The sequence below is a fragment of the Streptacidiphilus sp. EB103A genome, assembly GCF_041261405.1.
Classification (GTDB): Bacteria; Actinomycetota; Actinomycetes; order Streptomycetales; family Streptomycetaceae; genus Streptacidiphilus.
The window spans coordinates 1-113842 of record NZ_JBGCAQ010000019.1; the positions used below are offsets into that span (position 1 = coordinate 1).

Sequence of the window (113842 nt, forward strand, 5' to 3'; positions counted from 1 at the left end):
TGATCTTCGGATAGCGCAGACAGACGATCATGTAGCGGCCACAGCCCACAGCGTAGACCTCGCCCGGGCCCCGGATCTCCCTAGTTCGGAGAAGGCCACTTCATCGTCGACATCGCCACCGTGCTCTCCTCCGTCCACCGCATCGCGAGGAACGAACCCGGTGCCTACGAGGACTTCTCCCACGCCTACCTTGCCGGCTACACCCGAGTCCGCCCGCTGCCAGCCGACTTCGAGCATCTCCTGGAGCCGTACCTGCTGCTGCGAGACACCTTCGTGCTCAACTTCGTTACCGGCGCCACCCCCGTCAACGATGCAGTCGCCGCCTGGGGTCCCGGCCGGATCAGCGGCATCCTGACGAACATGCACGCGTACCTGAATGGTCAGCGCTATCCCGGTATGCTCACAGCCATGTGAGCGCTCTACCACTGATCCCACGGCGACCACGAATGGCCGGGTCGACGCGGGGAAGCGCCGACACGTGGGGGAAAGGGCCAAGCAGCGCCAGCAGCCTCCGGTTCCGAACCGGTTCGCTGCCGCTCGCGGAGGGACTCGACTGGGTGCTTGGATTCCGTGATTGGCCGTGGCCTGCACCTGTCGCGTGGCATGCTCGGGCCATGCCGGAGACCGTAGATCCGCTGGAGTGCGTCGAGCAGTGCCACCTGAGCACCGTCCAGGCCCGCAGGCGTGCCGAGTTCAACGCCGCCCTGGACCATAACCAGGCCGCGCTGGCCGCACTGCCTGCGGACGGCACCCTGACTGGCGCCGAACACAACGAATGGCTGCAGCGGCTTGTCGCGGAGCGAGCCCTCATTCTTGATACCGCCGCCCAGCGGCGCAGATCGGTTGAGCGCGAGCGGGTCGAGGCTACGCGGGAGAACGCCTGGGCTGCGCGATACCGCTGGTCCTCCCGGCGCGTGCCGCGTGCCTACCGCCATGCCAGAGGGCTCCTGATCTGTACGACCGTGGTGTGCTGTCTGGCGGTCGCCGTGGCCGAGTTCGCCGTCCGCGCGGCGCTGTCGTGACCGAAGAACAGATAACCTGCACCAGTGGGCAGTTGGGCCACCATCCTCTTCCCGCCGGTTCCGTTCGAGGTAGTCCCATCTGTTTCGGGCTCAGCTGTCCGTCGCACGGCACCGGACCACGACAGCCGCCTACCCGCTTCAGCTGGCCCGAGTGACCACTCGGGTACAGTCCTGGGCATGGCAAACAGGGGCCGTTGGCGGCGGCTGGACGGCAAAGTCCTGTATTCAGGGGGCCCGCACGGCCGTATCCACCTCGCCGTCGATCGGGCGATTCGGCCCGATGGAGTGACCGTCGCCTACCCCCACGTCACCGCACCGGACTCAGTGCGCGTCGTGGCCGTGCATCGCGGCCTGGTCCCGATGGTGACCCAGCACCACTATCTCCACGACACGGAGATCACGGACCTGCCGGGCGGCCTCGTTGACGAGGGCGAGAGCCCCGTTGCTGCGGCCCGCCGCGAGCTGGCCGAAGAGACTGGGCTGCGTGCCGCGCGGCTGTACCCGCTGGGAACTGTCGCCTCCGCCCGAGCCACCTCCACTGAGACCGCGCACCTGTTCCTCGCCCACGATTGCACAGTCGGCCAGGCGGACCTCGATGACGGCGAGGCTGTCGAAACCCGGTGGTCCACCTGGAATGCCCTCGCCGACACCGACCTGATGGAGCAGCGGCACGTGCTGGTGCCACCGCTGGCGGACGGACCGTCCCAGGCGGCCGTTCAGCAGGTCGGCGCGACCATGCGAGCGGTCGGCGGACCCCTTCCCGCTCCGGGCGCGGGCCTGCTCACCGCCGCGTGGGCCGCGTTCACCGTCGCGGCCCTGCGCGACCCCATCGCGGACGAGGGGTTGATCCTCGTGTGGTTGGACCTGGCTATCGGCCGGTTCACGGAGGGGGCCGAGATCCTCAATGACCTGCTAGCCGCACGCCAGCAACCGCAGGGCGAACAGGCATGGGCGGTCGCCGCGGAGCGGTTGCAGGCACTGGCCGCGCGCCCAGACTAGGGAACCGCACCGGGTCGCCGGGTGTCGACGGGCGGCTCTGGGGTGAGTACCCGGAGCAACTCCTCGCACGCTCTGGCTGGGGATGCCGAGATCTTCGGGGAATGCGCCGAAACCCCGTCAACGTACTGTCGATGCGCCTCCCGCCGACGTGGACTTGCCCTTCCGCGCGCCACCTGCCCCGCCGGCCCGGAGCCCCTAGCCGGTGATGGCAGCACGCAAGGCCTGTTGGATCTGCGCTGTGGTCTCGTCGTGCCGCGCTCGGTCGCGGGGGGCGAGGAGCTGGACGTCGTCGCCGATGGCGGTTGCGATCTCCTGGGCGTCGGCGAACTGGCCGCGCAGGAAGGCCAGGCGGGCCCGGGCCGTGCCGTGCTCGGCGGCGTGCACCCGGATGCCGAGCAGTTCAATTGCCGGTTCGGCGCGGAGCAGGTGTTCGGCGGCCTGGTCGAGCAGTGGTGGGGCGACGGCCAGGCAGAGCCTGACGGCGGCCAGGCGAAGGCGTGTCCACATCAGCAGGTCCTCGGCGCTGGTGATGCTGCCGAGGGCCAGCTCCAGAGTGGTGAGCGCCAGATCGTCGTGCCCCTGGTAAAGCTGCGCTGCTGCGACCGTCCACAGTGTCTGGGCCCGGGGGCCCGCCGGGAGTTGGTCGGCGAGGTGGAGCAGGCGGTGGATCTGCTCGTCGCCGCCGGGTTGATTCTCCAGGAGCTTTCCGGCCTCGGCGTTCACTGAGAGTGTTGCCATCAGCGCTTCGCTCTCCACCTGGGGCTGCACCGGGAAATTGTGTGCGATCTCCAGCGAGGCGTCCGCCAATATCATCGCTTCCGCCATGGCGTCGGTGCCGGCGGTTTCGCGTAGCAGCCGGGCCAGTTGCGCCCGGGAGCGGATCCGCAGGTCGACCTCGCCAGCCTGGTCCGCAAGCTTTATCAGTGCGCGCAGGGTCTCGGCCTGCTCCGGTCGGCTGCCAGCCACCTTGTACAGGCCGGCGAGCAGCCACAGGGCCTGGCAGGCGAGGATGGTGTCGCCGGCGCTGTCCGCGTCGAGGGCCGCTTTGAGATAGGCGGCACGCTCGTCCGGCGGCAAGTGGTCTGCGGCTGCGACGATGCCGAGCGCGTGGTGCAGGGCGGGCTGGGACTCCATCAGTAGTTCCTCCATCGTCACGCCGAGGCGGCCTGCCAGGTAGCGGACAGCCGGCTCTGTTGGGTTGCGGGTACCGTTCTCGAGCCGAGAGAGCTGACTGACGCTCAACCCGGGTCCTGCGAGCCGGTGCAGCGTCCAGCCGCGCTCTTGGCGCAGTCGGCGCAGCCTGTGCCCGAAGCGGGTGCGCCCGATCAGTAGCTCCATGGCGGTGATCGTAGGCAGCGCTACTCACAGGCTTCAATACGATCCGGGCTGGAGAAAATTGCCAACTCCGCAGGTCAAAGCCGCCACTGCCTGCGGACGTGCCCGAGCTGTTCGACCGGGACGCAAGCCCTGCTGCCGGACCTGGTCGCACCCGATCGAGCAGGACGGGGAGAACACCACGCAGCTGCCGCGCCCCGGCCAGGGGACCAAGGCCGCGGTTGGCAGGGAAGAGCCTCCGTGTCATGGCCTCGGCCATTAGCATCGGGCGTATGGCTGCGGAACAGCACCACTTCGAGGTCTCCGGCACCACGATTCGCCTCACCCCCTTGCACCTGGACGGTCATCCCGATCACCGCCAGGCCTTGGCCGCGCACGGCGTCCGCACGACTGCCCGGGTCGGTGATCGGGTCGAGGTGGGGAACTATCCGACACCGGAGTACCCGGTGCCGCAGTTCCATTGCGAGCTGTACTTCTCGATTCCGCTGCCCGAGGATCCCGGTGAGATCCCCAACGGAGAACCGAGCCGTTTCCTCGCCTCGACCATCCGGCACATGGGTGGCGACGGCGGCCTCGCGGTCGAGCTGTGGCAACCGATCTCCACGGGCATCGACTGTCAGCAGACGCCGAGCTGGCTCTATGGGCTCCTGCCGCGCCTCAGCTTCGGTTGGTACGGCCGGGACGCCTCCTACCAGCGCGACTGGGTCAGATTCGGCGGCGGCCTGTGGCCCGGCGACCAGTGGAGCCGCGGGATGCACCGCGTCTACGCGACGGGCGGCGGAGCACCGGAGTTGATCCAGCCGATGCCGCCCCAGTTGCCCGTACTGCTGCTGGTCACCGAAGTGCCACCGCCGAAGGGCGTGGATTGGCCAGCATCGCTCACCTTGCCGGCGACGGAACCCCTCCTGAGCGGCAGCCCCTCGGCAACCCTCGAACCCAAGGACTGACGGGAGGCACCTATGGGCATCAACCTGATCGTGGACCAGATGCGCTCCGCAGTGTTCCCCGACCGGTGGACCGAGAGCCGAACCTGGGCGGCTGGCCTGATGGCCTGGCACACCTGCGCTCACCTGGAGATCTGGAGCCCGACGCAGGGCCACGAGGACGAATTCGCCGAATGGATCCAGGCGCTGATCGCCTGCGCGCTTCACCAAGCCGCCGAGAACTCCGAACCGGTCCTTGAGGCGGATCTGGCCCGCGCCGCCGACTCGCTGACCGGCGCTGCGACCGCGGTCAACACCATCGACACCCTGCCCGAGGCGCCGCCCGGCCCCGTGGCCTCGCTCCTGCACTCCGTAGTGGTGCAGCTGGAGCGGGGCAACCTGGAGATCAAGAAGCAGGTACTGCACATCATCGGCTTGGCACATCAGGTCCTGGCCGACCACGCCACTCAGGGCGGGACGGTGGATGAGCGCCTCCCCGCACTCGCCCGCGCCTCGCTCGTCCTGGAATCACTCCAGGACGCAACGGTCACCCATCCGCAATACCCCGGGGCTCCGTCGCTGCCCGAGCACCTTGAGATCGCACAGCGGCTGGAGGAAGCCCGCGCACTCGCAGACCTCAGCGGCCAACCGGAAGCAGCCTCGGCGCGCCGTGAACGACTGCTTCAACGGGCCGCGCTCGCGGACCGCTGGCTTCTTGTCTGGGGCCAGCAGGACCAGCCGGCGGAACGTCTCGACCAGGCCCAGGACCTGGCCCTCGCCCTGTTCCGACAGGATCGCGGGAACGCGTCAGCAACTGACGATGGCGACCCTGGTCAGGGCCCCCGCTCGTATGTCCGCGAGCAGTACGAGCTCCATGTCCTGGACAGCGGCACTCGGAAGGAGTCAGCACGGTGAGCACGACTGAGATCCCCCGCGAAGACCTGTACGCGCGGGCCCGTTCAGCATCCGAAGCGGGGCGTTTCGAGGACGCCGTGCGGTACGGGGAACAACTAGCCGAGCACGACCTGCGCAGTCCGGGCCTGGATTGCTCCTCCGTCACGCACATCACGCTCATCAACCTCGCTCTGGCCAATCTCGCCCTGGGCCGGGCCGCGCACAGCGAGGAACTGCTCGACCGGGTGCTGAAGAGCGAAATGAGGATGTTCAGCTCCGACGACGGATATCCGTGGATGACCCGGGTCCTCCTGGCGGAGTCCGTGGGGGAGCAGGGGCGCTACGAAGAGGCCGAGGCCCACCTGCAGCAGGTACTCCAGCGAGCCGAGGCACGCGGCTGGCCGCGGCACGACGCCGCGATTCGCGCCCGGCTGGCCCAGGCACGGATCTTCGCGCAGCAGCAGCAATGGAACCAGGCCCTGCCGCTGGCCCGGCAGGCCGCCACTGAGGCCAGCCAAGCCCTCCCCGTCCCGACCGCCCTGTCAGCCCGACAACTACTCGGGAACTGCCTCCGCCACACCGGGGAGCTGGAGGAGGCCGAGCACGTCGCCCGCAGGGTCCTGGAGGACCGTCAGAAGTACAACGGCGCCGCCCACCCCTACACCCTGGAGGCAGCGAGCGATCTGGTCTTGACCCTCCAGGCAGCGGGCAAGCCCGAGCAGGCCGTCGAGGTCGCCGAGCAATGAAGGGGGCTGACCGCCGAGACCCTAGGGCACAACCACGCCGCCAGCGCGGTCCTGAACGCCGCCCTCGGTTCATGACCATCTCCACGCTGATGCTGCAGAGGACAAGATTGTGATTGTGACGCAGAACGCGGTGGGGGCCTCGTGACCATGCAGACCGACAACATCGAAACCGCCAACCCTTGGACGTATGCATGACCCTGCTGGAGCCCCAGGCCCAGATGCGCGCCGATGACCTGCACGCACGGCACCTGCGAGTGCACCCGGGCCGCACCGTGGACTACACAGCCACGGACGAACCCGGCACCGATCCTGCAACCGTGTGGTGCACCTGCCGGATTCCGGCACCGGTCAAGCGCGAGCTGGCCGCGGTGCACGAAGCCGGGCACGCCGTGATCGGGGTCGCGCTCGGACTGACCCTGGCGAACCTGAGCATCGCGGGCCGCATTGACCTAGACGGCGGCTGGTCGGAGGGCGGCGGAGCAGGCTTCGAGCCCAAGGGCGAGGTGCAGTCCTTCGGAGCGGCTCTGATGGCCGGCCACCTGGCGGAGATCCAGCAGGCTCACCACCGCGGATACACCAGCCCCGAGCTGGACGAGTGCCGCACCCACTACGGTGCAGCCCTCGATTGGGCCGGGATCGAGCACATCCGCGACCACGGCCTGCTCATCGACACCGAACACGCGGCGGCCGACGTCCAGCGGCTGCTCGCTGATCCGAGCATCGCCGCCGCGATCCGTGCGGTGGCCATGCTGCTGGAGTCGGCCGGGCAGGGAACCCACGACCAGGTTGTGCAGGTGCTGGCCGAGCAGGGTGTCACCACCGCCCAGATCTGGCAGCCCACCCACGCGGAACTGTTCGCCTACCACCGCGACTGGGCAGCGAGCCAGGAGACCGGCACCGGCGACGACAGGAGGAAAGTGTGAAGGGCTTCCTTCGGCGGACCCGAGAGGCCCGCCGCCAGCGCCGCTGGGACAAGGAGCGCCAAGATGCGGAGCGAGCGCGGATGTCCGCCGGCGCCGTCGAGCTGCTGGTCGAGCTGCGGGCGATGGCCGACTACGACCCTGTCCTTCCCTTGGCCCTAGCCGCCCACATGCGCAAGGACCTGTGGCACGACCCCTCGTGGCTACTCGCGGCCATCTCGATGACGGACCAGGCCCAGAAGCTGCGGATCCTCGGTCACCGGGTGCGGGTCGGGGCGGGATGGGACACGGATGAGGCCACCATCGACAGCACCCAGGCACACTCGGTGCGCGTTGTGCACGCCGCCCGTCAACTGTGGGTCTCCGCCGAATGGCTGAGTGCCGTTGACGGGCACCACTGGTGGGGACACCTGTCGGCCGGACGCTTCCGGCCCGACGGCACTTACGGCCCGACCGAGACAGACCGCCACGGACTGGCACCGGTCGACGCTGAAGGTCTGGCCCGCTCCGTCCCCGAACTGCTGGCCCAACTCGGCCAGCGCCCGGACCCGCTGGCCAAGCCCGCAGGCGCGGCCGAGTAGGCGTCCCGGCCAAAGTCGTGGCGTCCGCCAACACCACGTCCCCGTAGCCGCCGGGCTCATGACCGGCACTGGTAGCCGCGCGTGCGATAGGGGACAGGTTCGTGAGCCAGAGCACGGTGCACGGGATGAGCGCTCGGATGAAGCCCAGGTCGAGTCGATAGCCAACTGGCTGGGCCCCGGGGGCAGCCCTTGGGCCTGCGCCGGCGCTACGGATCAGGGCTTGCGGTGCCGCCCGGTGCCGGCCCTCGCCGGTGCGTAGCCAGGGACCTGCACCTGGTCGGCCGGGCGGGAAGGAGACAGCAGATGTGATGCTGCCCGGTAGTTCTCACACACGCCGACCGGCTCCCAGGAGTAGCCGTTCCATTCCAAGGCCAGGCGCGGGGCCATCGGGTTGACGTGCGCGGCGTGACTCCCTGGAGCGAGGGTGATCGCCTTACGCGCCCCGACGGGGCGCAACCGTGCGGCACGCCGCGCGGCCCATCGGTCCAGGGGTTCCTCAGCAGGCACAGTAACCTCCAAGCGAGCGTTCAGAGCCATCTGCCGCAGCGCGCGGGCGTGCTGGTCGGCGTCTGTTGCGCCTGGGTGCTCGTGCGCAACGTAGGTCGTTAGCGATTGTGTATCACCCTGGTGTTGTTCGAGAGGTAAGTTCACTACTCTGCCATGTCAGGGTGGCCGGGTACCCAGGGTCGGCGAAGTTTCACTCCATCCGGCGAACCTGGAGCAGTCCCTTCACGCTGCCCGTGCGCTGGAATGGGTAGCCCTGCCCGGCGCCGTCTGTCCGGACCTGTCCGGAGGGCCCGGCACCCGGACCTGTCCGGACCGGGCGCCACCGCACCAACGTTTTGGAGTCCTTGCGTGTCGATGGCCCGCTTGACCTGGCAGGAGCTGCCACCCGCCGCCCGCGCTGCCGTCCGCGTGCGCACCGGTGCCTTCCTCACGGCTGCCGACATTGCCACCGGCGCCAACTCCGGCGTCGCTGTGCAAGTCCTCGCTGCCACGGGAGCTGTCTTCATCAAGGGCATCCCGGTCAACCACGGCCAGGTCAAAACGCAGCTGCGCGAAGCCGCCGTCAACCCCCACCTGCCCAAGTCTTCCCCCCGATTGCAGTGGCACCTTCAGGCCGGAGGCTGGGACCTGCTCGGCTTCGAGGTGATCGACGGGCCCGCCGCGAGCTTCACGCCCGACAGCCCCGACCTGTGGCTCGTAGTTGACGCGCTCCGTGAACTCGCCGATACCCCGTGCCCGAATATCGAACTATTGAGGCTCAAGGAGCGCTACACCGCCTACAGCGGCACTCCTGAGCTGTTCGACGGCGACCACCTGCTGCACACCGACATGGCGCCGGACAATGTTCTGATCGACGGGTCCGCCCATTTGATCGACTGGGCCTGGCCCACCCGCGGCGCAGTCTGGGCCGACGCGGCGACCTGGTGCGTGCGCCTGATCGACGCCGGCCACACCCCTGCCCAGGCCGAACAGTGGGCTCGCCGGCTGCCCGCCTTCGAGAGCGCCGACCCCGCCGCCCTGGACGCCTTCGCCGAGGCGCACGCCCGCTACTGGCGCGAGGTCCACCGCGGCGACCCGGCCCGCGCCTGGACGCGGCGGATGGCTGCAGCAGCAGCCGTCTGGCGTGACCACCGGCAGATGCGAGGGCGACCGGCGCGCCGCTGGAGGTAAGGTCCATGTCCGGCGTCGGACACGCGACTTACCCGCGCGACAACTGCCGCCAGGGTCGGTGGCCAAGACGTAGAGCAGCAGACGAGAGGCAGGGGGCGCGTGGAGTTGACACCGCCAGGAGAGCCGGGCAGCGACTTGGTCCGCATCGACGCCCGGGTCACGGGCGGCACCGGACCGGGATCGGTGTTGATCGTCCACCTGAGCCGGCACGATCCAGGGCCGGAGCCCGAACCCGACGACACGCTGTTCACCAGGTTCCTGACAGCCGTAGAGCCCGACGGTCCCTACTCGTCCGTGTACGCCCGCGGATCGCAGACATCGGCGGCGGTCGCAGCCTGGGTGGGCGAGGACGAGCCGCCCGACCTCGTCGTGGACAGGCTCATGTCGACACTTTTCGTGGCGACGGCCGCCGGAGCGCTGATTGACGACCGGACCTGTCGTGTGGGGTTGAAGTCGATGGCCGGGACCCTGGACAGCCGGGACGGCATGCTGCTGACCATGACCAGCGAGACGGCCGGTGCGCCGGTGGAGCTGTTCCCCGCGCTCCTGTACTGCTGGCGTTCGTGGTGGCTGCGGCAGGTCGACGCACTGCGCGACGGGCCGCGGATGCCCGCACCGCCGCTGCGCGGCAACCCGGACACCTACGCTGCCGAAGTTGCCGCATACATCGAGCAGGCAATGGACTTCCGTCGTAGGCATCCTCCAGTACCTGTCAGGGTGCCGCGGCCGCCTGAGCGGCTGGATCTGATCGAGAACGGGCGGCGCTCTATCGTTCGGCTCGGCGATGTCGAGCCCACCACCTGGCCCGATGCGCCCTCCCAGGACCGCGGCGGCCTCTTGGACGAGGGACTGGACGGCCTGGACATGTGAGGGCGTGACCTACAGCCGTTACGTGTGTGAACGCGTGGCGGCCCCAGGGCTGTTGAAGCGGGAGCGCTCGCAATGGAGAATACGTTGCGTCACGGGTTCGTCCCGTGTCGTGTCCAGACGGTGGGTTGAGGGCGGGGATGGCATCAGGCGAGTTGTGGCCGCATCAGGCCGAAGCAGTGGAAGCGATCAACCAGGCCATCGGCCGCGGCGGTCGCACGACACTGATCGCAGCCTGCGGGACGGGCAAGACCCGGATCGGCCGTGCCGCCACGGCCCGCCTGGACGCGGTCCGGCGGGTGCTGGTCGTGCTGCCCACGATTGAGCTGCTGGTCCAGACCCTGCGCGCCTACCGAGACGCCGGCGGCGGCCCGCTGGGCACGGTTGTCGCAGTCTGCTCGGATCCCAGCGTCGCGGAACTGCAACTGCTGCACGGCGAACCCGACATCCGAGTCACGACCACCCCCGAGGTCCTGGCGGACTGCGTCCGCGACGAGGAATACGTCACCGTGCTGTCGACCTACGCCTCCCTGCCAGTGATCGCGGAGGCGCACCACCGCCACGACCTCCCCGTGTGGGACCAGGTCGTCATCGACGAGGCCCATCGGACCACCGGCCGGGCTGATGGCCCGTGGAAGGCCGTACACCGCGACGACCTGGTGCCGGCCCGGCGGCGCCTGTACATGACGGCCACCCCACGCATCTCGGAACACGGCGGCGAGTCCGTGTCCATGCAGGACACCAGCATCTTCGGGCAGGTGTCCTACCGACTGCCGTTCTCCAAAGCGATCGCGATGGGTCTGCTGGCCGACTACCGGGTCGTCGTCCCCGTTGTCACCGACGAGGACGTGCACCGGCTGGCCGCCGACGAGACGCTCGCGGTCACCCTGGGCGGGTCCAAGCTCTCCCCGGGCATGCTCGCCGCGCAGATCGCGGTCCTGCGCGCCATGCGGGAGTTCGGGGCGCGACGGGCGATCTCCTACCACCACCGGGTCGCCGAGGCGAAGAGATGGGCACAGACCCTGCCGGCGGCGGCGACACTGCTGCCCGGCGGCATCGACCTGTGGGCCGGGCACGTCTCCGGGATGCAGGCCCCGCACCTGCGCCGCCGCATCATCGAACGGCTCACCGACCCGGACGGAGACATGGTCATCGTCTCCAACGCCAAGGTCCTCGGCGAGGGCGTGGACGTCCCAGCCGTCGACGCCGTCGTCTTCACCCGGCCGCGCGACTCCGCCGTGGACACAGTCCAGGCCGTCGGACGGGCGCTGCGCACCGGCGGACGCAGCGACAAGGTGGCCACCATCGTGGTTCCGTTGCTCCTGTCGGCCGGGGAGAGCCCCGAAGCGGCGCTGGAAGGCAGCGCCTGGGAGCCGGTGTGGCAGGTGATCCGGGCACTGCGCGACCACGATGACCGGCTGGAGGAGTACCTGCGCGTCAAGCGCGCCGAACTTGGCGAGGGCAGCCTGTTCGAGGGCGGACAGCGGGAGGCGACACTGCCGCCGTGGCTGCACGTCCTGGGCGTGGACGTGCCGGCGGACTTCGCCCAGGCCATCACCATCCGCGCGCTGCGCGCCAGCTCGCCGAGCTGGGACGAGTACTTCGGTGCCGCGCGGGCCTACACCTATCTGCACGGACACGCCAACACTCCCGGCAAGTGGGTCAGCCCCGGCGGGCTGAGGGTCGGCCAGTGGATCCTCGACCAGCGCAAGGCGCGGCGGGAGGGCCGGCTGAGCCGCGAGCACGAAGCCGCCCTGGAGACTCTCCGCATCGTGTGGAACGTCCTCGACGAGGCCTGGGCCACCGCGCTGGGGTACGCGAAGACATTCCATGAGCAGCACGGCCACCTCGATGTGCGCCAGGACGAGCGTGCCGAGGACGGCTACCGGCTGGGGCAGTGGATCGGCTGGCAGCGCATGGCCTACCGGCAGGGCAAACTGACTGCCGAGCGGATCGCCGTCCTGGACCAGCTGGGCATGGTCTGGAACAGGGCCCTGACCGCGTGGCAGCGCAACTACACCGAGGCCCAGAGGTACTTCGAGGAGCACGGCGACCTCCTCGCCCCGAGCTCGTACACCACGGCGTCCGGATCGGCCCTGGGGACCTGGGTCGGTCGCCAGCGCGACTACTACGAGGCGGGCAAGCTGTCCGCTGAGCAGATCGTGATGCTGGACGAGATCGGCATGGCATGGCGCCCCTTGGACGAAGCCTGGCAGCAGGCGTACCAGCACGCCTGCGCGTACCGCGAGCGCCACGGCAACCTCGACGTCCCGAGCGTGTACGTCGGCCCCGATGACTTCCGGCTGGGCACCTGGATCGGCAACCAGCGAAGGGGCCGCCGAGAGGACCGGCTGACCGCGGACAAGATCCGCGCGCTCGATGACCTGGGCATCGTCTGGGACCCGCTGGAGGCGAAGTGGGAGCAGGGCCTGGCCGAGGCCCGCACCTACAAGGACCGGTACATGGACCTGCGCGTCCACGCCAGGTACGAGTCCCCGTCCGGGTACAAACTCGGCGGCTGGATCGCTGATCAACGAAAGGCAAGAGCGCAGGGCCGGCTGCCGCAGAACCGTGTCGAGAAGTTGGATGCCATCGGGATGGCCTGGGCTGTACCCGATGACACCTGGAGGGTTGCCTACCGCGACCTGGGTGCCTACAGGGAGGAGAACGGGCACCTGGACCTGCCTCAGGACTTCATCTCGCCCGCAGGCATCAACCTCTACAAGTGGGCGGGAACCCAGCGGACCATGCGGGCCACCGGAAAGCTCTCCGAGGAGCGCCAACGCCTTCTCGACCAGGCAGGCTTCCCATGGGACGTGGAACGCGACCGGTGGATGCGCCGCTACCACGAGGTATCCGCCCAGATGGGTGAAGCCAAGAGCCCGCGCAGTCTTCCCATCGGCTCGCCCGAGCGAATCTGGCTCGACAACCAGGCAGTGGCCTACCGCAAGAACCGGCTAGACCCCGAGCGCCGGACGATGCTCGAAGCCCTGGGAGTGACGTCCGACCAACTGTCGACGATGTGGCGCAACTCCTACGACGAACTCGACGCCTTCCGACGAGAGGAAGGTCACTTCCAGGTACCCGAGGACTACCGCACCATCGACGGAACCTCTCTGGCTGCATGGAAGAACCATCAGCGTTCTCAGCGCAACAAGGGACGCCTGCCGGAGGAGAGGATCAAACTCCTCGACAAGATCAGCTTCCCTTGGGACCCCTACGCGGAGCACTGGGATGACCGCCACCGCGAGGCCGTCGCCTTCAAGGAACGCAAAGGCCACCTCCGCCCCCCGCACGGGACCAAACTCCACACCTGGCTGGCCCGGCAACTGCGCAACAAGGACCACGGAATCCTCAACCGGACCCACCTCGGCCTGCTGAACGGACTGGACTCCCAGTGGGACGAGACGGTCAGCGACTGCTGCCGGGAGGCATGAGGCGCCGCGAGGGCCGGTAGCGGGAAGCGGTCTACGGGCTCGGGTACTGGAACCGGAACATCCCGAGGACTGAGCAGAGCTGAGTGGTCAGGCCGACGAGGAGTGGCAGTCTCAGTCTCGATCCGGAGGGGCGAGGGTGTGAGGAGCATCAGGCCTCGGCCGCGATCGGCGACCGAGCGCTGGTAGGCGTTTCCGTTCGCATCGTCAGAAGCCTTCGCACGCCCCCGACCGCCACCGGAACTGGCCCGGACGGGGGCACAAGAGTTTTGGGGATCTCGAGGTCCCTGGGGCAGGCTCGTACGTATGGCTGATGATGCAGGCACCATCCTTGGACCAGGGGCCCTTGACGTCCTGACCAGGCGAGCCCTCGGGGGCGAGATCGTTGTCGACCAGCGTCGGCTGTCCGGCGGCTTCAGCAGCGACAACGTGCTGCTGCGCACGGATCGCGGCAGGTCCTTCGTGTTGCGGCGCTATCCGCGCCGGAACACCGCAGCGGTCGAGGCGGCCCTTCTCGACCTGGTCCAGGACCGCGTTCCGGTGCCGAAGGTCGTCTACGTCGATGAGAGCGGGGAGTTGCTGAACGAGCCGTTCATGCTGACCCGCTTTGTCTCCGGGGTGGCTCTGACCGCAGTCTTCAGTGGTGCGGCCGATCAGGACGGACCGCAACTGGCAGATGCCGTAGCCGAGGCATTGGCGTCGATTCACGCGGTGAGGTTCGGTCAACCAGGCTTCTTCGCCGACGGAGCCCTTCGGCCCGATGCGCCTCCCCCGGAGCACCACGACGATCTTCCGGCCTTCGTTGAGGCCTGCCTGACCCGCGCTCACGCAGACGGCGCGTTGTCGGTGGACGCGCGCCGTGCACTGGTGCAGATCGCAGCACGGTCGGCCTCACTCGTGGCAGCTACTGCTGGCGCTGATCAGCTGGTTCATTCGGACTTCAATGCCAAGAACCTGCTCATGCGGCCGGGCGATAACGGGGCCTGGCGTGTCTCCGCAGTACTGGACTGGGAGTACGCCTTCTCCGGATCCGGTCTCTTCGACCTGGGCAACATCCTTCGATTCCCGAAGGAGCTGTGCCCCGGATTCGCGGACCGCTTCCCCAGGGCGTACACAGGGGCCGGCGGCGAGTTGCCGGCCCACTGGCGGGAGATCAGCAAGGCACTCGACTTGTTTGCGCTCGCGGAACTGCTCACTCGCTCACCGGATCACCCGCTGTTTGCCAAGGCCGTGGCAGTCGTCTGGGAACTGGTCGCCCAGCACCGCGACTGGTGAGAGCCCGGGCGCTGCGGCTGGGGTACGGAGGTTCGATCGACGCCACCTCCGCGGCGCTGCGGGCCATTGACACCGTGAGGGCTTGACGCGGAGGCGGCGTCGGTCTGGTCAGCTGCTCGCTGCCAAGGCGTAGCGGGTTCGGCTGTCTTCGCCCGTGTACGTGGCGACGATGCCCTGCGTCACCATGTTCTTCAGGACCATGCGGAAGTTGGTCGCATCCGAGGGCTTCCACTCGGCGCCCATCACCGCGTGGGACACCTCGCTCGCTGACTGGGGTTCGGCAGAGGCAAGCAGCGCAGCGATGATCTTTGGCCGGTCCGCGCGGACCGGCTTGTCCCCGGAAGAGGGGGCTGCTTTCTTGGCCGTGGACCTCTTCGGGGTCTTCTTCGCCGTGGGCCTCCGGGCTGCGGTTTCGAGGGGGCGTTCCGAGGCTGCCGCAGCTGTATCGGCGGTGGCCGCTGCTGTGGTTGTGTCGTTGTCAGCGCCCTTGCTCGTGGCGGAACGCGGGGACCGGGCCCTTGTGGACTTCGCTGCCGCCTTGTTCGATGCAGTTGCCTTGCGGGTGGCGCTGGGTGCCTTCCGCGGCGTTGCTGGTTCGCTGCTGGGTGCCTCATGGGGTGCTGGGGTTTCGCCGTCGGGTGCGTACGCGGCGTCCTCGGAGGGCGCAGAGGCCGCAGAGTAGAACGCGGTGCCTGCCTGCACGGACTTCGCCACGTGGCCCGCCTCGACGAGCACGCCCAGAGCGCGGCGGATGGTCTGGATGGCCGCGTTGCCGGCATCCGGGCCGTTCACGCCCAGAGCGATCTCACTGACCTTGTGCACACCGGGGGTACCCGACAGGAACTCCAGGACGGCGCGCTGGCTCGCATTCGGCCTTCTCACCGGGCGAGGTCCGGGCTCGGCAGTGGCGGCGGGTGCGTCCGTGGGCGGGCTCACCGCGGTGTCGCCTTCGGCGGCCGCGTCCGGCGTTGGGGCTTCCGCCTCGCTGGCCTGCTCGTGCCCGTCCGAGGCGGGATCCGACCATGCCTCGTTGAGTTCAGCCAACTTGCTGACCAGAAGGTCGCGGCCGGCCATGAGCATCGCCACCGAGGACTGGCGGGAGGTGAGTTGTTCGGTCAACTCCGCGACCGAGAGGCGGGCCGCTTCGAGCTCGCCGTCCAACTCGCTCAACTGCTCTCTGAGGTAGCCGCGAATACCCGCGATCACCGTGTCCAGTCTGGAGACTGATGCTTCTGCCATGAACGCCTCACCCATCATCGAATCCAGTGTGTTCACGAGATAGTAGGCACATCGAGGGAGTGTCGGGTCCTGCCCGTCAAAACGTCACCCCGCCCGGCACGCCAACCCCGAGGGACGACGTCCGGGACGCCGGGACAGTGGCGGTGGGGTGCCGGCACGCCGCCCCGCTCCCCGAAGCGGGGGGAGTACGGCGGCGAACCGGGGCTAGTCGCGCCGCAGGTGGAGGTGGTGTCTGCGCTCGAACGAGTACGTATTGCGGTCGGGCTCCTGCCGTTCCCAGACCAGCCATACACTGGAGACAGTGGCCGAGGTGCGGATGCCGGGTCGAATGCCTTTGCCGATCTCCGAGGCGAACTGGTCGGACCGGGCGGCCAGCTCAGGAGTGTCACTGTCGTGGCTCCCGTAGCCGCACGACATGTGGCACCAGAAGTGCTCCTCGGCCGGTGGGAGGTCCATCCCGGCCGCGAGAAGGCCTGCTCGAACACGGCGGTTGAGGTCCGCCAGCCCGGCCTCGGGCCAGATCTCCACGATCCCCGCCGAACCGGAAGCACGGGCGGGGCCGATCTGGATCTCGAAGGGGTCGACGTCGTCGAGTTGCGCCTGGATCTGGACTGCTGCGGCTGCGAGCTGCTCCTCGTCGACCCGGCGACCGGAAGTGCCGCGTTGCCGGACGGACTGGATCGTCATGTGGAGGTCCTCGTCCGCGATCGGGGCGATCACGTCCGGGTACCGGGCGACGATCTCGCGCAGACGGCCGAAGTAGGCCAGGACCTGCGGATCGTCCTGCGGCAGCCACAGCACATGCGGCTTGACCCAGTCCTCGTCCGGTCCGCCTTCACTACCCCACAGCCTCTTGGAACCCATGAATTTCCGCATGTCACCGCTCCTTCGTGATGCTGTTTGGGTCAACGTCGACATAGACCGGGAGGTGGTCCGAGGCTGCCTCGGCGGCAGTGCTCCTGTGGGCCTGGTAGCCGCTGAGAGCCGGCGCGACCGAGCGGCTGGCCAGGATCAGATCGATCCGACGGGCGCCCCACGGGTCGGGGTCACCCTGCCCGTCCTGCCAGTGCCCGACGGTCGGCTGCCAGGGTGCCCCCAAGTGCGCCGCTGCATCGACCATGTAGCCGTTGCGCAGCAGGGCCTGGGTGGGCCGCCGGTCCGCCAGTTGGATTCCGCCGACTGCGCTGGGCTGGACTTGGAACTCCAGGTCGTCGTGCTGCATGTCCAGGTACGGCTCGGCGTCGTAGTACTGGCGTCCGCCCTGGCCGTCCTCGACCTCGGCGGCCGAGATGGAGTTGAAATCGCCGAGGCACAAGCCGGGCTTGACGCCGCCGGTCTGCCGGAAGATTCCCTTCAGTCGCAGTGCCTCTCCGGCGCGGGCATCTGGACGAAACGGGTCGCCGTGGTAGCTGGCCACCAGGACCGGCTCGCGGGCCCCGATATCGAACCTGGCCGTGGTGCAGCCGTGCCAGAAGTCCGGGGCCCCGTAGGGGCGGTAGGAGCCATCGACCAACTGCACCGTGTCCGGGTTCCACAGGACCGCCGTCCACCAGGCACGGTGTGCGTTTGCCGCCATGGCCGTTCCGTGCGGGTAGCCGACCGTCGTCCCAACCGTGGCGGTCAGACCGCACAAGTCGGCGAGATCCCGGATGAGCTCGGCGGCCTGCTGCTCCCACTGCTCCGGTTCGGTTCCGCCTTCGTCGACGATGATCTCCTGCAGGGCCAGCACGTCCGCTCGGGTCTCGCGGATGGTGTCGACCCGGGCCTGCCAGGTGGCGCTGCCGCGGGCGGCGGGCGCCAGCTTGTAGGCGTTGAGGTTGGCTATGCGGATCACTGGGGTCTCCTCGTGTGCGGTGGACAGTAGTGGTGGGGCGCTCCCGGCGGCGATGGATCGTCGGGAGGAGAGGATGCGGCGCCGGGCGATCGGATCACCCGGGCGTCTGCAGATGTCCGGTGATCCTTTGGACGACTTGGTGCACAGCAACGGAGCGGTGGCCATGCGGTGCAAGGGTTGTGGCGAGTTGTCGAAGGATCTCCAGACTCCGTGCCGACCTGACTGCCGGCAGTCGCTGCAACGCTGTCTGCGCCTCCTCGACAGCGGCGTCGAGTTCCCCTGCTCGGGCATGCGCGAGGCTCAGCCATGCCCCATGGCGCAGCGCCGAGCGTTGGTGCTCCCCTGTCACCGGCGTGGACGCCCGGGCGGCTAGGAGTAGGCGCGAGCGCGTCAACAGGGGAGCCTGCCGAATGGCGGCCCTGCCGGACAGGACGACGAGGGAGCGGCCGGCGATGGCGTCGAGTTCCACCGGGTCTACGTAGGAGGCCCAGCTGGGAGCAGCACCGATCGGGGGTTCCTCCCGCAGGGCCAGGACGTGCTCGCGTGAACTTTCGAAGCCGGTCAGATCTCCGGCGGCCGCGTATGCCAGGCCGCTGCGGGCGGCGATGAGTGCCCTGACCGATGCCGGGGCCTCCGTCGCTGCCTGCCGAGCTGCCGAGGCCAACTGCAGCGCGTCGACGGGATATCCGGAGTCCGCGGCCTGGGTGGACATCAGGCCGAGAATGCTCGCGGCCAGTGAGCGGTCGCGGGCTGCGTGGGCGGCGCGCAGAGCCATCAGGTAGTGCCGCTGCGCGGCGCGGTCGTCCCGGTCCTCGAACGCCATGAAGCCCAGGGTTTGGTTCAGTTGGGCCAAGGCCCGGGCCAGGTGGCGGCCGCTGGCTTCGTCGTATTCGCTGGTCCGTAAGAGCGTGGTGACAACCTCGACGTGCGGGGCTACCAGGGCGCGGCGGGCGCTGCCTTCCTGGTCGTCGGCTTGCTGGGCTTCGCTCACCAGGGCGTCGACCCACGAGAGGACGGCTGGTGTGATCTGCTCCTTGCCCTGTCGGGGCGAATACCGATGCGGTGGTGCGCCGGTGAGGGATTGCATGGCCATCGTCGTGAGGGCGGTTCCGGAGAGTGCCAGGACGACCCGGCGAGTCGGCATCGTGTCTCCTTCAACGGTCGTTGCATGGTGTGGCCGGTGGCGTGTGCGGACTACGGGAGTCATTTCGGGTCTACTGCCGACGCGCTGCTCTACTCTGCCGTCGCCTGTAGCGGGTGGGGCCCGGATCTGTTGGCTGCGTCTGTGCGGCCGGGCCACTGGAAGACCAGGCGGGAGGCTTCCTTGTCCAACAGGTCCCCGGGGGGCAGGTCAGCGAGAGGGGTGCCGGCAGGGTGGACGGTCATCGCCGGGTACCCGGTCTCTCGAACGTGTCGGTCCCAGTCGCGGACGCTGTCGACGAGGCGTTGGGCCAGCGTGGGAGCGTCCGGGCCGTAGGCGTGGACGTAGAACTCCCACCGGCGATCGGCAGGAGAAGGTGCGTCGAGGATCTTGACGATGGTCAGGTAGGCGAGGGATCCGCCGGTCGCGATGGCGGCAGGGTGTTCCTGCGGTGAGGGGGCTGCCACCAGCGCCGTGTCCGATGCGGCCAGGCGGCAGAACCCCTCCAGGGTGGTCGCGGCGTAGAGCTGCAACGTCGCGTAGGAGTATCCGCCGGGCAGTACGACGCCGGTGGGCACCTCGTGTCTCGGTGTGTGCAGTGCCTCCTCGAGACCGGTGGTGTCCTGCGGCGTTCCGTCCGCCCATCGCAGGGTGACTGTGCCATCGGCCAGGGATGTGGTCGGGGTGGGGCGGGAGGCGGCGCCGCGGTCGCGGACGAAACCGCAGTACGTCCAGTGCTGTGCGTGCAGGACGCCGCCCTGCCGCCGCAGAGTGATGGAACGTGTATATCCGTGCATTTCCAGCGGCACGACCAGGCGTCGGCCTTCGGCCAACTGCTCCCGCCACGCCGGCGCGATGTCCCAGGAGTTGTACGTGACAAGAATGCCGCCGTACCCCCCGGGCGGCATGTGGCCGGGCGCACCGAGGCCGGCATCGCCCAGTACGGGCGTCACCTGGCCACTGCCCGCCTCGGCGCACAGCCGCTGGGCGCGTTGGATGACGTACGGGTCGAGGTCGACGGTGATGACCCGTCCACGGGGGGCGACGAGCCGTGCGGCCAGTTCGGCGTTGTAGCCGCCCGAACCGGCCTCGAGCATCGTCATCCCAGGCTCCGGAGCTACCTGTTCGAGCATGTCCGCTTGGAGCCAGGCGGCCGAGATGGAGCTGACGGTCCGTCCGTTCTCGTCGAAGCGGGTCTGCACCGCCAGGTCGTCGTCATAGGCGACCGCAAGGGGCGACTCGGGGGTGAAACGGTGGCGCGGGACCTCCCGCAGCGCCTCCTGCACGCGCGCTGAGGGTGCCCACCCGCCGGCGATGACGGCGTCCGCCATCCGGTTGCGCCGTCGCACGGCTTCGGGAGGTTCGCCGGCCACGTGCGGAGCTGGGGCGGCGAGGGGGTAGGAGTGGACGGGCGGCAGGTCGGGCAGGACGCCTGGCCAGACCGCGGCCAGGGCCTGTGCGGACGGAGCGAAGATCGTGCCGAGGGTCGCAAGGTCGTGCAGGTCGAACCATTCCCACCGGTGGAAGCGGTGCGGCTCGGGCAGGCCGAGGATGCCGCTCCAGGCGGTCACCCGGACGACCGCGGAGATCCGACGAACATCCATGCGATCGTCGTGGAGGATCGTCAACGGATGGGTGTCCTCCGGACGTGCCGTCAGACCTGTCTCCTCAGTGAGTTCCCGCAGTGCGCCATCGGTGACGGGCTCGCCGGTCTCGATGCGGCCGCCGGGTAGTTCCCACATGCCGCGGGTGGAGCGGCCGAGCAGGACGCGGCCGGCGTCGTCGGTGACAACCACAGCGGCCCCGAACACCGCCTGCGGCTGCGGCCTGAGCTTCTCGGCCGTGGTGAAGGACCCGCTCGGGCCGCGCAGGACCAGCACTGCCAGGCCCTCGGCCTCGAACCGGTCGGTCTGCCCGAACCCCTCCATGAGGAGCTGGATCTCCTGGTCGTTCAGGGCGATGTGATGACGCTCGGCGGGTGTGTTGGCCACCACCGGGGTGATGAGCACCAGCGCCCCTCCCTCCCGGAGTCTGTCGGCCAAGCCGCGCACGACCCTCGTGCGGTCGTTGATGAACGCGATGCCCAGGCGCATGGTGATCAGGTCGTACTCCGGGTGCAGCTCGGCCGGGTCGTCGTGCTCGATGTCCAGGCACATCCAGCGGACCGCGTCGTGTTGCGCCCGGGCGCGGGCCAGGGCGCCCTCGGCGTAGTCGGCCGCGTCGACCTGGTAGCCCAGCTTGGCCAGGAACGCTGCGAGTTCACCGGTGCCGCAGCAGACGTCCAGGGCCCGTCCGTTGTCCGGGACGGGGGCGTGAGCGGCGAGAAGGTTCATCTCCTCCTGCCCCAGGGGCCTGAATCCGAGGCCGTCGGTGTAGCGCTGGGACCAGTCGTCCCGGGTGTGTCCCACTGGTACTCCTCGAAGGTCGGTGGAGGTGCGGCAGGTACCCCGGTGTCCGCCCGTTGTGACGGCGCGCGGGCGGGGGCGGGGCTGCGTCGACGGTGCGACTACGGTCGGTCGACGGGGCCGTAGGGGGCGGTGGGCTGGCCGGTCATCAGAGCCCAGTACCGGTCGCCGAACGACCAGTGCCACCATTCCGTGGGGTAGTTGACCAGCCCGGCCGCTGACAGGGCCCGGCCCAGTTCGGCCCGGTTCGCCTGGGCCTGCGCGGGGATGGTGGGGGCCTGGGTGTAGCAGGCCCCGTCGCTCTCCTCGGGGCTGGCGTTCATCCGGGTCCCCATGTCGACCTCGTGTCCGGTGCCGTCGAGGAGGGTCAGGTCGATCGCGGCGCCGGCGCTGTGCGGGGCGATCTCGGGGGGAGAGACGAAGCGGCTGGTGGCCTCGCGGATCTGCCGGGCGGACCACCCGGGGTTGCTCGCTCGCAGTTCGTCGGCGTAGTCCTCGAAGTAGCGGCGCTGCAGGGCCGGAGGCCGGTACCCCTCGACGAACAGCAGCCGCATTCCACCGGGCAGCAGTGACTGGGCGTGCAGGAGCCGGTCCAGGAGCCCTTGTCGCACATGGGCGAAGGCCCCGCTGGTGTCCTGCTTGCGGTGGTCGACCTCGATCCCGCCGTGCTCACGCACGTCGACAAGGGCCTCGCCGCACTCGTGCAGCCCGATGGCGGCCACCTGCGGGTCGGACATCAGCACGATGCTCATTGTTTGCTTCCAATCCGAGGCGATCGTGGGCGACGGGCAGGAGGGTACGGCTAGGTAGTTCATCGGCCGCCGCCCAGACGCGGGGTAAGCGAAGGGGAGCCCGTGCGCAGACGGGCCAGCGTCCGCGTGCCGCGTTCGAGTAGTTCCAGGTCGCCGTGGGCGGCGCCGAACTGGATGCCGGAGACGGCGTCCAGCACCGTGTCGAGGGCAAAGCGCTCTTCTTCCGCCATCGTCAGAGCGCGCCCGTACCCGCAGAGGAATGCCTCGTAGAGCTGTGGCTGCCCGGCCCAGGCATCTGACAGCCGGACCAGGTCCCGGATGGCGGGGCCGGGCTCGCTGCGTTCGAAGTCGATAACCGACAAGGTGCTCGAAGCCGCGTCCCACAGCAGGTTCCGCAACTGGAGATCCCCATGAGTGGGCACCAGGTCGAGGGCGGGCAGGTCAGCCGCACCAGCGGCTGTCTCACGGATGAATTCCTCGTCGCCGGGCCGCAGGTGGCTGCGGGCACCGTCCAGGTGCCGCTCCAGTTTCCCGAGCGTGGACGGCGGCGAGGCGGCGGACTGGCCGGGGGCGCTGCAGTGGATCGCCGCGGTGAGCGCTCCGATGCGCTCGAAGATTCGGCGCTGCGTTTCGGGTGGATGGACGGCGCCGCGCAGGATGTGCCCAGGGACGGAGGTGACGACGACGGCCCGCAGCGCCGAGTCGGCAGCCAGAAGCGTCGGCGCCGCGGCGCCCAGGTTCGGCACCCAGGTCTTCAGGGCGGTCACTTCGCGATCATGGAAGCGGGTGAGGTGGTGGCGCTTCACGTACAGCACCCGCCCCTGACCGGTGGTGACCTGGAATACCGCGGTTCGCTCCTTGGTGTGTGAGAAGTCAACGACGTGTTCCACCAGCCCGGCGACGTCGGCCACCAGCGCGGCCAGATCGTCAGGCAGGTCGCAGGAGGCAGTGCTCCTCTCGGCGCCGGAGAGCGCCGGGGTGCCGGCCGGCCGAACCGTGGGCGGCCCCAGCGGCGGGGGCTCGGCGCCGGTCTGCGGGCCGGGCTCGGCTTGGGTGGGCCAGCCGTCGAGGGAGAAACTGAGACCTTCGGTGATGTTCGCCAGCGCCGCCGCGGTGTAGGGGACGGTGTTGGCCGGCAGAGTGTGCGGGTCGGCCCACAGGAGGCCGGCGCACTTCTCCGGCTCCTTGTTGTACGGGGTGCCGTTCCAGCGCAGGGCACGGAACACCACTCCGACCCGCCCCTCGCCAAGGGGGCTGCGATGGTGCACGAGATGGACGAAGTCCAGATCGTCCGGCGCTACGACGACACCGGTCTCCTCGAAGAGCTCCCTCGCCGCACCCTCGACCATATGTTCGCCTGCGTCCATATGCCCCGACGGGGGGCAGTATTGACCGTCGGCGTAGCCGGTGTTCGCCCGTTCCAGAAGCAGGACCTTGCCGTCCTCGCGCTGGAGTAGGACGTACAGGTCCACCACGCTGCGGTGGCGCTCGACAGCGGGGCTCATGAGCGGCCTGCCTGGGGGCGACGCGCCAGCAGCACGGTGAACACGGCGTCCTCGACCAGGGCGCCGTCCACCGCGTAGGAGGCCAGGAGCTCCAACGCCTCCTCGCGGAAGGCCTCGTGCCGGTCGCCGAACAACGACGGCGCAGCGAACGAGGTGCTGTCGAGGTAGCCGACGACGTTCAGTGGGCTCCACGTCCGGCGGAAGGGCACGGTGTGTTCGGTGACCTGGGAGAACGCGGACGCGGCCAGCAGGTCACCGTAGGGGCGTCGTTCCCCGCGGTAGGGGCCGTGCTCGCCGGCGCGTCGTTCCTCGCCCAGGTAGGACTGGATCAGGGTGCGCAGCGCCTGGGTCCAGGTGCTGCTTGCGGTCCACAGGCTGCCGTCGCCCATGACGGCGACATTCCCGGCCGGGGCAGTGACCGCGTCCAGCCGGTGCAGCACGCCGGGGTCCATCCAGTGGAAGGAGCGGCTGGCGGTGACCAGATCGGCGCGGTAGCCGGGGTGCGGGGTGGTGAAGTCCTCCGCGCGGCAGCAGTGGGCGCTCAGCGGGGTGTCGCCGACCAGCGGACCCAGCGTGCGCTGGGCTTCGGCCAGCATGTCGGCGTCTACGTCGACGATGTCGATGCGCGAGACCCACCGGCACAGGGCGGCTGGGACCTGCCCGGTGCCCGTGCCCAGGTCCAGCAGGGCCGGCCAGGGGCACTCGGCGAGCGTGGCGGCGAGCAGTTGCGTGACCTCGTCGGGAAGGCCGGGCCGGTAGGCCTGGTAGGCGCTGGCAGCGCCTCGAAAGATACTCATTCGCTCTCCTCGGTAGTGGTGGCCACGATGGCGGGGTCGATGCGGCGGGCTGACAAGTCGGGTGGGGGAGGGCCGGTCGGGCGGCCGCCGGTGAGGTGCTGGCCCGGCTGTGGGTCCTGCGGTGGCGTTGCCTGCGTGGGCAGACCGGCCCGGGCCGTTGCCCCCGGCCAAGGATCCGGGTCGGGTGCTGCGGGTGATGGGTGTCCGGGCAGATCGCGCAGGTGCCGAACGGGGGAGTGCCACAGGATCCAGAACGGGAGGATCAGGAACGCGGTGGTCACCACCAGCGTGGGGCGCAGCCCCACCGCGGTGGCCAGGACGCCCGCTGCCAGGGAGGCCACCGGCCGCAGCCCAAACGCCAGCCAGCTCCCGGTGGACTGGGCGCGGCCCTGCAGCTCGGGGGGAGCCAGGATCTGGCGGACGCTGCGGATCAGCCCGCCACTGGCAACGGCGCAGCCGACCTGCACCACCATGCCGGCCCCGATGGCCCACTGGCCCACCAGCCCGGGGCCGACCAGGAGCAGCGGGAGTTGGGCGAGCGGGAACAGGGCCAGCGCGGTCAGGATCACCCGGGCGGTGCCGAAGCGGGCGGCCAGCCGGCGGCCGGAATACCCGCCCACGACGCCTCCCAGGCCCCCGGCGCCCATCACCAGTCCGAAGACCTGCGCGGAGAAGTGCAGATTCCGCAGCAGGTACAGGCTCCAGATCGCGGAGCTGGCGGCCATCGCGCTGGCGGTGGCGGTGTTGGAGAGCACGAAGGACCTCACCAGAGGCGTACGCAGGGTGTAGCGCAGACCCTCGCGGATCTCGGTGAGCATGCTGGCGGCGGCGTCCCGCGGCGGTGCCGGTTCCGGGCCGCGGACTCTCAGCAGCAGGAGCGCGGAGAGGAAATACGACACCGAGTCCAGGGAGACCGCGCGCGCGGCACTCAGCAGCACGACCAGGGCACCCCCGGTGTTGGATCCGATCAGGTCGGCCAGACTGCTGACCGAGCCGATGCGGGAGTTGGCCTCCACCAGCCGGGCCCGACCGACCAGGCAGGGCACGTAGCTGACGGACGCAATGCCGCCCACCACCTGGAACGCGGCAACCAGGAACGTCACCGCGTACAACTGCAGCAACGGCGGCGTGCGGACGATGGAGACCAAGGGGAGCGTGGCCAGCACCACCCCGCTTGCCAGTTCGCAGCCGATGACCAGAGGCTTCTTGGCGACGCGGTCCGCCAGTACGCCCGCTGGCAAAGTAAATAGCAGCGGCGGCAGGCGGCCGGCCACCGCCAGGCAGGAGACCTGGAGCGTGGAGGCGTGCAGTTCCAGTGCGGCCAGAACCGGGATTGCCACCGTGGTGACGCTGCTTCCGGTGACGGTGACACCCTGCCCGATCAGGTACGACCGGAAGTTCCGGTCCCGCCACAGCGTCCCCGCCCTCGGCACGACCGCGTCCGCGGCAGGAGCCTGGGCTGTCATGCACCCTCCCGTAGCAGGTCCACGACCTCATCGGCTGTGCGGACGTCGCCGAAACTGCGGTAGACAGCCGTGAGGGATGCAGAGTGGGCGGCATCACTGTAGGTGGCGCACGCGTCCGCGACCATGATCGCCCGGAGGCCGGAGGCCGCGGCGTCGCGCACCGTGGACTCCACGCACACTCCCGTAATCACTGCTTAGTTACCGTGTCTCTTTCTCGGTCCGGAGCATCCTGGGGATCAGGAATATCTCTTGCACTTCTCCGTGTCCCATAACTAGGCTCACGGCCATGCATCTGATCTTCTTCAACGCCGCTGACTGGGAGAGCTGGGGCCTGGATGGGCGACCGCTGATCCCGCAAGGCATGCCCATCTTGGTCGACGACGATCTCGTCTTCGAGGAGGCTGGCACGCTGCGGCCCGCGGCGGTGGCGAACCTGTGGTTTCGCGAGCTGCCGTTGAACGGTGCTCGCGGCCAGAAGACGTGGAAGTCATACGCGCAGGCCGTCCGGAGCTGGATGGAGTTCCTGGCCACGGTGAACGTGGCGCCGTTCGGTGAGCGGGCGACGCTGAGGGCCGCCCTGTCGGCCTTCTCAGAGTATCGGTTCGCTGGTCCGCTCAAGGCCCGTTGGGATGAAGGGACTTGGACCCAGAACATCAACACGGTCGCACGCTTTTACGCATGGGCTGTCGAGGAGGGCCACTGCCCGGAGGTCCCCTTCACCTACGTGACCGTCACCCGCTACACCGAGGCCGGGCCGCAGTCGGTGCGACGGAACACAGCCTCGATGCGGCGGGCCAAGCCGCACGTGACGGTGAAGTACCTGGAGGCCGACTTCAGCGAACTGCTCATGCGCGCTCTGGGGGGCCTGCGGCCAGACGGCACACCCGACGGCTTCCGCGGGCACCATCTGGGACGCAATGCCGCGATGGGTTCCCTGGTCGAGTCCAGCGGCCTGCGCGCCCAGGAGTTCACCCACCTGCTGACCTACGAGTTGCCGAGGCCAACGGCCCGGCGGAGCGAGGTTCCGGTCCGCTTCCCGCTGGCCGCTCAGATCACCAAGGGCAAGAAGCCTCGCACCACTTGGGCGAGTTGGGACGCGCTGACCGAGATGTGGCAGTACATCGACCTGGACAGGCAGGCGCTGACTGCTGGCCGCGAGTACCGGCCCGATCCGCGCCTGGGCGAGCCGCTGCTGGTCACTGAGCCGGACTGGGAGGGCGGCAGGGTCTACGGCCGCCGGACGTCCTGGCGCAAGCTGACCTTGAACGAGCGGCTGCGGCTGGTGACCCCGGAGGGGACTCCAGCGATCATCGCGCTGCAGTCGGACGGCTCTCCGTTCGTGGACTGGGCGACGGTCCTGCGGCGGACCTCGGAGCGGATCAGGCGCGACTTCGAGCCGCGCTTCCCGACGGTCTCGCCCCACACCCTGCGGCACACGATGGCCATGGCGACGCTGGAACGCCTGGTCAAGGGCCACTACCAGCGGGCTGCCGCGCTGGTGGCGGACACCGATGAGAACGCCGCGCTGGCGCTCTATCTGACAAAGGAAGATCCCATGCTGGTACTGCGCGACCTGCTCGGACATACGAGCGTGCTCACCACGGAAATTTACGTCCAGCGCCTGGACGTCCAGCGGATCTACCGGGATCTGTACGGCGAGGCGGGCCGAGCGGCCGGCCTCGCCCAGGCCGAAGCCGAGGCCGAGTTCGAGGACGAGGGGGACGAGCCGTGGTGACGCGAGTCGAGACGGAGCCGTTGCGGGTCGAGTTCTCCTTCCCCAACGGCACGCAGTGGACCGGGAAGCTGGATACCTGCAGCAATCCGGCGCTGGCCGAAGGGCTCGCCCGGGGCCTGGTGGAACTGGTGCACCCGCTGGGAGACGTGAAGCATAAGCGGACCGCCGTTGGGTTGCTGGTATCGCTGCGGCGGATGGTCGAGGAGCTGGCGGAGTCCGGGTTCCACGGCGGTGTCGGTGACCTGCGCAAGAGCCACATGCTGACGTACTGGTTGGGCTCCACGGCCTGGCGGGTCCAGCGCACCCGCCGCCTTCTGCAGGGCTGCGGCATGAACGTGGACGCGGATCTCCGCATCTACCTGGCGGGCAACACCGTCAAGGCGATACCGCGCACCAAGCCGCTGGAGCCCTACGACGAGGACCAGTGGCTGAGGATCGAGTCCTTCCTGCGCGAGCGGCTGCAGCAGGCGGCGAGGGACCAGCGCGAGGTGATGGACCTGGCCGGGCTGGGTCCTGACCCCAGTGACCAGGGGCTGAACCGGCAGAACCTCGCCTGGCTCCTGGCGGAACGCGGACCGATCGGCCTGGACGTCGTGGCTGAGGTCCTGGGAGTGCCCTACGGGCGGTTCCAGCCCTCTCGCGGAGGCGTGGGACCGATGTTTCTGCAGGTCCGATCCATGATGTTCCCTTCGGTGGAACTCGCGATGGCGGCGAGGCTCCTGTTCGGCGTCTACTGCGGGGTGGTGCCCGACGGCATCCGTGACCTGGGCCTGGAGGACTTCACCTGGACCGGGGACCGCACCGCGATCATGGAGTACATGAAGGGCCGCCGGGCGCTGGAGTCGGTGAACCTGCCAGCACGGGCGATCCGGCTGTTCGAGCGCTGGTGCGAACTGTCGACCCACCTGCGGACGTTCGCCCCCGACGCTGTCGCGGACGACCTGTGGATCTTCCACGATCCGCACCGGGCGGGGGCCGCTCCCGGGCAGCGGGCGGTCCTGTCCTTCGCCGTCCAGCAGGGCAGTGGCGGCAAGTCCCGTCGCGCGCTGGGACGCCAGATGGGTCTCGTCGACGAGGCGGGCAAGTCGGTCCCGCTGCACACGGCCCGGATCAGGACGACCTACACCAACATGCTGGCCCGGTCCGGCTGGAGCGGCCGCACCCGGATCGACCCGAACCACTCGCGGGCGGTGGAGGGCGGCCACTACGTCTCGACCACCACCCCCGCGCAGACCGAGTCGGTCGAGACGGTCATCGAGGACGCGCAGGCCGACATCCTGCGCAGGCGGCGCCCCGCGCTCGTGCTGACGGACGAGGAAGCGGCCCTGGCGGCGGCGACCTACCCCGACGAGATAGCCCGGCTGGGCCTGGACGGAGACGAGCTGGCCGCGTTGCTCGGCAGCGAGATGGACGTCTTCACCGCGGCCTGCGCCAACCAGATGTCGGGGCTGCACGGCCCGAAGGGCAAGCCCTGCCCGGCCCGGCCGTGGGTGTGTGTGCTGTGTCCCCTGGCGGTGTTCATGCCCCGGCACGCACCCAACCTGCTGCGGCTGAAGGCGTACTTCGCCCGTCAGTCCCGGCAGATGACCGTCGACCAGTTCCTGGCCGTGTTCGGCCCCTACGCCGACCGGCTGTCGCACGACATCCTGCCGCGCTTCGAGGCCCGGGTGCTGGAGGCGGCGGCGGGCCAGGTCGGCGACGACGACTCCGAACTTCCGCTTCGTCCCGAGGAGGTAACCCAGTGACCACCCCCGTCCGTCAACTGACTGTCACCACAGCGGCCGGGCCGATCCCGGCTTCGTGGGCTGCGGCCTCGCCCTTCGCTGGACTGGATGTGTGCGAGGCGGCAGGCTGGGAGGTCGCGCCGGGCCAGCCCAGGCCGTGCTTCGACGAGGACCGGTGGGACACCAGCGGGTCGCTGGAGTACCCCAAGAAGGTGCCCGCCAGCTCCAAGGTCTTCGACTTCAGCGAGATCGTGAACCCCGCCATGCGGCTGACGGCGAAGGAGTTCATCTTCGCCCTGATGGCGCCCGAGCATGACCTGGTCATCGCCCTGCCCCATGCCCGCCGGAGCCCCGCCAAGCCGACGTCGGCGTTCAACGTGACCAAGGCGACGGTGCGCTGGATGAACTTCGTCGCCGAGCAGGGGCTGGCCGGCCTGGACCAGGTGATGCAGGAGCACTGCGACGCCTACCTGGCCTTGCGCCGCATCCGCGAGAGGACCGACAAGGGCACCGGCCCGATCAGCGCGGGCACGATGGTGACCATCCTGACCCCGGTCCACGGGCTGGCCCACTACACCGAGCTGTTCTCGGCCGACGCCTACCGGCCGGGGTTCACCCCCTGGCCCAAGCACACGATCAAGCAGGTGGCCCAGGACGGGACCAGCGAGCACAGCCCCACCCCGCCGGTCGCCGAGGAGGTGTTCCAGCCCACGGTCGCCGCGGCGCTGTATCTGGTTGAGACGGTCGGCCCGCTGCTGGCCGCTGAGTTGGAGGCGGTGCAGGCCGACGCCGACGCCCGCGAAGACAAGAGGAAGGTGCGGCCGCCCTGGCCCGAGGTCACCACGGGCGACAGGGCCAGGCTGGCGGCCGTGCTGGACGAGTACATCACTGCTGGTCAGGCGCTGCCGCAGTGCATCAAGACGACACTGGGCAAGCGGCTGGGCCGGGGCTGGCATGCTGAAGACCCGCTGCTGAGGCTGGACTTCCTGCCGGTGCTCTGGAAGGCACTGGACCGCCCGACCATCAGCGACGGCCTGGTCGAGGAAGTCCGGCCCTTGTTCGAGGCCGCCGTCGCCAAGGTCGGCATCCTGGGTCCGTTCGGTCGAGACGCGGCCCTGGTGCCGCGCGCGGACGAGCCGCTGGCGGAGATCCCCTGGACGCTGCCGGTCGCGGGAGACGAGGTGCGGTTCCTGAAGAACATCATCTTGGGTGCCTGCCGGGTCCTGGTGGCAGCCCTGAGCGGGATGCGGGCCAGCGAGTTGGACGAACTGACCGCAGAGTCGCCCCAGCCTCCGGTCACCGTTCGAGGCGGAACGCAGCGCTTCCGGCTGGCCAGCAAGCTCGTCAAGCGGCAGCCCCTGCGGGGTACCCCGGAGGAGTGGGTGGTTCTGGAGCCCGCCTACCGGGCGGTCCAGCTCGCGGCCCGTCTGAACCGCGCCGAGGGCAACGCGGCGGTGTTCGCCAACTCCGCGATGGGCACCCTGCACGCTCAGCTGCGTGGATGGGTCAACGGGCCCGAGGGTCAGCGGCTCGGACTGGCTCCGATCCCGCCCGGCCCGGTCAACGGCCGGATGCTCCGCAAGACGCTGGCGCTGGAGCTGGCCCACCGGCCGGGCGGCCTGCTCGCGGCAAAGATCCAGCTCAAGCACATCACGGTGGTCACCACCGAGGGCTACGCGATGCGTCCCGGCGGTTCCCAGGGCACCCTGCTGGCGGACATCGCCAGGGCCGAGAAGGACCACCGTCTGCAGCTGACGGCGGCGGCGTTCGAGGACTACCGGGCCGGGCGGATGCCCGCCGGACCGGGTGCGCGGGACCTGATCGCCGCGTTCGCGCACATCGACGCGGAGCTCAAGGAGCACGAGGCCGGGACCGCGACGGTGCTCGACAACGAACGCCGGCTGGAGAACCTGCTGCGGAAGCAGTCCAAGAGCCTGCACCTGCAGGCCGCGAACTACTGCTGGTTCCGCGATCCGTCCAAGGCCCTGTGCCTGAAGCTGGCGGGCACCCCCTCCGCGTCGGCGCCGCTGGCGGGGATGTGCGACTCCGCGCGCTGCCCGCAGGCCACCCACCATCCCTGCCACCTGCCGGTATGGCAGAGTCAGGCCGATTCAGGGAAGGTCTTCCTGGAGAATCCGCGCTTCCCGAAGGGCGAGAAGATCCGGATGGTGCCGGAACTGGAGCGAGTCCAGCGGATCGTGGACGAGATCATCGCCGCCGACGCGGCAGGAGGGTGAGATGGCACGGATCAGCGATGACGCACGCGGCCGGAACGAGGGCGCGATCCGGGCGGCCATGGACCGGCTGCTGCGAGGAGAGCTGCCGCAGGCGGGCAAGTGCGATCTGAAGACCCTCGCTGCCGAGGCCGGGGTGACCCGCACCGGCTTCTATCCGAAGAAGAACCGAGACGGGTCCAGTCGGCCGGGGCCTTACCAGCACCTCGCTGAGGAGTTCGAGCGGCGGCTGGCAGTGCTGCAGGCGGCCGGGCAGGTTCTCGATCCCCGCGAAGGGCAGATCGAACGACTCAAGGGCGAGGTCGCCGAGTTGAAGGAGCGCGTCGAGAAGCGGGACGCCGAACTGGCTGAGCTCAAGGCGTTCCGGACCACGGCCATCTCCCGGCTGGCCGCCCAGCAGGCGGAGATCGTCCGGTTGCGCGGACGGGAGACGGGCAGCGCGTCCAACGTCCTGGCCATGTCCCGGCGGCGCGGAGAGGTCCACGACCCGCCGTGACGCCCTACCGGGCCCGGTAGGGCGAGGTAGGTGGACGGTAGTTTCCGCAGGTCAGGGGATGGTAGGTCGCAAGGTAGGCGGGTTCGGCTACCTCCAAGGCCGCGGGGGAGGGGTTAGGCGAAGGTGGCGGCCCGCTGGTCCAGTTCCTGGGCGGCGGGGACGGCCTTGAGGCGGTTGAGGCGGGCGCGCATCTCGGCGACGGCCTCGGTGACCTTGATGGAGCGGATGCCCTCGGCGGTGTCGAGGAAGTCGTTCCAGGTCGCCAGGGCGGCGTCGGTGTCGTCGCGGCGAAGGTGGACCTGGCCGAGGTCGGCCAGGACGATCGCGCGGGTGCGGCGGCGGTCCAGGCCATGGATGTCCAGGGCGTGGTGGAGGTGGTCCTGGGCGGCGTCCAGGTCGCCGAGCTGGGCCAGGATCATGCCGGTCTCGTGCGCCCACCGGCCGACGTCGTAGTGGGCGGCCCAGGACTCCCCCGGGGTCTTGGGGGCGTTTTCGATCGCGCCCTGGGAGGCGGCGAGCGCGGTGGTCGCGGTCTTGCGGTCGCCGTCCAGGGCGGCGGCGTTGGCCAGCGTCGCCTGGTAGTAGGCCACCGCGCGGGGGTCCTCGATGGCGCCTGCGTAGTGGACGCACTCCTCGGACAGGCGCACGGCGGCGGCCCGGTGGCCCAGGTCGATCGCCTGCACCGCCATGCCCCGCAGGGCGGTGGCCGACAGTTCCGGGTCGCCGGCCTCGGCGGCCAGGCGGAAGGAGTGCGCGTAGTACTGCTGGGCCAGGCCCTGGTTGCCCTCGTCGCCGGCCATCCACCCGGCCAGGTGGACCAGCTGCGAGGTCGCCGCGAACAGCTCGCGGCCGGTGGCCGCGGAGTAGTTGCCGTCCAGCCACGGGGCGACGTCCTGGGTCAGATAGCGCACGGCCAGGTGGCGGGCGTGTCCGCCGCCCAGCTCAGAGGCGGTGTCGCCCAGCGCGGTGGTCATCTGCCGGATCGCCATGACCTCGCCGCGACCGACGTTGACCGGGGCCCCGGAGGCGGCGGCGCGGGTGCGGCGGGTGATCGCTTCCAGGTCGGGCAGGGCTAAGGCGGCGAGCGCATACGCGCTGGTGGCGGCGAGAAACTGCCGTCGCTCCAAGTCCAACCCTCCCAACCGGATAACTGAGGCCACGCTATCGCCGGACGGGGCTTGCTCGATGCCAGGATCGGGCACCGTGACGGCTGTTCTGACTGGTTCTGGTCCCAGTCTGAGGACCTTCATCAAGTACGGCATCCAGTATTCCGGCACGCGGGTTCCGCGTTCCCACCGGTAGACCGATCCGCGGTCCAGACCGCGCGGACCTCGGCCCTCGGCGATGCCCAGCTCGCGGGCGAGCTTGGCCTGGCTCCAGTCGCGGGCCGTGCGGGCGGCCCGGATCCGCTGGCCGAACGTGATCTCCGGTGACACCGCGCCTCACCTTCTGGCCTACACCTGGCCTACACGGGTCTACAGCCTGGCAGCTCTTTTCAGCCGAGATACGGCCGTTGACTAACTATCAGCCGATCGGGGCGCGACCGATACCCCGCCCGGCCAGGCCGACAACGCCCCTTCGCCCGCTGCCCGGAGGCCACCGCCATGCCCGCGCACCAGATCCGCTTCCTGATCCCCCGCCGCCCCCGGCTGGTCGCCATCACCCGCAACCGCGTCGCCGCCCAGGTCCGGGCCTGGGGCACGGTCCTGGACCAGGAGACCGCCGACACCCTGGACCTGCTGGTCAGCGAGCTGGTCACCAACGCGGTCCTGCACACCCGCAGCCTGCTGATCACCGTCGGCGTCCAGTTGGAACGCGGGCGGCTGCGGATCGAGGTCGACGACGACAGCACCGCCCCGCCCACCGGGACTGCCAGCGACCCGCTGGATGCCTGGCAGGACGAGTCCGGACGCGGAGTCCACCTGATCGCCGAACTGGCCGCAGGACACGGCTGGGAGCCCCTGCACCGGGGCAAGCGGGTCTGGTTCGAGCTCGTCGTCGCCGAGCCCACCCGGACCCGGGCCAGGGCCGCGCTGCTGCGGCGGGCCGCCCGCGCGGTCCGCCGCAGCCCGCGCTGGCCTATAGCGGCCCGATCCGTGATCCGCCGGGGATCTGTCGCCGTTCCGCTCCGCCCCCGGCCTGATCCAGCCGACGCCCTGATCGCCCGCCGCGCGGACGGATCGCCGGTCAGATCGCTGACCTGCGGCGACCGGATCAGACGGATGCTCGGCAGCCAGGGCCCCATCGCGGCCTGACCCCTCGAACTCCCCGTCCCGGCCGCCTGGGGTTACAGGCCGAGGCGAGGGGCGGCGGCCAGAGGCCGGCCGCCGGGCGCCCGCCGCGCACCCGTTCCCCCCGAGCGGAGGCGGCGGGCGCCGCCCGAAAACCCCTGACCAGCAACAACCAGCGAAGGAGGAGCCGTGACCGGGCCGACTGAGACACCGCAACTGCCGTTCCACATCGGGTTCGACTCCGCGACCGGGCAGCTGGTGCTGTCGATGACGTTCGGCGTCCCGCCCAAGCAGACCGTCAAATCCCAGGTGATCCGCACGCTGGACCAGGTCGCGGTCGAGATCGCCCTGCACCGGCACGAGGCCCGACTTCAGCACCTGCTGGCCCAGCACCTGGCCGACGCCGCCGTCCGCCATTTCGGCGCGGACCGCGCCCGGCTGGAGGCCGCGGTCCAGGCCCTGTCCGACCCGGACAGCACCACCCCGGTCGGCCGCATCCTGCGCGGCCCCGCCGCCACCAGCGGCTGACCGTTCCCCAGTCCCCTGCCCGGTCGCGGTTCGTGGCTCCCCCACGGCGGCCGGGCAGGGCACCACCTTCCCGGCACCAACCCAGCGAAGGACCCGGCCATGGAGAACTTCGAACGCGCACGGCTCGACGCCTACTTCGCCAAGATCGCGGCCCAGTTCCCCCCGGCCACCCGGCCCGCCGCGTTCCTGGTCACCCACCTGCTGCCCGAACGACCCTCCTTCGTGCGCGCCGCCGCCCAGCTCACCCAGCTCAAGGCTGTGCTGCCCAAGCCGAAGTCCATCGACCCGGCCGCCCTGCGCGAGGTCGAGCAATCGGTGCCGGTCGACGCGCTGACCCGCGAGCTGTTCGCCGACCCCGACAGCGCGCTGGACTACCTGGAGTCCCGCGCGGGCGGCGAGGACCTGGTGCTGCTGGACGTCGGCGGCTACTTCGCCCCCACCCTGGCCGCCGTCTGCGAGCGCTTCTCCGGGCGGGTGCTGGGCGTGATCGAGGACACCGAGAACGGCCACCGGCGCTATGCCGAGATCGACAAGCTGCCCTGCCCGGTCGTCTCGGTCGCCCGCTCGCCGCTGAAGGACCCGGAGGACTTCCTGGTCGGGCAGTCGGTGGTGTTCTCCACCGAGGCCCTGATGCGCGGACGCGGCGACATCCTGCACGGCCGCACCGCCCTGGTCATCGGCTTCGGCAAGCTCGGCTCCTCCATCGCCCGACTCCTGCACGCCAAGGGCGTCCAGGTCACCGTCTTCGACATCGACCCGGTCCGCCGCACCCAGGCCCTGTCCCAGGGCTTCGCCGTCGCCCGCGACCGCGAGCACGCCCTGACCGGCGCCGGGCTGGTCCTCTGCGCGACCGGGTCGATCGCGCTTCGGGGCGAGGACTTCCCGCATCTGCGCAACGGGGCCTACATCGCCACCGTCACCAGCAGCGAGGACGAACTGGAGCTGGCCGGCCTGCCCGAGGTCTACACCCGCGCCCGCACCGGGGAGTCGATCACCCGCTACCAGACCACCGGCCACTACTTCTATCTGATGAACAACGGCAACGCCGTCAACTTCCTGCACGGCGCTTCAGTCGGTCCGTTCATCTTCCTCGTTCAGGCGGAAATCCTCGCCGCCATCCAGATCCTCGCCCGCGCCGACCTCAACCCCGGTATGCATGAGGTCGACGCGGCCCACCGCGCCACCATCGCGGCGACCTGGCTCAACTACTTCAACAGGTGATCACCATGGCCATCACGGCAGACCACATCCGCACCACCCTGACCCGCTACCTCGACCAGCACCCCGAGGAGAAGGCCGACCTCGCCCCCGTCCTGGACCTCCTGGACACCGGGGCGGAGATCACCAGCCGCAAGGAGTTCCGCGGCCACGCCACCGCCGGCGCGATCCTGACCGACCCCGTCGGCAAGGTCCTGTTCATCCACCACCTGGCCCTGGACAGGTGGCTCCTGCCCGGCGGCCACCTCGAACCCGGCGACACCAGCCTGATCGGCGCGGCCCTGCGCGAGCTCGCCGAGGAGACAGGCATCCGGCCCGACCTCGTCGTCCCGCTCCGGGACGAGCCGGTCCACATCGACGTCCACCCCATCCCCGCCAACCCGGCCAAGGGCGAAGGCGACCACCAGCACATCGACTTCCGCTTCGTCTTCGCCACCAACGCCGACGTCGCCGAGCTCCAGGCAGAAGAGGTCACCGACGCCGCCTGGCGCGGCGCCGAGACCATCACCGACGAGCGCCTGCGCAACCGAGTCGCCGCCGCCATCCGCCGCTAGAAGATCGAGACCACGCAGAAGGCCACCACCCTCATGAGGCTGGTGGCCTTCTGCGTGGTCAGCACGATCACCATCACGGTCGTCTTCACGCTCATCACGATCACGTTCACGGTCGTCTTCACGATCACGTTCACGGCCAGCACGCTTCTCAGCCCGCCTCACCTGGCTCTTTCCAACATTCACGGTTTCCGGTTTCCGGTTCACGCGTTCACGGTTTCCAGTCCACGGTCCTTCGGACCGCGCCCACCGACACCCGTCCGCTCCTCGCCCCACGAGCCACCTCAGAGGTGACCTTCGTCACCTGGTATGTTCTAGCGACCCCGCCGAAAGGGACACCATGCAGGCGATCAATGCGACAGCGGCATCCGCTGCCGAGGTCCGCTAAAACGACACGACCTGCGTGGGACACGGCGAGTGCCGGGATAACGGCGGTCGCCATGCCGCAGACCACAACCGTGTCCACGCCCCGCTCCACCAACAGCCCCGGAAGGGTTGAGTTGCCGGGCCAGAAGGCCGAGGTGCCGCGCTTCTCCACCACGAGATCTCCTGGGTCGGCGTCCAGACCGGTGCACAGCCGCTCGTTTACCGTGCCCTGGCCGCCGGAGGTCCGTAGTACTTCGACCGTCTGCCGGCCGTAGAACGCGGTGCCCCAGTCGTTGGCCCGCTCAGGGACGACGGGCAGAACCCAGGCCACCGTCCCGTCGGCTTGGCGCATCGCCACTGCTAGCTCCCGGATCTGCGGCACGATCGCGCGCCCGAAGGCACTGTCGTCGGCGAAGAAGGCGACCATGTCGACCACCACCAGAGCGGTCTGCGCGGGCGTCAGCTGCTCATAGGCGTGGCGGCGGCCCCGACGTGATTCCATCCGGGCGTACTCCCGCGGGGGAATGGCCCACTGGTGCAGCTGCGCCACCACGGGTGTCGCGAAGGTGTCCACCGCTTCGGGGCGCGGGACGGGGCTGCTTGAGTGGTCGGGCATGAGTCTCCTCGGGTTGAGTCGGGACGAGGGGAAGGGCACCGGGCGCAGGACTCTGCGATTCCGGATTCGGATGCGGGGCTGCGGTCCCTCGGTCAGCAGCTGTTGCCTGGGGAACAGCGCAGGCGCTCACCTGCGGCGGGGGCGCTATCGGCCGGTTCCTCCCATCCCAGCTGCGTGTAGAGGCGTCCCTCCCGGATCCCGTCGATCGCTGCTCGGGTGTAGGCGACGATCGGATCGGGAAGGGCGTCCGGGTGCCACCACTGCCAGGCCAGGCACTTGTCCGGCTCCGTAAGTTGGGGGCTGCCCGTCCAGCGGCGTGCCCGGAAGACCATCTGCATCAGGGGGCGGGCACCCGGATAGTCGATCAGGTGCACGGTGTGTACGAACTCCAGTTCGTCTGGGTTGATGACCAGCCCCGCCTCTTCGAGCGCCTCCCTGACGACGCAGTCGCGGACCGACTCCTGTTCGCAGCGGCCCGCCAGGAAGTGCCAGGTATTTGCGGCGTAGGCAGAGTCCGGGTGACGCAGGCCGAGCAGGACCCGGCCCTGGTCGTCCTCCAGGTACAGGTGGGCCCCGATCCCGTTCAGCACCGGATCCCCGTCCCCGCTGGACGCGGCCTCGGCTGGCCTGGCCCGGGGCACGGTGGAGGCCTTCAGGCTCGCGTGGCGGTGAATCAGGTCGCGTGTCGATTCCTGGATGCGCAGCCGGTTCAGCTCGTGGGGCCGGACCCAGTGCAGCAGGACGCCTTCGTTGAGGGTCAGCGTGCGCGGGTCGCCGATCCAGCAGCCGGCGAACGTCTGGATCGGGACGCACAGGCCCTCGGTGCCCACCACCTGTTCCACGGCGAAGGGCTCCAGGTCCATCAGGGCCAGGCCCGGAACCTCCTCGGCCAGTTCCCGCAGCAGCGTCTCCTCCAGCGTGTGATCGTCGGGCTCACGGCCGCCGCCGAGCAGGCTGAACTCCCCCGGAGCCCAGATCCCTGGATAGTTGTCGCGCAGGTGCAGCAGGTACCGGCCCTGGTCGTCGTAGATCAGCGCGGAGGCGTTGACCGGCTCGGGTCGGCCATCCAGCGCGCAGAGCTGCAGCTTGGCGCGCAGCGTCGGGGAGCTGACCTGGTCGAAGGGCAGCCACACCGCACCGGAGACCTCCTCCTCCTGCAACGCGAGCTGCGGGCGGCCGCCGGTCAGGTAGAAGACGAACCGCAGGTCGTAGTGCTGGTGCGCCGGCTCGCCCTTGGCGGGGGCCGCGGCGATGTCGTGGACGTTGATGTCGATCGGCGCCCCGAGGAACTGCGGGGTCAGGCAGAGCATGCCGGGTGCGATCCCGGCCTCCTCGTGCAGTTCGCGCAGGGCTGCGGCCAGCAGGGTGGGGTCGCTGTCCTCGACGTGGCCGCCGGGGGCGAGCAGTTGGCCGCCCGTGCCTCGGTGGCGAATGTGCAGGACCCGCTGGGCATCGTCGACGACAACTGCGCTGCACGTGATGTGGCCCGGCGCCGTGGCCCGGTCGGTCGGGGCCGCGGCGCCGTCGAGCACCTCCAGCAGTGGGAGCAGCGCTTCGCGTTCACCGGGATGGCCGTCAAGGTAGGCGCGGACAACGTCGTGGATATCGGAGCGGGCGGGGGCCATGTTCAGTACCTCTCGGAGCAGTGCAGCGGGGCTTCGTCAACGGGGCGCGGGCGCGGGCCGGGTGTGGACCGGGGGTTGGGAATCGGTCATGCGGTCCGGGCCCGATCAGGGCCGCGGGGAGGCCGCGGTCCGGGTGCGAGCGCGTCGCCGGGCAGTACCCAGCTCAGTGGCCGTTCGGTGGTTCCGCCCAGGACGGTCTGCTGCGCCGGGTCGGTGAGGTCGAGGCGATACTCGGCCGGTCGCCCGGCCTGCTCCCAGCGGTGATGGAGCTCCTCGACGTCCGCCCACAGGTCGTAGCCACCCCACCAGTGCAGCTCCCGGGAACCGGCGCCTGCGGTGAGCAGGGCGCGCGATCCGGTGGCCCGGTGGTGCAGCATCCATTGCTCCTCGTCGGGTGCGGCTCCCCGCATGATGCCGAGCAGGTGGCCGACCGCCAGCCAGAAGCCGGCGGCATCCAGCGGATCGGGCACTTCGATCCGGCTGTCGCGGCGCCGCCCGGGCCCGGTCTGGTCGGGTGCGGTCCCCGGCTTGGGCGGCCGGTGGTACTCCTGTCCGGACCCGGGGGCGGTGCCGCCGCGGGCATAGGGCCGCAGCACCGCCTCCCAGCCGGCCTCGGTGCGGGTGACATGGCAGTGGGCTGGCCAGGACGGGGATCCGGTGTGGATGGGCGCGATCAGCGTGCCGCCCACGGCCAGTTGCCCCAGCAGGGCGACCGGTGCGCTGCGTACGGAGAAGGAGAGCACGATCGCGTCGAACTCCTCGCCAGGGCAGCCGGCCAAGGCGTCACCGGTCAGCAGGCGTGGTCGGTAGCCCGCCGCGGCCAGGCGCTCGCGGGTGGCCTGGGCCAGCAGCGGGTCGACCTCGATGCCGGTCACCCGCTCGGATCCGGTGATCTCGCACAGCATCGCGGCCACCAGCCCGGCCCCGGTCCCTGCCTCCAGCACCCTCGCGCCGCGGGACAGCGCGAGGGGCTGGAGGAGGTGGACGACGCCGGTGGCGTCGGTTGTCATCGACGCGAACCCGCCGCCGACCGCGAGGTGGCCGCGCGGTGTGGTCCTCGGGTCCTGCCCGGGAAGCTGCAGCATCACCGACTCCCCTGCGTAGACCACGCGTGACCATTCGGCCCGGTCGGAGGGGTGTGTGCCGTCCAGGAGCTGCCAGACCTTCTCGTCGGTGCCGGTGACCTCCAGGCGTGGGGTGTAGCCGCGCGGGACGACCAGTTCCCGGCGGACCGTTGCGAACGCCTCCCGCAGCAGCGGGTCGACGAGCCCGGCCTCGGCCTCAAGCCGCTCGACGAGCGCCGCCCGCAGCAGCTCCGCGCCCCCGTCACCGGGCAGGGGCAGGTCCGGGCGACCGCAGGAGAGATGGACGGTGGTACCGGACGCCTTGGCGTCCAGCGCCGCGTCCATCCGCGCGGCGAGCCGCCAGGGCAGCGCCCGGCGCGCCTCCTCGCGGGTGAGCCAGGACACCGAGGCGACCTCCTCGCCCAGTACCAGCGCGTCGGCCTCCTGGTCGGAAAGCGGGTCGAGGGCGAAGATGACGCAGACCATGGCGCGGCCGTGCTTGGCCTGCGTCGCGGAGGAGGAATCGACCGCCAGGACCCGGCCGACCTTCCGCCGCATGCCGAGTTCCTCGAACAGCTCGCGAACCCCGCCCTCGGCGGGGGACTCGTGGGCCTCCACCATGCCGCCGGGGAGCTCGGCGTGCTGCTTGTAGCTCGGGTGCTGCACCAGGACCCGGCCGTCGACGCGGGTCACCACGACGGTTGCCGCCATCATCGGGGAGGGCAGCAGGGCGTAGTGGTCGCGGCGGCGCACCGGGCGAGGTACCCCGTCCTGCAGCACCGCGGTGTGCGCGCCGCGCTCGGCCTCCAGGGCGGCGGCCAGGCGGCGGCGCAGCCGGTCAGGCAGCAGGTCCAGGGCCTGGTCCTCGGGGAAGAACGCGGCCGCGCGGATCTCCTCGTCCTGCAGGGCCAACCCGGCGGGGTCGACGTCGCCCGCGGGGTGGGCGGCGTAGATGTAGGCCATCAGGGTGCGCCCGTAGACGTCGGCGGGAATAGTGTCGACCGCCAGCAGCCGGCCGACGTCGACCGGTAGGCCGAGTTCCTCGAGGAGTTCACGCTCGACCGCACGGGCGGGGCCTTCGTCCTCGGTCATGCCGCCGGGTAGGTCCCAGCCGGGCTTGTACACCGGGTCCACGAGCAAGATCCGGCCCTGGCCGTCGCGGACCAGAGCGTCGGCGCAGCTGGCCGGTGCGGGGTGGGCCGCCACGAAGCGGGTCACCTCCGGCGGCACGGTCTCGGAGTCCGCGAGCGGTTCGGGTGTGGTCATGCGAAATCCCCTGTCAGCAGCCGGTTGAGGGTGAGCTGTCCGCGCCGGACGAGTTCGAGGTCCGCCGCGGCGGTGCCGCGCGCAATGCCGCCCGCCGCCGCCAGCCCGGCCAGGCCCCGCAGCGCGCGCTGCTCGGCACCGTTCAGCGTCCGTCCGTACCCGCTGATGAAGCTCTCCCGCAGGTCGGGGCGGTCCAGCCACCAGGGCCCGCTGGCCAGCAGCACGAAGTCGTCCACGGCTGGTCCGTAGCGGGACTGTTCGAAGTCCACCGCCGCAAGCTCGCCGGACCACAGCCAGTTGCGGGGCTGCCAGTCGCCGTGCAGGAAGGCGGCCGGCAGCTCACTGGTGCCGCGAAGTTCGTCGATCAGGTCGCCGACCAGCAGGCGCTGAGCTGCGGTCAGCAGCGGCGTCCACACCGCGAGCTGCCTGGCTCCCTGGTCGAGCAGCCGTGAGGTGTCGGCTGCGGCCTCGAGCCGGGTGTGCGCGGATGGCGTTGCCGTGTCGTGGAGGCGCCGCAGCAGTGCGCCGGCCTGGCGGTGGATATCGCCTTCCTCGCCCGCCGTGAGCGTCAGGCCCTTGACCACGGCCCCGGGGACGGCTGTGAGCAGCAGGGCCATCGCGACCGGGTCGGCGTCGACGAGCACCGGTGCCCGGCCGTCCCCCAGTTTCGGTGCCGCTCCACGGTAGGCGTAGGTCTCCCGGTCGAATGCGAGGCGGTCGGGGGAGAGTTTGAGGAAGTGCCTGCCGCCGGTGCCGTTGAGCTCCCAGACCCGCGAGGATTCCCTAGGCCAGGAGACGTCCCGGACCGAGTCCACCAGGCCGACCAGCCCTTGAGCCCAGGACAGGATCAGCGAGGTCTGAGCGGCGGCGGACGTGGCCCGGTTCGGCCGCATACGCGGTGAGCGCCGTCCTGCCGCGTTCGGCCGCCCTGCGGGCATAGAGGCGCCGGCGCCGGTCCTCGAGGCGGTGGTGTCGGGCGCGGTCACTTGACCTCCGAGGTATCGCAGACCGTGGTGGTGTCGGGGTTGGCGCGTGGTGGGGACAGATGGGCAACGCCGTACTCGGTCGCCTGCCGCTGATACAGGTCCCGGTAACCGCCCGGGACCAGCGGTCGGCCAAGGAGCTCGCCATGGGTGCCGCTCTCGGTGACCACGCCGTTGTCGATGACGTAGATGACGTCAGCGAGCCGAGTTGCGGCGAGCCGGTGGGTGATCAAAATGACAGATTTGCCCGTCTCGGCCAGCGACCGCAGCTTGCGGAACGTGTCGATCTCGCTGGCGGCGTCCAGCGCGGCGGTGGGTTCGTCCGCGACGAGGAGTTCCGCTTTCTCCCTGAACAGGGATCGCGCCAGGCCGATCTTCTGCCACTGGCCTCCGGAGACGTCGGCGCCCCTGAGGTATCCGCGGGTCAGGATCGTGTCCCAGCCGTGGGGGAGCGCGGTCACGGTGGCCAGCGCGCCGGCGCGTCGTGCGGCTTCGGCGATGCCCGCGTCGTCGTCCGGGCGCTCCACGTCCCCCATCAGCACGTTGCAGCGCGCAGACAGAGGCCAGCGCTCGAAGTCCTGGCCGAGTAGGGCGATCCTTGAAAACCAGGTGGCGCGGTCCGCTGCCGCGAAGTCGACGCCGCCCCATGACATAGAGCCGTCGTCGGCCCCGAGCAGCCCGCAGATGATCTTCGCCAAGGTGGTCTTGCCGGCGCCGTTCGCCCCGACCAGGGCCACGACCTGCCCCGGGGCCACCGACAGGCTGATTCCCTGCACGGCCGGCTCGGTTCGGCCGTCGTAGGTGAAGCGGACGTCCTTGAGCTCCAGCAGTTGCGGGCCGTCCGGGACAGGGGTGCCGCCGGTGGGGATGGCCCGACGGGGTCCGACCTCACGCAGCTCGGCGAGGTCAGCAACATACAGACTGGAGTCGTAGACCGTGTTCAGCTGAGTGACCAGGGTGCCGATGCTACCGACGCCGGTGCGGATCGCGAGGGCGGCGGTCCCTGCCACGGCGATGGCGACCTGACCGTGGATCAGTAGGAGCAGCAGGACCGCGTAGGTGATCAGTGTCGCCGCCCCGGACAGGGCGGAGGCGAGGAGGTTGGTGCCGGCCCGCTCGCGGGCCAGACGAGTCTGCTCGGCCTCGGAACGCTCGGCCATCGCCCGGTACTGGTCGGTGAGGAAGTCGCCGAGCTGGTGTACCCGTACCTCTGGTGCGGCGTCCTTGCTGGTGAGCAGGCCCAGCAGGGCGTTGATGGCCCGGATGTGGGTGAGCCAGCTCTGGATCGAGAGGTAGCGGCGTCGCGCGGAGCGGATCGAGCCCCAGGCCCGCGGGACCGCGATCAGCAGCAGCAGCGGCATGAGCCGCCAGTCCAGGGTGGCCAGGACGCCACCGGCCGCGATCAGGCTGACCACGCTGTTCAGCACGGCGACGCCCTGGCCGATCAGGCGCTTGGCGTAGTCGGCGGCGAACCGGGCCGAGTCGAGGATGCGGTGGAACCCCTCGTCCTCCATCGCCGCCAGCTGTGCGTTGACCGCGTGGTGCAGGATCTCCTGGGTGACCGCGTTCTCGATCCGCGGCTCCAACCGGCCCGTGGAGGCGGTGGACATCGCGGACAGCAGAGCCGAGAAGGCGCTGACCGCGCCGATCGCCACCAGGACGGGCAGGGAGGCGTGGATGCGCTGCGCCGTCGGGCCGCCGGCGAACAACTGCAGCAGTGCCCGATTGGCCGCCAGGAGCAAGAACGCCCGGGACAGGCCCTGGCCCAGCTCGGCCAGAAGGACCTGGGCCAACGCCGAGCGGTCGGCCCGTGCCGCCAGTCCCAGCACCAGGCCCAGCGGCGCCGGAAGACTCCTCACCCACTGGAGAGCGCTGGCGGTGCCAGCCTTGCCGTCGTGCCGGGCGAACCCGAAGTCGTAGACCAGGGGCCCGCCGAACAGCAGTTGGTCGGCCCGGGCCGAATCCTCCTGGACCCCGGACACTGCACGTCGTCGCCGGATCACAGCGCCTCCCGAGAAGCAAAGACGTAGATCCGCGGCGCGAGCTGCCGCCAGGACGCCTCGCGGCAGCCCCAGGGCTTCCCGCCCTCCGGCCGGGCCCTGAAGCCGTCCTGGCCGGAGGCCTCCGCTTCCTGCCGCGATAGGTCCTGCGTGGTCATCTCGACGCTCCCCGATATGGGCCGATGGATCCGTGGACGTGATTGCCTGGCGCTTGCGGCCGCTACGCGTGCGGGCGACGGATGCGGGTCAGCCGGGAGAGGGAGGGATGTCGTCGGCGTCCGAGAGGTAGAGCAGGGCGCCGGAGGCGCGGGCGGCGAGCACGGCTTCCAGGCGCCGCCAGTAGCGCGGGTGCATGTCCGACTGCCACTGCTCCAACGGCCTGACCTCCCAGCGGTCATGCTCATCCGGGCGCAGCCGGATCGCGGCCATGTCCTCCGCGCTGAGTTGGCCGCCGTCGAACATAAATCCGACTTTCGCGAGCGGCCAGGCCGCGCTGGGCAGAAGGAAATGAACAGCCAGGAGGCGAGGCGGCCCTTGGAGATGCAGGCCGGTCTCCTCGAGCGTCTCGCGGACCGCGGTCTGAAAGGGCGTGCTGTGGTCGTCGAGATTGCCGCCCGGCCACTGCCAGCGCTGGGGGTGCTCGGGGATCGAGGAGTGGAGTTGGAGGGGGTTCCCGTGCTGATCGGTCATCAGCGCGCAGGCGTAGATCGTGGCGTGGGGAATCCGCTGGACGTACTGTTCGGCCGGCAGCCAGGTGCTGCTGTTCTGCCCTTCCGGCGGTGCGGCCGCGGGGCCCGGCGGGCCGGATTCTGGCGCAGTTGAAGACATGGCTCTCCCGTGGTGTTCGAATATGCCGTCTGGGCCGTCGAGGTCGGTGACGTGATCCTGGCAGCGCCGCAGCCGCTCTCTCGGCGTGTCCGAGTGGATGTCATCCCTTTAGGGCAAGTCTGATGTCGTCCCAGGGTGTTGATAGACAGAACCGCTATTTCGACTCCGGTGGCCGCAGAGTCATGTAGGGGCCGTCGATGGCGGTGAAGCCCATCTGCCGGTACAGCGCCGCGCCTTCGTCGGTGGCCCGTAGTTCGATTGAGGAGCAGCCCTCCTCGGTCATGGACTGCGCGAGCGCTGCGGTCACCGCGCGCCCAAGGCCCTGCCGGCGCCAGGCCGGATCGGTGACGACGGTGAAGATCCGCCCCCACCGGCCCTGCGGGTACGTGGGGCCGGTGTAGCCGCGGTAGACGCACCCGATCGCACACGCCGCGAGGGTGCCGTCGGGGGCGGGGGCGACGAACGCGCGCAGGGACGGGTCGGCGCCCAGCCGCTGCTGCATGTCGGCTTGGAACGAGATGCGCCAGGCGTCGGTGACCGCCTCGCCGGCCAGCACGGCGACGCGCAGGCGCAGCAGTTCCTGAGCATCGCCGGGGCGGGCGGCCCGGACCCGGTCGTCGGATATCGGCATGAGGGTTCCTCCGTAGGTCGGCGGTTCGGGAAGCGGCGGGTCGTTGGCCGGGTGGGTCAGCGCGCTGTGCCGCGGGTATGGGGTGCCCGTCAGGTGGTCGGTCCCGTGTGATCGAGTACCGGCTGGGCGGCGATCCGCTCGGCCAGTGCTGTGGCCTGTTCGACGTCCACCCACACGTCGAGCCCGTCCGGGGTGTGCTCGCAGCCGGGGAGGTTCTGGACGACAACGCCGGGTCCCAGCAGTCCGGTCAGCAGCATCTCCATCCGCACACAGGCCTCGCGTCTGCCTTTCGCCCGACCGATCTTCAGCCCATCGGCGATGTCCGGGACGCCCAGCAGCGCGGCGAGCTGCACGGCGGAGTCCAGGTCGTCGCTGCGGATCTCGATGAGGACGTTGCTCTGCTCCCCGGAGACCTTCAGCCCGTCGAGGTCATGGGGGTGGAGCGCCTGTGCCAGGCGTTCGGCGCCCGCCCGGGACCGGGCGCGGGGAGCTAGCAGCACCTCGGTGAGCCGGTGCACCGCGGCGACGCTGCCCATCGTGACCAGGACCTGCGTGGTGTCCTGGGGGTCGGCATGAGCAGAGGCGTCGATCGCTCGCGCGTGCAGCCAGGCCGTGCACGCCTCGGCGGTGGGAGCGTGGGGCAGGCCGTCTGGCAGGCGCAGTGTCATCGGGGGCAGGGTGGTCTGGTCGTCGTCGGGGTCGGCGACCACGACGGCTAAGCCGAGGATGGCCGCGGTGTTCCTCAATGCGGCGAGTGCCTCAGTGGTGGCGGTGTCCTGGGGCTTGGTGGTCATGTCGGTTCCTCCTGGTGAGGGGGCGGGCGGGTCAGCTGACGGGTGCGGCGAGAGTCTGTGCCATGGCCAGCAGCCCCAGCGAGTGCGCGCCCTTCACCAGGACGACGTCGCCTGCGGTGAGCAGGTCCGTGAGCAGGGCGAGGGCGGCTTCCTTGGTGGCGACGTGTTCGGCGACCCGCAGGCCCGCGCGCACCGCGGCGTCGGTCATGGCCCGGGCGTCCGGGCCGCCGATGGCCACCAGCCGGTCGATGCCGGAGGTGGCCGCGCACTGTCCGACCTCTTCGTGCAGGGCGGTTGACCGTTGGCCAAGTTCGGCCATCTCGCCGAGGACGGCGATCGAGCGGCGGCCCCGGCTCATCTGGGCCAGCGTCTGAAGTGCTGCCTGCATCGACTCCGGGCTGGCGTTGAAGGCGTCGTTGACGACGGTGACGTGGTCGGGCCGCTCGGTGACCTGCATCCGGCCCTCGCTCTGGGGCTCGGCGGTGTTCAGTACCTCCGCGATGGCGTCGAACGGCACGCCCGCGGCCACCGCGAGGGCGGCAGCCGCCAGGGCGTTGGTGACGTGGTGCTCTCCGAGGAGGCGGAGCCCGACGTAGGCGACCTGCCGGTCCACGTGGAGGGTGAACCGTGCCCGTCCCTGTTCGTCGCAGTCGACGCCGGTGGCATGGACGTCGGTGTGCCGGCGGCGGCTGAAGCGGATCACTTTCCCGGTGCAGTGTTCGGCCATGAGGCCGACCCAGGGGTCGTCGTCGTTCAGGACCGCGATGCCGTCGGCGGGCAGTGCCTGGATGATCTCCTGCTTGGCCTCGGCGATGGCCCGCCTGCTGCCGAACTCGCCCACGTGGGCGGAGCCGACGCCGAGGACGGTGCTGATCCGCGGTCGCGCGATGGAGGCGAGGTGGGCGATGTGGCCCTTGCCGCGGGCACCCATCTCCAGGACCAGGAACCGGGTGTCCGTCTCGGCCCGCAGCACGGTCAGGGGCAGTCCGAGCTCGTTGTTGTAGGACCCCTCGGTGGCGACGGTGGGGCCCTGGGCGCGCAGGATCTGGGCGAGGAGGTCCTTCGCGCTGGTCTTTCCGACTGATCCGGTAATCCCCACGGTCAGGGCGTCGGAGCGCTCGGCAGTGAAGCGCGCCAGGTCGGTGAGTGCGTTCTGGACGTCGGGCACGATGATGGCGGGGGCTGCGGTCTCTCGGGTGGCCAGGACAGCGGTGGCGCCGTTGGCGAGGGCCTGTTCGGCGAAGTCGTGGCCGTCGGTGCGGGTGCCGGGCAGACAGGCGAACAGGGAACCGGGGCTGATCGTGCGCGAGTCGATGCCGACCGGGCCGGCCAGGACCGCGTCCGGATCGGGGACATGGTGCAGGCGGCCGTGGGCGGCGAGGGCGTACTGGGCGATGGAGTGAGGCAGCACGGTGGTTCGGTCCTTCACTGGCTTCGAGGGAGTGGACGTTGGAGCCGGGGCGGGGCGGGGCGGGGCGAGTCGGGGCGAGTCGGTCAGGTCGGGGCGCTGGGAGGCCGGGGCGCGGGCAGGGACAGGGTGAGGGTCAGGGCGGCGTGGTCGCTCAGGCCTGCTTCACGGGGCTCGTGGAGGTATTCGCAGGTCAGAACGCGGTGGGTGACGTTGGCGCTGACATAGGCATGGTCGAAGCGGTAGCCGTTGCCGCCGTGCCCGAACCAGCTGTGCTCCACGACGCCCGGGTGCAGGGCGCGGAAGGCGTCGACGAGCCCGACCCGCCCGAAGGCGGCGTAGAAGTCGTATTCCCAGGCACCGAACAGTGGGTAGTGGGGCTTGTGGCCGGGTTCCAGGACGTTCATATCTCCGGCCACCACCCACGGGCCGTCGAAGCGGGCCACCAGCGCGGGCAGTGCGGCCGCGACAGCGTCCTGGAACGCCCGCTTGTCGAGGTTGCGGCGCTCCTTGGGGCCGCGCGAGGGCACGTACAGGCCCGCCACCGCGATCCGCTGGCCGCCGAGGTCGACACTGGCGGCCAGCGCCCGGTGCGCCAGGACCTCGATCCCGGTGGGGATCTCGGTCAGCTCACCGATCCGCGAGGCGATCACGGCCCGGTAGGTCGCCTCGTCTGGCGACCGGGAGAGCACCGCGGTGTAGCCGTGCTCGGCCAGCGCGGCCAGCAGGCCCTCTCCACCGGGGCCGTGGCCGACCTCGGTCAGCACCACCACGTCCGCTCCCGGCTGTCCGGCCAGCCAGGCGACCTGCCGTTGGGAGCGTTCCGCGCTGGCGTGCTGGACGTTCCACGTCATCACCCGTCCCACCATGTTCCCCGGTCGCGGCTCAGTACCGGGCGAACGCTGTGCCGCGGCCTCTCGGGGTTCCGCGATCACCGGACACCTCCTGCCGGGCCCGCGCAGGTGTCGGGCGACACGGCGGACACCGACCGGCCGTCCGGTCGTACGCCCGTGCGGACATCTGGGGCTCGACGTTCACCCCAGGGTGCACACCTCACATCAACTCCCTGCCAAGAACGCCGAGCCGTACCCGTTCCACCGGCGCGGTGTGGCAGGGTCGGCGGGTGCCTGTACTGGATTACGCGGTTGTCCGTGACAACCCCCGCCATGCCCATCTGGATGCGGCCGACCTCCGCCGCCTCGCTACCGCTGATCCGCACGAGCAGGCGGTGGCGTTCGCCGCTACCGTGTTGCGCAACCCGACCGTCCGCGGCGTCCTGGAACGCCTGGCCCCGCTGGACCTGCCGCCCTGGTACCTGACGGCCGGTTCCCTGTTCCAGACGGTATGGAACGTCGCGGCCGGCGCACCCGATCTGAACGCCGGGATCCGCGACCACGACCTGTTCTTCTATGAGGGGCAGGACCTGTCCTACGAGGCCGAGGACGTGGTCATCAAGCGGATCATCGGGGCCTGCCAGGGCCTGGGCGCGGACGTCGAGCCGCGCAACGAGGCCCGTGTCCACCTCTGGTACGCCGAGAAGTTCGGCAAGACCATCGAGCCCTACCGCGACCTGCCGCACGCCGTCTCCGGCTTCGCGGCGACCTGCTGCTGCGTGGCGCTGAACCTGAGCGCCGGCGGCGACCTGGAGGTGTACTCCACTCACGGCTTCACCGACCTGTTCACCGGGGTGCTGCGCCCCAACGCGGCTACCGTGGCGCCGAGAGCGGTGTACGAGGACAAGGCTGAGCGGTGGACGCGGGTGTGGCCGCACCTGACCAAGCTTCCCTGGCCCCAGGAACCTGTCGGGGCCGTCATCGGCTGACCCGCTCGGGCGAGAGGGCCGCCTTCTCCTGGCCGGTGGGCTTGCCGGTGCTTTCCTTCTCGTCCAGGAAGACCTCGCCGATGGCGTCGAGGGCGAGTTGGAGCCGGCGGGCGCTGTCACGCACGAAGGCAAGGTCTTCGCCGGTCAGGGGTGAGCCGACGGCGCGCAGGTTGGCGGTGACCTGCCGTGCGCTGCTGAAGCCGACCAGAAGGGCTGCGTTGTCCGCGTGCTGGAGGCAGTACTGCAGGGCGGTGCGGACCAGGTCGGGCTCGTCGGGTCCGAAGCGTTCCCGAAGGGGGGCCAGGCCGTCACGGATCACGGCGAGGGCCTGCGGGGTGAACCAGCGCTTGCGTGACCGGTGATCGCCGGGACCGAAGACCGGAGGCCGGTCGGGGTCGTACTTGCCGGTCAGCAGTCCTTGGGCCAAGGGCTTGTTGATCAGGACACTGGCCCGGTGCTCGGCGGCGAACGCGAACAGGTCCCGATGTCCCTGCGGTGGCCCGGGCGTCAGCGCGTTGAAGCGCACCGCCAGGTACTGCGGCTTGACCTGCCCGAAGAGATAGCGGAACCGGGCCTGCTTGTCCTCGCGCAGCTCCTTGGCGACGGTCACCCGCTCGGTCGCGAAGCGGTGCGGGCCGCGCATGCCGATCGCGCGCACCAGGCCCTGGCGCTGGAAGTCCCGCATCTGCTCCAGGGCACCCTCCAGGTAGCGGTCGCCGGGACCGAAGTCGGCGTTGTGCAGGAAGTAGATGTCCAGCCGATCGGTGCGCAGGTTCTCCAGAGTCGTCTCCAGCTGCCGGCGCATGGCTCCAGGAAGGTAGGCGTGCTCTGCGGTCCCGGTGAAGTACCCCACCTTGCTGGACAGGACGACCGAGTCCCGGGGGACCTGCTCGACCAGTCGGCCGATGATCCGCTCGCTGCGCCCGTGTCCGTACACGTCGGCGGTGTCGAAGAGGTTCGCGCCCAGCGCGTGCGCCGCTTCCAGGCCGCGCAGTGACTCGTCGTCATCCGCGGCGGCCCAGCCCATCGGCAGGCCCAGGTTGCTGTCCGATCCCCCGATGGCCCAGCAGCCGATGCCGATGGGGTTCACCTCGAGTCCGCCGGCCAGTGTCCGCCGGGCGGTTGAGGCCGATGCGTCACTCATTCCGTTCTTCCTTTCTGCGCTTTTCATGTCAAACCCCCACGAAGCTGTCGAGGATGTGGCTAGGGTCGCCTCCGTGACGACACTTCATCCCACAGCCCTGGACCTGGACGCCATCACCGCGAAGCGGTGGGCTGAACCCGAGGACTTCAGCCCCGCTGAGTTCTCCCGCGCGCAGGAGTTCTACGCCTCCATGCGTGTGCACGACGAACGCCTGCACCGGGTCCGAGCCCACGCCGGCGACCTGATCCGACAGTGGACCGGCTTCGAGCCGCGCGACGTCGGCAGCTTCGGCATCGGGCTGAACCTGGAGACCTCGGACCTGGACCTGGGCATCGGCTACCCGGTCGAGCGGCGCGCCGAGCTCATGGAGGCGATGAGCGAGCACGCCCGGTTCCTCGGCGAGCGCAACACCTCCTCCACCACCACCCGACTCGTCTTCGCCTTCGAGCTGGAGGACGTCGAGGTCGACCTCAGCGCCCTGGCGCCCGAGGACTTCACGGTCGCCAATCGGATGCTCGACCAGATCGCGGACACCATGACGCAGCCGGAGCGGATCGCCCACACCTGGGTCAAGCACCTGCTGCGCTCCTCGGGGCGCCTGGAGGACTACGCCGCGTGGAAGCTGGTGACCTACGGCCGGTTCTGCCCGGAGTTCAACTGGGTGCCCATCCCCGAGAAGGCCGGCGACCACTGAGAGCCCGGGAGCTCCACCGCGCCGACTGCGGCGGAGCTGGTCGGCGCGGTCAGGTCCCACAGGGGTCCGCCGCGTTGATCAGCGTCCAACCGGTCGCACCGGCCCATCGCGCGTGTTCGCGCCGCAACGTCCCCGCGTGCCCGGCAGGCAGCCGTGCCCCGACCTCGTCCACGACGGCCGCCATGTGGCCGCGCAGCACCTCGATCCGGTCCTCCAGCAGGACGCGGATCCGCTGGGACAGTCCATCTTCGCCCCCCGCGGGCGGCTGGAGGGGCCATGCCTCGATGGCGGTGATCATGTCGCCGAGCACGGCGTAGGCGGCGTCCTTGAGCACCACCCGCGCGCCGCGGACCGCGCTGCGCGGATCGCCGTCCAGGATCTTCTCCAAGCTCTTGAGGGTGTAGTCCAGGGCGAAGTTGCGATCGACCCACAGCTGCGCCCAGCTGCTGGCGACCCCGATGCGCCAGTCCGCGTACCGGGCATCGACGCGGCCCATGGACGGGCGCGCGGCCCCGGTCAGGCCGGCGGCCTGGGCCTTGCGGGTGTAGGCGGCGCCCAGCAGGCACTCCATGGACACGAGCATGTAGCTGATCGCCGTGTGCAGCGGGCGTCCGGTACTCCACGCGGTCACCGTGGCGGCATCGCGCACGCCCTCCACGACCTGGGCGGGCGTCAGTTCCGGCAGCGGGCGCAGCAGCAGGTCGGTTCGGCCCTGGAATGCGTAGCTCTCCTTGAGCTCCTGCAGCGTCATCAGCGGGTCGAAGGTGATGTAGGTGTAGCGGGTGGGAACGCCCAGCGCGGACAGCGTGCGGATCGCCAGGGCGTTCTGGTCGGCGAGGGTCTCCTTGTTGAATCGCTCGAGGATGCTGTCGACGCCCGACTCCACGCCGAACAGCATCCGGCGCAGGCCCGCGTCGTCCACCAGTCCGCGCCACATGGCGGCCCGCTCCACGTGCCAGGCCTGGTCCCGGTCGGTGCGTACGACTTGGTCGATACGGCAGCTGGACTCCCATTTGAAGCCGGCGTCGTGGACGGCGCCGGCGACGGCCAGGGCGCGTTGGACCGCTCCGTCCTCGCGACCGATGAACTCCTCGTCTACCAGGTAGAGGGTCCGGGAGACGTCGGGGTGGCGGGTGAAGACCTGGTCGAGTTGGCCGAGCATCCACCGCAGCTTGTCCAAGGGGCCTTCTGCCCAGTTGCCCTTGTGGCTGCGCGGGCAGAAGCTGCACGAGTTGGTGCAGCCTCGGCTGGCCTCGAGCTGGGCGACTCCGTGGTGGGCGAACGTGGCGGGCAGCAGGTCGAGTTCGGGAAGGATGTCGGAGGCGGCCTCTCGGGCGGTGGGTTTGGCGGTGCGGCGCGGGGTCAGTGCCAGGGCGCCTCCGCGGGCGGCCCCGTTGTAGCCAAGGGCCGGTATGTCGTGCAGGTCCTCGTCGCCGTGCCACCGGCCGAGCAGGCCCTCGATCGTGGCCTCGCCGCCGCTGCGGGCGATCAGCAGGTGCGGATAGCGGGAGAGCAGCAGGGCCTCGTTGCGCGCTACCAGGCTGCCGCCGACGACGACGGTGGGGGGCTCGGGAAGGGCGAATGCCGCATCCAGGACTTCCACGAGCAGGTCGTGCTGGCCGAAGGTGGCGCCGATGCCCAGGATGTCCGGGGTGGTCGTGGTGATCTGCTTGACCAGGTCCTCCACGGTCGTCCCCAACTGCATGTCCGTCAGCGCCACGGTTCCCAGCAGGGTAGCCCGCGCGGCGCGGGCGACGTCGCTGATCCCCAGGGCAAAGCGGGGCAGGGGGAACGTCTCGGGGTGGTAGAGCGCCGCGAGCAGGACGTCCGGACGCGACAGGCGCAGGAGCGCCTGCTCGTCCATGTCGGCCACAGAGAGCCAGGAGTGCGGGGTATGAGCGGTCAGGTGGGCCGCGGCCCAGGCCGGCCAGCGGCGCGAGTTGTGCGGACGGCCCGACAGGTCGGCCATCACCCAGGTTCCGTCCGGGCGTTCCAGCAGGATCAGTCGCCGGTCCAGTGCCCCGGCGACCCGTACGCGCCCCACTCGCCCGTCGAGGTGCTGCTCGATGCGTGCGCGCAGCGCCTGCGGTGTCACGAGCAGCAGGGCCAGGTCCGCCGGCGGTGCGCCGGCGGCGGGGGCGGCGAGGTCGAGCGTCTGGTGGAGCCGCAGCAGTTCAGCGTGGGTCGCCAGTGTGCCGGTCATGGGGTCGCCCTTCGTCGGAGAGCCGGTCGAGGCGTCGAGTGGTCGGAAGCGGCTGTGCTTGCCTGCGGAACGGTGATCACGGCTTGACCGCGGTGGTGGCGAAGACTGACGAGGTGGTCCGGCGCGCGGCCTCGCCAACGGGGCCGGCCGCCCATTGCTGGTCAGTGGCCGCGTCACCCGGTGGCAGGCCTGCCGTCAGCCCGGTCAGATCAGCCAGGCTGCGCGGGTACCACGGCAGCCCGGCCGTCTGGTACGCCTGGACCAGGGCAGCGGTCCGCTCAGGGGCGTGGTCGGTGATGGCGTGGGTCAGGGACAGGGAGCTGCCGGACGGCAGCCACTGCCACAGCCTGTCGATGACGGCGGCGACGCTTTCGTCGTCCCCGATCCACTCCAGGGCCGCGTGCAGGCGTGCCGCGACGGGGCGGTCCGCGGTGATGTTCCCGGTGACCGCGGGTGAGCCCAGCACGAGGTCGATGTCCGAGATGTCGGCTTGCAGGCAGCCGACCTGGTGCGGCCAGGAGTCCAGGACCGCCCGGGCGTACGCGATTACCATCGGGTCGCTGTCGACGTGCACGATGCGCGCGCCGGTGCGCCCGTTGACCTCCTCGAACGTCTCGTGGATGTTGCTCGGGCGGGAACGGGAGCGCCGGCGGGGACGGTAGGGGAGGGGGTAGCCGCAGCCCAGGTCGAGAAACTGGGTGATGCCGCTCTCTGCTGCCCGTCGCGTAGTAGCCGATCCGAACTTCTTGCGGTCCAGGACTGCCTGGCGCTGAGTCGGGTCCAGCGCCAGCAGTGCCGCCGCCAGGTCGATGTCGACGGGGTAGCCGTCGGTGGTGTAGCCGGCCAGCTGCTGGTCCACGTAGGCCACGTGGGCGTGCTTGGCCCAGCAGTCCTGGTCGTCGGGATGATCCGCGCACCGCCGCCCCACGCCCCCCGAGGGGTCCGCCGGGATCGGGGGACGTTCACCAGGTGAGGTGGCCGCGCTGTCGTCCTGCCGCGCCGTGCCAGCGCCGTCCGGGACCGGAGCCGCTCCGGTCCCGGTTCGTCGTGCGTCCATGGGTAGCTTCACGCCCCTTTTCGAGTGCCGCAGGTCGTGGGGACGACAGCGGTCGTGGCGGATCGGAAGGAGGGCTCCGGCGGCCGGCCGGGGCTGGAGCCCCGGCGCTCAGGGCGCCGTGGCCGGCGAGATCCGGTCGGCGGGTTGGGGCTGCGGGTGGCGCAGGATCTCGGCGAGGGCTTCCGCGTCGAAGCGGCCCAGCACGATGTGGTGGTCGCTCAGGCCGGTCGCGTCGATGACCTCGACGTCGACCAGGGCGGGCAGGAGCAGGGGGCTGGCGTAGATGCGGTCGATCCGCGATCCGGCGCCCTGGGTGTCGCTGCCGTGCACGGTGGGGGTGAGCTTGCGGCCGTGTCCCGGACGCTCGGCGAGGTGCCGGGCGATGTCGTCCAGCGCGATGCGCAGAACCCGGTCGGGGCGGTCGTCCAGGACGAGTGTGCCGTCGGGGGCGAGGTAGGTGCGGTGCGCGAGATGGACCCGGTCAAGAATGGTCGACAGGTCGCGCTGGGCCGGCTCGCCCGGTGCCCCGGCCTGCGGGTCGGAGTTGTGGTCGCCGCCGATGAGTACGGGCAGTTGCACGCTGCGCCGGTCCTCCAGCGGCCACCATTTGTCGGGCCAGCGGGTCGCGTCGCGGGCTTCGAGCAGGCGCTGATCCGCGTTGTTGTAGGCGAGGTGGTAGGAGGCAGCGATCAGGGGCAGCGACTGGGGCCCGGCGGCGCGCAGCCGGAATGCCTGGACTGTGGGCGGCAGCGCCCACATCGGGCCGACGTCGTGCGACCAGCCGCGCAGGGGGTCGAAGGTGAGCGGGTTCGCGTACACGCCGGTGCAGCAGCGCTGGCCGATCCAACCGTCCATGGCCAGAGCGGTCTTGGCGGCCTCGTGCAGTTCCCCGCCGTGGTCCAGGGCGTCCCAGGTCTCCTGCCGCAGCAGCAGGTCCAGGCTCAGGGCGGCCAGGTGGTCGTGCATCTTCTGCCATAACTGGCGGTCGCCCTTGCCGTTGGCCTCGAAGTTGCACGTCGCCACGTTGATCGTCGTCTTCACGGTGTCCTTTCTGAGGGGTGCGCCGGGCGGGTCTGGCCCGGGCCGGCAGTGGTTGGCGGCAGCTGTTCGGCGGTGCCCGGGGCGGTCACGGCGAACCGCCTGCGGCTGGGGGCGGTGACAGAGCACGGCGCAGGCCGAACAGGCTGAACCTGGCGATGATCAGGGCGTGGTCGGATGCCTCACGCACGGCCGCGTCGGCCATGGCCTCGACGCTGAGCAGCGCCGGGGCGAGGTCGGGAGTGCAGTACAGCCGGTCGATGCGCTGGGGACCGCCTTGATCGGTGCGGTGGAGGCTGGCGGTCGCAGCCAGGGCGTGTGGTTGGGCCAGGGTGGTGGCGGCGTAGTGGCCGGTGTCGACGAAGACGTGCTTGCCGCCGGCGAGGATCTCGTCGGGCTGGGTGTCGCTGACCCGGCGGCCCTCCCGTTCGACGGTGCGGTGCTCGTAGTGGGACGCGTCGGTGACCTGGTCCCACTGCGGCAGGGGCACGGACTCGTCCGCGAGCCGGTGGGGGTAGGAGTTGGTGTCGCCCCCGAGGATGGCCGAGCGTCCGGGGGCGCCCAGCACGGTCAGGCGCTTGGCTTCCGAGGAGCGGGTGGCCGGGTCGTGGGAGCACAGGTGGAACGAGGCGAGGGACAGTGGGCGGACGGCTCCCCTGAGCCGGACCACCGGGTTGCAGATCGGGTGCCAGGTGCCGGTGACGTGCTGGAAGTGCGCGAGGGGTTCGAAGAGCTGTGGGTCAATGAACACCCCGGTGGGGTTGTCGCTCTCCGGGGTGCCCGGGGCGAGGAAGGCCAACAGGCCCAGGCGGTTCGCCTCCTGGAACAGGTGGGCCTGTCCGTCACGGTGGGCGTGCGTCAGTTCCTGCCGGAGCACGATCGAGGGCTGGTAGGCGGCCAGGACGTCGTAGGCGTGGTGGCGGCGGTGGTCCTCGCCGCCGTGGTCGTGGCCGTTGTGCTCCACGTTCCAGCACGCGACGGTCACCGTGTCGCCGCGATCGTGCTCCGGAATGGGCAAGACGCTCTCCTGGCTCTCCTGGTTGTCGGTTTCAGGGGTGGTAGTTCAGGCGGCCGGTCCGGGGTGGACCATCGGGGCGCGGTGGCCGTGCGAGACGAAGGAGGGGAACGGGGCCATCTCGGCGACTGGCCCGGCCAGCCGCATCTCGGGGAAGCGCTGGAACAGGGCGGGCAGCGCGGTGACGGCCTCGGCTCGGGCGAGCGGTGCGCCGAGGCAGTGGTGGACGCCGTGGCCGAAGGCCAGGTGCTTGCTCGGTGTGCGGGTAACGTCGAACAGGTGGGCGCTGTCCCCGTGGAACTCGGGATCCCAGCCGACCGCGCCGAAGGTGCCGAGGATCGCCTCGCCCGCCTTGACGGTGGCGCCGCCGGCGTCGATGTCGCTGACGGCGAACCGCAGCGGCAGGTGGGTGATCGACGGGGCCCAGCGCAGCGTCTCCTCGACCACGTTGCTCCAGGGGACCTCGCCCGAGGTGACCTTCGCGAGCTGGTCGGGGTGGTCCAGGAGCGCGACGGCGGCGTTGCCGATCAGGTTGACCGTGGTCTCGTGGCCGGCGCCCAGGATGAGTACCAGGGTGTCGACGAGCTCCTGCTCGCTCAGCCGGTCGTCGTCGGTGTCCCGGGCGGCGATCAGGGTGCTGGTCAGATCCTCTCCAGGGGTTTCCCGTTTGCGGGCCACGAGTCCGGCCAGGGCGGTCTGCGTCCTGGCCAGGACCGTGCCGGCCTGCTCGGGCGCGGTAGTGGTGTCCATGATCACTTCGATGAAGCGGCTGACTTCGGTGCGTTCGGCTTCCTGGAGGCCGAACAGGTCGCAGATGACGCCCATCGGCAGCGGGTGCGCGAACCGGGCCCGCAGGTCGACCGGCTCCCCGGGCGGCACGAGGGACAGGGCGTCGAGCAGGTCGCCGGTGAGCTTGTCGATGGCCGGCTGCATGGCGGCGGTGCGCCGGGCGGTGAACGCCGGCGAGACGAGCTTGCGGAGCCTTCCCAGGTCCGGTCCGTAGGCGGTGAACATGTTCTGCACCCCGGTCCAGTTGTAGGCCCAGTGGGCCTCGGGGTGGCTGGCCAGCCAGCCGCTGCGCCACAGCTCCCAGTGCTGGCGGGGGTCCTTGCTGACGCGGTCGTCACTGAGCAGGGATTTCAGGAGCCGGTGGCGGGTGGGGGCCCAGGCGCGTATCCCGCCGGGCAGCTCGACCAGGACGAGGTCGCCGAGTTCGCGAAGGTGGGCGGCTTCTGCGGGGATGTTGCTGCCGGTCGGGTCGATGACGTGAACGGGTTGCCGGGCCATGCGGGCGTACCTGCCTTTCGAGTGGTCTTCATCGGGGTGAATCGGGCCGGGAGGTGGGCGTAGGCGAGGTGGAACGGGCCGATCCGGGCCTCCAACTGGTCAGGGCTGACGGCCAGTTCCAAGTCGGTGCACCGGCGGATCAACTGCTCGATCGCGGTGGTCGCGATCAGCAGCGCGTCCCGGCGTACCGGGCAGGCGTGCGGCCCGGCGGACCAGGCGAGGTGAGCGCCGGCACCCGAGGGCTGGTCGGCCCCGGGGCCGGCCGGATCGCCGTTCGCGGCGGCGAAGGACACCAGCACCAGGGTCTGGGCGGGGATCGTGGTGCCGTGGAAGGTGACGTCCCGGCGGGCGTAGTGGGCGCCGTAGTTGGCCATCGGCGGCCGGTCCCGCAGGATGCGGGCCACCGCGTGTTCGGTGGCCAGGGCGCCGTTGGAGACGTCGGTGTAGTAGGACGCGTCGCTGAGCATGAGCGCCAGGGTGTTGGCGATCAGATTGGTGGTGGGCTCCTGGCCTGCACCGACGGCGAGCACGATGTTGTGCAGGACCTCCTCCTGGGTCAACTGCTCGGGGTGGTCCATGATCCAAGAGGTGAGGTCCTGGCCTCGGAGTACGGTCTTGGCGCCAATGAGCCGCCCCATGTACTGCTCGAACTCCGCGGTGGCGCGGGCCGCTCCTTCCTCTCCTTCCATCAGGCCAGCCAGGGCTGCCACGAGCCGGGGGGCGTCCGCATCGGGCTGACCGAAGAGGCGGTTGAAGACGTAGGAAGGCAGTGGGCGGGAGAAGCCGCTGATCAGGTCGACCTTGCCGGTCCCGGCGAACTGGTCGATCAGGCCGTCGGCGACCTCCCGGACCAGGTCGCGCAGGTGGTGGGGTTCGACCAGGCTGAAGCAGTCGTTGATGACCCGCCGGTAGCGCTGCTGCACGGGCCCGTCGGTGAACAGGGGGTTGGGCCTGGGGCCGAGCATGCCCAGGACGGGGGAGTCTTGCGGCATGCTCTGGGCCCAGGTGGTCGGGTCCTTCGTCCAGGTGGTTGTGTCGCGCAGGAGGTCGAGGGCCGCCCACCAGCCGATGACCAGGTGTCCGAAGACGCCGGGGGCGATCTCAACCGGGGCGACCGGACCGCAGTTCTCGCGCATATGCGCGTAGTAGGCCTGCTGGTTCTGGGCGAAGTGCGGCGTGAACAGCTGGTAGGCGCTGGGGAGGGTCAGGGCTTGTGTCACGAGGCGGCTTCCAGGCGGGAGCGGGACAGGGCGTGGCGGACCAGGGCGATCAGGGCGTCGACGGAGGAGCGGAAGTCGAGGGCGTTGCACAGCACCAGGGGCGTCGTTGGGTGCAGGTCCAGGTGGTCGCGCAGCGTCTCCTCGGAGACTTCGGGGGATTCGGGGAACTGGTTGACGGCCACGCAGTACGGCAGACCGCTGCGCTCGACCAGGTCCAGGGCGGCGAAGCTGTCGTCCAGGCGGCGGACGTCGAGCAGGACCAGGACGCCGTGCGCGCCCGTGGACAGGTCCTGCCAGGCGTCCTTGAACCGGTCCTGTCCCGGTGAGCCGAACAGGTACAGGACCATGTCGCCCGGGGGCAGGGTCAGTCGGCCGAAGTCCATGAAGACGGTCGTCGTGGTCTTCTGCGGGGTGAACTGCAGGTTGTCCACGGCCGCGCTCGCGACGGTCATCACCTCGTCGGTCGTCACTGACCTGAGTTCGGTGACGGTGGTGACCATCGTGGTCTTGCCCACGCCCAGGCCGCCGACGACCACCAGCTTGACCAGGTACCGGGCCTCCTCGCTGAGGTAGGCCGGGCTACTGGACGGGCTCTCGGTCACGGGCCTTGATGAGTCCATCGAGCAGTCTCTCCAGGAGGTCGACGGGAGGAAGGGCAGCGGGCGGAATGGCCTCGATCAGGCTCTGGTCGAGCAGGTCGCCGGCCAGCACCCGCAGCACGGACACCGGCAGTCGCAGGTGGGCGGCTGCGTCGGCGAGCGTCAGCGTGCCGCCGGCCAGCAGGTCCAGCAGCCGGTGATGCGGTGGGTCCAGTCCGCGTGGGACGTAGTTCCCGCTGCGCAGCAGCCGCGTCAGCTGGTCGAAGGTGTTGCGGTGGGTGGAGCTGCGGCCCTGCGTGGCCAGGTACGCGGGCACGGTCCGCGGGGCCTGCCGCCGCAAGGTCATGGCTGGGCGCTCCGGTGGTCGGCACCCACGCCCTTGCCGACCGACCCGAGGAGCTTGAGCATCGAGAACGCCACATTGCCCAGGTTGGCGTCGGCCTCGGTCAGCGCGATCAGGCTGGTGTGCTCGCCGGCGTCCATCAGCATCAGGTAGCCCAGGTTCGTCTCGACGATGATCTGCTTGACCTCCAGCGGCCCGACCTCGGCCGGGATCATCGCGCCGGCTGTGGCCTTCGCGCAGCTGTGCAGTCCCGAGCCCACGCTCGCCACACTGTCCTGGGTGTCGATGTTCATGGAGGAGTCCGCGCCGGCTCGGATGCCGTCATCGGTGATGAACAGCGCGCGCACGATGCTCTGGTCCATTTGGCGCAGGCGCTCGGCCCACGCGGAGTGGTCGGGCCGGTTCCTGGTGAACGGGTTCTGGGTCATGACGGGCTGCCTCCATACGGTGCGGTCGAAGCGCTTTCATCGGTGTTCCCTCGGCCCTGCCGGGTGGCCTGCTGAAGGTGCGCGTACCGGTCCCGAACCTGCTCGGGGCTGCGGGGCTGCGGTGTGGGGCCGGACGTCGGGCCGGGGGCGGGGTCTGGCTGCTGCCGACTGCGGCGCGGTAGTCCGGCGGCGGTACTCGGGGGATCCAGGACGGACTGCGGTGTCACCACGTGCGCCTGTTCGCGCAGCAGGCCAACCGGGAGCGCTGCTGCGGCCGAGACGGGGTGCTGGGGGCTGATTTGTACGAGGAGGTCGTTGGGGATGTGGACGGCCGCGTGCACGCCGCCGTACTGGGACACCGACATCTGGAGCGTGATGGGGAACTCGCGCAGGAGGCGGCCGATTCCGGCGAAGCCCAGGCGCGGCGGGGAGCCGAGCTCGGTGAGCAGGACCCGCCAGCGTTCGGATACCGCCTTCGCGACGAAGGCCTGGTCCTCGGGATGCATGCCGGGTCCTGCGTCGTCGATGATGACCAGGGCGCCGGTGGCGGTCTGGTGGATCTCGACGGAGACCGGCACGGTGCCGGTGGAGAAGAAGGTGGCGTTCGCCATCAGCTCGGCCAGGATCACTGCCACGGGCTCTGCGGCGTGCGCGGCCACACCCAGCCGCTGTCGGGCGTCGAGGTTGTTCACCGGTTTGATCAACTGGTAGGCGTCCAAGCGGGCTTGTGCTCCCGCGACGAGGTCTTCCAGGTGGGTGTCCATCAGGGACAGGCCGGTGGTGTCCCCACAGACGATCGCCAGCAGCTGCCACAAGCGCTTGATGCGTTCGTTGAGGTGGTCGAGGTCGAGCAGGGTCTGCAGGACATCCGGGTCCTCGAAGTCGTTCTGGGCCTGGATGAGGATCTTCTGGATCTGCTGGGAGAGCGTGCGGGCGCCGGCCGCGGTGCCGCGCAGGATGTCCTGGGCTGCCTCGTCCACGCGGATCCGCTCGTTGACCACAGCGCTGCCGACCTGGTCCAGTACGGCACGGTGCTGCAGGTCCAGGTCACTGTCTGCGAACTGGTGGTGCAGCAGCGGCGGGACCGGGACGTGCGGGTGGGCCAGTTGGGAGATGCGGGCCGGCAGCCTGGTGGTCACCAGGTGCCGGTTCTCCTCGGCGACGGCCGTCAACGTGGCCAGCCGCGAGGCCGCCTCGGTGTTGGCCGCCGACAGTTGGTCGGTGAGCGATCGTGCGTCAGCCTCCGCCGTGCTGCGTGCGCGTTCGGCGCGCGCTGCACGCCGTCGTGCAGTGATCAGCCATGGCACGGTGACCAGAGACCCGGCGGTGCCTGCGGTCAGCGCGACGCCGAGTGCGTCGGGTATCAGCATGGTTGGACGTCCTGGTGAGAGTGGGGACGGTTGCCGGGGCGGACCCGTACTCGGTGGGGGACAGCGAGTCGATCCGTCCCCGGCAACCGGTCTGGAGGCGCAGTTGACCGGGCGAGCGCGCGGCCATCCGCAGGGGGGTCGTGCTGGTTGGCGTGGGAGAGGAGCCGGAGCGGTGGAAGCTCAGCGGGTCGCCGACCCGCGTGTGCCGCCTCTCCGAGATTCCCACGCGGATGAGGCAGTACCAGACGGTCACGAGAAGTCCTGCTGCCGAGCTGCTCAGTTGCCTGCGGGCTCCCGGAGAGGATGGTCATGCCGCGTACCGCCCTCGAGAGCGGGTAACGGCCAGGGTGTGGTGAAGAGCCGCCCCGTCAGTTGTGGCGTACTCCTGGCCGTAGGGGGCGATCCACAGCAGTTGGCAGTGCCCGTAAACGGGACCGCCCGGTTCGCAGACCGCCCGGCCGACCTGGCCCAGGGTCTGTGGGGCGTGCCAGCGCCGGGCGGTCCCGCGCTCGACAGCGATGTGCGCGAGGGAGTGGGTCAGGCAGCAGCGGACCGGTCCCACGCGCTGCTGACCCTGGCGCAGCGCCTCGCTCGCGCGGATGCCCAGGGCCAGGCCGGTCTGGATGACGTCGCCGGAACCGGCACCCGGGTAGGCCGATACTTGCGAGTACTCACGGCCGAATCGCACGCTCCACGGCAACCGCGTGTCAGCGGAGGTCATCACGCACTCCAATGCAGGGGCTCGAAGGTAGGGGAGGTGATCGCTCATGGCTTCCGACCGATGGCGGCCCAGTACTCCGAATCGCCGGCAGGTTCGGGTGCCTTGTCGTCGCCGCTGAGCCAGTCGGATGTCGGCTGCCAGCCGGGCCCGACCAGATCCAGGCCCGCGAGATACCCGCGGACAGCCGACAGGGTGACCGTCTGCAAACGGAGTCCGGCCTCTCGATAGGCCTCGCTGCCGAGTCCCCACCCATGGGTCGGCCCCTCGGAGAGCGGGTGGCTGACAGCCAGGTAGCTTCCGGGCGCCAGCGCGGAGACCAGGGCGGCGATCTGGGCCTGTGCGGCGACCAGATCCGGGGCGTACTGGAGGAAGCCGCAGGCCAGCACCGCCACGGGCCGGGAAAGGTCCAGAACTGACTGCACAGCCAGCAGTTGGAGTAGGTCGGCGTAGCAAAAGGCTGCCGCGAGCGTGAGATGGGTCAGCTCCCCCTCGGGGCTGCCCACGTCCAAAGCCCGTCCGTGGACCATCACGGTCGGCTCGGCGTCCGCGTAGACCACTCGCGCGGTGGGGGCGGCCTGCTGGGCGACCACGTGCGTGTGCTCGCTGTCGGGGAACCCCGCGCCCAGGTCAAGGAACTGGAGCACGCCTTCCTCGCCGACCAGGCGGGCCACCGTCCGCGAGCGCCACCTCCGGTTGCCCTGCTCGGCATGGCGCAGGTTCGGAACGGTCGCGATGAGCGCTTCCGCCAGCGTCCGCTCGGCCGCGAAGTGGTCCTTGCCGCCGAGGAGATAGTTCTGCACCCCAGCGGGGCGCACGCTGCCGCGCTGCAACGCGAGCGGGTTGTGCTGTTCGGCGAGCACGGGCGGCCTTTCTACACACGGTCGGAAAACGCTGGCTGGCGAACGGCGCGGGAACAGCACCCGGCACGGGGCCAGGAATCGGCCCCGCGACCGTGGATCCGTCGAAGTGCACCGACCCGTTCGCACGAAGACCAGCCTGGCTGGCGAAATCCGGCGTCGACATGCCGTCCCACTGCCGTTTCACTGCCGTATCTCGGCGTTCCTTGACCGCATGCGGGATCGAAACTCAGGGACCTGAATCGAAGAGGGACACATCGCCGCTGATCAGAGGCCCTTCGCGGCTCTGCTGCCTCTCGGTGCGGCCGGTCGCGCCGACGACGGCATCCGGCCGCGGCCATAACTACTTCTCGCCAGGGGTTGACAACCCCGCAACCCGCTTGGCGGACGTGCGACAAGTCATCGGACGGCCGCGCGCTGCCGCTGCGTATCCGCATACGGCAGTGAAACGGCAGTGGGACGGCATACCCACGCCGAGCGCCGCGCACAAGGCTGAGTGGCCCGTACCCCGTCCGGCGTGGACGGTGGACGCAGCTTGGAGTGTGACCGCTCATGGGAAAGATCGTCTTGTTCGCCGGCGTGGACCCGCTGGCCACCGGTGAGTCCGACTACGCCTGGCACCCGCTGTCGGTCCTGACCGTGGGCACCGCTCTCAAGGCCGCCGGCCACGAACCGGTGGTGATCGACTGCCAGATCGACGCGGGCTGGCGCCAGCGCCTTCGAGAGCAGGCCCAGGGAGCCTTGTACGTCGGAGTGACCTGTATGACCGGGCCCAGCATCGGCAACGTGCTGGAGGCCATCGACATCGTGCGCGCGCACGCCATCGGCGTGCCGGTGGTCTGGGGCGGCTACCACGCCTCGCTCGCGTACGGAGGCATCGTTGGCGAGGGCCTGGCAGAGGTCGTGGTCCGTGGTCCCGGCGAGGCCGCCGCGGTCGCCCTGGCCGAACTGGCCCAGAGCGGCGGGAGCCTGACCGATACCCAGGCCCTGGGGAGGATCCCCAACCTCGCGTTCACCGACGGCCGCAGCGAACTCAGGGGCACCGGGCTGCGCCCGCGGGTGCTGACCACCGCCTACGGATTCGCCGTCGACCCGGACACGCTTCCCGCCACCGACTACAGCCTGGTGCCCGTCGAGGCGTACTACACCGAGGAGGTCCGCGACCTGTCCTACATCTCCTCGTTCGGATGCCCGCATCCGTGCACGTTCTGCAGCGAGCCGCAGACCAGCCTGCGGCGCTGGAAGGCGCTGGGCGCCGAGCGAGTGGTCACCGAACTCGAGGCCCTGTGGAAGCGGTACACCCCGGACCAGATCAGCCTGCTCGACCCGAACTTCTCCACCAACACCGCCCGGGTGATCGAGATCGTGGAGCTGATGGAGCGGCGCGGCCTGTGCATCCAGCTGCGGGCGAACATGCGCGCCAAGGACGTCGTGGCGCTGGCCCGGCACATCGACCTGGCCCGGCTGCGCGACGTGGGCTTTTCGGCGATCTTCGTCGGATGCGAATCGGGCTCGGACCGGATGCTGAAGCTGATGCGGAAGCAGGCGACCGTCAAGGACACCGTCGACGGGTGCCGGATGCTCTCGGCCGCGGGCATCGTCCAGCTCACCAGCTGGATCCACGACCTTCCTGAGGAGAGCGAGGAGGACAGCGCCCTGACCCTGCGTCTGCTCCAGGACCTGGCCCGGCTTCCGCACAACCAGCAGAAGCACCACTTCTTCACGCCGTTCCCGGCGACCGAGATGTACGAGGCCCTGTTCGGCGCGACCGAGGACGACGGTCGGACCCAGCGGCAGTGGGCGCAGAGCGACACCTACGCGGCAAGCCCGCTGTGGGCCGGCCGCCCGGACTTCCGCCGGCGCGTCCTGGAAGAACTCGAAGACCTCCAGCGGGAGCATCCCGCTGTCCTGGTCCGGTCACTGCCACGGCTCGCGGCCCACTGAGTGACCGCCCCAACTCCGCTGGCGTTACGTAAAAGTGACGGTACGACGGCTTCGAACATGAATTCGCCCGGGCTGAGCAGGGCAATCACCGAACCGCGGCGTGCCGGACTTGGCGGCGGGCACCTCGCACCCCTACGGTAAGGCCACTACATGTAGTGGCCTTACCGCCATTCAGTACCACAGCTTGTGGTGCTTGCTTCTGTCTGCCCTACTTGACCCTGATGAGGACCTTTCGATGGTGGAACGTTCCGTAAGCAGCCCGGCGCGTGCGGTCGACCAGGCGCCGGTGGTGCCGCGGCCCTTCCGGCGGCCACCGCGCCGACTGCACTCGCTCACCCAGTCCTTCAACGTCGGGGAGGGGAAGGGATATCTGACGGTCTCCTGCACCGACGCGGGTGCCCCGGTCGAGGTCATGGTGCGGATGGCCAAGCAGGGATCGACGCTGGCGGGGATGATGGACGCCTTCTCGACGACCATCACCCGCGGACTCCAGCACGGCGTCCCCTTGGATGTCTTCGTCAGCGAGTACGTGAACATGCGCTTCGAGCCGGCCGGGATGACCAACGACCCCGAGATCCGTCAGGTCAGCTCGGTGATGGACTACGTGGGCCGCCGCCTGGCCATGGACTACCTGCCCTACGAGGTACGCGCCGGCCTGGGCGTGCTCACCGCGGAGGAGCGCAAGGCCAAGGAGGCGCTGGACGGCGCGGGCGACGTGGTGTGGCAGCACATGATCGGACTGGCGATGTCCGCCCCTCCGGCCGTGCGCTGACCTTCGCCGTGCGCGGGGTCGGTCCTGGAGCAGGCTCCAGGATCGACCCCAACTGCTGGGCGCTCAGTCCGCTGCCCAGCGCGTCGCCAGGTTCAGCGCCGAGGCCACGTCCGGAACCATGGCCACCTCGGGCAGCATGTCGAACGAGCAGGACGGCTCGCCGACGTAGACCACTGGCACCTGGTGCGCCAGAGCACAGCCGATCTCGGTACTGAGCCCCGCGCTGCGGCGGGTCATGCCGAACCCGATGAGGATCTTCGAGCGTGCGACATCGGCCAGGCACAGGCGTGCGGCGAGCCGGTTGAGCGCTATCCCGGAGTCGTACCCGCAGCTGGCCCGGGTCAGCGGGTCCAAGTCCAGCCATCGGGCGCTGGAGTACAGCGGCTGCGGCAGGCTGGCGCGCAGGCGCAGGATCTCGTTGCGGTGCCGCAAGGTGGCGGCCAGGTAGACCGGGACGGTGCCCGCGGGCAGCGGCTCGAAGGGCAGCGCGTAGCCGGGGTGCTGGGGGCGGGACTCGTCGGCCCGACGGTGTGGGCGGTAGGGGTTGACAGTGGTCGAGCGCCCCGCACCGTAGGGAGTGATAGGGCTGAAGGCGTGGGCCAGGTCCTGGGCGAGCGTGGGCATGCCGATGATGCGACGCCGCTCGTCGACGTCGGCGGTGGACCCGTCCAGCGGATACAGGAAGCGCGGCTCCTCGTCGCGGACCAGGACGAAGGTGCCGTAGCGCTGGGGCTTGCCGGCCAGGGACTGGATCCGGTCAGCGAGCAGGGCTACATGCCGCGGGTCGGTGCGGCCGGAGGCGACGGCCCGGGTGGCCTCGGCGAGGAGTTCGGTGCGGGCCTCGCCGCCGGTGTCCGCATGCTGCATCAGCAGCCAGACCGCGTCCACGACGCTTTGGTCCTCGCGGTCGTTCCTGGGCCAACCCCAGCGGGCCACGGTTTCGATGACGTCGCCGGTGGCGCGGCTCGAGTAAGCCAGGTAGGCGGACAGGGCCGGGGTGGAGTCGGCGAGTTCGGGGGCCAGCACGGGCAGGAGGGTCAGCGGCTGGGGCCAGTCCGGGTAGCCGAGGGCCTTGCTGATGGTCTCGTCCAGGGCCGGATCGGTGAACAGCGACGCGAGAGCGCCTTCGAGCAGGTGCTGCTCGTGCTCGGCGACCGAGACCAGGTGGGCGAAGGCGTCGGAACGGGTGTCGGCGGCGATGGCGGAGTCCTTGGCGGGAGATGGGGCGGGGGCAATGGTGAGCTGGGCGCGGGCCGCGGCGAGGTCCAGCTTGCCCGCCGCGGTGCGCGGCACCCGGTCGACCCGCACGAGCGTGCGGGGGATCTTGAACGGGGCCAGCTCGCGTTCCAGGTGCGCGCGCAGGTCCGGTTCAGGGACACCGGGGTCCAGTTCGACCAGTGCCGCCAGGGTGTGCCCGAGCACCGGGTGCGACTGCGGCAGGACTGCCGCGTCCAGCACGGCGGCGTGCTCCAGGAGGGCCTGGGCTACCTCGGGGGCATAGACCTTCTCTCCGCCGATGTTCACGCAGTCGCTGTCGCGTCCCAGCAGGAGAACCTGGCGCAGGTCGAGCAGACGGACGTGGTCGCCGGACAGCAGATACCGCTCGGCGCCGTTGTCGGTGAAGCGGTGGGCAGGCAGCTCTCCGGCGGGGTGCACACCCAGCGGGTGGGGACCCGCGACCGCCAACTGCCCGATCTGCCCGACCCGGGCACGGGCCCCGTCGTCCAGCAGGACTAGGGCGCGGGGCCCCAGGGTGAACGTTCCTGTGGCCGGGACCTGTCCTGCGACGGCGGTGCTGGCGCCAAGGCCGGTGGCCTCGGTCGCGCCCAGGGTCTCCACCAGACAGACCGCCGGCAGATGGGTGAGCAGCTGCTCCTTGACGCTCGCGCTCCAGGTCGCGCCCGAGGAGGTGATGGTGGTCAGCGAACGCAGGTCCCACCGGGTGGGGTGCCGTTCCAGGCTGCGTGCCAGCGGGCGGGCCATCGGGTCGCCGACGATGGCCAGGGTGTCGGGGCGGCGATGTTCGACGGCTCGCCAGACCGCGCCGGTGCTGAGCACGGGCATGGTGATCACGCACCCGCCGGCGCTCAGTGCTCCCAGGGCTCGGGTCTGACCCGAGCCGTGCATCAGGGGGCTGGCCAGCAGCAGGCGGGCGTCGGCGACCGGGACGGGCCCAACGGCGGGCAGGTGCCCCTCCAGGCGCGGCAGCCAGGGGTTGTTGGTGGTCAGGTTGGCGGTCATGTCGCCCACCCGCCAGCGCAGTGCGGCGGGGCGCCCGGTGGTGCCGCCGGTGGACTTGATGAAGACGTCGTCGGGCCCCGACAGCAGCGGGTCGTGCCCGGGGGCCGGGCCCTGCAGGATTTCCGCGAGCGGATCGGCCCAGGCGGCGCCATCGGCACCCACGCTCATCCACTGCGCATCGGGCAGATGCCGGTGGGCCGCGGCGGCGGCGTCGTGGTGCTCGGTCGCGTAGACGATGGCCGCTGGTGCGAGGAGTTGAAGCAGCTGCGTCAGTTCCGGTCCGGTGTAGCGGTAGTTGACAGCGGCCGGCACCAGGCCGATCCGCAGGCAGGCGGCCAGGCAGATCAGGTGCTCGGGCCGGTTGGGCAGCGCCAGGGCGACGACGTCGCCCCGCTGGAGGCCGCTGCTGCGCCAGTGCTGGGCGAGGGTGGCGGCCTGCGCGTCGAAGCGTCGCCAGGTCCACGTCAGCTCGGCGTGGATCAGGGCGGGGCGGTCCGGGTGATCGGTGGCGATGCGCCGCCACAGGGACGCGAAGTCCAGCTCGGGCGCCTGTTCGGTCACCTTGTCACCGCCGGCTGGGGCTGTACGGCGCCGACGCGGGGCAGCGGCAGGAGGTCGTCGACGGTGGCCCGCATCTGCTCCGGGAAGGGGTGGCGCTGCCAGTCCCATGCGGTGTCCTCGATGCGCGGATCCAAGGCGGCGACGACCTCCCGAAGGCGCAGCCGCGGTTCGGCGTCGTTGGGGACCGGGTAGCACGTCAGTTCCCCGCTCTGGTCCTGCACGGCGATGTAGGAGGCATCTGCGGTTCGAGGAAGCCCGGTCAGGCCGGTGATCTCGTAGCCCTCGAGTCGGTCCTGCAGCCAGTGGGCCAGGTCGGCGGTGGTGGGCAGCATATGCAGGTGCCCGTGGGCGATACGTCGGCCCCGGGGGAGGTTGAGGCCGTACTCGAAGGCGAGGATCGGGCGCCGGTAGGCGAAGTGGAGCCGGTCGGCAACTTCGCGGCTCAGGTGCTCCACCCCCATCAGCTCCTCGTCGCTGAGCAGGCCCAGGGAGGGGACGTGACGGGTGGGAACCACCAGGAGGTAGCCGGGAGTGAACGCTCCGATGGTCGGCACCGCCGTGGCGTGGCGACTGGAGGTGACGATCCGCTGCTGCCCGGAGTGCAGGTGGCGCTGCAGTGAGCAGTCCCGGACGGCGGGGTCGATGGCCTGGCACAGCTCACAGACAGGCATGTCCTTCTCGCAGGGGGTCGCAGGAATCGGGGAGTTGAAGCGCAGTCACGTCGTAGTGGTACGGGCGCTGCGGTGCGGTCAGCCGGCTCGCGCACCAGCGCCGCAGGTCCGCAGCGGTGAGGGCGGGCGTGCGGGCGGTCACCGATGCCGTGAGTAAAGCGCCGAAGCGCCGGTCGGCACGTACGGCGACGGTGGCGTGGTGGACGTCGGGATGGGCGGCGAGAGTCTCGCGAGTGGTGGCCAGGGCCACCTTGACGCCGGCGACGATGGCCCGCCCGGGCACCTCGACATCGGTGAGAACCAGGTTCCCCGCCGCGGTCAGACGGCCTCGATCCCCGCTGGACTGCCAGTGGCGGGCGCGCGGGCACGGTTGGTCGGCGAAGTGCGTGACCAAGCCGGCACTGCTGCGCCCCTGGATCACACCGTCGGTGCCCGGAGGCACGGGCCAGCCGGCGTCGTCGACAATGCGCAGGTCCGCGCCCGGGATCGGAGCTCCGCCGTGGGCGGCCCGGTGATAGCGGGTAAGGGTGCCGTCGTAGGCGGTAGTGCCGTAGTACTCGGCGACGCGCTCGGGGCCCAGCGACTGGGCGAGGCGTTCGCTCAGGTCCGGCGGGCAGGGGGCAGAGGAGTGGACGAGGTGCCGCAGTGAGGCGCAGTCGTCTGTCAGTTGCTGCGCCGTGCCGCTGTCCCATACCTGCTGGAGCTGGGTGGGGACCAGGAACGCCCAGTCGGGTCGGTGCTCGCGTGCAGCCTGGCGCCACCGGGAGGGGTTGAAGCGGGGAAGCAGCACTACGGTTCCGCCCAGGAGCAGTTGCCGCAGGGCGAATTCCAGGGGGCCGTTGAGGTGAAGCGGGGAGGCGATCAGGGCGCAGCCGCCGGGGAGCATGCCCAGGGCGCGGGCTTTGCGGGGAACCGTTGGGGACTCGCCGTGGGTGACCAGCAGGCGCTGGCGGCCGGCGTCGATGCTGAAGACGGCCTTCCAGGGGCGGCAGCCGCTGTCGAGGGTCAGGTCAAGCCCCCGGGTGACGGCCTGGAGTGCCTCCTTGGAGGTGTACGGCGGCACCGCGATCGGGGTGTGGCCGGCCATGAGCGCCGCGCACACCTGGGCCAGGAACACCGCGGTGTTCGCTGCGGGCAGGGCCCACGCGGTGGCTGCGCTACCGGCCTCCCGGGCGCGGGCCTGTTCGGCTGCCCGGGCGAACAGGGCGCCGAACGTGGTGACGCCGTCGTGGTCGATGACGGCCGGGGTCTCGCGGCGCTGGCGGGCAAGACGGTGCAGCTGGCCCACGACCTGCTGGCGCCACTGAACAGGCGGCGTTGAGGGGGTCATCGGTGCGTCAGGGGGTCGGCGGCGGGGTCCGGCCAGGTGGCGGCGAGCTCGGCCTGCTGCTCGTCGGTCAGCCAGCCGAAGCGCAGGTACTCGTCCACCGCCGCCTCTCTGCGGCCGTTGTAGTGGGGGAAGGTGATCCACGCGCGCAGCAGGTGCCGGGGGTCGGCCGGGAGCGGCGGGTCCGTGTAGGCGGTGCGCGAGTGCAGGACGACGTGGTTGTTGACCACCTGCAGGTCGCCCGGCTGCAGTTCCATGTCGATGGAAGTCTCGTCCGCCAGCTCCTCCAGCAGGTCGAAGGCGGCTATCGCGGCGGCGGTCAGGGGAACTCCGGTGACCTGCGGGGTCTCGCGAAGCGTGTGGGGGACGTAGCGGGTGCTGAAGCGTCCCCGGTGCACGGAGAAGACCGGGGAGACGAACGTCGGGGGCAGACCGGGGACGTTGCCGCCAGCCATGTGGAAGTGGAAGGGGTGGTACAGCTCGGCGGTCCATTGCGGGGAGCAGCGCAGCATCAGGTTGTGCACCGTGCCGGCGGAGGCGATCCGCGACAGACCGCCCTGGGCGGCGGCCGTGCGACACAGCAGGACAGCGGCATCGGCGCCATCGGTGTGGAAGTAGAGGCGGTCGGTGGTCTGGTGCCCACGTACCGTGGCGTCGCCCAGTCGCTGGCCGGTGGCGCGGACGTCGCGGATGAGCTGGCCGGTGCGTGACTGGGTGGCGGCCGTACCCAGGTGGGCGGCCAGGCCGCGCAGCACGACGGCGTTCTGGCGTTCGGTCAGCCGGGTGACCGGCAGTCCGCGCAAGACCGCGAAGCCGCGCCCGTCCGCGACATCAGCGGCCATGGCCCGCAGTTGCTCGGCGAGCCGGCCTAGGGGGAAGTCGTCGGTGGTGATGTGCCGGTCAGTGGCCAGGTCGCGGCCGCGCAGGCGGTCCTGGGCGACGGTGAGGGCATCGATGACCTCGATGATCTCCTCACGGCTCAGGGTGTAGGTCCAGGCGTCGGGCGTGAAGGTGGTCTTGTCCCACAGCGGCGCGTGGTCGGCGGTCAGAGGAGCGAGTTGCGTTGGTACGGCTGAGCGCATCGGGGGTCCTTGGGGCCGGTGTTCAGACGGAGGCGTGGAGGGCGGCGGCGATGGCGTCGCCGGCGAGCCACCCGGATTCGGCGGCGCCGATGATCCCGCCGGTCAGTCCCGGGCCGTCGCCGACCAGGTACAGCCCGGGGCGGCCGGGGGACTGCATGGTGTCGGTCACCTCGAAGCGGTCGGACCAACGTTCGACTGCGGGTCCGTACAGGAGGTTGCGCTCACGCAGGACCTGCGGGCACAGCCCGGCCAGGCGGCGCAGGTAGTCGCGCAGCAGGGCGGTGACCTGCAGCGGGAAGATCTCGGCCAGGTTCCCGGTGACCGCGTCGGGGATGCTGGGGCGGAACCCGTCGGCTGCCTGTTCGACGGTGCCGCCGGTCGGCACTCCGGCCAGGAAGTCGCCGAGGGTCTGGGCCATGACCCGGCCGCCGCACACCTCGTTGGTCCGGGCGACCAGGTCGCGAACCTGCTCAGCGGAAAGCGGGACGTCGACGCCCGCGGTGGCCAGGACCGCGGTGTTGGAGCGGTCCTGGCCGTGCTCGCTGGTCGAGTGGCCACCGACCAGGGTCAGTTCCCGATAGGCGGCGGGCACCACGTCGCCCCCGAAGCACACGCAGTGGGTCCGCACCTCGGCGCCGCCGGGTCCCGCCTTCCAGATCACCTTCGGGTCGGTGGCCACCGCCAGCAGCGGGTCCAGGAACCCGCGCGGCCCCTCCAACCGGAAGCCGAGCTTGGGCTGGGCCGCGGAGCGGGGCAGGTCCAGACGCGTCCCCAGCTCACGCAGCCAGGTCGCACCGACCTTGCCCGGGGCCAGGACGATGTTGTCGGCGTACACCGGCAGCGGCTCGGGCCAGGCCGTTCCGAGGACCCACGCCTCCCACCGGTGCCCGGGTGCCGCCGAAGGGCGCACGTCGGTGCACCGGTGTCCGCACAGGACGGTCGCGGCCTGCTCGACCCGCCGACGCAGCCGGGAGGTCATGCGCATCAGCTGGTCGCTGCCGATGTGCCGCACGGGGTAGTGCAGATAGTCCAGCCCGTGGGCGGCCGCCAGGCCGGCGAACCGCTCCGCCGTGGTCGGGTCGGCACCCTGGAGCGGAGCGTCCTCGCCCCCGCGGAACAGTTGGTCGATGGCGTTCTGGCGCGCCTCGACCTCGTCCGGCGGGAACCGGTGCGCCACGGTGGAGCCGATGCGGTGGGACAGGCACAGCTTGCCGTCGGAGAACAGGCCCGCGCCCCCGAAGCCGGAGGTGATGTTCTGCCGCTCGTCCCCGCCGCCGTCCCGCACCGCTATCCGGTCCTCGATGTCGGCGCCCTGGTCCAGGACCACGACGCCGCCGGACGGTGCGCCCGCCCGGATGGCGGCCAGCAGGCCGCCCGGGCCCGCACCGATCACCAGGGTGTGACAGCGGACGGGATCGGGCCGGGTCGTTGATGCGCCGGTGGTGTGCACGGTGATGATGCCTCCGTCAGGGCCGGTGGGGCAGCGGTCCGCAGGACCGCTGGCTACGGTCCGCAGGCGGGTGCTCGGAGCTGCCCGCCTGCGGACCGGTTGATCTCAACGGTGGCGTCCACAGCTCGGCGCGGGTATGCCGTCCCACTGCCGTTTCACTGCCGTATCCCTCACCGGCCTCCCGCGCCAGACAGCCCGGAATGTTCCGGTTTCGTCGCATTCTCAGTCCGCCGATGGTGGATGGTCCGCCGCCGATACGGCAGTGAAACGGCAGTGGGACGGCATACCGACGCCGGTCGCGTCCGGGCACCGTGGAAGTGGGCCGCGACGGCCCTCACCGGTGGCGTCCGCGCCTCGGTGACCACCGCGGCACCACCGGAGGACACGATGGCACCAGCTCAGGCCGTACTGGAGCGGCCCGGCGCACTGGACCGGCCACCCGAACACCAACGGGTGGACCTCACCACGTGCGAACACCCCACCAACGTCGCCCGCCGGGCCCTGCGGAGCACCCTTCGCCCCCGCACCAGCGACGCCCGGATCGACGACGTCGTCCTGGTGGCCACCGAGCTGATCGCCAATGCCGGCAAGCACGCGGACGGCGCCGTACGGATGCTGCTCGACCTGTACGAGGACTGCCTGGTGCTGTGGGTGTTCGACCGCGCCGCCGACCGGTGCGACGTCACGCCCCGCCAGTCAGCCGACACCGACCAGGACGGCCGGGGGCTGGGGATCGTCACCGCGCTGACCGACCACTGGTTCCTGTGGAGGGCCGAGGACGGCAAAGCCGTCGTCGCGGTCTTCCTCCTGCCCCCCGAGGAGAGGGCCCCACGATGACAACCGACCTGACACCCCGCCGGCTGACCAAGGACCTGAGCGTCAACCCGCTCGCGGTGGGCTGCTGGGCCATCGGCGGCCCCACCATCAACAGCGGCTCCCCGATCGGCTGGTCGACCAACGACGACGCCCACTCACTGGAGGGACTGCGCCGCTCCATCGCCCTGGGAGCCGACCTCTTCGACACCGCCGACGTCTACGGCCACGGCCACTCCGAACGCCTCCTCGGCCAAGTGCTCCGCGAATGCGACCGCGAGGCCCTGACCATCACCACCAAGGTCGGCTTCGTGCCCGGCACCGCCCCCCACAGCTACGCCACCCCAAGGCTGCGCCACCAGTTCGAGCAGTCCTGCCACAACCTGGGCACCGACTACATCGACGGCTACTTCCTGCACAACATGGACTTCGGCGAGGACGACCGCTACCTGAGCGACGCCATCGACCAGGTCCGGGCACTGCGCGACGCCGGATTCGTCCGAGCCATCGGGATGCGCGGCCCACAGACCCACGGCTCGGACCGACCCGAGGCCGCCGACATCCGCAGCAGCCGCTTCCTGAAGATCTTCCGGCTGGTACGGCCGGACCTCCTGTGGATCCGGTTCAACCCGCTCAGCCCCCCGCCGCTGGTCGACGGCGAGGACATCTTCAGTTTCACCGCCCGCCAAGGAGTCGGACTCCTTCTGAGCGAGCCCCTCGCCCAGGGCCTCCTCACAGGGAAGTACGACCCCGCCCATCCGCCCTCGTTCGCGCTGGGCGACCACCGCCGCCACAAGGTCTGGTTCACCGAACCAGGACTGGCAGTGATCGAATCGGGCCTGCAGCTCCTGCGCGAGCAGTTCGGCCCCCGCTCCGAGGACCTCACCCGGGTAGCGCTGCGCTACAGCCTTCAACAGGCCGACCACACCGCCGTCCTGGCCGGCTTCACCACCCCGCAACAGGTCACCGCGAACCACGCGTGCCTGGGCGACCCACTGACCGAACGCGAGCTGTGCTTCGCCGATGCGGTGTACGCGCAGATCCGCGAGGGCCTGGACGCCGTAGGGGACCGCTACCGCATCGAGGTCCCAGTATGAGGGCCGACATATGCGCGCCCACCCTCGTCGCACTCATCGGCCCGACCGGCTCCGGGAAGAGCACCGCGGTCCAACACCTGTCCGCAGCCCACCACCTGCCGGTCCTCAGCTTGCGCGACCTCGCCCGCCAACGCGCCGCCACCGACGAGGCCTTCGCCGAACTCCTAGCAGCCGAGGGAGGCCCCGACTCGCTCACCGACCCGCAAGCCACCGTCCTGGTAGCGGGAGCCCTGCTCGACCCGGACCGCTGGGGCGGGCAGCCAACAGCGCTGCTGGACGGCTATCCCGCCTCCGCCGTGCAGACCGCCCACCTGGTGCAGGTCCTGCGCCAACGCTTCGGCGCCGGGCTTGCCGTCATCGAACTGCGCCTGGACAACCTCACCGCCCGCGACCGCGTCCGCGGCCTGTGGGTCTGCTCCACCTGCGAACCCAGTCCCGACCCGCACCTGCCGGCGCACCCGGGGCCTGGAGGCTACGACCGCTGCGCGCGCTGCGGAGCCCGACTGCTCCAGCGCCGCGGCGACCTGCTGGCCAGCGTCGACGAGCGGCTCGCCCGCTTCCGCCAGCGCGTCCCCCTGATCCGCCGTGTCCTGCACGAGCACGAAGTCCCCCTGCACGTCGTCGGCGCCCAGCAGTCGCCCCAGGACGTCGCCCGCGCCGTCGATCACGCTTTCGCCCGCGCCACCGCAGGCATCGGCATACCGGCCACACCCTGACCCCGCCCCCATCCACCGAGCAGCAAAGGAACCCCCGTGAAGACCTCCACCATCCAGCAGGCCCTGCTCGACAGCGCCCCGTACTGGGCCGCCGAACACGAGATCGCCACCCGCTACTTCGCCTCGCCCACGCGGTCGGCCGACGCCGACAAGCTCTGGGTGGGCCATCAGATGTTCAAAGAGTGGACCGGGAGCGGCGTGTACGGGCCGCGCGACACCACCGTCGCCAGCATGATCCGCGAAGTCGCCGCCGAGGTCGCCCCGCTGGACGGCGGCACGGTAGCCCCCCACCCCCTGAAGAGCACCTACACCAAGCTGTCCTTCGCCAGCGACGAACTGCGCCACTACGCCCAACTGCACGACCTGTACCTGCTGATCGAGACCAGCACCCCGCCCCCCTCCATCGCCTCCTTGGGGACGCTGCCCCAGGGCGTGGCCCTGACCGAACTGCGCCTGCACTACCGCGACGACAAGATCGGGGCCGTCGCGGTCGACCTGTCCGAAGGCGGCGGCCTGGGCCTGTACTTCGGCATCCGCTCGGCCGCCGACCTGCTCGACACCGACAACCCCGTCGACCGGGAAGTCATCGCGGTGGCGAACCGCACCATCGACGACGAGACCCGGCACCTGCTGGGCCGCTTCCGAAGCGCCCGCGCCCAGAACCTCACCCCCGAGCAGTGGGGGGAGACGGCCCGGATCCTGCGAGCGATCTCCCACCAGAAGCTGCGCGAGCGCAACGAACAGTTCGGCGACATCCTCACCCCCGAAGAGGTCGACGGCGCCTGCGAGAAGGAGAACCAGCCCCGCACACAGGCCTTCCTGCGCACCCACCTCGGCTTCCTCCTGGCGGACCTGGGGATGGACGAGGATGACCTCTGACGCCCGCAACATCGCACGGACCCTGATCAGCGAGCACCTGCGCGACGCCCCGGAAGACACCGTGATCGGCTACGGCACCCGCCGTCGCATGATCGTCGGCCTGGGAGCTGAACGCACCCTCCTGCTGCACCGTCGGTCACTCACCGGTACGGCCGCGAGCGCGCCGCCGACCGAGGACTCTGTCGAAGCCGCCCTGTCGGCCTTCCTGGCCGCGAACACCGAGCGGTGGGTGATGGGGTACCTGGGGTTCGGCGTTCACACCCGCCTCGTCCCGACTCTGGCCACCGGCCCGGTTCCGGACCTGCTACTGGTCGCCCCAACCCGTGTGGCGGTTGTCGAGGCGCACGGTGCCGTAGCGTTCTGCGACGGGACCAGGACGGCACGCAATGCCACCGGCCCGGTGCGCGCAGCAGCCCCGCCGCCCGTCACCCCGGCCGTCCGGCACCGCTTCGAGGACACCGTCGGCCAGGCCCTGCACTGGATCGGCACTGACGCCGGACGACGGATCACCGTCGCCACCAGGCAGACCTGGCAGGACACCGGAGCGTGCCTGCTGGATACCATGGCCGCCGGCCAGTACGACGACCGCGGACTGTCGCGCTCCTACTACCTCCACCATCAAGGTACCGAGTTCGCCGGCACGAGCCCCGAACTGCTGATCGACGGGACGGGTCGACGGTTCACCTGCAACAAGCTCTCCAGCACCACCGCTCGCTCCGCAGCCGGGCTTCCTGACTGGGACCGGCGCCTGGTGGAGGAGCACGAGTCCTCGCTCAGGTCCTTGACCCAGTCCCTGGCCGCCTTCGCCCGGGTCCACCGCTCTCCGCGCCAGGACCTGCACCTGCGCGAGCTCACCCACGGCCTCAGCCGGCTGCAGGTGGAACCGAAGCCCGACCGCGACCTCGCCGACGTCCTGCTCGGCCTCCTGCCGACCGGAGCCAGCCCCGCGACCTCGGGACTCGAGCAGATCGCACTGCTGGAGGAGCATCCCCGTGGCCCGTACTACGGCCTGGTGGGATACGCCTCGCCAGCTGGCCGGCTGAACTGGTCGCAGATCCTGCGCACCGTCTTCCGCCGCGAGGACCAGGTATGGCTTCCGGTCGGCGCGGCGGTCACCGCCCGCTCCACACCTGCCCTGGAAGCGGAGGAGATCGCCCTGAAGGCCAGCAGCGTGCGCGTGGCTCAGCTGCTCTGACCGAGAGCGGCGGCCGCCGGTGGATGAGGAACCCTGGCGGCCGCCGATCGCCTCCCTGCACCGCCGGGGTGGTTCACACCGCCGGCAACGGGACCCGGTGCAGGACGTCCCAGCGGTAGACCCGCTCCTCCCGGCGCAACTCCACCAGGTCGACGTGGCCGATCGGCAGACTCACCGCGGCGCGGCCACGCAGGACTCCCACTGCCCGGATCAGCGGAGCTGCAGGCTGGGGACGGTTGCTGTAGGCGATTCCCAGATGGGGGCGGAATCCGCGAACCGGCTTGCCGCCCGGCACGCCGGCGCGCTCACCGGCGACTGCCAGGGCCGCGTGAAGGCGCACCAGCGGCTCCCAGGGAGCCAAGCTGAAGCGGATCGAGCCGCGAGAGCCGGCCATGGGATGGGCGTCGATCGAGAATGCCCCGCCGCTGGCCCCGTCGGCCTGCCGGGCAAGACGGTCCACCGTGGCCGGCGCGACCGCCCCGGCGCTGCCGATCTTGTTCATGGTGACATGCAGCCCGTCGCCGGGCACCGGGTCCAAGGCGAACGGGTCGATGGCCCGTTGCCCATGGGCTGCCTCCGCGAGCAGGTCCGGTGACTGCGGAAACGTCAGCATCCAGTAGTAGGCGCGGTGCCCGGGAACCCAGCCGGGGCGGTCCCAGTGGTCGGCCATCGTCTCGACGCTCCGGAATGCCGACCAGTCGTTGTCGACGATGACGCGCGCGTCGTTCAGGTCGGCTGGCGCAGCGGGGGGAAAGGCCCGGCTGTCGTGGTCCAGCTGGGTCGTCACCAGTTCACCTCAGGGTCGGTACTCAGGGGGAGGAGGGCAGGGGCTCGGACTCCGCCGCATCCGGCTCGGGCCGGAACGTCCAGCCGCGGAGTTCCTCCGCATAGTCCCGCACCACCGCCTCCTCCTGCCACCTGCGGGCCTGCCGGTGCAGCTCGTGCCCCCGCTGCCACACGGACTGGATCGGGGCGGAGCCGCTGACCCGCAGGGCCCGGACTCCCAGCGCCATCGACTGCTCCAGGTCGGGGCCCGGTTGCTGCACCAGCGCCGTAGCCACGTCCAGCGACACCAGGGCCCGGGTCCACCGCGAGTCCGACTGGTCGATCAGGTCCTCGAGCTGCGTCGCGTACGCCAGGACCTGCTCGACCTCACCGATCGACAGATGTGCCGTCACGGCGTTCGCCAGGGTCCTCGCCAACGAGTACGGTCCGAAAGCGATACACGACGTGATGCCCTCCGGCAGCGAGGGCTGGCGGTCCGACAGCTCCAGTGCCAGGCCGATGGCCCTGTTCGCCTCCTGCGGATCGCCGAGCCGGGCCAGCGCCCTGGCCCGGCCGTTGACCAGCAGCCGAATGGCCTGCGGACTGTCCGGCGCCAAGCGGATCCCGGCCTCGGCGGCGGCGTCCGCTTCCGCGAATCGGCCGCTGTAGTACAGCCCGAAGGAACGCGTCCCTAGCACCCACATCATCAGCGCGGTGTCGCCGGCGCTCTCGGCCAGCGCGAGTGCCTCGGTGCAGTACGCCGCGGCAGCAGCGGCGTGACCCGCGTTGGTCGCCATGTACCCAAGCAGACCGGATGCCTGCGCGGCCACGGTGAAGAGATCCTGACGCTGCGCGGGCACGGGGTGGCCGCGCAGCAGCACGTGGAGCATCTTGCGCAGCATCCGGGCCTCGCCGACCAACGGCTGTGGGCCCAGGGCCTCATAACGGCTCACGATGTCCGCGATCGTCTCGGCGGCCAACGCTAACAGCGCCGGATCGGACGTCGGGGTCAGGATCGCACGGGCCTGGTACAGGATGTCTCCGGGAACGTCCCAGGACGAGGCAGGAGACAGAGGGTAGGCCTCGACGTCCGATGACCCGACCTGCGCAGTGACCGGGGCGGGCAACGCGGGGGCGGCCTCGGGCTCGGCGAACAACTGCTCGGCAGCCATCCCGAAGAGGTACTCCAGGACGCGGCGGGTGTCGGGGCGGGGCAGGCTTTTGGTCTCGCCGAGCATCCATCGGCTGAAGTTGCGCTCCGACAGCGGGATGTCCTTCAGCCGGGCGTCCTGGTGGATCTGGGCGGCTTCCTGGCAGGCCCGCTTCCACTGGCCGCTGAACGCCGCCAGAGTCGTCCAGTTCTTCTGCTGGACCAGGACCCGAAAGTTCGTCGTGCGCATCAGGCGGTCGGCTCTCCTGCCCTGGCCTGGCCCTGGTCGGCGCCGGGCGTCACCGGACCGAACAGCTCCTCGGCCGACATGCCGAACAGGTGCTCCAAGACACACCGGTAGTCCCCGCGGGGCATGGTCCCCAGCCCGCCCAGCATCCACCGCTGGAAGGTCCGCTCGGACAGGGGCACCTCGCCCACGGCAGGAGCCCCCGGGGTCTCATCCAGTTCCTGGCAGGCCCGCCGCCACACGGCGGAGAAGGCCTGCGCCGACCAGCGCCGCTGCTCGACCAGGGCTCGGAAGTTCGTCTCGTCCTTCACTGTGTTCCCTTTCCACTCGAAGCCCCGTCGCTCCCCGTGCTCTCCGTCCCGGAGAGCAGTGCGAGGGTTGCGGCGAAGTCGCTGGTGAGGCTGTCCAAGACGGCCCGCCCCTTGTCCGCGGTGCCCAGCGACGGCCGGCCTATCACCCCGCTGGTGGTGTAGGCGTCCATTCCCAGAGTGAGGAGGTGAGGCCGGTCAGCGAGGTGGTCCGCGCCCTCGAAGCCGGGCTTGACGGCGTCCGGGTTCACATGGAGGAGCAGTGAGGTCTCCACCTCGCCGGCGTGCATGTCGTCGTGGCTGCTGCTGACCAGGCCCGCCTTGCCGCGGGCGCGCTCCCAGTCGCTGCGCGTGGGGAACAGCGCCATCCTGGGTCCGCGCACGTTGGCTTCCTGCACTACATTCGACAGCGCGTAGTTCCCACCGTGCCCGTTGACCACCACCAGGCCCCGAACCCCGGACTCCTCCAGGGACGCGGCGATGTCATGGACGAGCGCTATCAGTGTGGACGCGCGGATGCTCACGGTCCCCGGCCACTTCGCGTGCTCCTGGGAGCAGCCGAAGGTCAGCGGAGGTAGGAGCAGGAGATCGTAGGTTCGGGCCACCGCCTGGGCGACGGCGCCGGCGATGATGGAGTCGGTACTCAGGGGCAGATGGGGGCCGTGCTGTTCGAAGCTGCCGATCGGCAGGACCGCGACGCGGGCCGCGCGGGCGGCTTCCTCTGCTGTGGTGGACATTGGAAGGTGCATCGTCACATTCTCGGTGCCAAGACGGCGCAGGTGAGGCGGAATCGCTCGATCTCCGCACCGCCGGACTCCTGCGGGACGAAGCTGACCAACTGGCTCAAGGCCCGCAGAGCTCGAACAGACTCGGTCGGCGGCATCGTCACCACTCTCATCCCCTGGGCCGCGGCCTCGTCGAAGCGCCCTTCGGCCGCGTAGGCCAGCCCCAGCCACGCCCGCGCCAACTGCTCGTCCTGACGGTAGTCCGCCGGCCAAGTCGCCAGAACGCCCTCCAGGTGCCGCACCGCGTCTCCCGCCTGCCCCAGGCGCATCAGGCCGAAGCCCTCGTGAGCCTGCACATAGGAGAGGTTGCAGTGCAGCCCGATCGTCCCGGGGTCCTCGTTCACCCCGGTGGTGTCGGCGCGCTCCACGAGTCTGACCGCGCTCGCGATCGCGGCCGAGAAGCCCGGCATGTCACCGGCCAGCGCCGCGCCCTGGGACCGGCGGACCTCGCACAGGGCCTGATCCCGGGCACTGAGTTGCAGGAAATCGCTCGAGACCACCGACAGTGCCCGGGCCCCGGCGACGTCCAGGTGATCGGCGGCGCGCTGAGCCTGGCGCATCTGGATATACGTCGTCATCGTTCGGTCTCCCGCCTCCTGGGCGAGCTCGGAGGCACGGCTCAGCCAGAAGGAGGCATCGCGGGTTCGGCCCAGGTTGTCGCTCGTCCAGGACGCGAACTCGCTCCAGCGAGCCTCCACCCCGAGCAGGCCAACCCGGATCGCCCCAGCCGCCTGACGCCGAAAGCCCCGGATCACCGCGAGTTCCCGGATCGCTGATTCGTGGATCCGGCGGGGGCCGGCGCTGTTGTGCGCGTCCGACAAGATCTGCAGCAGGTCCCCCCAGTGCGGCACCAGCAACGGGTCGACCGCCGCAGAGCCGGGACGCAGCGAGTCCATCGGGACCGCTGCCTGGACGGTTAACAGCTCGTCGGCCTCCGGGGCGTCAACTTGCGCCCGGACCGGTCCGGACGGCTGGCGGACGTGCGGCACCACCCCAGCGTGCTCCTTGAACAACTCCTCCACGGGCATAGCGAAGAGGTGCTCGAGGACGCGGCGGGTGTCGGGGCGGGGCAGGCTTTTGGTCTCGCCGAGCATCCATCGGCTGAAGTTGCGCTCCGACAGCGGGATGTCCTTCAGCCGGGCGTCCTGGTGGATCTGGGCGGCTTCCTGGCAGGCCCGCTTCCACTGGCCGCTGAACGCCGCCAGAGTCGTCCAGTTCTTCTGCTGGACCAGGACCCGAAAGTTCGTCGTGCGCATGCCGCTGTCCCCTCTGGTCGGCCACGTCAGCGCGTTGGTGCAGCTGGCTGGAATTGCAGGGTGGGCACCTCGTACGGGCCAACTCTTGGCCGGACCATCGCCGGGGCGAGGACCTCGACGATCTGCAGCTCGCAGATGAACTGCACGACGCCGCCGAGCAGGTGGCTCGTGCGGCCCCGCGCGGAAGCACCCTTCTCGCCGACAGTCAGATGGATGTGCGGTGCCAGCTGGTCCGTCTGTGGGTCCCAGGCGAGGGTGCCCGAACCGAGGGCCTCCACAGTCAGAACCTCGACGTGCTCCCAGACCGGTCTCTCCGGCTGAGCGATCGGCTCGCACGCACCCACGAGCTTCACGCTGCTGAACCCGCCGATGAGCATCGGGATGTATCCCGACCGAATGCCCTCCTGCTCGCAGAAGGCGGTCAGCTGCGGGAAGAAGTCCTCACCGTCGTCCAGAGCGACACCGAAGGTCCGGCCGATGGTCAAAGGAGTCGATCGCATGCGGGTACTCCGTCCATGCCGGCGCTGGATCCACCGACGTGCAGTCAAAGGGATTTCTCTGCAAGTACATTGAGCAAACCGCTCGGCCTGACCGCCAGCTACCTGGCCCACAGGGCGAGCTTGTGGAACTGTGGAAAGATCACGACCTAGGCGGGGGAGACGGTGGCGACGACCCGGAGACGGAACACTGAGCTCGCTGCGCTGCTCACCGAGGCGCAGTGGTCCTACGCGAGGGCGGCTGCAGCGTTCGTACGCGTGGCCTTGGAGAACGGGGCGAGTCAGTTCGCGCTCGTAGAGCGCTCGCACATCGCGAAATGGGTCGCCGGCTCCGTCCCCCAGGGGCCTGGCCCCGAGATTCTGTGCGAGGCGCTCGGACGGCGTCTGGGGCGCGTCGTCACCCCCGGCCAGCTCGGGTTCGGCCCTCGCGACGTGGCTCCCGATGCGGACGGCCTGTGGGCCGGCGATACCCTGAGCGCGCTGTCCGATCTCTGGAGCCGCGACGTGACAATCGACCGCCGACAGGTACTGGGCGCCACCGCCTACCAAGTGGCCGCACTCGCGGTGCCCGGCCAGAGCTGGTGGGCCGCCATGGCCGCTCGCGGAAAGGGACGCGGGCGTGTCCAAGCAGCCCAGGTTGGCCGTGGTGACCTTGAGGTCGTCCGCGACGCCGTCGCCATGTTCTCCACCATGGACCAGCGGCGCGGCGGAGGCCACGGACGCACTGCCGTCGTGCAGTACCTCAACCACGAAGTTGCCCAGTACCTCCAAGGCCGCTTCGCCACTGAGGAACTGCGCAAGGAGATGTTCTCGGCCGCCGGTGAGCTCTCCTACCTCTCCGGCTGGATGGCGTTCGACGCCGGCTCGCAAGCGGTAGCGCAGCGCTACTTCACCTTGGCCGTGAAGCTCGCCGCCGAAGCAGACAACGCCCCGCTGGCCGGCCACGTGCTCCGGGCGGCAGCCCACCAGGCGAACGACCTCAAGCACTATCAACTCGCATTGACGCTCGCCGACGCGTCCGTGGACGGAGAGCGCTACCGGACAGCCAGCCACCGCGAACGCGCTCTGCTCGGCGTCGTCCATGCCCGCGCGCTCTCCTCCAACTCCGACAAGGTCGGCGCAGCGAAGGCGCTGCTTCGTGCAGAGGACGACCTCGCCCGCGCCGGAACAGGAGACGACGAGCCGGCCCGCGTCTGGTTCTTCCAGGAAGCCAGCCTCGCCCATGAGACCGCGTGCGCCCTGCGCGACGTTGGCGATCTCGACGGCGCCGTACGGGAGTTCCACCGAAGCGTCAGGACGCGCAAGACAGCGGCATTCGCCCGGACCCACGCCGTGACCCTCGGGTACCTCGGTGACGTACAGGCCCGACAAGGCAACATCGAGCAAGCCTGCGCAACCTGGAGCGACGCCCTCGACCGCATGGACGGCATCCGGTCCGGGCGCACCGTGCAGACCGCAGTGCAGATGCGGTGCGCCCTCTCCCCGTTCCGACAGCGCGGCGTATCCGCCGTCCACGACATCGATGCCCGGGCTTCCGCCTACCTCGCGCGCGCCGCGTGACGACCAGACGAATCGGAGAACGCCATGACAGACAGTCCCACGACGGTGCCTGTTGAGGTCATCGCCCATGTGATCAGCGAGCGCACGCAGGTCTCGGACGACTACTGGGGCGGGGTCCAATCCATCATCCGTCTCCGACCTGGACTGGGCCCTGACACACTCACCGGCCTGGAGGAGTTCTCGCACCTTCTGGTGTTGTGGAAATTCCACCTGGCCCGTGCCGAGGACGTGCACCTGGGGACCCGCAGTCCGCGCGGGGACTCCCGGTGGGCACCCAGCGGAACCTTTGCGCACCGAAACCACCGTCACCCGAGTCAGACCGGGATCAGCGCACCCCGGCTGATCAAGATCGACGGCACCGACCTCCACGTAGTGGACCTCGACGCCATCAACGGGACACCCGTACTCGACATCCTGCCCTGGTTCGATCAGTTCGGCCCTCAAGGCGACCGGCATCAGCCGCCCTGGCCCGGCGAAATGCTCAACCAGTACTGGGCCAGGCCCACCGAGTAGATTCCCGGTCGTAGCTTCCGCGCCTCGATGCACAACGGCCGCGACAGATGCGCACTCGATGAACCATTCCGGCCCTGACAGCGCAATGGATCGCGCGACCAGCGTCGATGCCGAGGGCGATCCATCGTCAGGCCACGGCACCGCTACGGAATTGCGCATTCCCAGCAAACCGGACGGCTGCGCATCGAGCCCGGAATCGCGCAATTCCGCAGGATCCGGTGCGCACGAGGAGCCAATGGCTCTCTGCCGCGGACGCTGCTCACCAGAGCCGCTCACAGGGACCCATGCCGTAGATCGCGGAGCCTTGGCAGTGGTCTTCACGTTGGCCTTCCTCCTCCCCCGCCTTGGGGCGCACGTGCCCAGAACGATGAGGAGAGTCCTCCTCGCGAATATGCGGACAGCACTCCGCCCCGGCGGGGTTGAGCCGCTTAGTCAGATTGGACCGGTTAACCGGACCAGTCAATGGAGCGTCAGAACTCTTAACCCATCGGGTATCGCGAGACCCGCTCCCACGTACCTTCCGGGGTCACGCCTTCCTCGACGACCAGTACCGCGTCGCGCTGGTCCCTGGCGGTGTGCATCAGGACGTGTACGGCCGCCGGCAGCTGGACACCCAGCAGGAGGGCCTCCTCTTGGGTGATCAAGCGGACCGACTCGACATCGACCCCGGCCTCCGAAGAGCTCCCCGGGCGTCGCCCTGTGCACCGTTCCACGTATCGGGTGGTGCCCTCGGCGATGGGCCCGTCCATCCTGAGCCTCGGGCAAGCTTCAGCGATGTCCGCGGGGAACCATGCCACCACGACGGAATGCGGTGTGCCGTCGGCGAGCTGCATGAGCCGGGCTCGGGCCAGCGCCCTCTCCCCGGACCGCAGTTGCAGGGCCTCGGCCACGTGAGGTGGCGGGTCCTGCAAGCAGGGTGTGCCGAGCCGGGTGAACGGCATTCCGCTGGCCCTGGTGGTTCCCGATCGCCGACCCCCGGCAGGACGGCCCACCGGCGTCTGCGCGACGGTGTAACCGGAGCCCTGTCGGCCGACGATGAGTGCGTCCGCCTTGAGTTGATCCAGGGCTTTGATGACGGTAGCGCGGGAGACCTGCCACTGTTCGCACAGGTCCCGGCCGGACGGGAGGAGGCCGCCGGGTGGGAACTCCCCGGCTGCGATGCGCAGGCGCATGGACTCGGCGATCTGCTCGTACTTGAGGGGCATCGGTCAACTTTCAAGGGCTGGCGCAACGTGTCTCGCTGCGCCGACTGGACCAGTTGACCGGTCAGGTTAGAGCAAAGTCGCCCCGCGGCGGTACGGGCCAGGTGCAGAATGCGCACATGGCCGCCCATGACGTCACCCAGCAAGTCGTCTCCTGGTACAGCGAGCAGTTCGACGAATCCAGTCGGCTGCGCCATAGCGCTGATGGACGTCTGGAGCTGCTGCGCACGCGGGAGCTCCTGCACCTGCACCTTCCGGACGCGCCTGCATCCGTGCTGGACGTCGGCGGAGGCCCCGGTACTCATGCCGCTTGGCTCGCTCGCGAGGGGTACCAGGTCCACCTTGTCGACCCTGTGCAACGACACCTGGACCAGGCTCAGAGCGTTGCCGACTGCACGGTCGAGCTCGGAGACGCACGCGCTCTCACGGCCGCTGACGCCACGTTCGATGCGGTGCTGATCCTGGGCCCGCTCTACCACCTCCTGGACCCTGAGCAGCGAATCGCGTCGCTCACCGAAGCCCGCCGTGTCGTGCGACCGGGCGGGATGGTCGCCGCGGCAGCGATCAATCGGTACGCATCCCTGGCCGAGCACACGTCCACGGGCATGCTTGCCAACGAACGACTGCGTGCCTCGGTCGAGAGTATTCTTGCCACCCAGCAGTACGACGGACATCGGGGCTTCACCGCCGCCCACTTCCATACCGCCAGTCAGCTTGCCGACGAGATGGCCGCCGCCGACCTTCGGCCTCGCGCGGTCTATGGCGTGGAGGGCCCCATGTGGGGGTTGGTGAAAGCCGTTGAGCAGCGCGATGGAGAGCCATTGCCCGACGACGATCCGGTCATGCTTTCGGCACTCACGGCCGCCCGGCTGGCCGATCCCTACCCGGATCTCCTTGCTGCCAGTTCCCATCTGCTCGCCATCGCCACGGTGTAGAGCTGCCTGGCGTTCCACATCGAGGGCACCGACCTCTATCTCGACGCCGTGCACGAGACCCCAATTCCCGACATCTTCCTGCTGTTCGGTCAGTTCGGCCCGTAAGGCGACCGGCATCAGCCGCCCTGGCCCGGCGATATGCTCCACCGATACTGGGGCCCCACTGGGTAGCCTCCCGGTTCGAGGTTCCGCGCCGAGATGGACACGCTTCGTTCGAGAAGGTCGGATGGACAAGGCCACGACCACCAGCACCCGGTCTCCGCGAGGCTGGGCCCCATGATCGCCCCCCTTGGCAGGCCCGGCGGCTACGCCGAGCACGAACTGCACGAGGCCATGCGACGTCTGTGCGCTGCTGCCCGTCTCGACCCCGAGTCCGCCGTACTGCTGCGTGGCCAGACCAATGCGGTCCTGCGCCTGGCACATGACCCGATCGTCATCAAGATCGCCCGGAGAGGAACCCGGCCACACCGCGTCCGGCAGACCGTGGAGCTTGTCCGATGGCTGATGGCCCAGGACTTTCCGACCGTCACTCTCCATCCCATCGAGCAGCCGGTTGTCGCCGGTGAGTACGTCGGGACCTTCTACACCTGCGTGCCGCAGCCGGTCGGCAGTCCCACCACCAGCGACCTCGCTGCCCCCCTGCACCAACTGCACGATGGAGGAATGCCACCCTTCCCGCTGCCCGTGCTCGACGCGATCGGCGCCGTGCGGTACTCCCTCGGAGCAGCTGAGACGCTTGTCGACAAGGACCGGCGATTCCTCACCAAACGAGCCGACGAGCTCGAAATCGACCTGACGGAGCTCCAGTACCAGCTTCCCCCGGCAGTCCTGCACGGTGACCCCCAGCACGGCAACGCTCTCATCGACAGGGGGCGCATCGTTCTCTGTGACTGGGACAGCGCCGTCGTCGGACCAGCCGAATGGGATCTCGTCACAGTAGAAGTCCACGCAAGACGCTTCGGTCACGGAACAGGAAGCTACGGTGCCTTCGCCCGGGCATACGGACACGACATCATCGCTTGGCCCGGATACCGCACGCTGTGCGATCTTCGTGAGCTGCGCATGATCACTACGAATGCTCGTAAGAGCGGGCACGAGCCGTCGAAGATGGCCGAGCTCCAGCGACGGATCGACGGATTGCGCGAGGAGGACACCCAACTGCGCTGGCGCATCATGTGAGGCGCAGCGCCGAAGTGGTGGCGCCTCGGACAATGAGCGCGGGTGGGCGTTCATGCTGCCGGCCGGAGGCGGAAGACCGCGGTACTGTCACTGCCGGCGGCTGTGGCGGTGACGGTGAACTCGTCCGCCATCCTTCGAACGGCGACTCGGCCGCGGCCGCACGCGCTCCCCGAGCACTCGCTGTGGTCACTGAGGCCGTCGGCGCGGACGACCAGCGCCACCGCGCCCGGAACGCGTTGAACCAGGCATCGGGCTGCCGCGGGTCCGATGGCACTGGAGGCGCCCCAGTGAGCGATCACGTCGCTGAGTAGCGCGGCAGTTGCGGTGCCGGTGGTGTCGGCGAGCCCGGAGAGGCCCCACAGCCGGAGCGTGTGCTGCACGATAAGGGCAGCATGGCCAACCGACTCCGCCGTCAGTTCCGTGTCGATCAGAAGCTGACCGGGCTTGCAATGCAGTAGGGACCGGGCACCGGCCCTATCCGATGCGGTGTCATTCGCCATAGCCGCCCAGCCTGTTGATCGAAACGCCCCACACGGGAGCTCGGTTGCGGTGTGTACTGGTGCTGTACCGATTAGCAACTATTCAGCCAGTCCGCACGACGAGCGCGCAGTCACTGATGCGGATACTTCGGAGAATCCGCATCAGGGCCCAGGAGTGAAGATGCCGCAGCCAGAGCGAGTCCTCGACCCATCCCGCTCCCCGGAGGCCTGGTACGGCAACGAGATCCGGCTCCGTCGAAAGGCCGCCGGGTTCGCCACCGCAGGCCCATTCGCCAAGGCGCTCCAGGTCAGCGTCGATGTGATCTTGAAAGTAGAGAAGGGGGACTACCGTTGCCCGAAGGACCTCGCACCGAAGCTCGATCAGGTCCTGCAGACTGGTGGCCTCTTCACGCGTGCTTGGGCCATGGCGTTCGGTGATGCGGATAAGCGCAGGCCCGATGCGGACAAGACGCGGGACCGATCCGGTCAACGGTTCGACCGGGGTGGGCAAGGAGGCATCCTGGGAGACGATGCCCCGTCAACCAGGAGCCAGGATCCCTTGTTCCGTCGCACCTTGCTCGCCGCCGGCCTTGCCGCTCTCACGCCCATAGACCTCTCCGCCCTCCTCGCGCCTGCAGCGCCAGCGTTACCCGCGCGGATCTCCCCCCTCGAGATCACCCAACTCGAAGAGATCGCCAGCACCCTTCAAGGGTGGGACAACGCGCGCGGTGGGGGCGGCCTGATCGGACAGCTCGCCGGGAACACCATGCAGTGGGCAGTCGGCCTACTCGCCGTGGATTGCCCCCTCGCCTACCGCACATCGTTCTTGGCGGCGGTGGCTCGCCTGGGCCTTGTCACGGGAGCGATTCAGTTCGACATGTATCGGCACCCAGAGGCCCGGACCGCGTTCCGGATCGCGGTCGAATGCGCTGAGGAAGCCAAGGACTGGCACCTGCGCGCGAAGGGCTTCTCCATCCTCGCCCGCCAGGCGATCTGGATCGGCGACGCTGACGACGGCTTGACCCATGCGGAGAAGGGACTCGTACGCGCCGACCGGCTGACGGCGACCGAGAGGGCAATGCTTCATACCGCTCGTGCTCGTGCCTTCGGGAAGCTCGGCAACGTCCAGGAAGCCCTCGCCGCAGTCGGCGCTGCAGACGACGCCTTCGCGCAACGCAAGCCGCAGGACGACCCGCCGTGGATGGCGTACTACGAAGACGCACAGCACAATGGTGATACGGCGCACGCGCTGTACGACCTCGCGGTCCGCATCGACGGCCACGACCCCGCGCAGGCCGGCCAGCGATTTCAGACGGCGGTACGCGGACACGGCCCTGCCTTCGCTCGGTCGAAGGCCATCTCGTGCACCAAGCTCGCATCCCTCGTCATGCTCCGCGGAGACCCGCGTGAAGCCGTCTCGATCGGCAACAGAGCACTCGATCTTGGGGGCAGCATCACCTCCCTGCGGACAGCTGACGATCTGCTGGAACTTAGGCAAATGGCGTCTCGTCACCACAAGATCCCCGAGGTCGTCGCTCTCCAAGGGCGCATCGCCGCTACGGTGCGGCTATGAACCAGCTCGCCCAAGGCAACCGAGCCGTACTCGAGGAAGCTTGCTCCGCCGTCGGCATGAATGCCGCGGGAGCTGAGGTACTTCGACTCGCCGAGAACCAGACTTGGCGACTCCCGCAGGGAATCATTATGCGGATCGCTCAGCGAGGACAGCAGTTCGCTGCTGCCCGTGAGATTCACGTCGCTCGCTGGCTCGCCGGCAGCGGCATTGCCGTGGTGCAGCCACTCGCGGTGGAGCAGCCGGTGAACGTCCGCGGGGTGCCCGTGTCGTTCTGGGAGGAGCTTCCGCCCCACAGCCACGGCACGGTGGAAGACATCGCCCTCACCCTCAGAAAGCTGCACTCCCTGCCGCCTCCAACGGGCTTCGACCTTGGACGCTTGGACCCGTTCGTTCGGCTGGCCGAGCGGATCCAAGCCATATCCGTACTCACCCCAGACGATCATGGGTGGCTCGTCGGCCTGCACCGAGACCTAGCACAGCAGTGGTCCGCACGTCGGCCGACCGGCATGGCAGATTGCGCGGTTCACGGCGATGCATGGCCGGGCAACATCGTGAGAGCCGGGGGCCGGGTCGTGCTCATGGACCTGGAGCGGTTCTCGCTCGGACTGCGGGAGTGGGACCTGGTCTCCACCGCCGTCCGCGCTCGGACGACCGGGGCTGTCCGGCCTGACGAATACGACCAGTTCTGTGCTCTCTACGGGTTCGATGTCACCAAGTGGGACGGCTACGCCCTCCTCGCCGGTGCTCGGGAACTGCGAATGGTCACCTACGCAGCTCTGCACGCGACAACGCACCCCGACTGGCTGGGGCAGGCCCAGTACCGCGTCGACTGCCTCAGGGGCCGCCGGGGACCCCGTCCCTGGTCATGGATGGCGACAGCAGCAACGTAGAAGTGCTCCGCTTCCGCTGGTCGGTGCCTCCGCCGGTGGTCGCGTTGCACGCGACTGGGCAAAGCGGGGATCGTGCGAAGTGCTGAAGCACACTGCGCCGGAGCAGCCGCAGTCAGCTGATGTGCTGCTCGGGGCTGTCGACCCACCAAGCTATGAGCTGGTCGCGTGTGAGGCCGAGCTTCGAACGCAGGAGGCTCAGTTGTGTGGACGCGTAGGACTGGGTGATTCCCAAAGCGGTGGCGACATCACCTTGGGACCGGCCCGACAGCAGACCGCGCAAAATCTGGCGTTGCAAAGGGCTGGTCAGCGGGGCGGTGGAGGGGTCAGCCGTGGCGGTCCATGGTTGGGCGTTGTTCCAGGTGAGCTCGAACTGCTGGGTGGCGAAGTCCACGCTCCCTCGGTCTGTGAGCAGCCAGGCGTAGGGGGTATTCGGTCCGGCGTCGACGTCTGCGTCGACGGCGGCACTGTGGGTTGCCGGCACTACCGCTGTTGTCCCGTCGAAGACGATCATTCTGGTGAAGGGGTGGGCGGTGTGTCGGACTGCGCTGCCGCAGGCTGTTGCGTTCGTCGCGAACTCGGAGGCGGATTGGCAGTCCCGTGCCTGTGATCCGTAGATGGTGCGGTAGGTGACGCCTCGCTGCATGGCCCTGACGTCGCGGGATCCCTTGGGGCTTTTGAGAAGTGCGGGGCGTGCGGCGCCGGGTTGGGCCGACCACACGGATTGTCTGGCGGAGGCCACGAGCACTTCGATCTCCTCGTCGATCTCTCTGCTGCCGACGAGGAGGCGGCCGTGGGACGAGGTGAAGGGTCGCGGCGGAGCCGAGGGGAGTTGATCCTCGAGTCGGTTCATCAGTTCGGTGAGCTCGAGCGCGTTGTCAGCGGCCTGCCGAACTGCGGTCAGAGCGCGTAGGCGCAGGACCCTCTCAGCGGAGCGGGCGGACAGTGCGGAGAAGAGCTGTTCGTTGCGGGAGGTCTGCACGGCCAGGTGCATGGCGATCAGCTCCCCGACTCCCGGCTCCTCCCTGGTGAGCTGCTCACCGTCCATCATGCGGACGTACGCCTGCTGGGCATCGGTGCTGAGCAGCCTCGGCTGCTCGAACTGCAGCAGCGCTGCGGTGCGTTCCCTCATTGGCCCCCCTGCCGGATTTTCGTTCGTGATCGTAGTCCCCGCGCCGGCCGGGTGCGGCACCAGGTCAGGGGAGGTCGATTTCGTCGGAGGCCAGCCACCACTCGATCAGTTGCTCGCGGGTCTGCAGGCTGAGCCGCTTCATGAGGTCGTTGAGGAGCTGGGAGGCCCAGTTCGCGGAGATGTTCAGGCTGCCAGCGACGGCCTTCTGGGTGTTCCCGCCGAGCAGGCCGCGCAGGATCTGGCGCTGCATGGCGGTGCTGATCCCCTCCTCATCGGGGGCCGGGAAGAGCCAGGGGGACGCGAAGGACCAGGCGGCCTCGAACTGTCGGCGGGCGAACTCCACGCCGGCGGGGTCGTGGACCAGCCAGGCTCGGGGCTGCCCCTGCGGGGTGTGCTCCTGGAGGGCGGGTAGCAGGGCTGCGGTGTCGTCGACCAGGATGGTGCGCTGGAAGGTGGTGTGCGTGGTCCGGACCTCATTGCCCAGGGCCGTCACCTGGCGGGCGAACTCGGGGCCGCCTCCGGACAGCTTGGCGGTGGCGTGGTAGAGGGTGCGCCAGCGGACACCGCGCTGCATGGCGGCGAGTTCGCGTGATGCGGCGGGCTTGCCGACCAGGTCGGGGCGCGGGCCTCCGGGCATGGCGGTGCAGATCTCTTCCTTGGCCCCGTGGACGAGATCCTCCAGCGCGGCGTCGATCTGGGCCCCGACCAGGAGTTCACTGCCGAGGGACGGCGTTGCGCCGGTGGCGACGCGCATCTCGAGGAAGTCGTTCTCCAGACCTGCAACGAAGGCAGGCAGCGCGCGCAGGCGGTCGGTGCTCTCCGTGAGGCGGTCGAGCTCTCGGGCGCGGATGAGCCGCTCGATGTGCCGCGGGGCGAGCGCCGCGAAGCACCGGGGGTTCAGGATCGTGCGCACGACCATCCCCTGGGCCGCGAGTTCGCGGATCTCGGGGCTGTCATCGGCGATCGGCGCTCCGCTCAGTAGGCGCAGGTAGAGGGCACGCGCGGCCTCCGACAGGTGCGGTGCGCCCTCGGCTGGCTCGGATATGTCGCGTTCGTTCATGTCTGGGGCCTCAAACATCTTTGACTGAGCATTCGTGTACGCATCCCAGACTTGATCTTCTTGTGCTCGTCAGGGAAGGGTGTACCTAGCCGGGCGGGGTGAGACCGGTGAACGGGGCAGGTCGGCGGAGTACGCCGACACCTCGATCGCCACACCTTAGACCGCCACGGCTCCGGCATGGAGCGGGCCCTTCCGTTTCTTGTCTGGACAGGTCACCCATGTAAGGAGCTTTAACCTTGTCCGTGATGCGCCGATGCGCCCTCCTCATCTCCGCCGCGGCCGTCGCCGCCTCCGCGGTACTCGCCCTCACCGGCGCTGCCTCCGAGCCCCACCCGCGCGCCGACAGCTCGGTGACGGTCCAGGTGCCCGTCCCCCCGCCGACCGTCCAGCCCATGGACACCATCTGGAACTGACCGCCGACCCGTGACCGGCAGTGCCGGGAGCGGGAGTTCGCGCGGTCGCGCTGAAGGCCGGCTCTGGGGGCGGCGGGGGTTCACAGAGCCGGCACGGTGGAGCCTTCCGCGCGGTCGCGAGGGACGGGAACGCAAAAGGGAAATTCAAGTAAGGGCCGTTTCCTTCATTGACTCGAACCCAATGGAAGAAATGCTCACAACCTTCTCCGAACTGCGCTCCGCACCTAACGCTCCCCGTTCCCAGGGAATTGCCAGCCACTGTGGCCGGGGTGCTGCCGAACCTCCCATGAGCTGCTGCTACTCTCCGCCTTGAGTGGCGGAGGCGGGTTGCGGAGCCGGTGGACAACGACGTCCTGTGGTGCGCACGCCAAAAGCGCATTCATGATTCATGAATGCAGTCCAGCGGGTGGGAACCGTCGTTATTTCCCTCGACGGGATGGCGCTCCACTTGATAGGTATAGCCCTTCCCTCGGCCGGAGCGGACCGTTCCGCTCCTGGGAGGTGCCCTGCGGGCCACGCGGCACCGCGACGCCAACATGTCATGCATTGACAGGGCCATGCTCAACTTTGCGTGATCGAACGAGTGTTCGGACTGATGTGTTATAGCTCTTCCTTCGGCCCTCATGGCGAGGGAGGGGCGCGATCCAAGAGGGGGACGGGGAGATGGGGATGCTGGCCACGCGGCGCCTGAAGCGGAGCCTGGAGCTCATGCCGCTGCCTGTGCCGTTCACCATCGAGGGCCTGATCGCCAACATGTCCCAGCAGTCGGGCCGACACATCGAACTGGTGGAGCTGGGGAACCGCAACACCGACCTGCGGACCGCGTGCGGACTGCGCGCACGTCTCGGCGAGACCACCTACATCCTCTACCGCCCCCGCCCCACCCCGAACCAGACGCTCCACACCCAACTCCACGAGCTGGTCCACGAGTGGTTCGACCACGGCACCACCTTGACCCGCGAGGAGATGCGCGAGCTGCTCCCGCCCGAACTCCTCCACGAGGTCGACGCGCTGGCCACCGGAGCCCTCGTCCAGGCCCGTGCCCGTTACGAGGACCCGGAGGAGCAGGTAGCCGAGCTGTCCGCCCTGCTGCTGAAGGACATGATCCGCACCCAGGAGGTGGGGGACGACATGGTCAGCCTCCTGGAGACCACGCTGGCCCACCCCGTGGCCCGGCGCAGAACCAAGAACAACCCTAGGGGAATCTAGTGCTCCATCTCATGGCCTACGCGGTCGCGGCCACCATGACGGGCGTCGCCATCTGGCGGTTCCCTGCCGTCCTGGACAAGGACCCCATCCGGCGCGCCCTTTGGGGATGTTATGCCGGATTCGCGGCCGCCTTGTGGTTGAAAACCCCCTGGGTGGTCTACCACCTCAACCACGGTCCGGTCGTCGACGGCTCGATCCTGCTCAAGCACTATGTGTCCGTCGGCGCCATCGTTTCCATCCTGACCTACGTGGCCGCCTCCTACGGCCGGCACGAAGGCGACGAGGTGCCCAGGCACGTCCAGGTGTCCCGGTGGATCCAGAAGCTCGTCTACCAGAGTTCGATCGGCGCCTTGGTCCTGCTGACCGTCCTGTTCTTCACCGTCGTGGACCGGGCCCACCCCACCACGGACTTCGTCGCCGAGCACGCCGGACAATGGGGGGCGACGACCTACATGTCCGTCTTCTACGTCTACTTGGGCGCGGCGAGCGCGGTCTGCTGCTACCAGTGGAGCAGCGCGATCAAGCGAGCCGAACGCACGTCCCTGAAAGTCGGCCTGATACTGATGTCGGCCGCGATGGTGCTCGGTGTCGCGTACGTCGTCACCCGGGTCACCTGGATGTGGGTCGCGATTGCGCATCCGATCAGCGCGACGCTGAACACGCAACTGGGCGATGACACCGAATACCTGCAGATTGCCCTGTTCTTCTTGTTCGCGGCTGGCGCGTCGATCCCCACGGCCAGCGCCGTCGGGACCCGCACCACGGCCTGGCGCACCATCCGTGACCTGCATCCCCTGTGGTCCACCCTGCTGACCGCCGTCCCGGCCGCCGCTGCCGCGCCGCCGGCTCCCCTTCTGCGCGAACTGACCCGCCTGTCCCCTCCGCTGGCGACCCGGGTCGACGGCATGGTCCAGCAGATCGGCGACGCCGTCGACCAACTGCGCCACTGGGCACCGGAAAACCTGCTGGACGCCGCCGAGGAGGCGACCGCCGACCTGGAGGACGCCCCGGCGGCTGCAGAGGCAGCGTGGATCAACGCGACGCTGGTGGCCAAGGGCAGCGGTGAGCCGTTCCGCGAGCAGCCGGGCGAGGCTCTGCCGGCCAAGCCGATCACGGACCCCGTCGGCGAGGCGGCCTGGCTCCAGCGCGTGCATCGCTCCTACACCGGACTGACCGCCCAGGACGGGCGCCGGCTGCTGGACGAGGCCAAGGAGTTGGCCGCGTGAGCGTCCCGGCAGCAGCCACGACCGGTCGGCAGCGCTGGGCGCATCGGATCACCGACCTCTTGCAGCCCAAGAACGTCCTGCTCGCGGGGCTCACCGCAGTGGGCGTGGCCGCCACCGGGTCCCTGGCCGGTGCCGGCTGGGGACTGTTCGCCGCGGTGTTCGCCGGAGTGGTCCCGGCCGCCTACATCGAGCGCGAGCGCAAGCGCGGAACGTGGGGCGACCGGCACGTGGTCGACCGGGCCAAGCGGCGCCCGATCTTCCTGGTGATCCTCGGCTCGATCGCCGTCGCCGCAGCGCTCATGGTCCTGGCCGGCGCGCCGACCGACATCCTGCGCTCCATGATCGCGCTGTGGGCCATGACGGTCGGCCTGCTCGCGGTCAATGACGCCGGCCGGTGGAAGATCAGCGTGGACGCCGCCGTCGCCTCGGCCGTCGTCACCATGCTGACGGTCGTCGGCTCGCCCTGGTGGGCGGCGGCCTACGCCGCGGTGGCGCTGGTCTGCTGGACCCGGGTTGTCCTGGCCTTTCACACCACCGCCCAGACCCTGGCCGGCACCGCCATGGGCCTGGCCACCGCCCTGCTGTGGCTGGTGTAGACCGCCCATGCACTGAGCACGCACGCCCTGCTCCGGGCCTCCACCCCATGGGCGGGGACGGGACGGCAACGATCCGTACCGCGGGCCCGAGGCACCTTCGGCCAGCTGCCACCGCCGAGGCAGCGGACCTGCGCGCAGCAAGCCATCCGCACAACGACCGAGGAGACCCCCAGTGCTCGAAGAACTCGTCGATGGCCTCGCGGCGGCGATGACGGCCGCCGCCCTGTGGCGCCTGCCGGCGGCGCGCCGCGCGGATCTGCGCCACCGGGCACTGTGGGGCTGCTACGTCGGATTCGCGGGCACCCTGTGGTTGCAGACTCCGCACCTGATCCACGTGCTCGACCATGCGCCCGTGGTCGAGGGATCAGCGCTCCTGAAGGCCTACGTCTCCGTCGGATCGCTGCTCGCGCTGGCCGTGTACATGGCCACCAGCTCCGGCACCTACCGGGGCGCGCGGGCATCGGCGCACGTCGCGGTGTCCCGCTGGATGGTGCGCTACGCACCCTGGACCGCGGCCGCCGTCGCGCTGGTCATGACCGGCCTGTTCTTCACCGTCGTCACCCGAGACCGCACCCACGCGGACTTCGTCGCCTCCCACGCCGGCGACCTCGGCGCTACCGCCTACCTGTCCGTGTTCTACCTCTTCGCCACGGCGACCAACGCGGTGTGCACCTACCAGTGGGGCAGTCTGCTCAAGCGCGCAGACACCAGAACCCTCAAGGCAGGGCTGGGCTTGATGACGGCCGCCATGGTCCTGGGTGTCGCCTACAGCGCGAGCCGGCTGGTGTGGCTGTGGACCGCCGCGGAACACCCGTACACCCCCGCCGCCAACCATGCGATCGCGACCGGCACGGAGTACCTGCAGCTCGCCCTGTTCCTGCTGTTCGCGGCCGGTGCCGCGATCCCGCCCGCGGGCGAGGCCGTCGCCAGAGTGGCCGCCTGGCGCACCATCCGCGACATCTACCCGCTGTGGGCTGGCCTGACCCGCGCGGTCCCCGGTGTCACGGCCGATCCGCCCGGCACGCTGGTCCGCGAACTGACGCGGGCCACCCCCACGGTCACCGCACGGCTGGACCGGATGACCCAGGAGGTCGGCGACATCTGCGAACAGCTGCGTCATTACGCCCCGAAGTACCTCCTGGACGCGGCTGAGGAGGCGTCCGCCGAGCACGAGGATCCGCCGGCGGCCGCCGAGGCGGCCTGGATCAACGCGGCCCTGGTCGCGGTGGCCGAGCACGACCGGCACAACTGCGCATCCCAGCCGCTGCCGACGAAGCCGATTGCCGACAGTGTGGCCGAGGCGGCCTGGCTTCGCCGTGTCGAGCGCGTGTTCGTCACGCTGACCGAGCAGGACGGACGAGCTCTGCTCGACGAGAGTCGGCAGGCGGCCTGACGGACCGGGCCGGCGGGGGCGGGGCGGCCGAGGCCTGCTACCAGGTGATGGGAAGTACCCGCAGGCCGCGGTTGCGGAACGAGGCGTCCCAGGCGAGGTCGGCCGGCCGGCAGGCCAGGCCCAGGGCCGGGAAGCGGCGAACCAGGGTGGTCACCGCGACGGCGGCCTGCATGCGGGCCAGGGCGGCGCCCAGGCAGTAGTGCAGGCCGTGGCCGAAGCTCAGGTGCCCGCCCTGTGCTCGGTCGGCGCGAAAGTCCTGCGGGCCGGTGAACTGCTCGGGATCGCGGTTAGCCGAGGCCAGCGAGAGCCACACGCGGTCACCGGCAGGGATTCGCTCCCCTCCGATTTCGCAGCCCTCGCGGGCGAACCGGCGCGAGGCGAGCATCGAGGGGGTATTCCACCGCAGGGTCTCCTCGATCACCTGGTCCACCGGCAGGCTGCCGGCGGCCAGGGCTGCCAGCTGGCGCGGGTGCGTGAGCAGAGCGAGGACGGTCGTGCCGAGCAGGTTGGCAGCGTTGTCGTAGCCGGCGAAGAGCAGCAGGAAGGCCATGGCCACCAGTTCCGGCTCGCTGAGCCGGTCCTGGTTGTCGCGGGCCTCGACCATCCGCGACAGCAGGTCGTCAGCGGGCTCGGCCCGCTTGGCCGCGATCAAGGCGACGAGGAAGCGGTGCATACTGCCCAGCGCGTGGCGGGACGTCAGCGCCGCATCGGCGGCGGGTGAGCTCAGCGTGTCGGTCCACCGCCGGAAGTCGGTGCGCTGATCCGGGTCGATGCCCAGCACGTCGCAGATCACCGCGAGCGCCAGCGGCGCCGCCAGGTCCTCAACCAGGTCCGCGCTAGTGCCGGTGAACTGGTCGAGGAGTATGTCGGTGTGCCGCTGGACCAGCGGCCGTAGGCTCTCGATGGCTCGTGGGGTGAACACCTGGGCAACCAAACGGCGCAGCCGGGTGTGGTCCGGCGGGTCCAGGTTGAGCAGGTGGGCGTCGAGTTCGGGAGGCATGGACGCGCCGTGGTCGCCGCCGCCGGCCGCGTTGCGCTTGTCGAGCGACAGCCGGGGGTCGGCCAGGGCGGCCCGTACGTCCGCGTACCGGGTCACCAGCCAGACGGGTGCTCCGTCGGGGGTGGTGGTGAGCGTCACCGGCGCCTCGTGGCGCAGTCGGCGGTATTCGGCGTGCGGGTCTGCGAGGAGCGCCGCCCCAAGGAGGGAGGGTCGCTCGCGGTCCGGGTCGCTCACGCGGCCACCGGTGCGCTTCCCGGCGTTGACCGGGCCCGAATCTCGGCGACGAGGGGGGAGGTGGCGTACGCGTCGGCGACCTTGGCCAGCCGGACCAGGTCCGCCTTGTAGGTGCCGTCGTCGCCATCGCTGGGCGCGTCCTCCTCCTCGGTGAAGGGATGTTCGCCGTCCTGGGCATGGGCCAGAAGCGCTGAGGCAATCTGCGCGGCGGTCATGACCACTTCGGCGGCGTCCCCGTCCAGGCCGTGCGCCGCGACCCGTTCGCGCAGGTCCTGCTCGAGCTCCGGGGTGCGGTAGGGCGTCATCTGCATCTCGGCGTCGCGGAGCTCGGCGAACTGCCTGGCCAGCAGGAGCTCGATGCCCTCGATGGTGTGCTCGACCTCGGGATCGTCCTTGCGGCGCAGGGCCAGGGCGCCGTCGCGGACCTCGATGACCAGAGGACCGACCAGTCGGTGGATGGTGCGCAGCGACCAGTGGGAGGTGCGTGGGGTCGAGGTGTAGAACACGGTAATCGGGAACGCCTGGGTGACGTCGAGCCACAGTGGATACAGTTGCCGGTAGAGGCGGTAGTCGGCGGCGAGTTCGCGCACCTGCGTCACGCCGGCGCCCCAGGCGGGCATCGTGAACCCGACCGCGAACAGCGCGGCGGCCACGCTGGCGCTCATCGGGGCGACGATGCTGCTGACGTAGTGCAGCGGCGAGTGCCCGACCAGGTCCCACACCATGTTGACGACCTTGGGGACCGAGTAACCCAGCCCGAAGACGGCACCGGCCGTAACCACCCGCAGACCGCGCCGAAGCCAGGGACGGTCCACGGCCCTGGCGTAGCGCCGGCACAGCACGACGAGCATCCCCATGCTCAGGGTGAACAGCAACTGGTAGCTGAGCAGGAAGATCGAGATGTAGGCGACGGCCTCGAAGTGCACGTCGAAGTCGAGCGGGTGCTCGGGACCGTCCACGTTGCCCAGGAAGAAGAAGACGGTCATGACCACCAGGGTGGCAACCGAGTAGGCCACCAGCAGGCGATGGCGAAGCCGGACCTTGTCCGCGGCGGTGGCCCAGCTGACCAGCAGGGCGACGAAGCTGGTGAGGCAGATCGCCACGCAGATGTAGATGATCAGACTTGCGATGTTCGCCACGCCGAGGATGCGGTCGATCAGGATGTAGACGTGCGGGGAGGCGAGCACGAACGGCGCGGCGAACGTCGCGATCGCCAGGCACAGGAGCTGCAGCTCGGTGTTCTTCCAGTTGTCGAACAGATCGCGGACCTTGTAGAAGAACGCGGACCAGGTGATGACGGAAAGGATTCCGTAGACGACGGTGAGCAGAAGCACGGCTAGTTCTTTCGGTTCGCGTTGCGCTCCAGGGCGGCGCCCAAGTGCTGGACGAGGTTGGCCATCCCCGGGTCGACGTCGGCGCGCGGCACGGGTGCGATGACACGGCCTGCCCGCACGGTCAGCATGGTGGCGACGAGCTCGGCGGCCCGTTCCTCCTGAGTCGTGTAGGCGGTGCGGCCAAGGACGCTGCGCACCAGGGCGGGGTTCAGCGTGGGCATCAGCAACTGCGCGAGTTCGTCCTGGTCCGCGGGGCTGGACTTGTGCCCGAGCCGCATGTGGGCCAGTTCGTGCAGGATGATGTGCACTTGGTGGGCTTTGCGCGTGCCGCCGTACAGGATGTAGTCGCAGTCGTCGGTTGCCACCCACAGGCCGCAGGGGCTTCCGGCGCGGAACCCCCCGGGCATCGGCATCAGGGAGATCGGCCGGTCGCGCTCCTCCTCGAAGAGGTCGACCAGGGCGTTGACGTCGAACGGGACCGGGAGGACGATCTCGTCGACCACTTGGGTGCAGTGGCGGTGCAACTCCTTGGCGTCCAACTCCGATTCCCCAAATCCGGCAGTCCACTGCCATTGAACAAACTTCACGTGAGCCCCCGTGAGCTGGCGACTCCCGCGGAGCAGGAGCCTATAAGAGGCGTTGTAGCTGGTGGACGTCGGGGAGGCGGTCCGCCGTCCGTGGCGTGATCTACATCCGGTGCCTCTTGCTGTCACGGCTGAGGTGTTCCAGGATCGGGCGCAGGGCGTCGAAGGAGTCGTCTGTGAGCTCGGCCACGCGGCGCATGGCCACGGTGCGCGCTCCCATCCGCCTCAGGTTGGTGAGGGTCGCCAGGTCCCTGTCCGTCTCTGCGGCGACCGCGTCGTCGAGGAAGTAGTCGGCCGGGACGCCGACCTTCTCCGCGAGGGCCCGCAGGGGTTCGCGCAGGGGCTCGTTCCACTGGCCGGCGCGAAGGGCGGCGATATCGGCGGCGCCGATGCGAGTGCCCATCGCGCCGGCGGCCGCGGCGAGGCCTTCGTCCGTCTCCAGGCTCTGCCCAGTCGCTGCCGAGTCCCCGGCACCCGGATCGGTGTCCGCGATGTCGGGTTTCGGCAGGATGTCGACCAGGAGGTAGTGCAGTCGTCCCAGCACGGCCTCAGGGTTGGGCGCAGCCGTGTCGGGCGGAAGCTCGGTGTTGGCAGGGTCGACGGCAGGGTCGGGAGGGCTGCCCTCCTCCAGGAAGTATTTGACCTGGACGTTGTAGACGTTCGCGAGCGCTTCCAGGCCATTGATCCCGGGATTCCCGTTCTGTTCCCGGCGCAGGTTGTGCACGGCCTGGTGGCTGATCGTCGGCCCGCCGTGCTGCTTGGCGTAGTCGGCGCTGGCCCGGGCGACGGCGTGGTAGTCCTTCGGGCCGGTGCCGTCCGGGTGGCCGTCCGCCATGAGCTTGGCCAGTTGGATGGCGATCACCCTGGCTATGGGCCCGCGGAGTGCGGGCGCGTTCTCCTCACCCATCTACCTGCATCACTCCTTGAGCCGTCCGGACATCGCGCATTGGAATCTACCCTACTAGACGGTGATCATGAATATCAGTCAAGCATCTATTAGGGTTGACAAGCTACCGGCTGGCTCTGCACGATCTTAACGAGCCGGTCACTGACTGGCCGGTAGCTATCGCCGGGCGTACACGTCCGGCACCAGCGGGCGGGGTGCAAAAGGTACGTGACGGGGGATCAGGTCGTATTTCAGGCCGCTGGCGTGAGTGCTGTGTCCAGCGACGGCAGCACCTGGACGAACCCCGCCGATTCCGCACCCCCCGCCGCGCGCTGGTCCCTCTGCGCGACCGCCGGGCCAGTGCGCCCGGCGGGCCGTCCGCAGACGGCCCCGTGCGCGACGCCAACCCGCGACCGCACGCGCACAGAGGCCGACGTGAAGAGGTGGGGGATGTTCGAGACACGGCATTTGAAGCGACGCCTGGAAAGCATGCCGTTCCCGGTGCCGTTCAGCATCGACGGACTGGCGGCCGCCATGGGCCAGTTGTCCGGACGACGCATCGAGCTCGTCAAGGTCGACCCGCCTCGCCACACCGACCTGCGCACCGCCTGCGGCCTGCGGGCCCACTGGGACGAGACCACCTACATCCTGTACCGGACCCGGCCCACCGAGAACCAGATGCGCCACACGATCCTGCACGAACTCGCGCACGAGTGGCTCGGACACGGCGTCACCGCGGAGGCCGAGAGCCGACGCACCCCCCTGCCCGGCGAACTGCTCACCGAGTTGGCCGCCCCCATCAACCCGGGAGCGGTGCTGCAGAGCCTGACCACCTTCCGGCGGGCCGAGGAGCGCGAAGCCGAACTGGCCGCGCTGCTCATCAAGGACATCGTCCGGCCCCTGCCGGTGGGCCCCGACTCGATCTCGGTGGTCGACGCGTCGCTGACCCACCCCTTCGCCCCGGTCCTGTGGCGAGGCGCTGTCTGAGGGCGCGACCCTGCCACCGAGGCCGTCGGGGCTGTGGCGTCCGTTCCTCAGCCGCGACGGGCCTCGGGGCCGCCCTCGCGCTCGGCCTGGGCGATCAAGTCGGTCAGCTTGTCCAGCATCTCCTTGGACAGACCGAACTCCTCGGCGCCGCGCGCGGCCAGGGCCAGGCGCGAACGGCCCCCGTCGGCGAGCTGGCGGATCCCGTCGACCACATTCCTTGCCACCGTCTGATTGCTCATCAGCACCAGTGGGGAGACGCCGAGCACCCGCGCCAGGGCCTCGTGGAAGGCCGTCGCGTCCGCCGGCGCGGGAAACGCCTCCTCGACGTTTCGCGCCCCGCTGCGCAGCGCCTCCAGTACGCCGGGGGCGAGCAGGTCCCGGCCGGCCTCCTGGTTGAGGCGCCGGGTCAGCTCGACGTCACCGGGGATCGCGCCGTCGGGGAACGACGCGGCCAGCGCCTGGGCGATCCGCTCCGCGAAGGTCTGCGTGGCCACCGGCTCCGCGGGTGCGGAGTCCTGGGCGCCGAACGTGCGGTCCTGAGCCGCCATCAACTCCGACTCGGTCACTCCGTAGGCGGCCGCGAGAGCCGGCACGTACTCGGCCTTGAGGCGCTGGCGCGCCCTCTCGGCACGGTTGATCGGCGTGGTGGACGTGCCGATCCGCTCGCCTGCCTGAGGCTGGGTCAGCTCCGCGTCGCAGCGCAGGTCCGCGAGGTCCGGGGCGCCGGTCCGCGGGAACAGCTCGTCCAGGTCCGCCCCCAGGGCCCGGGCGATGGCCGGGAACTTCTCGTACGTGGGGAAGCTCGCGCCGGTCTCCCACTTGGAGATCTGGTTCGTGGCGACCTGCATCCGCTCGGCCAGCTGGGCGCCAGACACGTCCGCAGCTCTGCGGCGCGCGCGCAGCAGGTGACGGTCGAAGTGGCGATGCGGCATGGCGGTACTCCTGGAAGATCGGTCATTTCGAGCCTGGGCTGAGCAAGCTAGCCCCAAAAGCTTGATAATCCAAGGTATCTTTTATACTTTGACTTACCGAGGATCTTGTTCGACATTGCACATCATGCACCGTCGGTGGGCTGGTTGGCGATCCTCTGCCCGCACAATGCCCTCCGTCAACCTGTCGGAGGGTGCCGGAACCGGCCAGTCAAAGGCCTGAGAAACCGCCTGGCCGGTTCCGGGATGTCACACATGGGAGACGAGAATGAGTGTGCCACCCCTGGCTGTGCAAGCCCAGCCGCTGCGCCGCCGTCGATACGCAATCGTGCTGGCCACAGCCACCGCGCTCGCCGCCGGCCTGTTCCTCGCCCCGGGCGCCCACGCGGCCGACAAGTGGGGCCCGGGCTACCTGATCCCCGACTCCCAGGGCCGACCCGACACCTCCCACATCGGCGCCTACGGCCCGCCCGGAGCGTCGATCTCAGGCCTTCCGGGCCTGGCCTACTGCGCGGACCCCGACCTGATCGGCCCCGCCGGATCCGGCGGCTACAGCGCACCGGCCGACACCTCGACCTGGGTCTCGAAGATCACCGGCGCACCGGTGCCCGCCGCGAACGTCGCCCGCGCCGCCTACGTCCTGTCCACCTACGGGCAGACCTCCAGCGACGCCCAGGCCGCCGCCGTCGACGCGTCGATCTACACCCTGCTCAACCCCGGCAGCACCTACGCCCTGCCCAACGGCACCCGCGCGCTGCAGCGCCTGAGCTACCCGAACGTCTCCGCGTCGGCCAAGACCCAGGCCGAGGACTACCTGGCCCGGGCCGCGGAGTTCGCCGGCCCGTACACCCTGGAGGTCCACCCCGGGACCGCCGCCAAGATCGGCCAGAAAACGACGGTGGCCCTGGACGTCCTGTCCGCCAGCGGCCACAAGGTCCCCGGCATAAAGATCACCCTGACCGCCGGATCCGCCGCGCCAACCAGCGTGACCACCGACTCCGAGGGCGCCGCCTCGACCACGCTGACGCCCGCCGCGGCCGGCACCGTGGACCTCAAGGCCAGCGCCCCCGACCTGCCCGGCGTCGCCCTGCGGGCAGCGTTGCCCGCCGACAGCGGCGCGCAGCGCATGCTCCTGGCCGGCGGCAGCTCCACCGCGTCCGCCCAGACCCAGCTGACGGTCACCGCCCCCAAGGGCGGCATCAAGGTCCTCAAGACCGACACGAAGACCGGCAAGCCGCTGCCCGGCGTCGTCTTCCAGGTCCGCGACACCGCCGGCAAGACCGTCGCCTCCGGGACCACCGATGCCCAAGGCGTCTGGGAGGCCGACGGCCTGGCCCCCGGCGCCTACACGGTGCACGAGGTCGCCGCCCCGGTCGGGTACCAGCTCGCCTCGGACCGCAGCGCCACCGTCACCGACGGCACCGTCACCACCGTGAGCGTCACCGACTCCCCGTTCACCGGCGCCATCAAGATCGTCAAGACCGCCGCCGACACCGGCAAGCCACTGGCCGGCGTCGCCTTCCAGATCAAGGACTCCACCGGCAAGGTCGTTGCGACCGGCACCACCGACGCCCACGGCGTCTGGGAGACCGAGGACCTGCCGCCGGGCACCTACACCGTCCACGAGCTGAAGGCCGTCAACGGCTACCAGCTCGCCGCCGACCAGACCACCACGGTCGCCGCAGCCACCGTCACCGTGGCCGTCCACGACGTCCGCATCCCCACCAAGCCCGCCCCCAAGCCCCGCCCGGTGACCATCACCACGCTGCCCAAGACCGGAGCCTGACACCCCGGCACCCCGACGTCACCCACCCCACCCGCACAGCGACCGGCTCGGCGGGACGGCACCGGCATACCCGCCGCCGTCCTGCCGCCCCGCCGCGGGCTGCACCAACCCTGGAACCGTCATGCCTCGAAGCCCGATGCCCCCGCACACCCGCAACCGAATCATCATCGGAGCCGCCGCGCTGAGCCTGTTCGCCCTGGGCGCCGACGCCGCATGGACCACCGACTGGAACCCGCAGCCCACCCACCCCGCAGCGCTGACCATCACCGCCGCACCCACCACGAACGCAACCGCCGCACCCACGGCCACCACGAGCGGCGACCCGCTGACCGGGGCCAACCCCACCACCACCGCAAGCGACCACACCACGGCCGCCCCCGGCGACGCCCAACGGGCCCTGACCACCTGGCGATCCAGCAACCCCGCCCCCTCCGCCCAGGCCGGCACCAGCGGAGCCGCAGGAACGATCACCGAGGTGCTGCGCGTCCCCGCCCTGGGCGCCGACTGGGCCGAACCCATCTACGAAGGCGTCGGCGTGACCCAACTGGCCGCCGGCGTCGGCCACTTCCCCGGCACCGAGCAGCCCGGCCAGGTCGGCAACTTCGCGATCGCCGGCCACCGCTCCGGGGTGGCCGACCCGGCCTTCCGCAACATCACCGCCATCACCCCCGGCTCCCTGATCGAGGTCACCACCGCCCAGCGCATCACCTACACCTACACCGTCACCGCCACCTCCACCGTCGCCCCCACCGACGTCGACGTGATCGCCCAGGTCCCCGGCCACCCTGACCAGACCCCCACCCGGGCCGAACTCACCCTGATCACCTGCTGGCCCGCCGACGGCCACGCCAAGCGCGTCGTGGTCCAGGCCGTGCTGACCGCGCAGACCGGCGGCGCGTAGTGGCCGACGAACCCGAGCACAACGCCCAGACCCCGGACAGCGAGACCGCGCCGAGGACCGTCAGGATCCAGCCCGCACGGCCCAGGGCGATCCCCGCCACCGGCCGCGGCCGCACCCCTCGAACCCAGCAGCGGCCCGCGCCGGCCCACGACTTCGCCCCGGACCTGGAGGACCAGGACCGGGACGAGGAGCCGGGCTCGCGCAGCGTCACGATCCAACCGGCCCGGGCGTGGCCGGTGTACGAGGTCGACCACGCCCGCGCCGAACTCCTGGCCCTGCAACTCCTGTCGACCGGCTACTCCGTCTTCCGGGTCGCCCACCAGACCCGCCTGAGCAAGCGCGAAGTCCGCCGCCTGTCCGCGATCGTCGCCGACGAGGCAGCGGACCCACGCCCCCCGAAGATCGTCGGCCGCAGCCCCGCCCGACCCACCGGCGCGCCCTGCCGCCCTCCCTCTCCCGCCCCGGAACCCGCGCCGGACGAACCGGAACAGATGAGCCTTCTCGACTGAGCCGGACGCCCGGCGTCCCCCAGCAGCACCAGGCCCGCCTGCCCGCGGGTCTGTTTCGCGCACCCGAAACTGGAACCCCTCCGTGCCCCGCACCCGCGTCGCCCCCCGCCGGACCAGCGCCCCCCTGCCCCGGCTCACCCCAGTCCCGGCCCCGCAGCAGTGGACCCGCTCCACCGAGGGCCGGATCGCACTGGACCCCTCCTCCTGGATGCAGGCCGTCCACTGGGCCGTCGACCACGCCGAACTGGCCGGAGAGCGCACCCACGGCCCGCGCCGCCTGGGCCGCTCGACCATCCGTATCGCCCAGGTCCTGGCCGAACTCAAGGACTGCCGCCCCGGCATCGCCTACCTGGTACGCACCGTCAAGCTGAAGGCGAGGACCGTGAAGTACCACCTGGGCCTCCTGCGCGAGGCCGGCCTGCTCGCGTACCGCTTCAAGGGCACCCGCGTGGCCGACGTCGGGTCCCTGGCCAGTGAGTTCGACCGGGTCATCCCGCCCGCCTACGACGAGGCCGTACGCCTGCGCACCCGCGCCTCCGAGACCCACATCCGCATTGTCTGCGGCATCGAGGACGAGGGCCGCCCCCTGATGCGGACCCTGTGCCGCAAGGCCGGCCGCAAGCTCCGCGCCCAGCGCCGCCCCGCCCCCGGCGAGGCCCGCAACGCCGCCCCTTCCACCGGGCCCCGAACCACCCCCCGTTGCACCCCAAGGGTGGGTGGTTCTACTCAGCGCTTTACTGACGGTCTGACTCTCCTTCCCTCTGAGAGCGGACAGCCCACCAACCCCGCGAAAACCGCCACCAGGACGCGAGCGCGCACCCTCAACGCCGTCGGACGCCGTCACCAGCTCTCCCGCGAGCTCATCGAGCAGGTCCCGTGGCTCGCCCGTGCCAACCCGCAGCGGATCTCCTGGATCGTCCGGCACCTGGCCGACGCCGGCTGGAGCACCATCGAGGTCGTCGCTGTCCTGGCGCTCTGCCCCCCGGCCACCACCGTCCACCGGCCCTCCGGATTCCTCGCCCACCGCCTGCGCGGAACCCACCTGCTCTACGACACACCGGACAAAAGGAACAACGTCGTCACCTGGTGGCGAGACTCCCGCATCGCCGAGCAGTCCCGGCACACCGAATGGGACACCACCTGGACGCCCCCTACCAGCCGCGCCGTCACCCGCGAGGTCAACAACGCCCTGACCGGAATGCACCGGGCCAAGCCGTCGATGGCCGAACCCGCCCTCGTGCTGGATTCGAGCGGCCGGGCCGACCTCGACCAGCTCGACCCGGCCGATGTCGTTGCCCTGCGCCTGGCCGCGCAACAGGACCACGGCCTGATCCGCGCCACCATCACCCATAGCGGCGAGGACTACGCGAGGCGGCTGTTCACCAACCGCCTCGTCGACCGCGCCACCGATTTCGCCAGCCGCTCCCTGATTCGCCTGCACGACCGATGGGGGCACGCGTGAGCGAGTCCAGTGGGGCCGACCTGGCCCGCATCGCGCTGGCCGCCGCCAAGAAGGCCGCTGCCGAACGTGGGGCCGACCAGAGCGTCAAGCGGGTCCCCAAGCGGCGACCGGCCACCCGGCACACCGGACGCGACCCGATCGGCCTGGGCTCCGCGCTCGGCGCGCTGATGGGCGACCGCGGCTGGCAGGCACCGGCCGCCGGCGGATCCGTCCTGGACGCCTGGCCCACGATCGCCGGCCGGGACCTGGCCGTCCACGTCACCGCCGTGGCCTTCGAGGTGACCAGCGGCCGACTGGACCTGGCCGCCGACTCCGGCGCCTGGGCCTTCCAAACGCGCCTGAACATGGCGCAGCTCATCGCCAGGGCCAACCGGGCCGCCGGCCGCGAGGTCGTGCGCGACATCCGCGTCCTGTCCCCGGGCCGCGCCCGAAATCAGCGGCCCACCACGGCGACGGCGACCGAATCACGCGAACCGGTCCACCTGCTCCCGCGTCCCGCCGTCGTGCCGCCGACCGCCTACCAGCTGGCCCGCCAGGCATTGCGGGAACAGCGAGCCTCGAGATCCCCCAACCCGCTGGTCGTCGCGGCCGCCGCCCGCGAGGAGTCCAGCCCCCACTTCCACGAGCCCGCCCACGTCATGGCGGAGATCACCGCTCGCCTGCACGGGCTCTCCGACGACCACATCCCCCGCATCCTCCAGGAGACCACCCGTGATCAGTGATCCTTGCAACCCGAACGCCCGGCTCGAACGTGCCCCGGCTCGCATGCGCCGCATCCCCGTGCGGCGCGCCCACGACACCGGGCCGGTGGCCGGCTGATGACTCAATACCTCCACGGCGAGCGTCGGGCCGCCCTGGTCGCTCAGGCCAGCAAGCGCTACGCGGCGGGCCTGACGATCCGCCAGGTGGCAGCTGAAATCGGCTACTCGTACTGCGCGACCCGGAACATGCTGATCCGCGCCGGCGTCGAGCTGCGCCCGCGTCCGCGCGGACTCACCACAGAGTCGCCCCAGCAGAAGCACGACGGCGGCCGGCAGCAATCCACCAGCCCTGCCGGCGCAGCCACCACCGACCGCCATGCGGCCTGACGCGGACGACCTGAGCGACCCACAGACCGCGCCCCGCATCCGAATCCCACCTCCGCCCGCTCGTCCCCCGACCACAGCAAGGACTGCCATGCCCAGCGAGACCCCTCGAACCCAGCAGCCCGCTCACCCTCACCCGCCGCGTCGAACGGCCTCGATGATCACCGACGACGAACTCGACCTGCTGTACGCCGAGCTCGACCAGTACCGGCACCTGCTGCGCGTCATCGGGCTGCCGCCGGGAGTCGTCCCAGCCGAGGAGGGTGACAAGCCCGTCATGTGATCGCCCGCGAGGGTGAGCGCGGCAGGTCGGCCGCAGCCGGCCAGTAGCCCAGCGGACGGATTCCTTCCCGAGCCCGCACCCGGGCGGCTACCTTGGTGCCATGCCAGAAATCACCATCCAGGTCAACGCAGAGGACTTCGAGGAGGTCCAGCGCGTGGCCGCCGCCCAGCACGTGGATCCCGAGGGGTACCTCTCCCAGGTCCTTGCCAGCAACCTGGCCCGCACCCGGTTCCAGCAAGGCGCCGCGGCGTTCATCGCCGAGCACGCCGCAGGCTTCGCCGACCACTTCGGCATCCCTGCCGAATCCCGCAGCGCAGCCTGAGGACGAGCATCCGTGCAGCTTTCGATCGACCGTGCCTGGCTGCTTGAACTGGCCCGAGAGCAGATCCCGGGCGATCCGGACGTATTGGACTGGGGAGCGACCGCCGCCGCGGTGGCACGCCACTGCGACGAAGTACTCGGCACCCCGGTCTACGCCAAGGCCCACCAGAGGGCCGCCGCGCTCCTGCAGACCCTGGTGCGCGTTCCCGCACTGGAGCACTCCAACGAGCTGTTCGCCGCCACGGCTGCCGCCGCGTTCCTCAACGCCTGCGGGCTTCGCGTGTCCGTCACCACCAAGGAAGCCGTCGACCTGGTCGAGCGCACGGCGAGCGGCGAGTTCGACGTCCGCCAGGTCGCCGCTGCCCTGAAGACCTGGATAGACGTCTCCCACTGAGCCGATCGGCCCTCGGCCGCGCACTGTTCCTGGGGTACGCGACCGAGTCCCCGGCCGCCCCGTCGAATCGGCGGCGCGGCAATGAGCCAGGACCACGGGGGAGAGCGCCCGGCCGGGCATCATGATGCCGACGGATGGGGCGGTGCCGCACCCGCACCGGCGTGGGGAGAGACCGATGAGCGACGCATCGCTGTCCGGCTGGCGGGCCACCGGGCTCATCTGGAGCGCCCGGCATCCCGTGCTGGAGTGGTCCGGACCGGGCGGCGCCACCAGGACGAGCCCGCTGCCCGCCGGGGCCGACCTGGCGTTCGCCTGCGGACCGAACCGGCTGTGCATCGGGGTATGGCGCTCCGGGGCGCGCCGTGCCTGCCCGATCGCCGAGCGGATCGCCGCCGGAGCCCGCAGCGCGCAGTGCCCCGCCTGCCAGGCACTGGACCGCTCCAGCTCGATCGCCACCGACACCCGGCTGACGGACCCGCGCCCCTTCTGCGTCTACCTCGCCCACCACGGCAGCACGATCAAAGTCGGCATCACCGCCGCGGAACGCGGCGACGCCCGGTTGCTGGAACAAGGAGCCTTGGCATCCACCATCCTGTCGACGGGCACCCTGCTCTCTGGCCGCCGCACCGAGATCCTGATCACCACCGCCCTGGGCCTGCCCGACCGCGTCTCCAGCTCCCGCAAGCGCGATGCCCGCGCGCGCCCCGGGTCGGCCGGCGAACGCGCCGCCGAGCTCCTCGCCGCCGCCGCCCGTACCCGGCAGCTGGCTGGCTGGCCCGCCGAGCAGCGGCAGCATCCGCTGCAGGTCTCGGACCACACCGAGGCCTACCACCTGCCACCAGGCGGCCTGCACCCGGTTGCGGCCCTCGCGGCGCTGGAACCCGCAGCCGTCGTCAGCGGCCGCACGGTCTGCCGGATCGGCACCGACCTGTACCTCGACGCCGCGCCCGGACTCCTCTTGATCGACACCCGGCTGCTGGCCGGGTGGGCCCTTGGCCGCGCCGCACCGGGTGCGGCGTTCACCGCGGCACTCCACCCGCTCGACCCCCGGCAGGCACACGACCAGGACGCGCTCTTTTGACCCGCACGCCGCCAAACGGAGGCGGCCGACGTCGTCTCAGAGGGGCACCAGCCCGGTCCACGGTTCGCAGCCGGGCAGGTCAGACGCCCTCGGCGAGAACCCTGGCCAAGCGTTCGACGAAGTCGGTCAGCTGCTCCAGCCCCGGTCCGCGGCGTGCCCGGCGGAAGCCGTGGCGACGGCCCCAGAAGGCCGCCTGGACGGCATGCAGCTGCGCCCACCGCTGGGTGCGGTGGCGGTCCAGTTCCGCGGACTCCGTGAACACGTCCAGGACGCGGCGGGCTGAGCGGCCAAGGTCGGTGGCTTCGAGCAGGACCGTTGCGCGGGACTTGAGCAGGGTTCCGCCGTCGTAGGCGCGATCCCCGGCGTACCCCTTGGCGTCCACGGCCAGCCACGCCTCGCGGTCCGCCGCCAGGATGTTCCGGGCATGCAGGTCGCCGTGGACGAGGACGTCCGGCTGGTCGCGGCCCAGAACGCGGACGGTATCCACGGCGGCGTCCACCACGTACGGGGGCAGGGAGTGCGGAAGCTCGCGCGAGTCCCGGAGCAACTGCTCCTCCCAGTCGTCGGCCCGCTCCCGCAGCCGGGGAAGGCCGGGCGGGGCGGGGACCGCCAGTCGGCGACTGATCCGTCCCGCCACCGCGACCACCTCGTCGCCGTCCTGGACCTGCGCGAGGGTTGACGTCCGGGTCCGCTCCAGCAGCATCGCGAAGTGCTCGTCGTCGCGCTGGTAGAGGCGTACGGCCCCGTGGCCGCCCCACGCCGCCAGCGCGTCCGGTTCGTGCGTGTTGCCGGGGTGCGGGAAGGACACTTTCAGTACCGCGGGCCCCTGCCAGGAGCGGCTTGCCGGCACGACCAGCCCGACGCCGCCGTAGGTGACCTCCCCGTCGGCTTCGCACCCCCAGCGGTCCAGCAGCCTCTGTGCGATCGCGGGCAGCTCGCCGATCCACTGCGCCCCCGGCTCCCCTTCGCGTTCGATGGTGGTGCGTGCGAACGGCTCGGGAACCTGGATCATGCAGGCACCCTATGCGGGGCCGGCCGCAGCCGA

At 70.2% G+C, this 113842-nt stretch carries 110 protein-coding genes; 51 read left to right on the forward strand and 59 right to left on the reverse strand.

All coding sequences use genetic code 11. From position 1 onward, the window contains the following. Nucleotides 1-120: 120 nt before the first annotated feature. The 3 genes from ABH941_RS28575 (at nucleotide 121) to ABH941_RS28585 (ending at nucleotide 2021) form a co-directional block, all read left to right on the forward strand. Nucleotides 121-414: a hypothetical protein gene (locus ABH941_RS28575; RefSeq protein ID WP_370132426.1), complete on the forward strand. Its 294-nt coding sequence runs from the start codon at nucleotides 121-123 to the stop codon at nucleotides 412-414. Nucleotides 415-614: 200 nt separating this feature from the next. Beyond that, complete coding sequence (locus tag ABH941_RS28580; RefSeq protein ID WP_370132427.1) at nucleotides 615-1022, forward strand: hypothetical protein; 408 nt, start codon at nucleotides 615-617, stop codon at nucleotides 1020-1022. A 177-nt stretch (nucleotides 1023-1199) separates the two neighbouring features. Then, on the forward strand, nucleotides 1200-2021 hold the full coding sequence (locus ABH941_RS28585) for an NUDIX hydrolase (protein WP_370132428.1): 822 nt from the start codon (nucleotides 1200-1202) through the stop codon (nucleotides 2019-2021). A gap of 195 nt (nucleotides 2022-2216) precedes the next feature. On the opposite strand, the gene ABH941_RS28590 is transcribed toward ABH941_RS28585, so the two are convergent. Then, nucleotides 2217-3359, reverse strand: coding sequence for a helix-turn-helix domain-containing protein (locus ABH941_RS28590; RefSeq protein ID WP_370132429.1), 1143 nt, complete (start codon nucleotides 3357-3359; stop codon nucleotides 2217-2219). A gap of 269 nt (nucleotides 3360-3628) precedes the next feature. Here ABH941_RS28590 and ABH941_RS28595 point away from each other — a divergent pair, with 269 nt between their 5' ends. The 5 genes from ABH941_RS28595 to ABH941_RS28615 all read left to right on the forward strand — a co-directional run bounded on the left by ABH941_RS28595 (nucleotide 3629) and on the right by ABH941_RS28615 (nucleotide 7420). Further along, entirely contained in the window at nucleotides 3629-4303 is a 675-nt protein-coding gene (locus tag ABH941_RS28595; protein ID WP_370132431.1) for a hypothetical protein, read from the forward strand. A 12-nt stretch (nucleotides 4304-4315) separates the two neighbouring features. Continuing rightward, entirely contained in the window at nucleotides 4316-5194 is an 879-nt protein-coding gene (locus ABH941_RS28600; RefSeq protein WP_370132433.1) for a hypothetical protein, read from the forward strand. Next, a complete protein-coding gene (locus ABH941_RS28605) occupies nucleotides 5191-5919 on the forward strand; it encodes a tetratricopeptide repeat protein (RefSeq protein WP_370132434.1) in 729 nt (242 codons plus the stop codon). Before ABH941_RS28600 ends, ABH941_RS28605 begins: the two co-directional genes overlap by 4 nt. Before the next feature lie 191 nt (nucleotides 5920-6110). Next, complete coding sequence (locus ABH941_RS28610) at nucleotides 6111-6842, forward strand: hypothetical protein (RefSeq protein WP_370132435.1); 732 nt, start codon at nucleotides 6111-6113, stop codon at nucleotides 6840-6842. After that, a complete protein-coding gene (locus ABH941_RS28615) occupies nucleotides 6839-7420 on the forward strand; it encodes a hypothetical protein (RefSeq protein ID WP_370132436.1) in 582 nt (193 codons plus the stop codon). The genes ABH941_RS28610 and ABH941_RS28615 overlap by 4 nt, the downstream gene beginning before the upstream one ends. A 213-nt stretch (nucleotides 7421-7633) precedes the next feature. Here ABH941_RS28615 and ABH941_RS28620 read toward each other — a convergent pair whose 3' ends face one another. After that, the gene (locus ABH941_RS28620) at nucleotides 7634-7927 is read right to left on the reverse strand and encodes a DUF6087 family protein (protein ID WP_370132437.1); all 294 of its coding nucleotides are present in this window, start codon (nucleotides 7925-7927) and stop codon (nucleotides 7634-7636) included. A gap of 348 nt (nucleotides 7928-8275) precedes the next feature. Here ABH941_RS28620 and ABH941_RS28625 point away from each other — a divergent pair, with 348 nt between their 5' ends. The 4 genes from ABH941_RS28625 (at nucleotide 8276) to ABH941_RS28640 (ending at nucleotide 14673) form a co-directional block, all read left to right on the forward strand. Further along, the gene (locus ABH941_RS28625; RefSeq protein ID WP_370132438.1) at nucleotides 8276-9097 is read left to right on the forward strand and encodes an aminoglycoside phosphotransferase; all 822 of its coding nucleotides are present in this window, start codon (nucleotides 8276-8278) and stop codon (nucleotides 9095-9097) included. A 135-nt stretch (nucleotides 9098-9232) separates the two neighbouring features. After that, nucleotides 9233-9967 (forward strand): hypothetical protein, encoded by a 735-nt coding sequence (locus ABH941_RS28630; protein ID WP_370132439.1) that lies wholly within the window; start codon nucleotides 9233-9235, stop codon nucleotides 9965-9967. A gap of 137 nt (nucleotides 9968-10104) precedes the next feature. Next, complete coding sequence (locus ABH941_RS28635) at nucleotides 10105-13401, forward strand: Helicase associated domain protein (RefSeq protein WP_370132440.1); 3297 nt, start codon at nucleotides 10105-10107, stop codon at nucleotides 13399-13401. Nucleotides 13402-13704: 303 nt separating this feature from the next. Then, the gene (locus ABH941_RS28640) at nucleotides 13705-14673 is read left to right on the forward strand and encodes a phosphotransferase family protein (RefSeq protein WP_370132441.1); all 969 of its coding nucleotides are present in this window, start codon (nucleotides 13705-13707) and stop codon (nucleotides 14671-14673) included. A 108-nt stretch (nucleotides 14674-14781) separates the two neighbouring features. Here ABH941_RS28640 and ABH941_RS28645 read toward each other — a convergent pair whose 3' ends face one another. The 10 genes from ABH941_RS28645 to ABH941_RS28690 form a co-directional block, all read right to left on the reverse strand. Continuing rightward, complete coding sequence (locus tag ABH941_RS28645) at nucleotides 14782-15930, reverse strand: hypothetical protein (RefSeq protein ID WP_370132442.1); 1149 nt, start codon at nucleotides 15928-15930, stop codon at nucleotides 14782-14784. Between the two features lie 186 nt (nucleotides 15931-16116). Continuing rightward, on the reverse strand, nucleotides 16117-16788 hold the full coding sequence (locus tag ABH941_RS28650) for a 2'-5' RNA ligase family protein (RefSeq protein WP_370132443.1): 672 nt from the start codon (nucleotides 16786-16788) through the stop codon (nucleotides 16117-16119). A 1-nt stretch (nucleotide 16789) separates the two neighbouring features. Then, nucleotides 16790-17746 carry an endonuclease/exonuclease/phosphatase family protein gene (locus ABH941_RS28655; RefSeq protein ID WP_370132444.1) on the reverse strand — a complete coding sequence of 319 codons (957 nt, stop codon included), beginning with the start codon at nucleotides 17744-17746 and terminating at the stop codon, nucleotides 16790-16792. A gap of 94 nt (nucleotides 17747-17840) precedes the next feature. Further along, the gene (locus tag ABH941_RS28660) at nucleotides 17841-18890 is read right to left on the reverse strand and encodes a hypothetical protein (protein WP_370132445.1); all 1050 of its coding nucleotides are present in this window, start codon (nucleotides 18888-18890) and stop codon (nucleotides 17841-17843) included. Between the two features lie 89 nt (nucleotides 18891-18979). Next, nucleotides 18980-21295 (reverse strand): methyltransferase, FxLD system, encoded by a 2316-nt coding sequence (gene fxlM / locus ABH941_RS28665; protein ID WP_370132446.1) that lies wholly within the window; start codon nucleotides 21293-21295, stop codon nucleotides 18980-18982. Between the two features lie 98 nt (nucleotides 21296-21393). Further along, a complete protein-coding gene (locus ABH941_RS28670) occupies nucleotides 21394-22044 on the reverse strand; it encodes a M15 family metallopeptidase (protein WP_370132447.1) in 651 nt (216 codons plus the stop codon). 59 nt (nucleotides 22045-22103) lie between these two features. After that, complete coding sequence (locus ABH941_RS28675) at nucleotides 22104-23549, reverse strand: phosphotransferase (protein WP_370132448.1); 1446 nt, start codon at nucleotides 23547-23549, stop codon at nucleotides 22104-22106. After that, nucleotides 23546-24346, reverse strand: a complete 801-nt coding sequence (locus ABH941_RS28680; protein ID WP_370132450.1) for a trans-aconitate 2-methyltransferase — start codon at nucleotides 24344-24346, stop codon at nucleotides 23546-23548. The genes ABH941_RS28675 and ABH941_RS28680 overlap by 4 nt, the downstream gene beginning before the upstream one ends. Next, nucleotides 24343-25812, reverse strand: coding sequence for an MFS transporter (locus ABH941_RS28685; RefSeq protein WP_370132451.1), 1470 nt, complete (start codon nucleotides 25810-25812; stop codon nucleotides 24343-24345). The genes ABH941_RS28680 and ABH941_RS28685 overlap by 4 nt, the downstream gene beginning before the upstream one ends. After that, the gene (locus ABH941_RS28690; protein WP_370132453.1) at nucleotides 25809-26003 is read right to left on the reverse strand and encodes an isochorismatase family protein; all 195 of its coding nucleotides are present in this window, start codon (nucleotides 26001-26003) and stop codon (nucleotides 25809-25811) included. Before ABH941_RS28690 ends, ABH941_RS28685 begins: the two co-directional genes overlap by 4 nt. A 95-nt stretch (nucleotides 26004-26098) precedes the next feature. Here ABH941_RS28690 and ABH941_RS28695 point away from each other — a divergent pair, with 95 nt between their 5' ends. The 4 genes from ABH941_RS28695 to ABH941_RS28710 are packed head-to-tail and all read left to right on the forward strand — an operon-like array spanning nucleotide 26099 to nucleotide 32001. Next, entirely contained in the window at nucleotides 26099-27547 is a 1449-nt protein-coding gene (locus ABH941_RS28695) for a site-specific integrase (protein ID WP_370132454.1), read from the forward strand. Then, nucleotides 27541-29292, forward strand: a complete 1752-nt coding sequence (locus ABH941_RS28700; protein ID WP_370132455.1) for a hypothetical protein — start codon at nucleotides 27541-27543, stop codon at nucleotides 29290-29292. Before ABH941_RS28695 ends, ABH941_RS28700 begins: the two co-directional genes overlap by 7 nt. Further along, nucleotides 29289-31508 (forward strand): hypothetical protein, encoded by a 2220-nt coding sequence (locus ABH941_RS28705; RefSeq protein WP_370132456.1) that lies wholly within the window; start codon nucleotides 29289-29291, stop codon nucleotides 31506-31508. The genes ABH941_RS28700 and ABH941_RS28705 overlap by 4 nt, the downstream gene beginning before the upstream one ends. A gap of 1 nt (nucleotide 31509) precedes the next feature. Then, nucleotides 31510-32001: a hypothetical protein gene (locus tag ABH941_RS28710; protein ID WP_370132457.1), complete on the forward strand. Its 492-nt coding sequence runs from the start codon at nucleotides 31510-31512 to the stop codon at nucleotides 31999-32001. A gap of 113 nt (nucleotides 32002-32114) precedes the next feature. On the opposite strand, the gene ABH941_RS28715 is transcribed toward ABH941_RS28710, so the two are convergent. Further along, nucleotides 32115-33437, reverse strand: a complete 1323-nt coding sequence (locus tag ABH941_RS28715) for a tetratricopeptide repeat protein (RefSeq protein ID WP_370132458.1) — start codon at nucleotides 33435-33437, stop codon at nucleotides 32115-32117. Between the two features lie 168 nt (nucleotides 33438-33605). On the opposite strand from ABH941_RS28715, the gene ABH941_RS28720 reads away from it, so the two are divergent. The 4 genes from ABH941_RS28720 (at nucleotide 33606) to ABH941_RS28735 (ending at nucleotide 36532) form a co-directional block, all read left to right on the forward strand. Next, nucleotides 33606-34256, forward strand: a complete 651-nt coding sequence (locus tag ABH941_RS28720) for an ATP-binding protein (RefSeq protein WP_370132459.1) — start codon at nucleotides 33606-33608, stop codon at nucleotides 34254-34256. Nucleotides 34257-34421: 165 nt separating this feature from the next. Next, nucleotides 34422-34760, forward strand: a complete 339-nt coding sequence (locus ABH941_RS28725; RefSeq protein WP_370132460.1) for a hypothetical protein — start codon at nucleotides 34422-34424, stop codon at nucleotides 34758-34760. Nucleotides 34761-34859: 99 nt separating this feature from the next. Then, nucleotides 34860-35981, forward strand: coding sequence for an adenosylhomocysteinase (locus ABH941_RS28730; RefSeq protein WP_370132461.1), 1122 nt, complete (start codon nucleotides 34860-34862; stop codon nucleotides 35979-35981). 5 nt (nucleotides 35982-35986) lie between these two features. Further along, nucleotides 35987-36532, forward strand: coding sequence for an NUDIX hydrolase (locus ABH941_RS28735; RefSeq protein ID WP_370132462.1), 546 nt, complete (start codon nucleotides 35987-35989; stop codon nucleotides 36530-36532). Here the strand turns inward: ABH941_RS28735 and ABH941_RS28740 are convergent. The 12 genes from ABH941_RS28740 to ABH941_RS28795 all read right to left on the reverse strand — a co-directional run bounded on the left by ABH941_RS28740 (nucleotide 36529) and on the right by ABH941_RS28795 (nucleotide 48964). Further along, a complete protein-coding gene (locus ABH941_RS28740; RefSeq protein ID WP_370132463.1) occupies nucleotides 36529-36666 on the reverse strand; it encodes a hypothetical protein in 138 nt (45 codons plus the stop codon). The genes ABH941_RS28735 and ABH941_RS28740 overlap by 4 nt on opposite strands. Nucleotides 36667-36740: 74 nt before the next feature. Further along, nucleotides 36741-37511 (reverse strand): isochorismatase family protein, encoded by a 771-nt coding sequence (locus tag ABH941_RS28745; protein WP_370132464.1) that lies wholly within the window; start codon nucleotides 37509-37511, stop codon nucleotides 36741-36743. A gap of 92 nt (nucleotides 37512-37603) precedes the next feature. After that, nucleotides 37604-39136: an NUDIX domain-containing protein gene (locus ABH941_RS28750; RefSeq protein ID WP_370132465.1), complete on the reverse strand. Its 1533-nt coding sequence runs from the start codon at nucleotides 39134-39136 to the stop codon at nucleotides 37604-37606. 86 nt (nucleotides 39137-39222) lie between these two features. Further along, nucleotides 39223-41466, reverse strand: coding sequence for an NUDIX domain-containing protein (locus ABH941_RS28755; RefSeq protein ID WP_370132466.1), 2244 nt, complete (start codon nucleotides 41464-41466; stop codon nucleotides 39223-39225). Further along, complete coding sequence (locus tag ABH941_RS28760) at nucleotides 41463-42359, reverse strand: aminoglycoside phosphotransferase family protein (protein ID WP_370132467.1); 897 nt, start codon at nucleotides 42357-42359, stop codon at nucleotides 41463-41465. The genes ABH941_RS28755 and ABH941_RS28760 overlap by 4 nt, the downstream gene beginning before the upstream one ends. Before the next feature lie 89 nt (nucleotides 42360-42448). Beyond that, on the reverse strand, nucleotides 42449-44452 hold the full coding sequence (locus tag ABH941_RS28765; RefSeq protein ID WP_370132468.1) for an ABC transporter ATP-binding protein: 2004 nt from the start codon (nucleotides 44450-44452) through the stop codon (nucleotides 42449-42451). Next, on the reverse strand, nucleotides 44449-44607 hold the full coding sequence (locus ABH941_RS28770) for a hypothetical protein (protein WP_370132469.1): 159 nt from the start codon (nucleotides 44605-44607) through the stop codon (nucleotides 44449-44451). Before ABH941_RS28770 ends, ABH941_RS28765 begins: the two co-directional genes overlap by 4 nt. A gap of 88 nt (nucleotides 44608-44695) precedes the next feature. After that, entirely contained in the window at nucleotides 44696-45277 is a 582-nt protein-coding gene (locus ABH941_RS28775; RefSeq protein WP_370132470.1) for an NUDIX domain-containing protein, read from the reverse strand. A gap of 154 nt (nucleotides 45278-45431) precedes the next feature. Next, nucleotides 45432-45908 (reverse strand): GNAT family N-acetyltransferase, encoded by a 477-nt coding sequence (locus tag ABH941_RS28780; RefSeq protein WP_370132471.1) that lies wholly within the window; start codon nucleotides 45906-45908, stop codon nucleotides 45432-45434. A gap of 89 nt (nucleotides 45909-45997) precedes the next feature. Next, nucleotides 45998-46702 (reverse strand): hypothetical protein, encoded by a 705-nt coding sequence (locus tag ABH941_RS28785; protein WP_370132473.1) that lies wholly within the window; start codon nucleotides 46700-46702, stop codon nucleotides 45998-46000. Nucleotides 46703-46733: 31 nt separating this feature from the next. Further along, nucleotides 46734-48113 (reverse strand): UDP-N-acetylmuramoyl-tripeptide--D-alanyl-D-alanine ligase, encoded by a 1380-nt coding sequence (gene murF / locus ABH941_RS28790; protein WP_370132474.1) that lies wholly within the window; start codon nucleotides 48111-48113, stop codon nucleotides 46734-46736. An 83-nt stretch (nucleotides 48114-48196) separates the two neighbouring features. Further along, nucleotides 48197-48964, reverse strand: coding sequence for an endonuclease/exonuclease/phosphatase family protein (locus tag ABH941_RS28795; protein WP_370132475.1), 768 nt, complete (start codon nucleotides 48962-48964; stop codon nucleotides 48197-48199). A gap of 269 nt (nucleotides 48965-49233) precedes the next feature. On the opposite strand from ABH941_RS28795, the gene ABH941_RS28800 reads away from it, so the two are divergent. Beyond that, nucleotides 49234-49932 carry a nucleotidyltransferase family protein gene (locus ABH941_RS28800; protein ID WP_370132477.1) on the forward strand — a complete coding sequence of 233 codons (699 nt, stop codon included), beginning with the start codon at nucleotides 49234-49236 and terminating at the stop codon, nucleotides 49930-49932. Here ABH941_RS28800 and ABH941_RS28805 read toward each other — a convergent pair. Next, nucleotides 49922-51076, reverse strand: coding sequence for an aldo/keto reductase (locus ABH941_RS28805; protein WP_370132478.1), 1155 nt, complete (start codon nucleotides 51074-51076; stop codon nucleotides 49922-49924). The two genes, ABH941_RS28800 and ABH941_RS28805, sit on opposite strands and share 11 nt — an antisense overlap. 73 nt (nucleotides 51077-51149) lie before the next feature. Here ABH941_RS28805 and ABH941_RS28810 point away from each other — a divergent pair, with 73 nt between their 5' ends. Further along, nucleotides 51150-51770: a hypothetical protein gene (locus ABH941_RS28810; protein ID WP_370132480.1), complete on the forward strand. Its 621-nt coding sequence runs from the start codon at nucleotides 51150-51152 to the stop codon at nucleotides 51768-51770. A 49-nt stretch (nucleotides 51771-51819) separates the two neighbouring features. On the opposite strand, the gene ABH941_RS28815 is transcribed toward ABH941_RS28810, so the two are convergent. The 12 genes from ABH941_RS28815 to ABH941_RS28870 all read right to left on the reverse strand — a co-directional run bounded on the left by ABH941_RS28815 (nucleotide 51820) and on the right by ABH941_RS28870 (nucleotide 63911). Then, complete coding sequence (locus ABH941_RS28815; protein ID WP_370132482.1) at nucleotides 51820-53973, reverse strand: radical SAM protein; 2154 nt, start codon at nucleotides 53971-53973, stop codon at nucleotides 51820-51822. 76 nt (nucleotides 53974-54049) lie between these two features. Next, entirely contained in the window at nucleotides 54050-55030 is a 981-nt protein-coding gene (locus ABH941_RS28820; protein ID WP_370132483.1) for an SAM-dependent methyltransferase, read from the reverse strand. A 108-nt stretch (nucleotides 55031-55138) separates the two neighbouring features. Further along, entirely contained in the window at nucleotides 55139-56071 is a 933-nt protein-coding gene (locus tag ABH941_RS28825) for an endonuclease/exonuclease/phosphatase family protein (RefSeq protein ID WP_370132484.1), read from the reverse strand. 85 nt (nucleotides 56072-56156) lie between these two features. Further along, nucleotides 56157-57086, reverse strand: a complete 930-nt coding sequence (locus ABH941_RS28830) for an endonuclease/exonuclease/phosphatase family protein (RefSeq protein WP_370132485.1) — start codon at nucleotides 57084-57086, stop codon at nucleotides 56157-56159. 45 nt (nucleotides 57087-57131) lie between these two features. Beyond that, on the reverse strand, nucleotides 57132-58325 hold the full coding sequence (locus ABH941_RS28835) for a cytochrome P450 (protein ID WP_370132651.1): 1194 nt from the start codon (nucleotides 58323-58325) through the stop codon (nucleotides 57132-57134). Next, nucleotides 58223-59590 (reverse strand): cytochrome P450, encoded by a 1368-nt coding sequence (locus tag ABH941_RS28840; protein ID WP_370132486.1) that lies wholly within the window; start codon nucleotides 59588-59590, stop codon nucleotides 58223-58225. Before ABH941_RS28840 ends, ABH941_RS28835 begins: the two co-directional genes overlap by 103 nt. Further along, entirely contained in the window at nucleotides 59587-60192 is a 606-nt protein-coding gene (locus ABH941_RS28845) for an ATP/GTP-binding protein (RefSeq protein WP_370132487.1), read from the reverse strand. The genes ABH941_RS28840 and ABH941_RS28845 overlap by 4 nt, the downstream gene beginning before the upstream one ends. After that, complete coding sequence (locus tag ABH941_RS28850; protein ID WP_370132488.1) at nucleotides 60170-60535, reverse strand: DUF742 domain-containing protein; 366 nt, start codon at nucleotides 60533-60535, stop codon at nucleotides 60170-60172. Before ABH941_RS28850 ends, ABH941_RS28845 begins: the two co-directional genes overlap by 23 nt. Then, nucleotides 60532-60960, reverse strand: coding sequence for a roadblock/LC7 domain-containing protein (locus ABH941_RS28855; protein WP_370132489.1), 429 nt, complete (start codon nucleotides 60958-60960; stop codon nucleotides 60532-60534). The genes ABH941_RS28850 and ABH941_RS28855 overlap by 4 nt, the downstream gene beginning before the upstream one ends. Beyond that, nucleotides 60957-62330, reverse strand: a complete 1374-nt coding sequence (locus ABH941_RS28860; RefSeq protein WP_370132490.1) for a hypothetical protein — start codon at nucleotides 62328-62330, stop codon at nucleotides 60957-60959. Before ABH941_RS28860 ends, ABH941_RS28855 begins: the two co-directional genes overlap by 4 nt. A gap of 307 nt (nucleotides 62331-62637) precedes the next feature. Beyond that, on the reverse strand, nucleotides 62638-63051 hold the full coding sequence (locus ABH941_RS28865; RefSeq protein WP_370132491.1) for a hypothetical protein: 414 nt from the start codon (nucleotides 63049-63051) through the stop codon (nucleotides 62638-62640). Nucleotides 63052-63095: 44 nt separating this feature from the next. Beyond that, on the reverse strand, nucleotides 63096-63911 hold the full coding sequence (locus ABH941_RS28870) for an SAM-dependent methyltransferase (protein ID WP_370132492.1): 816 nt from the start codon (nucleotides 63909-63911) through the stop codon (nucleotides 63096-63098). A 549-nt stretch (nucleotides 63912-64460) separates the two neighbouring features. On the opposite strand from ABH941_RS28870, the gene ABH941_RS28875 reads away from it, so the two are divergent. Together ABH941_RS28875 and ABH941_RS28880 are read left to right on the forward strand one after the other, a co-directional pair. Next, a complete protein-coding gene (locus tag ABH941_RS28875) occupies nucleotides 64461-65852 on the forward strand; it encodes a radical SAM protein (RefSeq protein WP_370132493.1) in 1392 nt (463 codons plus the stop codon). A gap of 235 nt (nucleotides 65853-66087) precedes the next feature. Then, complete coding sequence (locus ABH941_RS28880; protein ID WP_370132494.1) at nucleotides 66088-66624, forward strand: ribonucleoside-diphosphate reductase; 537 nt, start codon at nucleotides 66088-66090, stop codon at nucleotides 66622-66624. A 63-nt stretch (nucleotides 66625-66687) separates the two neighbouring features. Here the strand turns inward: ABH941_RS28880 and ABH941_RS28885 are convergent, their stop codons facing one another. From ABH941_RS28885 to ABH941_RS28905, 5 genes are read right to left on the reverse strand one after another with little or no spacing between them, the layout of a single operon-like run. Beyond that, a complete protein-coding gene (locus tag ABH941_RS28885) occupies nucleotides 66688-69426 on the reverse strand; it encodes an AMP-binding protein (RefSeq protein ID WP_370132495.1) in 2739 nt (912 codons plus the stop codon). After that, complete coding sequence (locus ABH941_RS28890; protein ID WP_370132496.1) at nucleotides 69423-70097, reverse strand: HIT family protein; 675 nt, start codon at nucleotides 70095-70097, stop codon at nucleotides 69423-69425. The genes ABH941_RS28885 and ABH941_RS28890 overlap by 4 nt, the downstream gene beginning before the upstream one ends. Then, nucleotides 70084-71385, reverse strand: a complete 1302-nt coding sequence (locus ABH941_RS28895; protein WP_370132497.1) for an AMP-binding protein — start codon at nucleotides 71383-71385, stop codon at nucleotides 70084-70086. Before ABH941_RS28895 ends, ABH941_RS28890 begins: the two co-directional genes overlap by 14 nt. A 38-nt stretch (nucleotides 71386-71423) precedes the next feature. After that, the gene (locus tag ABH941_RS28900; RefSeq protein ID WP_370132498.1) at nucleotides 71424-72506 is read right to left on the reverse strand and encodes a TauD/TfdA family dioxygenase; all 1083 of its coding nucleotides are present in this window, start codon (nucleotides 72504-72506) and stop codon (nucleotides 71424-71426) included. Between the two features lie 22 nt (nucleotides 72507-72528). Then, nucleotides 72529-73956, reverse strand: coding sequence for an FAD-dependent protein (locus tag ABH941_RS28905; protein ID WP_370132499.1), 1428 nt, complete (start codon nucleotides 73954-73956; stop codon nucleotides 72529-72531). Between the two features lie 387 nt (nucleotides 73957-74343). Here ABH941_RS28905 and ABH941_RS28910 point away from each other — a divergent pair, with 387 nt between their 5' ends. The 5 genes from ABH941_RS28910 to ABH941_RS28930 are packed head-to-tail and all read left to right on the forward strand — an operon-like array spanning nucleotide 74344 to nucleotide 78656. Continuing rightward, a complete protein-coding gene (locus ABH941_RS28910) occupies nucleotides 74344-74793 on the forward strand; it encodes an ATP-binding protein (RefSeq protein WP_370132500.1) in 450 nt (149 codons plus the stop codon). Further along, nucleotides 74790-75866 carry an aldo/keto reductase gene (locus ABH941_RS28915; RefSeq protein WP_370132501.1) on the forward strand — a complete coding sequence of 359 codons (1077 nt, stop codon included), beginning with the start codon at nucleotides 74790-74792 and terminating at the stop codon, nucleotides 75864-75866. The genes ABH941_RS28910 and ABH941_RS28915 overlap by 4 nt, the downstream gene beginning before the upstream one ends. Next, on the forward strand, nucleotides 75863-76582 hold the full coding sequence (locus ABH941_RS28920) for a nucleoside monophosphate kinase (protein ID WP_370132502.1): 720 nt from the start codon (nucleotides 75863-75865) through the stop codon (nucleotides 76580-76582). The genes ABH941_RS28915 and ABH941_RS28920 overlap by 4 nt, the downstream gene beginning before the upstream one ends. Before the next feature lie 36 nt (nucleotides 76583-76618). After that, on the forward strand, nucleotides 76619-77461 hold the full coding sequence (locus tag ABH941_RS28925; protein WP_370132503.1) for a hypothetical protein: 843 nt from the start codon (nucleotides 76619-76621) through the stop codon (nucleotides 77459-77461). After that, nucleotides 77451-78656 carry a chorismate-binding protein gene (locus tag ABH941_RS28930; RefSeq protein WP_370132504.1) on the forward strand — a complete coding sequence of 402 codons (1206 nt, stop codon included), beginning with the start codon at nucleotides 77451-77453 and terminating at the stop codon, nucleotides 78654-78656. The genes ABH941_RS28925 and ABH941_RS28930 overlap by 11 nt, the downstream gene beginning before the upstream one ends. 73 nt (nucleotides 78657-78729) lie before the next feature. On the opposite strand, the gene ABH941_RS28935 is transcribed toward ABH941_RS28930, so the two are convergent. From ABH941_RS28935 to ABH941_RS28960, 6 genes are read right to left on the reverse strand one after another with little or no spacing between them, the layout of a single operon-like run. Beyond that, nucleotides 78730-79443 (reverse strand): 2'-5' RNA ligase family protein, encoded by a 714-nt coding sequence (locus ABH941_RS28935; RefSeq protein WP_370132505.1) that lies wholly within the window; start codon nucleotides 79441-79443, stop codon nucleotides 78730-78732. Nucleotides 79444-79465: 22 nt separating this feature from the next. Continuing rightward, nucleotides 79466-80821: a hypothetical protein gene (locus ABH941_RS28940; protein ID WP_370132506.1), complete on the reverse strand. Its 1356-nt coding sequence runs from the start codon at nucleotides 80819-80821 to the stop codon at nucleotides 79466-79468. Further along, entirely contained in the window at nucleotides 80821-81129 is a 309-nt protein-coding gene (locus tag ABH941_RS28945; protein WP_370132507.1) for a hypothetical protein, read from the reverse strand. Before ABH941_RS28945 ends, ABH941_RS28940 begins: the two co-directional genes overlap by 1 nt. Beyond that, a complete protein-coding gene (locus tag ABH941_RS28950; RefSeq protein WP_370132508.1) occupies nucleotides 81126-81863 on the reverse strand; it encodes a creatininase family protein in 738 nt (245 codons plus the stop codon). The genes ABH941_RS28945 and ABH941_RS28950 overlap by 4 nt, the downstream gene beginning before the upstream one ends. Before the next feature lie 14 nt (nucleotides 81864-81877). Beyond that, nucleotides 81878-83167 (reverse strand): tol-pal system YbgF family protein, encoded by a 1290-nt coding sequence (locus ABH941_RS28955; RefSeq protein WP_370132509.1) that lies wholly within the window; start codon nucleotides 83165-83167, stop codon nucleotides 81878-81880. Nucleotides 83168-83193: 26 nt separating this feature from the next. After that, a complete protein-coding gene (locus ABH941_RS28960) occupies nucleotides 83194-83667 on the reverse strand; it encodes a PPC domain-containing DNA-binding protein (RefSeq protein ID WP_370132510.1) in 474 nt (157 codons plus the stop codon). A 255-nt stretch (nucleotides 83668-83922) separates the two neighbouring features. Here ABH941_RS28960 and ABH941_RS28965 point away from each other — a divergent pair, with 255 nt between their 5' ends. Both ABH941_RS28965 and ABH941_RS28970 read left to right on the forward strand, forming a co-directional pair. Further along, nucleotides 83923-85224: a Tat pathway signal protein gene (locus ABH941_RS28965; protein WP_370132511.1), complete on the forward strand. Its 1302-nt coding sequence runs from the start codon at nucleotides 83923-83925 to the stop codon at nucleotides 85222-85224. A gap of 24 nt (nucleotides 85225-85248) precedes the next feature. Next, the gene (locus ABH941_RS28970) at nucleotides 85249-85737 is read left to right on the forward strand and encodes a TrmO family methyltransferase (RefSeq protein ID WP_370132512.1); all 489 of its coding nucleotides are present in this window, start codon (nucleotides 85249-85251) and stop codon (nucleotides 85735-85737) included. A 479-nt stretch (nucleotides 85738-86216) separates the two neighbouring features. Here the strand turns inward: ABH941_RS28970 and ABH941_RS28975 are convergent, their stop codons facing one another. Further along, nucleotides 86217-86942 carry a GntR family transcriptional regulator gene (locus tag ABH941_RS28975; protein ID WP_370132513.1) on the reverse strand — a complete coding sequence of 242 codons (726 nt, stop codon included), beginning with the start codon at nucleotides 86940-86942 and terminating at the stop codon, nucleotides 86217-86219. A 116-nt stretch (nucleotides 86943-87058) separates the two neighbouring features. On the opposite strand from ABH941_RS28975, the gene ABH941_RS28980 reads away from it, so the two are divergent. Together ABH941_RS28980 and ABH941_RS28985 are read left to right on the forward strand one after the other, a co-directional pair. Then, nucleotides 87059-87874, forward strand: a complete 816-nt coding sequence (locus ABH941_RS28980; protein ID WP_370132514.1) for a class I SAM-dependent methyltransferase — start codon at nucleotides 87059-87061, stop codon at nucleotides 87872-87874. A 276-nt stretch (nucleotides 87875-88150) separates the two neighbouring features. After that, entirely contained in the window at nucleotides 88151-89053 is a 903-nt protein-coding gene (locus ABH941_RS28985) for a phosphotransferase (protein ID WP_370132515.1), read from the forward strand. A gap of 50 nt (nucleotides 89054-89103) precedes the next feature. On the opposite strand, the gene ABH941_RS28990 is transcribed toward ABH941_RS28985, so the two are convergent. Beyond that, complete coding sequence (locus ABH941_RS28990) at nucleotides 89104-89433, reverse strand: hypothetical protein (protein WP_370132516.1); 330 nt, start codon at nucleotides 89431-89433, stop codon at nucleotides 89104-89106. Between the two features lie 280 nt (nucleotides 89434-89713). Here ABH941_RS28990 and ABH941_RS28995 point away from each other — a divergent pair, with 280 nt between their 5' ends. Both ABH941_RS28995 and ABH941_RS29000 read left to right on the forward strand, forming a co-directional pair. Beyond that, nucleotides 89714-91105 (forward strand): XRE family transcriptional regulator, encoded by a 1392-nt coding sequence (locus ABH941_RS28995; protein WP_370132517.1) that lies wholly within the window; start codon nucleotides 89714-89716, stop codon nucleotides 91103-91105. Next, nucleotides 91102-91995, forward strand: coding sequence for an aminoglycoside phosphotransferase family protein (locus ABH941_RS29000; protein ID WP_370132518.1), 894 nt, complete (start codon nucleotides 91102-91104; stop codon nucleotides 91993-91995). Before ABH941_RS28995 ends, ABH941_RS29000 begins: the two co-directional genes overlap by 4 nt. A gap of 112 nt (nucleotides 91996-92107) precedes the next feature. On the opposite strand, the gene ABH941_RS29005 is transcribed toward ABH941_RS29000, so the two are convergent. Both ABH941_RS29005 and ABH941_RS29010 read right to left on the reverse strand, forming a co-directional pair. Continuing rightward, entirely contained in the window at nucleotides 92108-93124 is a 1017-nt protein-coding gene (locus ABH941_RS29005) for a hypothetical protein (RefSeq protein ID WP_370132519.1), read from the reverse strand. Between the two features lie 64 nt (nucleotides 93125-93188). Continuing rightward, nucleotides 93189-94184 carry a hypothetical protein gene (locus tag ABH941_RS29010; protein WP_370132520.1) on the reverse strand — a complete coding sequence of 332 codons (996 nt, stop codon included), beginning with the start codon at nucleotides 94182-94184 and terminating at the stop codon, nucleotides 93189-93191. A gap of 236 nt (nucleotides 94185-94420) precedes the next feature. Between ABH941_RS29010 and ABH941_RS29015 the strand changes: the two genes are divergently transcribed. The 5 genes from ABH941_RS29015 (at nucleotide 94421) to ABH941_RS29035 (ending at nucleotide 99021) form a co-directional block, all read left to right on the forward strand. Continuing rightward, nucleotides 94421-94597: a hypothetical protein gene (locus tag ABH941_RS29015; RefSeq protein WP_370132521.1), complete on the forward strand. Its 177-nt coding sequence runs from the start codon at nucleotides 94421-94423 to the stop codon at nucleotides 94595-94597. A 669-nt stretch (nucleotides 94598-95266) separates the two neighbouring features. Next, nucleotides 95267-95806, forward strand: coding sequence for a hypothetical protein (locus tag ABH941_RS29020; RefSeq protein ID WP_370132522.1), 540 nt, complete (start codon nucleotides 95267-95269; stop codon nucleotides 95804-95806). Beyond that, complete coding sequence (locus tag ABH941_RS29025) at nucleotides 95806-97032, forward strand: MAB_1171c family putative transporter (RefSeq protein ID WP_370132523.1); 1227 nt, start codon at nucleotides 95806-95808, stop codon at nucleotides 97030-97032. Before ABH941_RS29020 ends, ABH941_RS29025 begins: the two co-directional genes overlap by 1 nt. Continuing rightward, nucleotides 97029-97628 (forward strand): hypothetical protein, encoded by a 600-nt coding sequence (locus ABH941_RS29030; RefSeq protein ID WP_370132524.1) that lies wholly within the window; start codon nucleotides 97029-97031, stop codon nucleotides 97626-97628. The genes ABH941_RS29025 and ABH941_RS29030 overlap by 4 nt, the downstream gene beginning before the upstream one ends. A gap of 172 nt (nucleotides 97629-97800) precedes the next feature. Next, nucleotides 97801-99021, forward strand: a complete 1221-nt coding sequence (locus tag ABH941_RS29035) for an MAB_1171c family putative transporter (RefSeq protein WP_370132525.1) — start codon at nucleotides 97801-97803, stop codon at nucleotides 99019-99021. Nucleotides 99022-99058: 37 nt separating this feature from the next. Here ABH941_RS29035 and ABH941_RS29040 read toward each other — a convergent pair whose 3' ends face one another. From ABH941_RS29040 to ABH941_RS29055, 4 genes are all read right to left on the reverse strand, one after another. After that, nucleotides 99059-100255 carry a cytochrome P450 gene (locus ABH941_RS29040; RefSeq protein WP_370132526.1) on the reverse strand — a complete coding sequence of 399 codons (1197 nt, stop codon included), beginning with the start codon at nucleotides 100253-100255 and terminating at the stop codon, nucleotides 99059-99061. Then, nucleotides 100252-101589 carry an MAB_1171c family putative transporter gene (locus tag ABH941_RS29045; protein ID WP_370132527.1) on the reverse strand — a complete coding sequence of 446 codons (1338 nt, stop codon included), beginning with the start codon at nucleotides 101587-101589 and terminating at the stop codon, nucleotides 100252-100254. The genes ABH941_RS29040 and ABH941_RS29045 overlap by 4 nt, the downstream gene beginning before the upstream one ends. A gap of 2 nt (nucleotides 101590-101591) precedes the next feature. After that, nucleotides 101592-102128 carry a hypothetical protein gene (locus tag ABH941_RS29050; RefSeq protein ID WP_370132528.1) on the reverse strand — a complete coding sequence of 179 codons (537 nt, stop codon included), beginning with the start codon at nucleotides 102126-102128 and terminating at the stop codon, nucleotides 101592-101594. 148 nt (nucleotides 102129-102276) lie between these two features. Then, entirely contained in the window at nucleotides 102277-103080 is an 804-nt protein-coding gene (locus ABH941_RS29055; protein ID WP_370132529.1) for a hypothetical protein, read from the reverse strand. 468 nt (nucleotides 103081-103548) lie between these two features. Here ABH941_RS29055 and ABH941_RS29060 point away from each other — a divergent pair, with 468 nt between their 5' ends. Then, nucleotides 103549-104046: an ImmA/IrrE family metallo-endopeptidase gene (locus ABH941_RS29060; RefSeq protein WP_370132530.1), complete on the forward strand. Its 498-nt coding sequence runs from the start codon at nucleotides 103549-103551 to the stop codon at nucleotides 104044-104046. Between the two features lie 47 nt (nucleotides 104047-104093). On the opposite strand, the gene ABH941_RS29065 is transcribed toward ABH941_RS29060, so the two are convergent. Beyond that, nucleotides 104094-104978: a helix-turn-helix domain-containing protein gene (locus ABH941_RS29065; RefSeq protein ID WP_370132531.1), complete on the reverse strand. Its 885-nt coding sequence runs from the start codon at nucleotides 104976-104978 to the stop codon at nucleotides 104094-104096. A 265-nt stretch (nucleotides 104979-105243) separates the two neighbouring features. Between ABH941_RS29065 and ABH941_RS29070 the strand changes: the two genes are divergently transcribed. The 10 genes from ABH941_RS29070 to ABH941_RS29115 all read left to right on the forward strand — a co-directional run bounded on the left by ABH941_RS29070 (nucleotide 105244) and on the right by ABH941_RS29115 (nucleotide 112797). Next, entirely contained in the window at nucleotides 105244-106761 is a 1518-nt protein-coding gene (locus ABH941_RS29070) for a collagen binding domain-containing protein (protein WP_370132532.1), read from the forward strand. 121 nt (nucleotides 106762-106882) lie between these two features. After that, complete coding sequence (locus tag ABH941_RS29075) at nucleotides 106883-107662, forward strand: sortase (RefSeq protein ID WP_370132533.1); 780 nt, start codon at nucleotides 106883-106885, stop codon at nucleotides 107660-107662. Further along, complete coding sequence (locus ABH941_RS29080; RefSeq protein ID WP_370132534.1) at nucleotides 107662-108171, forward strand: hypothetical protein; 510 nt, start codon at nucleotides 107662-107664, stop codon at nucleotides 108169-108171. Before ABH941_RS29075 ends, ABH941_RS29080 begins: the two co-directional genes overlap by 1 nt. 82 nt (nucleotides 108172-108253) lie before the next feature. Beyond that, nucleotides 108254-109633, forward strand: coding sequence for a transcriptional regulator (locus tag ABH941_RS29085; protein ID WP_370132535.1), 1380 nt, complete (start codon nucleotides 108254-108256; stop codon nucleotides 109631-109633). Next, a complete protein-coding gene (locus ABH941_RS29090; protein ID WP_370132536.1) occupies nucleotides 109630-110355 on the forward strand; it encodes a DciA family protein in 726 nt (241 codons plus the stop codon). Before ABH941_RS29085 ends, ABH941_RS29090 begins: the two co-directional genes overlap by 4 nt. 96 nt (nucleotides 110356-110451) lie before the next feature. Further along, nucleotides 110452-110721 carry a helix-turn-helix domain-containing protein gene (locus ABH941_RS29095; RefSeq protein WP_370132537.1) on the forward strand — a complete coding sequence of 90 codons (270 nt, stop codon included), beginning with the start codon at nucleotides 110452-110454 and terminating at the stop codon, nucleotides 110719-110721. Between the two features lie 88 nt (nucleotides 110722-110809). Further along, complete coding sequence (locus tag ABH941_RS29100) at nucleotides 110810-111001, forward strand: hypothetical protein (RefSeq protein ID WP_370132538.1); 192 nt, start codon at nucleotides 110810-110812, stop codon at nucleotides 110999-111001. A gap of 100 nt (nucleotides 111002-111101) precedes the next feature. After that, a complete protein-coding gene (locus ABH941_RS29105) occupies nucleotides 111102-111323 on the forward strand; it encodes a hypothetical protein (RefSeq protein ID WP_370132539.1) in 222 nt (73 codons plus the stop codon). A 12-nt stretch (nucleotides 111324-111335) separates the two neighbouring features. Next, nucleotides 111336-111716, forward strand: a complete 381-nt coding sequence (locus tag ABH941_RS29110) for a fic family toxin-antitoxin system, toxin component (protein ID WP_370132540.1) — start codon at nucleotides 111336-111338, stop codon at nucleotides 111714-111716. Between the two features lie 175 nt (nucleotides 111717-111891). Further along, a complete protein-coding gene (locus ABH941_RS29115) occupies nucleotides 111892-112797 on the forward strand; it encodes a DUF2797 domain-containing protein (protein WP_370132541.1) in 906 nt (301 codons plus the stop codon). A 79-nt stretch (nucleotides 112798-112876) separates the two neighbouring features. Here ABH941_RS29115 and ABH941_RS29120 read toward each other — a convergent pair whose 3' ends face one another. Next, entirely contained in the window at nucleotides 112877-113809 is a 933-nt protein-coding gene (locus tag ABH941_RS29120) for an aminoglycoside phosphotransferase family protein (RefSeq protein WP_370132542.1), read from the reverse strand. Nucleotides 113810-113842 lie beyond the last annotated feature (33 nt).

Coding starts and splice junctions, on each gene's coding strand:
- ABH941_RS29060 (WP_370132530.1), top strand. CDS start 103,549: ATGCCGTTCCCGGTGCCGTTCAGCATCGACGGACTGGCGGCCGCCATG.
- ABH941_RS28890 (WP_370132496.1), bottom strand. CDS start 70,097: ATGCCTGTCTGTGAGCTGTGCCAGGCCATCGACCCCGCCGTCCGGGAC.
- ABH941_RS29105 (WP_370132539.1), top strand. CDS start 111,102: ATGCCAGAAATCACCATCCAGGTCAACGCAGAGGACTTCGAGGAGGTC.
- ABH941_RS28730 (WP_370132461.1), top strand. CDS start 34,860: ATGGAGAACTTCGAACGCGCACGGCTCGACGCCTACTTCGCCAAGATC.
- ABH941_RS28775 (WP_370132470.1), bottom strand. CDS start 45,277: ATGTCTTCAACTGCGCCAGAATCCGGCCCGCCGGGCCCCGCGGCCGCA.
- ABH941_RS29075 (WP_370132533.1), top strand. CDS start 106,883: ATGCCTCGAAGCCCGATGCCCCCGCACACCCGCAACCGAATCATCATC.
- ABH941_RS28770 (WP_370132469.1), bottom strand. CDS start 44,607: ATGACCACGCAGGACCTATCGCGGCAGGAAGCGGAGGCCTCCGGCCAG.
- ABH941_RS28635 (WP_370132440.1), top strand. CDS start 10,105: ATGGCATCAGGCGAGTTGTGGCCGCATCAGGCCGAAGCAGTGGAAGCG.
- ABH941_RS28950 (WP_370132508.1), bottom strand. CDS start 81,863: ATGTCCACCACAGCAGAGGAAGCCGCCCGCGCGGCCCGCGTCGCGGTC.
- ABH941_RS28975 (WP_370132513.1), bottom strand. CDS start 86,942: ATGCCCCTCAAGTACGAGCAGATCGCCGAGTCCATGCGCCTGCGCATC.
- ABH941_RS29115 (WP_370132541.1), top strand. CDS start 111,892: ATGAGCGACGCATCGCTGTCCGGCTGGCGGGCCACCGGGCTCATCTGG.
- ABH941_RS28735 (WP_370132462.1), top strand. CDS start 35,987: ATGGCCATCACGGCAGACCACATCCGCACCACCCTGACCCGCTACCTC.
- ABH941_RS28745 (WP_370132464.1), bottom strand. CDS start 37,511: ATGCCCGACCACTCAAGCAGCCCCGTCCCGCGCCCCGAAGCGGTGGAC.
- ABH941_RS28585 (WP_370132428.1), top strand. CDS start 1,200: ATGGCAAACAGGGGCCGTTGGCGGCGGCTGGACGGCAAAGTCCTGTAT.
- ABH941_RS28880 (WP_370132494.1), top strand. CDS start 66,088: ATGGTGGAACGTTCCGTAAGCAGCCCGGCGCGTGCGGTCGACCAGGCG.
- ABH941_RS28795 (WP_370132475.1), bottom strand. CDS start 48,964: ATGACGTGGAACGTCCAGCACGCCAGCGCGGAACGCTCCCAACGGCAG.
- ABH941_RS29065 (WP_370132531.1), bottom strand. CDS start 104,978: ATGCCGCATCGCCACTTCGACCGTCACCTGCTGCGCGCGCGCCGCAGA.
- ABH941_RS28785 (WP_370132473.1), bottom strand. CDS start 46,702: ATGACCACCAAGCCCCAGGACACCGCCACCACTGAGGCACTCGCCGCA.
- ABH941_RS28955 (WP_370132509.1), bottom strand. CDS start 83,167: ATGCGCACGACGAACTTTCGGGTCCTGGTCCAGCAGAAGAACTGGACG.
- ABH941_RS29000 (WP_370132518.1), top strand. CDS start 91,102: ATGAACCAGCTCGCCCAAGGCAACCGAGCCGTACTCGAGGAAGCTTGC.
- ABH941_RS28680 (WP_370132450.1), bottom strand. CDS start 24,346: ATGAGTATCTTTCGAGGCGCTGCCAGCGCCTACCAGGCCTACCGGCCC.
- ABH941_RS28780 (WP_370132471.1), bottom strand. CDS start 45,908: ATGCCGATATCCGACGACCGGGTCCGGGCCGCCCGCCCCGGCGATGCT.
- ABH941_RS29120 (WP_370132542.1), bottom strand. CDS start 113,809: ATGATCCAGGTTCCCGAGCCGTTCGCACGCACCACCATCGAACGCGAA.
- ABH941_RS28805 (WP_370132478.1), bottom strand. CDS start 51,076: ATGAGTGACGCATCGGCCTCAACCGCCCGGCGGACACTGGCCGGCGGA.
- ABH941_RS29095 (WP_370132537.1), top strand. CDS start 110,452: ATGACTCAATACCTCCACGGCGAGCGTCGGGCCGCCCTGGTCGCTCAG.
- ABH941_RS28750 (WP_370132465.1), bottom strand. CDS start 39,136: ATGGCCCCCGCCCGCTCCGATATCCACGACGTTGTCCGCGCCTACCTT.
- ABH941_RS28960 (WP_370132510.1), bottom strand. CDS start 83,667: ATGCGATCGACTCCTTTGACCATCGGCCGGACCTTCGGTGTCGCTCTG.
- ABH941_RS29070 (WP_370132532.1), top strand. CDS start 105,244: ATGAGTGTGCCACCCCTGGCTGTGCAAGCCCAGCCGCTGCGCCGCCGT.
- ABH941_RS28720 (WP_370132459.1), top strand. CDS start 33,606: ATGCCCGCGCACCAGATCCGCTTCCTGATCCCCCGCCGCCCCCGGCTG.
- ABH941_RS28815 (WP_370132482.1), bottom strand. CDS start 53,973: ATGACCGGCACACTGGCGACCCACGCTGAACTGCTGCGGCTCCACCAG.
- ABH941_RS28970 (WP_370132512.1), top strand. CDS start 85,249: ATGACAGACAGTCCCACGACGGTGCCTGTTGAGGTCATCGCCCATGTG.
- ABH941_RS29100 (WP_370132538.1), top strand. CDS start 110,810: ATGCCCAGCGAGACCCCTCGAACCCAGCAGCCCGCTCACCCTCACCCG.
- ABH941_RS28985 (WP_370132515.1), top strand. CDS start 88,151: ATGATCGCCCCCCTTGGCAGGCCCGGCGGCTACGCCGAGCACGAACTG.
- ABH941_RS29020 (WP_370132522.1), top strand. CDS start 95,267: ATGCTGGCCACGCGGCGCCTGAAGCGGAGCCTGGAGCTCATGCCGCTG.
- ABH941_RS28580 (WP_370132427.1), top strand. CDS start 615: ATGCCGGAGACCGTAGATCCGCTGGAGTGCGTCGAGCAGTGCCACCTG.
- ABH941_RS28675 (WP_370132448.1), bottom strand. CDS start 23,549: ATGAGCCCCGCTGTCGAGCGCCACCGCAGCGTGGTGGACCTGTACGTC.
- ABH941_RS28695 (WP_370132454.1), top strand. CDS start 26,099: ATGCATCTGATCTTCTTCAACGCCGCTGACTGGGAGAGCTGGGGCCTG.
- ABH941_RS29005 (WP_370132519.1), bottom strand. CDS start 93,124: ATGAGGGAACGCACCGCAGCGCTGCTGCAGTTCGAGCAGCCGAGGCTG.
- ABH941_RS28900 (WP_370132498.1), bottom strand. CDS start 72,506: ATGCGCTCAGCCGTACCAACGCAACTCGCTCCTCTGACCGCCGACCAC.
- ABH941_RS28640 (WP_370132441.1), top strand. CDS start 13,705: ATGGCTGATGATGCAGGCACCATCCTTGGACCAGGGGCCCTTGACGTC.
- ABH941_RS28820 (WP_370132483.1), bottom strand. CDS start 55,030: ATGGACGCACGACGAACCGGGACCGGAGCGGCTCCGGTCCCGGACGGC.
- ABH941_RS28865 (WP_370132491.1), bottom strand. CDS start 63,051: ATGACCTCCGCTGACACGCGGTTGCCGTGGAGCGTGCGATTCGGCCGT.
- ABH941_RS28685 (WP_370132451.1), bottom strand. CDS start 25,812: ATGACAGCCCAGGCTCCTGCCGCGGACGCGGTCGTGCCGAGGGCGGGG.
- ABH941_RS28850 (WP_370132488.1), bottom strand. CDS start 60,535: ATGACCTTGCGGCGGCAGGCCCCGCGGACCGTGCCCGCGTACCTGGCC.
- ABH941_RS29010 (WP_370132520.1), bottom strand. CDS start 94,184: ATGAACGAACGCGACATATCCGAGCCAGCCGAGGGCGCACCGCACCTG.
- ABH941_RS28600 (WP_370132433.1), top strand. CDS start 4,316: ATGGGCATCAACCTGATCGTGGACCAGATGCGCTCCGCAGTGTTCCCC.
- ABH941_RS28930 (WP_370132504.1), top strand. CDS start 77,451: ATGACCTCTGACGCCCGCAACATCGCACGGACCCTGATCAGCGAGCAC.
- ABH941_RS28670 (WP_370132447.1), bottom strand. CDS start 22,044: ATGAGCATCGTGCTGATGTCCGACCCGCAGGTGGCCGCCATCGGGCTG.
- ABH941_RS28860 (WP_370132490.1), bottom strand. CDS start 62,330: ATGCTGATACCCGACGCACTCGGCGTCGCGCTGACCGCAGGCACCGCC.
- ABH941_RS28995 (WP_370132517.1), top strand. CDS start 89,714: ATGCCGCAGCCAGAGCGAGTCCTCGACCCATCCCGCTCCCCGGAGGCC.
- ABH941_RS28610 (WP_370132435.1), top strand. CDS start 6,111: ATGACCCTGCTGGAGCCCCAGGCCCAGATGCGCGCCGATGACCTGCAC.
- ABH941_RS28940 (WP_370132506.1), bottom strand. CDS start 80,821: ATGCGCACGACGAACTTTCGGGTCCTGGTCCAGCAGAAGAACTGGACG.
- ABH941_RS28660 (WP_370132445.1), bottom strand. CDS start 18,890: ATGCCGACTCGCCGGGTCGTCCTGGCACTCTCCGGAACCGCCCTCACG.
- ABH941_RS28910 (WP_370132500.1), top strand. CDS start 74,344: ATGGCACCAGCTCAGGCCGTACTGGAGCGGCCCGGCGCACTGGACCGG.
- ABH941_RS28920 (WP_370132502.1), top strand. CDS start 75,863: ATGAGGGCCGACATATGCGCGCCCACCCTCGTCGCACTCATCGGCCCG.
- ABH941_RS29055 (WP_370132529.1), bottom strand. CDS start 103,080: ATGGGTGAGGAGAACGCGCCCGCACTCCGCGGGCCCATAGCCAGGGTG.
- ABH941_RS28855 (WP_370132489.1), bottom strand. CDS start 60,960: ATGACCCAGAACCCGTTCACCAGGAACCGGCCCGACCACTCCGCGTGG.
- ABH941_RS28915 (WP_370132501.1), top strand. CDS start 74,790: ATGACAACCGACCTGACACCCCGCCGGCTGACCAAGGACCTGAGCGTC.
- ABH941_RS28755 (WP_370132466.1), bottom strand. CDS start 41,466: ATGACCACACCCGAACCGCTCGCGGACTCCGAGACCGTGCCGCCGGAG.
- ABH941_RS28595 (WP_370132431.1), top strand. CDS start 3,629: ATGGCTGCGGAACAGCACCACTTCGAGGTCTCCGGCACCACGATTCGC.
- ABH941_RS28760 (WP_370132467.1), bottom strand. CDS start 42,359: ATGCGGCCGAACCGGGCCACGTCCGCCGCCGCTCAGACCTCGCTGATC.
- ABH941_RS28875 (WP_370132493.1), top strand. CDS start 64,461: ATGGGAAAGATCGTCTTGTTCGCCGGCGTGGACCCGCTGGCCACCGGT.
- ABH941_RS28645 (WP_370132442.1), bottom strand. CDS start 15,930: ATGATGGGTGAGGCGTTCATGGCAGAAGCATCAGTCTCCAGACTGGAC.
- ABH941_RS28710 (WP_370132457.1), top strand. CDS start 31,510: ATGGCACGGATCAGCGATGACGCACGCGGCCGGAACGAGGGCGCGATC.
- ABH941_RS28980 (WP_370132514.1), top strand. CDS start 87,059: ATGGCCGCCCATGACGTCACCCAGCAAGTCGTCTCCTGGTACAGCGAG.
- ABH941_RS28590 (WP_370132429.1), bottom strand. CDS start 3,359: ATGGAGCTACTGATCGGGCGCACCCGCTTCGGGCACAGGCTGCGCCGA.
- ABH941_RS28650 (WP_370132443.1), bottom strand. CDS start 16,788: ATGCGGAAATTCATGGGTTCCAAGAGGCTGTGGGGTAGTGAAGGCGGA.